At 52.0% G+C, this 115343-nt stretch carries 97 protein-coding genes (2 of these 97 cut by a window edge); 53 read left to right on the top strand and 44 right to left on the bottom strand.

Annotated elements, in window-relative coordinates; genetic code table 11:
* Together F7P81_RS09475 and gltX (F7P81_RS09470) are read left to right on the top strand one after the other, a co-directional pair.
* Nucleotides 1-29 carry the 3' portion of an NAD+ synthase gene (locus F7P81_RS09475; RefSeq protein ID WP_151159292.1) on the top strand. Its footprint begins 1654 nt before the window's first position, so only the last 29 of its 1683 coding nucleotides appear in the window; its start codon lies beyond the left edge, outside the window; the stop codon is at nt 27-29.
* Between the two features lie 23 nt (nt 30-52).
* Nucleotides 53-1426, top strand: a complete 1374-nt coding sequence (gltX, locus tag F7P81_RS09470) for a glutamate--tRNA ligase (RefSeq protein ID WP_151159291.1) — start codon at nt 53-55, stop codon at nt 1424-1426.
* Here the strand turns inward: gltX (F7P81_RS09470) and F7P81_RS09465 are convergent.
* The 3 genes from F7P81_RS09465 to dgcA form a co-directional block, all read right to left on the bottom strand.
* Nucleotides 1389-2162, bottom strand: a complete 774-nt coding sequence (locus tag F7P81_RS09465; protein ID WP_151159290.1) for a hypothetical protein — start codon at nt 2160-2162, stop codon at nt 1389-1391. The two genes, gltX (F7P81_RS09470) and F7P81_RS09465, sit on opposite strands and share 38 nt — an antisense overlap.
* A 229-nt stretch (nt 2163-2391) precedes the next feature.
* Complete coding sequence (locus F7P81_RS09460; protein WP_083646965.1) at nt 2392-4740, bottom strand: NADP-dependent malic enzyme; 2349 nt, start codon at nt 4738-4740, stop codon at nt 2392-2394.
* A gap of 363 nt (nt 4741-5103) precedes the next feature.
* Nucleotides 5104-6096 carry an N-acetyl-D-Glu racemase DgcA gene (gene dgcA, locus F7P81_RS09455; RefSeq protein WP_151159289.1) on the bottom strand — a complete coding sequence of 331 codons (993 nt, stop codon included), beginning with the start codon at nt 6094-6096 and terminating at the stop codon, nt 5104-5106.
* Nucleotides 6097-6274: 178 nt separating this feature from the next.
* Here dgcA and F7P81_RS09450 point away from each other — a divergent pair, with 178 nt between their 5' ends.
* The 5 genes from F7P81_RS09450 (at nt 6275) to F7P81_RS09430 (ending at nt 12013) form a co-directional block, all read left to right on the top strand.
* Complete coding sequence (locus F7P81_RS09450) at nt 6275-7462, top strand: ABC transporter permease (RefSeq protein ID WP_075655507.1); 1188 nt, start codon at nt 6275-6277, stop codon at nt 7460-7462.
* A 33-nt stretch (nt 7463-7495) separates the two neighbouring features.
* Nucleotides 7496-8428, top strand: coding sequence for an ABC transporter ATP-binding protein (locus F7P81_RS09445; RefSeq protein WP_116088104.1), 933 nt, complete (start codon nt 7496-7498; stop codon nt 8426-8428).
* The gene (locus tag F7P81_RS09440; RefSeq protein WP_075655505.1) at nt 8428-9423 is read left to right on the top strand and encodes an MlaD family protein; all 996 of its coding nucleotides are present in this window, start codon (nt 8428-8430) and stop codon (nt 9421-9423) included. The genes F7P81_RS09445 and F7P81_RS09440 overlap by 1 nt, the downstream gene beginning before the upstream one ends.
* Complete coding sequence (locus F7P81_RS09435; protein WP_151159288.1) at nt 9423-10016, top strand: ABC-type transport auxiliary lipoprotein family protein; 594 nt, start codon at nt 9423-9425, stop codon at nt 10014-10016. Before F7P81_RS09440 ends, F7P81_RS09435 begins: the two co-directional genes overlap by 1 nt.
* Nucleotides 10017-10240: 224 nt before the next feature.
* A complete protein-coding gene (locus F7P81_RS09430) occupies nt 10241-12013 on the top strand; it encodes an SLC13 family permease (protein WP_116088101.1) in 1773 nt (590 codons plus the stop codon).
* Between the two features lie 3 nt (nt 12014-12016).
* On the opposite strand, the gene F7P81_RS09425 is transcribed toward F7P81_RS09430, so the two are convergent.
* Both F7P81_RS09425 and F7P81_RS09420 read right to left on the bottom strand, forming a co-directional pair.
* Complete coding sequence (locus F7P81_RS09425) at nt 12017-13102, bottom strand: siderophore-interacting protein (protein ID WP_151159287.1); 1086 nt, start codon at nt 13100-13102, stop codon at nt 12017-12019.
* An 86-nt stretch (nt 13103-13188) separates the two neighbouring features.
* Nucleotides 13189-15306 (bottom strand): TonB-dependent hemoglobin/transferrin/lactoferrin family receptor, encoded by a 2118-nt coding sequence (locus F7P81_RS09420; protein WP_151159286.1) that lies wholly within the window; start codon nt 15304-15306, stop codon nt 13189-13191.
* A 198-nt stretch (nt 15307-15504) separates the two neighbouring features.
* Here F7P81_RS09420 and F7P81_RS09415 point away from each other — a divergent pair, with 198 nt between their 5' ends.
* Complete coding sequence (locus F7P81_RS09415; protein ID WP_246176080.1) at nt 15505-16353, top strand: heme/hemin ABC transporter substrate-binding protein; 849 nt, start codon at nt 15505-15507, stop codon at nt 16351-16353.
* A 6-nt stretch (nt 16354-16359) separates the two neighbouring features.
* Here F7P81_RS09415 and F7P81_RS09410 read toward each other — a convergent pair whose 3' ends face one another.
* Nucleotides 16360-16935: a TetR/AcrR family transcriptional regulator gene (locus tag F7P81_RS09410; protein WP_083646959.1), complete on the bottom strand. Its 576-nt coding sequence runs from the start codon at nt 16933-16935 to the stop codon at nt 16360-16362.
* Between the two features lie 126 nt (nt 16936-17061).
* Between F7P81_RS09410 and F7P81_RS09405 the strand changes: the two genes are divergently transcribed.
* Nucleotides 17062-18537 carry an MFS transporter gene (locus F7P81_RS09405; protein WP_022710360.1) on the top strand — a complete coding sequence of 492 codons (1476 nt, stop codon included), beginning with the start codon at nt 17062-17064 and terminating at the stop codon, nt 18535-18537.
* 60 nt (nt 18538-18597) lie between these two features.
* Here the strand turns inward: F7P81_RS09405 and F7P81_RS09400 are convergent, their stop codons facing one another.
* Nucleotides 18598-19530 carry a bile acid:sodium symporter family protein gene (locus tag F7P81_RS09400; RefSeq protein WP_151159284.1) on the bottom strand — a complete coding sequence of 311 codons (933 nt, stop codon included), beginning with the start codon at nt 19528-19530 and terminating at the stop codon, nt 18598-18600.
* Between the two features lie 213 nt (nt 19531-19743).
* The gene (locus F7P81_RS09395; RefSeq protein WP_151159283.1) at nt 19744-21063 is read right to left on the bottom strand and encodes an MFS transporter; all 1320 of its coding nucleotides are present in this window, start codon (nt 21061-21063) and stop codon (nt 19744-19746) included.
* 221 nt (nt 21064-21284) lie between these two features.
* Between F7P81_RS09395 and F7P81_RS09390 the strand changes: the two genes are divergently transcribed.
* Nucleotides 21285-23096, top strand: a complete 1812-nt coding sequence (locus F7P81_RS09390; protein WP_151159282.1) for a LysR family transcriptional regulator — start codon at nt 21285-21287, stop codon at nt 23094-23096.
* Between the two features lie 173 nt (nt 23097-23269).
* Here F7P81_RS09390 and F7P81_RS09385 read toward each other — a convergent pair whose 3' ends face one another.
* The 5 genes from F7P81_RS09385 to F7P81_RS09365 form a co-directional block, all read right to left on the bottom strand.
* Nucleotides 23270-24916, bottom strand: a complete 1647-nt coding sequence (locus F7P81_RS09385) for a thiourocanate hydratase (protein WP_022710357.1) — start codon at nt 24914-24916, stop codon at nt 23270-23272.
* 24 nt (nt 24917-24940) lie between these two features.
* Nucleotides 24941-26029, bottom strand: coding sequence for a thiohydantoin desulfurase (locus F7P81_RS09380; RefSeq protein WP_022710356.1), 1089 nt, complete (start codon nt 26027-26029; stop codon nt 24941-24943).
* 12 nt (nt 26030-26041) lie between these two features.
* Entirely contained in the window at nt 26042-27328 is a 1287-nt protein-coding gene (locus F7P81_RS09375; protein WP_151159281.1) for a Zn-dependent hydrolase, read from the bottom strand.
* Nucleotides 27328-28689: a dihydroorotase gene (locus F7P81_RS09370; protein WP_151159280.1), complete on the bottom strand. Its 1362-nt coding sequence runs from the start codon at nt 28687-28689 to the stop codon at nt 27328-27330. The genes F7P81_RS09375 and F7P81_RS09370 overlap by 1 nt, the downstream gene beginning before the upstream one ends.
* Before the next feature lie 65 nt (nt 28690-28754).
* Entirely contained in the window at nt 28755-30437 is a 1683-nt protein-coding gene (locus F7P81_RS09365; protein WP_151159279.1) for an HAL/PAL/TAL family ammonia-lyase, read from the bottom strand.
* Nucleotides 30438-30848: 411 nt separating this feature from the next.
* Between F7P81_RS09365 and F7P81_RS09360 the strand changes: the two genes are divergently transcribed.
* Entirely contained in the window at nt 30849-32444 is a 1596-nt protein-coding gene (locus tag F7P81_RS09360; RefSeq protein WP_170265233.1) for an amidohydrolase, read from the top strand.
* Between the two features lie 55 nt (nt 32445-32499).
* On the opposite strand, the gene F7P81_RS09355 is transcribed toward F7P81_RS09360, so the two are convergent.
* Nucleotides 32500-33177, bottom strand: a complete 678-nt coding sequence (locus F7P81_RS09355; RefSeq protein ID WP_151159278.1) for a helix-turn-helix transcriptional regulator — start codon at nt 33175-33177, stop codon at nt 32500-32502.
* A gap of 157 nt (nt 33178-33334) precedes the next feature.
* Here F7P81_RS09355 and F7P81_RS09350 point away from each other — a divergent pair, with 157 nt between their 5' ends.
* On the top strand, nt 33335-34759 hold the full coding sequence (locus F7P81_RS09350; protein ID WP_183956634.1) for an MFS transporter: 1425 nt from the start codon (nt 33335-33337) through the stop codon (nt 34757-34759).
* 48 nt (nt 34760-34807) lie between these two features.
* Here F7P81_RS09350 and msrQ read toward each other — a convergent pair whose 3' ends face one another.
* From msrQ to gltX (F7P81_RS09330), 4 genes are all read right to left on the bottom strand, one after another.
* Entirely contained in the window at nt 34808-35482 is a 675-nt protein-coding gene (gene msrQ, locus F7P81_RS09345; RefSeq protein WP_374828071.1) for a protein-methionine-sulfoxide reductase heme-binding subunit MsrQ, read from the bottom strand.
* Nucleotides 35483-35596: 114 nt separating this feature from the next.
* Nucleotides 35597-36550, bottom strand: a complete 954-nt coding sequence (gene msrP / locus F7P81_RS09340) for a protein-methionine-sulfoxide reductase catalytic subunit MsrP (RefSeq protein WP_151159277.1) — start codon at nt 36548-36550, stop codon at nt 35597-35599.
* 226 nt (nt 36551-36776) lie between these two features.
* Nucleotides 36777-38069, bottom strand: coding sequence for a citrate synthase (gltA, locus tag F7P81_RS09335; RefSeq protein WP_022712432.1), 1293 nt, complete (start codon nt 38067-38069; stop codon nt 36777-36779).
* 381 nt (nt 38070-38450) lie between these two features.
* On the bottom strand, nt 38451-39869 hold the full coding sequence (gene gltX, locus F7P81_RS09330) for a glutamate--tRNA ligase (protein ID WP_151159276.1): 1419 nt from the start codon (nt 39867-39869) through the stop codon (nt 38451-38453).
* A gap of 257 nt (nt 39870-40126) precedes the next feature.
* On the opposite strand from gltX (F7P81_RS09330), the gene F7P81_RS09325 reads away from it, so the two are divergent.
* Nucleotides 40127-42670, top strand: a complete 2544-nt coding sequence (locus tag F7P81_RS09325; RefSeq protein ID WP_151159275.1) for a ComEC/Rec2 family competence protein — start codon at nt 40127-40129, stop codon at nt 42668-42670.
* Nucleotides 42671-42889: 219 nt separating this feature from the next.
* Here F7P81_RS09325 and lexA read toward each other — a convergent pair whose 3' ends face one another.
* The 6 genes from lexA to F7P81_RS09295 form a co-directional block, all read right to left on the bottom strand.
* Nucleotides 42890-43612 carry a transcriptional repressor LexA gene (gene lexA, locus F7P81_RS09320; protein WP_022712428.1) on the bottom strand — a complete coding sequence of 241 codons (723 nt, stop codon included), beginning with the start codon at nt 43610-43612 and terminating at the stop codon, nt 42890-42892.
* A gap of 205 nt (nt 43613-43817) precedes the next feature.
* Entirely contained in the window at nt 43818-45038 is a 1221-nt protein-coding gene (locus F7P81_RS09315) for a molybdopterin molybdotransferase MoeA (RefSeq protein ID WP_151159274.1), read from the bottom strand.
* A gap of 32 nt (nt 45039-45070) precedes the next feature.
* Nucleotides 45071-45547 carry a cyclic pyranopterin monophosphate synthase MoaC gene (gene moaC / locus F7P81_RS09310; protein ID WP_151159273.1) on the bottom strand — a complete coding sequence of 159 codons (477 nt, stop codon included), beginning with the start codon at nt 45545-45547 and terminating at the stop codon, nt 45071-45073.
* Nucleotides 45548-45550: 3 nt separating this feature from the next.
* Nucleotides 45551-46348: an indole-3-glycerol phosphate synthase TrpC gene (gene trpC / locus F7P81_RS09305; RefSeq protein WP_151159272.1), complete on the bottom strand. Its 798-nt coding sequence runs from the start codon at nt 46346-46348 to the stop codon at nt 45551-45553.
* Between the two features lies 1 nt (nt 46349).
* Nucleotides 46350-47372, bottom strand: coding sequence for an anthranilate phosphoribosyltransferase (gene trpD / locus F7P81_RS09300; RefSeq protein ID WP_151159271.1), 1023 nt, complete (start codon nt 47370-47372; stop codon nt 46350-46352).
* Between the two features lie 52 nt (nt 47373-47424).
* A complete protein-coding gene (locus tag F7P81_RS09295; protein ID WP_151159270.1) occupies nt 47425-49314 on the bottom strand; it encodes a SurA N-terminal domain-containing protein in 1890 nt (629 codons plus the stop codon).
* A gap of 292 nt (nt 49315-49606) precedes the next feature.
* Here F7P81_RS09295 and tpiA point away from each other — a divergent pair, with 292 nt between their 5' ends.
* From tpiA to kdsA, 5 genes are all read left to right on the top strand, one after another.
* A complete protein-coding gene (gene tpiA, locus F7P81_RS09290) occupies nt 49607-50371 on the top strand; it encodes a triose-phosphate isomerase (protein ID WP_151159269.1) in 765 nt (254 codons plus the stop codon).
* Nucleotides 50372-50483: 112 nt separating this feature from the next.
* On the top strand, nt 50484-50867 hold the full coding sequence (gene secG, locus F7P81_RS09285) for a preprotein translocase subunit SecG (protein WP_075655448.1): 384 nt from the start codon (nt 50484-50486) through the stop codon (nt 50865-50867).
* Nucleotides 50868-51095: 228 nt separating this feature from the next.
* The gene (locus F7P81_RS09280; protein WP_022712420.1) at nt 51096-51746 is read left to right on the top strand and encodes a L,D-transpeptidase; all 651 of its coding nucleotides are present in this window, start codon (nt 51096-51098) and stop codon (nt 51744-51746) included.
* Nucleotides 51747-52106: 360 nt separating this feature from the next.
* Nucleotides 52107-53735: a CTP synthase gene (pyrG, locus tag F7P81_RS09275; RefSeq protein ID WP_022712419.1), complete on the top strand. Its 1629-nt coding sequence runs from the start codon at nt 52107-52109 to the stop codon at nt 53733-53735.
* Between the two features lie 175 nt (nt 53736-53910).
* The gene (gene kdsA / locus F7P81_RS09270) at nt 53911-54753 is read left to right on the top strand and encodes a 3-deoxy-8-phosphooctulonate synthase (protein WP_116088077.1); all 843 of its coding nucleotides are present in this window, start codon (nt 53911-53913) and stop codon (nt 54751-54753) included.
* Nucleotides 54754-54837: 84 nt separating this feature from the next.
* On the opposite strand, the gene F7P81_RS09265 is transcribed toward kdsA, so the two are convergent.
* Together F7P81_RS09265 and F7P81_RS09260 are read right to left on the bottom strand one after the other, a co-directional pair.
* Nucleotides 54838-57159, bottom strand: a complete 2322-nt coding sequence (locus F7P81_RS09265) for a TonB-dependent hemoglobin/transferrin/lactoferrin family receptor (protein ID WP_151159268.1) — start codon at nt 57157-57159, stop codon at nt 54838-54840.
* 154 nt (nt 57160-57313) lie between these two features.
* On the bottom strand, nt 57314-57751 hold the full coding sequence (locus F7P81_RS09260; protein WP_028233989.1) for an Lrp/AsnC family transcriptional regulator: 438 nt from the start codon (nt 57749-57751) through the stop codon (nt 57314-57316).
* A gap of 172 nt (nt 57752-57923) precedes the next feature.
* On the opposite strand from F7P81_RS09260, the gene rocF reads away from it, so the two are divergent.
* The 3 genes from rocF to F7P81_RS09245 all read left to right on the top strand — a co-directional run bounded on the left by rocF (nt 57924) and on the right by F7P81_RS09245 (nt 60563).
* Nucleotides 57924-58847: an arginase gene (gene rocF, locus F7P81_RS09255; RefSeq protein WP_075655442.1), complete on the top strand. Its 924-nt coding sequence runs from the start codon at nt 57924-57926 to the stop codon at nt 58845-58847.
* 103 nt (nt 58848-58950) lie between these two features.
* On the top strand, nt 58951-60018 hold the full coding sequence (locus F7P81_RS09250) for an ornithine cyclodeaminase (protein WP_075655440.1): 1068 nt from the start codon (nt 58951-58953) through the stop codon (nt 60016-60018).
* A 104-nt stretch (nt 60019-60122) separates the two neighbouring features.
* Nucleotides 60123-60563: a DUF1489 family protein gene (locus tag F7P81_RS09245; RefSeq protein WP_075655438.1), complete on the top strand. Its 441-nt coding sequence runs from the start codon at nt 60123-60125 to the stop codon at nt 60561-60563.
* Between the two features lie 13 nt (nt 60564-60576).
* Here F7P81_RS09245 and F7P81_RS09240 read toward each other — a convergent pair whose 3' ends face one another.
* Nucleotides 60577-60864: a hypothetical protein gene (locus F7P81_RS09240; protein ID WP_022712411.1), complete on the bottom strand. Its 288-nt coding sequence runs from the start codon at nt 60862-60864 to the stop codon at nt 60577-60579.
* Between the two features lie 222 nt (nt 60865-61086).
* Entirely contained in the window at nt 61087-62676 is a 1590-nt protein-coding gene (locus F7P81_RS09235; protein ID WP_374828070.1) for a D-alanyl-D-alanine carboxypeptidase, read from the bottom strand.
* Between the two features lie 757 nt (nt 62677-63433).
* Between F7P81_RS09235 and clpS the strand changes: the two genes are divergently transcribed.
* Together clpS and clpA are read left to right on the top strand one after the other, a co-directional pair.
* Nucleotides 63434-63784 (top strand): ATP-dependent Clp protease adapter ClpS, encoded by a 351-nt coding sequence (clpS, locus tag F7P81_RS09230; RefSeq protein WP_028233987.1) that lies wholly within the window; start codon nt 63434-63436, stop codon nt 63782-63784.
* Between the two features lie 6 nt (nt 63785-63790).
* Entirely contained in the window at nt 63791-66250 is a 2460-nt protein-coding gene (gene clpA / locus F7P81_RS09225; protein ID WP_151159266.1) for an ATP-dependent Clp protease ATP-binding subunit ClpA, read from the top strand.
* A 53-nt stretch (nt 66251-66303) separates the two neighbouring features.
* Here the strand turns inward: clpA and scpC are convergent, their stop codons facing one another.
* A complete protein-coding gene (scpC, locus tag F7P81_RS09220; protein WP_151159265.1) occupies nt 66304-67797 on the bottom strand; it encodes a succinyl-CoA:acetate CoA-transferase ScpC in 1494 nt (497 codons plus the stop codon).
* Between the two features lie 561 nt (nt 67798-68358).
* On the opposite strand from scpC, the gene F7P81_RS09215 reads away from it, so the two are divergent.
* The gene (locus F7P81_RS09215; protein ID WP_246176097.1) at nt 68359-69027 is read left to right on the top strand and encodes an AzlC family ABC transporter permease; all 669 of its coding nucleotides are present in this window, start codon (nt 68359-68361) and stop codon (nt 69025-69027) included.
* Entirely contained in the window at nt 69024-69371 is a 348-nt protein-coding gene (locus F7P81_RS09210) for an AzlD domain-containing protein (protein ID WP_121992661.1), read from the top strand. The genes F7P81_RS09215 and F7P81_RS09210 overlap by 4 nt, the downstream gene beginning before the upstream one ends.
* Nucleotides 69372-69401: 30 nt before the next feature.
* Here F7P81_RS09210 and F7P81_RS09205 read toward each other — a convergent pair whose 3' ends face one another.
* From F7P81_RS09205 to F7P81_RS09190, 4 genes are all read right to left on the bottom strand, one after another.
* Nucleotides 69402-69824: an HIT family protein gene (locus F7P81_RS09205; protein ID WP_151159263.1), complete on the bottom strand. Its 423-nt coding sequence runs from the start codon at nt 69822-69824 to the stop codon at nt 69402-69404.
* Nucleotides 69825-69834: 10 nt separating this feature from the next.
* Complete coding sequence (locus F7P81_RS09200; RefSeq protein WP_170265242.1) at nt 69835-71004, bottom strand: GNAT family N-acetyltransferase; 1170 nt, start codon at nt 71002-71004, stop codon at nt 69835-69837.
* A 136-nt stretch (nt 71005-71140) separates the two neighbouring features.
* Complete coding sequence (locus F7P81_RS09195; RefSeq protein ID WP_151159261.1) at nt 71141-71881, bottom strand: glycerophosphodiester phosphodiesterase; 741 nt, start codon at nt 71879-71881, stop codon at nt 71141-71143.
* A gap of 2 nt (nt 71882-71883) precedes the next feature.
* The gene (locus tag F7P81_RS09190; protein WP_151159260.1) at nt 71884-72351 is read right to left on the bottom strand and encodes a RidA family protein; all 468 of its coding nucleotides are present in this window, start codon (nt 72349-72351) and stop codon (nt 71884-71886) included.
* 305 nt (nt 72352-72656) lie between these two features.
* Between F7P81_RS09190 and F7P81_RS09185 the strand changes: the two genes are divergently transcribed.
* The 15 genes from F7P81_RS09185 to lpxB all read left to right on the top strand — a co-directional run bounded on the left by F7P81_RS09185 (nt 72657) and on the right by lpxB (nt 89682).
* Complete coding sequence (locus F7P81_RS09185; protein ID WP_151159259.1) at nt 72657-73499, top strand: cell envelope integrity EipB family protein; 843 nt, start codon at nt 72657-72659, stop codon at nt 73497-73499.
* 187 nt (nt 73500-73686) lie between these two features.
* Nucleotides 73687-74787 carry an alkene reductase gene (locus tag F7P81_RS09180; RefSeq protein WP_151159258.1) on the top strand — a complete coding sequence of 367 codons (1101 nt, stop codon included), beginning with the start codon at nt 73687-73689 and terminating at the stop codon, nt 74785-74787.
* A 283-nt stretch (nt 74788-75070) separates the two neighbouring features.
* The gene (rpsB, locus tag F7P81_RS09175; RefSeq protein ID WP_028233986.1) at nt 75071-75838 is read left to right on the top strand and encodes a 30S ribosomal protein S2; all 768 of its coding nucleotides are present in this window, start codon (nt 75071-75073) and stop codon (nt 75836-75838) included.
* 356 nt (nt 75839-76194) lie between these two features.
* The gene (gene tsf, locus F7P81_RS09170; RefSeq protein ID WP_022712396.1) at nt 76195-77118 is read left to right on the top strand and encodes a translation elongation factor Ts; all 924 of its coding nucleotides are present in this window, start codon (nt 76195-76197) and stop codon (nt 77116-77118) included.
* A 417-nt stretch (nt 77119-77535) separates the two neighbouring features.
* On the top strand, nt 77536-78258 hold the full coding sequence (gene pyrH, locus F7P81_RS09165; protein ID WP_022712395.1) for a UMP kinase: 723 nt from the start codon (nt 77536-77538) through the stop codon (nt 78256-78258).
* Nucleotides 78259-78457: 199 nt separating this feature from the next.
* Nucleotides 78458-79018, top strand: coding sequence for a ribosome recycling factor (frr, locus tag F7P81_RS09160; protein ID WP_121992655.1), 561 nt, complete (start codon nt 78458-78460; stop codon nt 79016-79018).
* 317 nt (nt 79019-79335) lie between these two features.
* Nucleotides 79336-80100, top strand: a complete 765-nt coding sequence (locus F7P81_RS09155) for an isoprenyl transferase (protein ID WP_116088063.1) — start codon at nt 79336-79338, stop codon at nt 80098-80100.
* A gap of 167 nt (nt 80101-80267) precedes the next feature.
* On the top strand, nt 80268-81080 hold the full coding sequence (locus F7P81_RS09150) for a phosphatidate cytidylyltransferase (protein ID WP_151159257.1): 813 nt from the start codon (nt 80268-80270) through the stop codon (nt 81078-81080).
* Between the two features lie 54 nt (nt 81081-81134).
* Complete coding sequence (gene rseP, locus F7P81_RS09145) at nt 81135-82274, top strand: RIP metalloprotease RseP (RefSeq protein ID WP_022712391.1); 1140 nt, start codon at nt 81135-81137, stop codon at nt 82272-82274.
* Between the two features lie 260 nt (nt 82275-82534).
* A complete protein-coding gene (gene bamA / locus F7P81_RS09140) occupies nt 82535-84880 on the top strand; it encodes an outer membrane protein assembly factor BamA (RefSeq protein ID WP_151159256.1) in 2346 nt (781 codons plus the stop codon).
* Between the two features lie 67 nt (nt 84881-84947).
* The gene (gene lpxD / locus F7P81_RS09135; RefSeq protein ID WP_033316251.1) at nt 84948-85994 is read left to right on the top strand and encodes a UDP-3-O-(3-hydroxymyristoyl)glucosamine N-acyltransferase; all 1047 of its coding nucleotides are present in this window, start codon (nt 84948-84950) and stop codon (nt 85992-85994) included.
* 1 nt (nt 85995) lies between these two features.
* Entirely contained in the window at nt 85996-86457 is a 462-nt protein-coding gene (gene fabZ, locus F7P81_RS09130) for a 3-hydroxyacyl-ACP dehydratase FabZ (protein ID WP_022712388.1), read from the top strand.
* Between the two features lie 96 nt (nt 86458-86553).
* Nucleotides 86554-87384: an acyl-ACP--UDP-N-acetylglucosamine O-acyltransferase gene (lpxA, locus tag F7P81_RS09125; protein WP_022712387.1), complete on the top strand. Its 831-nt coding sequence runs from the start codon at nt 86554-86556 to the stop codon at nt 87382-87384.
* 1 nt (nt 87385) lies between these two features.
* The gene (locus F7P81_RS09120) at nt 87386-88264 is read left to right on the top strand and encodes an LpxI family protein (RefSeq protein ID WP_028233983.1); all 879 of its coding nucleotides are present in this window, start codon (nt 87386-87388) and stop codon (nt 88262-88264) included.
* A gap of 242 nt (nt 88265-88506) precedes the next feature.
* Nucleotides 88507-89682 carry a lipid-A-disaccharide synthase gene (gene lpxB, locus F7P81_RS09115; RefSeq protein ID WP_151159255.1) on the top strand — a complete coding sequence of 392 codons (1176 nt, stop codon included), beginning with the start codon at nt 88507-88509 and terminating at the stop codon, nt 89680-89682.
* A 181-nt stretch (nt 89683-89863) separates the two neighbouring features.
* On the opposite strand, the gene F7P81_RS09110 is transcribed toward lpxB, so the two are convergent.
* The 8 genes from F7P81_RS09110 to moaA form a co-directional block, all read right to left on the bottom strand.
* Nucleotides 89864-90679: an ABC transporter permease gene (locus F7P81_RS09110; RefSeq protein ID WP_245257358.1), complete on the bottom strand. Its 816-nt coding sequence runs from the start codon at nt 90677-90679 to the stop codon at nt 89864-89866.
* 14 nt (nt 90680-90693) lie between these two features.
* Nucleotides 90694-91428, bottom strand: coding sequence for an ABC transporter permease (locus F7P81_RS09105; protein WP_022712383.1), 735 nt, complete (start codon nt 91426-91428; stop codon nt 90694-90696).
* 102 nt (nt 91429-91530) lie between these two features.
* Complete coding sequence (locus F7P81_RS09100) at nt 91531-92313, bottom strand: transporter substrate-binding domain-containing protein (RefSeq protein WP_374828081.1); 783 nt, start codon at nt 92311-92313, stop codon at nt 91531-91533.
* A 530-nt stretch (nt 92314-92843) separates the two neighbouring features.
* A complete protein-coding gene (locus F7P81_RS09095) occupies nt 92844-93653 on the bottom strand; it encodes an ABC transporter substrate-binding protein (protein ID WP_022712381.1) in 810 nt (269 codons plus the stop codon).
* A 323-nt stretch (nt 93654-93976) separates the two neighbouring features.
* Nucleotides 93977-94486: a molybdopterin-guanine dinucleotide biosynthesis protein B gene (gene mobB / locus F7P81_RS09090; protein ID WP_022712380.1), complete on the bottom strand. Its 510-nt coding sequence runs from the start codon at nt 94484-94486 to the stop codon at nt 93977-93979.
* Nucleotides 94483-95184: a molybdenum cofactor guanylyltransferase MobA gene (gene mobA, locus F7P81_RS09085; protein WP_151159253.1), complete on the bottom strand. Its 702-nt coding sequence runs from the start codon at nt 95182-95184 to the stop codon at nt 94483-94485. The genes mobB and mobA overlap by 4 nt, the downstream gene beginning before the upstream one ends.
* Before the next feature lie 32 nt (nt 95185-95216).
* The gene (locus F7P81_RS09080) at nt 95217-96149 is read right to left on the bottom strand and encodes a DMT family transporter (protein WP_151159252.1); all 933 of its coding nucleotides are present in this window, start codon (nt 96147-96149) and stop codon (nt 95217-95219) included.
* 259 nt (nt 96150-96408) lie between these two features.
* On the bottom strand, nt 96409-97446 hold the full coding sequence (moaA, locus tag F7P81_RS09075; protein ID WP_151159251.1) for a GTP 3',8-cyclase MoaA: 1038 nt from the start codon (nt 97444-97446) through the stop codon (nt 96409-96411).
* Between the two features lie 157 nt (nt 97447-97603).
* Between moaA and F7P81_RS09070 the strand changes: the two genes are divergently transcribed.
* Nucleotides 97604-97972 carry a gamma-butyrobetaine hydroxylase family protein gene (locus F7P81_RS09070; RefSeq protein WP_028233980.1) on the top strand — a complete coding sequence of 123 codons (369 nt, stop codon included), beginning with the start codon at nt 97604-97606 and terminating at the stop codon, nt 97970-97972.
* A gap of 96 nt (nt 97973-98068) precedes the next feature.
* Here F7P81_RS09070 and F7P81_RS09065 read toward each other — a convergent pair whose 3' ends face one another.
* Complete coding sequence (locus F7P81_RS09065; RefSeq protein ID WP_151159250.1) at nt 98069-99688, bottom strand: fumarate hydratase; 1620 nt, start codon at nt 99686-99688, stop codon at nt 98069-98071.
* Between the two features lie 292 nt (nt 99689-99980).
* Between F7P81_RS09065 and F7P81_RS09060 the strand changes: the two genes are divergently transcribed.
* The 11 genes from F7P81_RS09060 (at nt 99981) to F7P81_RS09010 (ending at nt 112482) form a co-directional block, all read left to right on the top strand.
* Entirely contained in the window at nt 99981-102059 is a 2079-nt protein-coding gene (locus F7P81_RS09060; protein ID WP_246176078.1) for a L,D-transpeptidase family protein, read from the top strand.
* 297 nt (nt 102060-102356) lie between these two features.
* Nucleotides 102357-103634 (top strand): phosphopyruvate hydratase, encoded by a 1278-nt coding sequence (gene eno, locus F7P81_RS09055; RefSeq protein ID WP_122092151.1) that lies wholly within the window; start codon nt 102357-102359, stop codon nt 103632-103634.
* A gap of 317 nt (nt 103635-103951) precedes the next feature.
* A complete protein-coding gene (locus F7P81_RS09050) occupies nt 103952-104281 on the top strand; it encodes an FtsB family cell division protein (protein ID WP_022712372.1) in 330 nt (109 codons plus the stop codon).
* Between the two features lie 131 nt (nt 104282-104412).
* Entirely contained in the window at nt 104413-105453 is a 1041-nt protein-coding gene (gene pdhA / locus F7P81_RS09045; protein WP_022712371.1) for a pyruvate dehydrogenase (acetyl-transferring) E1 component subunit alpha, read from the top strand.
* Nucleotides 105454-105465: 12 nt separating this feature from the next.
* Nucleotides 105466-106875, top strand: coding sequence for a pyruvate dehydrogenase complex E1 component subunit beta (locus F7P81_RS09040; protein ID WP_022712370.1), 1410 nt, complete (start codon nt 105466-105468; stop codon nt 106873-106875).
* A 14-nt stretch (nt 106876-106889) separates the two neighbouring features.
* Nucleotides 106890-108245 (top strand): pyruvate dehydrogenase complex dihydrolipoamide acetyltransferase, encoded by a 1356-nt coding sequence (locus F7P81_RS09035; RefSeq protein ID WP_151159249.1) that lies wholly within the window; start codon nt 106890-106892, stop codon nt 108243-108245.
* A gap of 59 nt (nt 108246-108304) precedes the next feature.
* Nucleotides 108305-108943 (top strand): SGNH/GDSL hydrolase family protein, encoded by a 639-nt coding sequence (locus F7P81_RS09030; RefSeq protein WP_151159248.1) that lies wholly within the window; start codon nt 108305-108307, stop codon nt 108941-108943.
* 118 nt (nt 108944-109061) lie between these two features.
* Nucleotides 109062-110525, top strand: coding sequence for a dihydrolipoyl dehydrogenase (lpdA, locus tag F7P81_RS09025; protein ID WP_075655821.1), 1464 nt, complete (start codon nt 109062-109064; stop codon nt 110523-110525).
* A 125-nt stretch (nt 110526-110650) separates the two neighbouring features.
* Nucleotides 110651-110848 carry a hypothetical protein gene (locus tag F7P81_RS09020; protein ID WP_028233977.1) on the top strand — a complete coding sequence of 66 codons (198 nt, stop codon included), beginning with the start codon at nt 110651-110653 and terminating at the stop codon, nt 110846-110848.
* A gap of 179 nt (nt 110849-111027) precedes the next feature.
* A complete protein-coding gene (gene lipA / locus F7P81_RS09015) occupies nt 111028-111996 on the top strand; it encodes a lipoyl synthase (protein ID WP_151159247.1) in 969 nt (322 codons plus the stop codon).
* A 12-nt stretch (nt 111997-112008) separates the two neighbouring features.
* The gene (locus F7P81_RS09010; protein WP_075655395.1) at nt 112009-112482 is read left to right on the top strand and encodes a type II toxin-antitoxin system RatA family toxin; all 474 of its coding nucleotides are present in this window, start codon (nt 112009-112011) and stop codon (nt 112480-112482) included.
* A 6-nt stretch (nt 112483-112488) separates the two neighbouring features.
* On the opposite strand, the gene F7P81_RS09005 is transcribed toward F7P81_RS09010, so the two are convergent.
* Together F7P81_RS09005 and F7P81_RS09000 are read right to left on the bottom strand one after the other, a co-directional pair.
* On the bottom strand, nt 112489-112986 hold the full coding sequence (locus F7P81_RS09005; RefSeq protein WP_151159246.1) for a CinA family protein: 498 nt from the start codon (nt 112984-112986) through the stop codon (nt 112489-112491).
* Between the two features lie 70 nt (nt 112987-113056).
* The gene (locus F7P81_RS09000) at nt 113057-114259 is read right to left on the bottom strand and encodes a bifunctional 2-C-methyl-D-erythritol 4-phosphate cytidylyltransferase/2-C-methyl-D-erythritol 2,4-cyclodiphosphate synthase (protein ID WP_151159245.1); all 1203 of its coding nucleotides are present in this window, start codon (nt 114257-114259) and stop codon (nt 113057-113059) included.
* A gap of 309 nt (nt 114260-114568) precedes the next feature.
* On the opposite strand from F7P81_RS09000, the gene dusB reads away from it, so the two are divergent.
* Nucleotides 114569-115343 carry the 5' portion of a tRNA dihydrouridine synthase DusB gene (gene dusB / locus F7P81_RS08995; RefSeq protein ID WP_151159384.1) on the top strand. Its footprint extends 245 nt past the window's final position, so only the first 775 of its 1020 coding nucleotides appear in the window; the start codon lies at nt 114569-114571; its stop codon lies beyond the right edge, outside the window.

Raw genomic sequence — 115343 nt, 5'->3', positions numbered from 1 at the left:
TAACCAACCGCTTCCGCGACCGGCATTAATACAAAAAACAAAGAAGAAAATTATGACTGTAATCGTTCGTTTTGCACCGTCGCCGACCGGCTATATCCATATCGGCAATGCCCGTCCGGCGCTTTATAACTGGCTGTTTGCGCTGAAGAATAAGGGGCAATTCATCCTGCGTTACGACGATACGGATGTGGAGCGCTCTCGATCAGAATATGCAGAAGCGATTGCCCGTGATATTGATTGGCTGGGCATCAAACCATCCCGCGTCGAATATCAGTCCAAGCGTTTTGCCGTTTATGATGCTGCCGTTGAAAAGCTTAAAGCTGCCGGTCTGCTCTATGCCTGTTATGAAACAGCAGAAGAGCTGGAACTGCGCCGTAAATTGCGCCTGACCCGCCGTCTGCCACCGGTCTATGGCCGCGATGCGCTTAAGCTGACGGATGAGCAGAAAGCCGCTTTTGAAGCTGAAGGCCGTAAGCCGCATTGGCGTTTTCTGCTGCCGAATTTCAAAACAACACCATTTGAAACCGAACGCACAGAAGTGCATTGGGATGATCTGGTGCGCGGCCCACAGACTGTTGATCTGGCTTCCATGTCTGATCCGGTACTGGTGCGTGAAGACGGCACCTATCTCTATACGCTGCCATCGGTGGTGGATGATATTGATATGGGCATTACCCATATTATCCGTGGCGATGACCACGTGACCAATACCGGTGCGCAGATTGCAATTTTCCGCGCACTGAGCGATGTGGTGCCGGTCTTCGGTCATCATAATCTGCTGACTACAACAAGCGGTGAAGGCCTGTCCAAGCGCTCCGGTGCTTTGTCGGTTGGTAGTTTGCGCGAAGCCGGTGTGGAGCCTATGGCGGTTGCTTCTCTGGCGGTGCTGACCGGTACATCGGATAATGTTGAGCCGATTGCAACTATGGAAGAACTGGCGGCACGCTATGAACCGTCCCATGCATCAAAATCCAATGCCAAATTCGATCCGGCTGATCTGACCGGTCTCAACCGCGCTTTGATCCATCATCTGGAATTTGCCGATGTTGAACCGCGTCTGGCAGCCTTGGATATTTCCGGCGACAAAGCTGAAGCCTTCTGGGCAACTGTACGTGGTAATATCGACCATGTGCAGGATGCTGCGCAGTGGTGGGAAGTGGTCAATCGCACCGAGCCTTTCAGTGATGCAGTGGCCAATGAAGACAAGGATTTCATCGCGCAGGCTTTCGATCTGCTGCCGGAATCACCATGGGGCAGTGATGTCTGGAAAGTCTGGACAGAGGCTGTGAAAGCCGCTACCGGCCGCAAAGGCAAAACATTGTTCATGCCTTTGCGTTTGGCACTGACCGGTGTTGCTTCCGGCCCTGAGCTGGCTGATCTCTTGCCGCTTATTGGGCGGGAAAATACGCTGGCCCGACGCGCCTGATCGCCGGATCAGGCACATAATCAACGGCTTCCTGAATAAGCGGCGGGGATTTCTCCGCCGCTTTTGTATGTTTCATCGCGGGTGCTGCCGGAATGGAGAAGGGTGATTTGCCGACACTGGCGGTTGCCTTGACCGGTATCAGATCCGTGGTGCTGGTTATGTTTTCCGCAGGTACGAAGACGGCTGGCTGCTGCAATGCGGCCTGCCTGACAGTTTTCGGCTTTTTATAAGTCTGTTTAATGCGCTTGCGTGTTGTGGTGACAGCGCGGTTTTCTTTCATCAGCCGTTCAAGCTCTTGCGGGCTGCGGCAATTATAGCGACGCATATCTGTATAGATTGCCTGCCGCAGATGTCTCTGCTGTGGTGTTGCCGCTGCACGGGAAATCTGCTGTAAGGCGCTTTCGATACGATGTTGGGAAGCGCGTATATAGCGGCATTCTTCTGAAGCGGAACCATTGCTGAATGGTCCCGGATTGCAGGAATAGCGTCTGGCATCACTATTGGCCTGCCGCTGCATCTGGCTCAGCTGTTGGTAGCGTTTGGCCTGCCGCGCATTCAGGCTGGTATGATAATCAAGATTGCGCAAATCCTGCTCATAGACACGGCATATACGACCATCAGACAGGTTCTGTGAAATTGCAGGACTGCTTGCAAATATAAGTGTGGCTGCAACCAACACGGCTTTAAATGATGAAAATTGGAAAGCTGCTATTTTGAAATGGATTGATGAAGACATGAAATACTCCGCTTAAATAATCTGAACTGCTAATGAGAAGAGTATGAATATTGATGGTAAATGACGTGTAAATTATTGATTATTCAATAATAATTGTAATTTTTAGCACTTTATTGATGCATCAGATTGAGATTTTTACATCAACAAAAAACGCCGCATCATTTTTTGAAACGATGCGGCGTTTAATTATTTTAGATTAGAGCATTTCTATTCGGGATACGCTCTGAAATCAGGCTGTTGTGCGCTGTGAAGCCTCAACAACGGCCAGTGCTGTCATATTCACAATGCCGCGCGATGTAACCGACGGTGTGAGAATATGCGCAGGACGGGCTGCACCAAGCAGGATCGGGCCGACATGCAGGGCATCGGTCACGGTCTTCAGCACATTCATGGTGATATTCGCGGCATCCAGATTAGGGAAGACCAGCAGATTGGCTTCGCCTTTCAGACGGGAATTCGGGAAGACGCGGTCACGCTGGAACTGCGACAGAGCCGCGTCACCATGCATTTCACCATCCACTTCCAGCTCCGGTGCGCGTTCTTGCAGAATTGCGCAGGCCTGACGCATTTTGGCTGCACTTTTTGAATCGCGCGAACCAAAGTTGGAATGCGACAGCAGGGCTGCCTTCGGCTCAATACCGAAACGACGGATTTCCTTGGCCGCCAGAATGGTCATTTCCGCGATTTCTTCAGCGCTCGGATCAATGGTCACATAGGTATCTGTAAAGAACAGGGTACCGCGTGAGGAGATCAGCAGGCTGAGTGTGGAAAGATCATGCAGGCCGGTCTGAACACCGAGAATCTGTTTGACCAGCGTCAGGTGACGTTCAAAACGGCCTTCGAGACCGCAGATCATCGCATCGGCTTCATTGCGCATCATGGCCAGAGCAGCAATCACAGTCGGATTGGTGCGCACGATGGAACGGGCGGCTTCCGGTGTCATACCCTGACGGCCGGTCAGCTTATGCATCAGATCAACATAGTCACGGTAACGCGGATCATCTTCCGGATTGATGATTTCAAAATCAACGCCCGGTTTGATTTTCAGCGCATAGCGCTGCAGACGGGTTTCGATCACATTCGGACGGCCGATAAGGATCGGCTGCGCAATGCCTTCTTCCAGCACCACCTGAGCGGCACGCAATACGCGTTCTTCTTCACCATTGGCATAGATAACGCGTTTCTTGTCTGCGGAGCGGCGTGCCGCAGCAAAGACCGGCTTCATAATCAGGCCGGAGCGGAACACGAAGCGGTTGAGACGGTCGATATAGGCTTCCATATCGGTGATCGGGCGGGTTGCCACACCGGTTTCCATAGCAGCTTCTGCCACTGCCGGAGCAATACGCAGGATCAGACGCGGATCAAACGGCGACGGAATCAGATAATTGGCACCAAAAACCGGTGTGTCACCGGAATAGGCACGGGCTGCCACATCGGATACTTCTTCGCGGGCGAGAGCAGCAATCGCTTTCACCGCAGCCATTTTCATTTCTTCATTGATGGCTGTTGCACCGACATCCAGCGCACCGCGGAAAATATACGGGAAGCAGAGAACATTGTTCACCTGGTTCGGATAGTCCGAACGGCCTGTGCAGATGATTGCATCTTCACGCACAGCACGGGCTTCTTCCGGCATGATTTCCGGCTTCGGATTGGCCAGAGCCATAATCAGCGGGGTAGGCGCCATTTTGGCAACCATTTCCGGCTTCAATACACCTGCAGCAGACACGCCGAGGAATACATCCGCATCCGCAATAATGTCATTCAGTGTGCGTGCATCAGTATCCTGAGCATAGACCTCTTTCCAGCGGTCCATCAGCTCGTTACGGCCTTTATAGACAACGCCTTCCAGATCGCTGACCCAGATATTCTTGTGCTGTGCACCAAGGCTGACCAGCAGGTTAAGGCATGCAAGTGCTGCCGCACCGGCGCCGGAAACCGCAATTTTGGCTTTGGTGATATCTTTGCCGGCCAGTTCCAGACCATTCATAACGGCTGCGGCTACGATAATCGCTGTGCCGTGCTGGTCGTCGTGGAAAACCGGAATATTCATTTTAGCGCGGAGCTGTTCTTCAACCTCGAAACATTCCGGCGCTTTGATATCTTCCAGATTGATGCCGCCGAAGGTTGGTTCCAGCGCGGAGATCACATCAACCATACGCTCGACTTTGAGCGAGTCGATTTCAATGTCGAAAACATCAATATCGGCAAATTTTTTGAACAATACGGCTTTACCTTCCATCACCGGCTTGGAAGCCAGCGGGCCGATATTGCCGAGACCGAGAACGGCTGTACCGTTGGAAATAACCGCAACCAGATTGGCGCGGGCAGTATAATCGGCAGCCAGTGCCGGATCATCCTGAATAGCAAGACAAGGAGCTGCAACACCCGGGGAATAGGCCAGTGCCAGATCGCGCTGATTGCCGAGTGTTTTTGTTGGCTGGATTTCCAGCTTACCCGGCTTTGGCGAGCGGTGGTAAAACAGTGCCGCTTCTTCAAAATCCGAGAATTTTCTGTCTGTGCCGGATACCTGTGCGGTGCCGGTGTTATTCGTGTCGTTGGATGATTTTTTTGTCATATAATTCTTGTCCAGTCAGACGATTGGGGTAGTCATCCCCGTGACAGCTAAGCAGTTAAGCAAAAGCGGGTTCCGCTTGTGCGGGGAAATCAGTCCGCCGGACTTATTTCTTTTCCGCAATGATCTGCCCAAACTACATTAACCAAAAACACTCTGGCGCATTTGTCTCAAAGGGAGGCGCTTCGGACAAGCGTGCCATTTTGTAGGAATAAGGTCGTATATGGGATATTCGGGCAAGTTACAAATCACAGACTGCTCATTCGGCACTGTAAAAATCAAAAAATACGCTTTTGCGGCCTGTAGCCGAAAGGGGAGCGCGATTATGTCTCAGTCAGAGTGAAATCGCGCTTAACCGAAATCCGGTTAACCCCACAATTCAGGCAGAGGCGGGGAGACAGTTGTCCCGTCATAATGCAATGCCGGTTCACGGTCACGCGCCAGCAGGAGCGGGCCGTCGAGGTCGACGAAATCCGAATCCTGCGCCACCATCAGGGCAGGTGCCATCGCGAGAGACGAACCAACCATGCAGCCGACCATCACTTGCAGGCCAAGAGAACGGGCTTTGTCACGCATGACCAGTGCTTCAGTCAGGCCGCCGGTTTTATCCAGCTTGATATTCACCGCATCATAGCGGTCTTTCAGCTTTTCCAGACCTTCAGATGTATGGGCGCTTTCATCAGCGCAGACCGGCACAGGGCGGCTGGCCTGTAACAGATAGCTGTCATCGGATGAAGGCAGCGGCTGTTCGATCAGTGCAATCCCGCATTCTGCGGCCACATTGATATTTCCGGCAAAATTATCCGCATTCCAGCCTTCATTGGCATCCAGAATGATTTGTGCTTTTGGTGCGGCTTCCCGCACGGCACGAATACGCGCAGCATCATTCTCACCGCCGATTTTCACTTTAATCAGCGGATGATGTGCGAGTTTTGCAGTGGCTGCGGCCATAGCTTCCGGCGTATCAATGGAGACGGTGATCGCAGTAATCAGCGGACGCGGTGCAATATTGAGCAAAGCAGCAACTGTCGTGCCGGATTGTTTTGCCTGCAAATCCCACAAAGCGCAGTCTACGGCATTGCGTGCGGCACCGGCAGGCATAAAGGATTGCAATTTCAGACGCAGGCTTTCTGCCGAGCCGCCTTGTTTCAGTAAAGGCTCAATCGCATGAATTTGTTCGCTGACTGATTCGATGCTTTCGCCGTAACGGGCATAAGGCACACATTCGCCGTGACCGCTGTGAATACCGTCACTCAATTCACACACTACGACCACTGCTTCGGTTTTGGAGCCGCGCGAGATTGTAAATTTCCCTGCAATCGGGTAGCGCTCAATAAGCAGGTTTAGATTATATTGCATTGGTACTGTCCGTAATTATAGAAATTTACGCCTGGTATAGTGCAGATAAATCATATTGGTGCAGGCGTTCGGGATTATCAGAAAGCTGATAGACTTGGATATTTGCAGAAGGGATGGAAGTAATCCGGTGCATATCTGATCCGGTTATTTCCAAACAGACTCAGGTTTTGGAAGACGCATGTTGACCGATAAAACGGGTAAAACAAGTAGCAGCCCTGCATCCGCACCCGAAATTAATGTGGTGGCGGATGATGGCGCGACTATTATCTCTTTATCCGGCCGCTGGACGTCGCTGACTGTCGCCCGCGTTGATAATCAGATGCGCAAGCTGGAAAGCGGTCTTGCAGATAAAATGCAGGCACCGGTTGTGAAAGTGGATATGGGTGACATATCCGGTCTCGATACGGCCGGAGCATGGCTGATTGAGCGTCTGCGCGTTGCGCTGAGCAAACAGCAGATCAGTGTGCATATTGATAATATCCGCCCGAGCTGGACACCGTTGCTGGAAGAGGTCGGCGCTGCGGTTGAGCGCTATCAGCTGCCTGAAAAACACCGCCGTCCGTTTTTTGCAATTGCTCTGCTCGATAAGCTCGGCCGCTTCATGTATGCGGCACGCGATGATTTTTTGATGTCGATGCATATTCTTGGCGCGACGATCCGCGGTTCGCAGATGAAGTCCGGTCGCGGCAACGGCATCAGCTATGCAGCTATCGTCAATCAGATTGACCGAATGGGCGTCGGCGCGATTCCTGTTGTCTTGCTGATGTCGACGATTATCGGTGCGATTATCGCCCAGCAGGGCGCCTTTCAGTTGCGCTATTTCGGTGCAGAAATTTTCGTGGTCGATCTGGTCGGTATTCTCGTACTGCGTGAAATCGGGGTGTTGCTCACTGCGATTATGATTGCAGGGCGATCCGGCAGCGCGATCACCGCGGAAATCGGCTCGATGAAAATGCGCGAGGAAACCGATGCGCTGACGGTTATTGGTCTCAATCCCGTTGGTGTGCTGGTGTTTCCGCGACTGGTGGCGCTGGTGATTGTTCTGCCAATGCTGACAATCATTGCCGATCTGGCCGCTTTGGCCGGTGCCGGTTTTGTTGCATGGGCCTATTCGGGCATTCCGCCGGAAGCTTTTATGAGCCGGTTGCGTGACGCGATTGTGACTTCAACCTATCTTGCGGGTCTGATTAAAGCGCCGTTCATGGCGATGATTATCGGTATCATGGCCTCGGTTGAGGGTATGAAGGTAAAAGGCAGCGCAGAATCACTGGGTCGTCGCGTTACCTCATCGGTGGTGAAATCGATTTTTGTGGTGATTGTCGTGGACGGCTTGTTTGCGATTTTCTACGCAGCCATCGAGTTCTAAAAATAAAGCATTACGATAAACATACGGATGAATATGACAAGCAAAGACAACCGGCAGCCATCACAGGGCACAGATGCAGGAGCGGCGCAGGAAGCCGTGATCTCCGTGCGTGATGTTACGGTTGCTTTTGGCCGTAATGTGATTTTGGACAAGCTGGATCTGGATATTCGCCGCGGCGAGGTTCTTGGTTTTATCGGTCCGTCTGGCTCGGGCAAGTCGGTGCTGATGCGCACTATTTTGGGGCTGAACCAGAAGAAATCCGGCCTGATCGATATTTTCGGACAGGATGTTGATAAGGTCAATGAACGTCAGAAAATGGCGATTGATATGCGTATGGGCGTGCTTTTTCAGCAAGGTGCGCTGTTTTCCTCACTGACGGTACTGGAAAATATTCAGGTGCCGATGCGCGAATATCTCGACCTGTCGCCGAAGCTGATGAACGAGCTGGCACGGCTCAAGATTGATCTGGTGGGGCTGAAGCCGGATACGGCGGAGAAATATCCGTCTGAGCTTTCCGGCGGGATGATTAAGCGCGCTGCACTGGCACGCGCATTGGCGCTGGATCCCGAAGTGGTGTTTCTCGACGAGCCGACATCAGGGCTTGATCCGATCGGTGCGGCAGATTTCGATGATCTGATTGCCAATTTGCGCGATACGATGGGGCTGACCGTCTATATGGTAACCCATGATCTTGATAGTCTTTTTGCAATTTGCGACCGAATTGCTGTATTAGGGCAAAAGAAAGTGCTGGTAGACGGCACAGTTGAAGAATTGCTGAAATTTGACGATCCTTGGGTACAGACCTATTTCAACGGTAAGAGAGCACGGCAGATTGATATGAATGCAGCAAACCGCCGGCGCAAAAGCTCAGCAATACCGGTTGAGAAAAAAGGAACGGATTTGAGCGGGACTGAAAACCAGAATACAAATCTTGATGCGGGACCAGATACGGAATTGAATCAGTAATGGAAACAAAAGCCAATTATGTTCTGGTCGGTATTTTCACACTTGCTGTGACACTTGCCGCATTTGGTTTCGTTTATTGGGCTGCGCGTTTCGGTGACGGCAATGATACGCTGCCGCTGGAAATTCGTATTCCCGGTTCTGTGACCGGTCTGTCCAAGGGCAGTCAGGTGCTGTTTAACGGGATTAAAGTTGGCGATGTGCGCCAGATGTTCCTCGATCCGCTCAATCCGAATATGGTGATTGTGCAGTCTGAAGTGAACCGCACCACGCCGATTACCCGTTCCACCAAGGCCGAGCTTTCTTCTCAGGGTTTGACAGGTATCGCTTTTGTTGAGCTTAAGGGCGGCAGCCTGATGGAGCCTAATCTGATGGAAGAGGCGGAGAAGGGCGGCTATGTGGCGCGTATCAATGCTGATCCGTCAATCTTTACCGATCTTATGGCGACCGCGAAGGATATTTTCGGCCGTACCGAGCGTGTGCTTGGCGGGCTGGAGGGCTTTGTTAATGATGCCCGTGGTCCGCTGACAGATACAGTCAATAATGCCAAGACCTTTACTGATGCGCTGGCCAAAAATGCCGATGTTATCAGTGCGATCGGCGATAATGCTGCGGATGTTCAGAAGACGATTCAGGAAGCGCGTGAAATGATGCAGCGCCTGAATGAGGCATCCAAGCGCGTGGACGGCATCATGGCCAAAGTGGACAAGCTGTTGTCGCCGGAAGACCGTGAAGGTGTTGTGGCACAGGCGAAGGCGACACTCGCCTCCATTCAGAAAACTTCGGACAATCTGGATAAGCGTCTGGCTCCGGTTGCGGATAATCTGGCGCGCTTTTCGGGCAAGGGCTTAAGCGATGTACAGTCGGTTGTCGTGGATAGCCGCCGTTCGCTGCAGCGTATTGAACAGGCGATTACCGATCTTGAGCGGGATCCTCAGCGTATTATTTTTGGTGGTTCAGGCACTGTGCCGCAATATGACGGAAGGAAACGTCACTGATGCTGAAGCATATTCTGAACTATAAACTGACAGTTCTCGGTGCCGCAGTTCTGCTGGCCGGTTGTACGACAACACCGCTCGATACATTCAGCCTCAGCTCATCGCCGCAGGTGCAGGTTTCGCAGAAGCGTAAGAATGTGCAGATATTGGTGCCGACACCGGCAGCACTCAAAGCTTTGGACAGTGAGAATATTGTTATTCACGATGCGCCGGGCTCTATCACCTATCTTAAAGGAGCACAGTGGGGCGACCGTCTGACCAATCTGGTGCAGGCGCGTCTGGTGCAGGCATTTGAAAACAGCAATGCTGTCGGTGGTGTCGGACGTCCGGGTGACGGTCTCGCGATCAATTATCAGGTGCAGGCGGAGTTGCGTGATTTCGGTATCAATGCATCGTCCTCACCGCAGACAGCCAAGATAGAACTGGCTGTTCGTGTGCTGAATGACAAGACAGGTGAAGTGCGTGCCACACGGGTCTTCACATCATCCGCACCGGTCAGCGGCGCTGGTAACAAAGCCTATATCCGCGCATTGGATGCAGGTTTCAGTGATGTGACCGGACAGATCGTTGCATGGGTGGTTTCTGTTATCTGATAAAAATCAGATAAATCTTCATGCGGCAGATAAGTATTTCTGTCTTGTGTTCTGAAAACATTGAGATATTTAATTTTTTAAAAGGCGGCATTTATGTCGCCTTTTTTCTCTCCCCAAATCAATAAAAGAAAAATATTCTGTCTGCTGTATAAAAGCTGAAATATGCAGATGCGATTCCCTTTACTCATGACAGAGTGAGGGAAAAGACAGGGAGAGCAGGCCGTATGACCTTGCATCAGATATTGGCACTCATGGTTATCGCTTTGATGATGGCTGTCTTTATCTGGGATCGGTTTCGCTATGATGTGGTAGCTCTGTGCTTTCTGCTGATCTCTGTCAGTCTCGGTCTGGTTCCCTATGACAAAGCTTTCACCGGTTTTGCGGATGATATTGTTATCATTGTCGGCAGTGCGCTGATTGTCAGTGCCGGTGTGGCTCGCTCCGGCCTGATGGAGGCGGCGGTGCAGCGTTTTGTACCGCATCTCAATGCTGTGCGGCTGCAAATGCTGTTACTTGTCGGGGTGGTGACAGTTCTCTCGGCTTTCGTGAAAAATGTCGGCGCTCTGGCCATTATGATTCCGGTTGCACTGCAATTTGCGCGCCGCTCCAATGTCTCCCCGTCAGTTTTCCTGATGCCGATGGCCTTTGGCGCGCTGCTTGGTGGGTTGATGACACAGGTCGGCACATCGCCCAATATTGTGGTGTCCCGTGTGCGTGCTGAAATGGTGGGCGAGAGTTTCACCATGTTTGATTTCACACCGGTCGGTGCAACGCTGGCTGTCGTGGGGATTATCTATCTGGCTCTGTTCTATTGGCTGGTTCCGCAGCGTAAGCGCGAAAATGTCAGTGTGGATGAGGCTATTGAAATCCGCAATTATGTCTCAGAAGCACGGGTGCCGAAAGGTGCGACGGTTATCGGTAAAAAGATCACTGATCTGGTGAAACCGGCCGAAGGCAATGCGATGGTGACATCCATTTTGCGCGATACAAAACGCGTTGCACCACTGCCGGATACGGTGATTGCTGAAGGCGATGTTATTCTGCTGGAAGGTGATCCGAAAGCGCTGGATGCGATTGTCAGCAATGGCAAGCTCAAACTGACGGAAGACCGCATACCTTCCGAGAATTCCGGTTCTGCCGAGATTGAGGCCATTGAAGCGGTGATCGGCAAGGATTCCGCACTGATCGGCACATCGGCACGCGGACTTAATCTCTATGAGAATTATGATGTTAATCTGCTGGCGGTGAGCCGTCAGGGTGAGCGTATCAGCGAGCGTCTGCGCGAGGTTATTCTGCATCAGGGCGATGTGGTGGTGTTGCAGGGACGGCAGGGGATTTTGCCGCCATTGCTGCGCGAACTGGGTTGCCTGCCGCTGGCGCGGCGCACAATCCTGCTCGGCAGTGTCCGGCGCGGGCTGATCCCGCTGTCGATCCTGCTGGTTGCTATCGGAATAACTGCCTTGGGCGTTGTGCCTGTCTCAATTGCCTTCTTTGCGGCGGCAGTGGCGATGGTTGTCTTTCGGGTTATTCCGGTCAGTGAGGTTTATTCATCCGTTGACGGGCCGATTCTCGTGATGCTGGCTGCACTTATTCCCGTGAGTGATGCTTTGCGCACAACCGGTGCAACGGATGTGATTGCGCAATGGCTAACGATCTTCGCACATCAAATGCCGCCTGCCGGTGCGCTGGCTCTGATTTTGATTACAGCAATGGCGGTCACACCGTTTCTCAATAATGCGGCGACAGTGCTGGTAATGGCGCCGATTGCCACCAGTTTTGCTTCAGGCCTCGGTTTTAAACCCGAAGCATTTCTGATGGCTGTGGCGATTGGTGCCGGTTGTGACTTTCTTTCGCCGATCGGCCACCAGTGCAATACTCTGGTGATGGGGCCGGGCGGATATCGTTTCAGCGATTATCCGCGCCTTGGCCTGCCTTTGTCTTTCATCATTATTTGCGTGGCCGTACCGGTGCTGATGTTCTGGTGGCCGTTGCAGTAAATATCAACCGGCCATAAAGCCGGTTGAATCTTTCTGCCAGTAACCGGCGACCAGTGTCTGGTCACGGGATTTACCAAGCTGTTTGCGCCAGTAATCGCGCATGATTTTGGCAGTGTCAGCTTCACCGGCAAACCAGCCGAAACTGTCACTACCGTCCGGCCATGGCAAGGCGCGGAGTCTGTCTGTCAGCACTGTTGCGGCTGCATCCTGATCGGCATTCACAATCCATTCGATAGTCACACCTTCAGGATGTGTGAGCGGCTGAATATCAGATTGCGCATCAACGGCAATCAGCACATGGCCGGTAACATCGGGTGCGAATTCTTCCAGCATCCGCCCGACAGCGGGCAGGCCGGTCATATCCGTACCGATCAGATATTGTTTTGCCTGTCGCAGCGGACGGCCAACCGGCCCCATCAGACCGGCAATATCACCTTCGCGGGCATTTTTAGCCCATTGGCTGGCCAGCCCTTCGGTTTCATGAATATAGAAGTCAATTTCCATCCAGCCTTCTTCAATATTGAGATTGCGGATGGTGTAAGCGCGCGCTGCCGGCCGCTTTGTTTCATCCGGCCAGAAGGGCAGGCCGTTCGGTCCCATGATCGGCCAGACAGGCTGCGGCACATCTTGGGTCGGCAATAACAGCCGCACATGCATCGCACCGAACAGGGAAAAACGTTTGAGGTCTTCACCGCTGAAACGGATACGTAGCATATGCGGTGTGAAATAACGGGTTGAAACAACATTCATCAGCCGGAATTGCGGCAGTGGCTGCTCACCGGCATGATCGCCTTCCCAGAGAATGTCCGGTGCTTCTTCTTTGGTATAGAGTTTGATGGCAACGGCAGCCAGATCTTTCAGGCGGCTCAGCCCGACAGTTTCACCGGCATGTAATGAAACCTGATAACCTTCAGGCTGCGATTTCAGCTCGATCTGCCCGAAAGGATAATAAAATGCGTGCAGTTCTTCTTGCGCATCATAATGCGCTTCATAGGAGTTGAGACGGTCGATAATCGGCGGCAGGTAGCTTGCCCCGTTGACGAGGCGGATATTGGCATAGCTGTGCAGTGATGATGAATGCTCTGACACGGTGTTCTCGATTTTGGAAACAGGATGAACGCAAAAAAGACAGGCAGCATAAAATGCCGCCTGCCAGACTGGAGAGGATTGGCGTTTTAACCGCCGAAACGTCCGGTAATGGCCACTTTGAAAGTGCGGCCTTTGCCTTGTTCTATATCTGTGGTTGTTGCCCAGCCGGTTTGTGCGTCGGTATAGGCTTTGTTGAATATATTATCGACGCCGAAGTCGAGCTTCACATTGTCAGTGACCTGCCAGTTGGCAAACACATTCACCAGATCAGTGCGCGGATAGACGGTCACGCCATTGCTGATCGCACGGGTCACTTTGCCAAGGCTCTGATATTCAATGCCGTAAACCAGACGGTCATCCAGAGCTTTAAGACCCAGCGCGGCGCTGAAATTATGCAGCGGCGTGTTGCTCAGGGATTCGCCCTTATAGATACCGTCTTTCATTTCCGCATCGGTATAAGAGGCGGCAAGGTTCACATAGCCCCACCATGTGTCATAGGTGCCTTCCAGTTCTACGCCACGCAGACGGGCGGTGCCGACATTCTCGGAGGTCGTGTACTTGTCGATTTTAACGGTGTTGATGTAATCTTTCACATCGGTGTGGAAGATATTGAGTTTGGTGCGCAGCTGATCTCCGGCTTCAATCAGATTATCCTGCCGCAGATTGATACCCGCCTCATAGGTAGTGGCGACTTCCGGTTTGAGAAACAGGTTCGGCTCATAGCCGGAACCGTGAGAACCGTTCTGGCGGAACACATCCTGCATATGCGGAACGCGATAACCCTGCGCATAAAGTCCGTAGAACTGAATGCCTTCAATAGGGGTGATACCGACACTCAGACGCGGGGAAACGCGGTTACCGTCGAGGCTGACATCCTGAGACGGATTACCCGGAGAGGCTTTGCTGGTGCCATCCAGATTATAACCGTCATAACGGACAGCACCGATCACTTCGAGCCATTTCTGATATTCGCCCTGCCATTGCACAAAGCCGCCATAGGCCTGCTGCTCGCCATTGCCGAAATTGTCGGTATCGGAGCGTCCGCGCAATTTATAGTAATCCATGCCGTAGGTTACGGTGTGTTTCAGGCTCCCGGTTTCAAAACGCGAGCTGTTATGGGCGCGGAAACCGGATGTCGAAACATCATAATAACGGGTTTTTCCATAGTCTTTCAGCTGCCAGACCTGAAACTGGTCATTATCCGTCGCGCTGTGATAGGCGTTGACGGAGAGACCCCAGAACGGATTATCATCCGGTCTGTAGGTGTAGCTACCTGTATAGGTGCTGACGATCGTATCAGCATTATAGCGCGACAGGGTTGGAGAGGCCGAGCCGCTGCTGCCGGTGATGATATCTTCATATTTCTGGCGGGAGATGCCGAATTTCAGCTCATGGCCTTCTGCAGGGCGCAGGGTGACTTTACCCATGCCGCTGATGGCTTTTTCACCTGTCCAGCGCACATAATCGCCGTCACCATTCTTATATTCATCACTGTCACGGTAATTGAGATTACCGATGACATCGAAATTCTCATTAAAGCGGTAAGCGCCGGTTGTGCTGGTGAGGAAGCCTTTTCCATTGCTTTCATAGCGCAGCTTTTCGCTCAAAGCCCAAGTTTCACCGTCATAGAGAAAGTCGCGGGCATCTTTGGTTTCAAAAGCAACCACGCCGCCAATGGCACCGGAACCATAGATGTTGGAAACGGGGCCGCGAATAACGGTCACCTGCTTGAGCAGTTCCGGTTCAATATAGAACGAGCCGGAACCGTGGCCGACACGCCAGTAATCCTGCCTCGCGCCATCCAACGTTACTGCAACACGGCCATATTGCTGAAGGCCGCGAATATTAATCGAGGTTGCCGGATCATCACCGTTCAGAGAGGCATGAACACCCGGTGTGAAGCGGAAAATATCGGCAGACGTCACCGGCTGTATGCGGTCGATCTGCTGGCGGGAGATCAGACTGGTGGAAGCAATCGCATCAATCACCGCCTGATCATTGCTGAGCGGGGAGATGGTGATGGTATCGAGTTCCAGCACCTGAGACTTCGCTTTGTCGGCGGGTTTTTGCTCGTCTGTTTGTTGCTGGGTTTTAAACGGCTTAGTCTGGGCAAGAAGAGGTGTTGCACTGAATGCGAACAGCCCGATTGTACTGAGCACGGTTGTACCCAGCAGACGAAACGCGGATTTCTGAGAGATTTTCATATTGCCCCCGATGATGCTGCCGGTTCACAGCGGGAGGGATTTCCGGCTATTGGCATGCATTAAGTTGACTCATTAACTCATATTAATTAGAGGCTATATAAATCATGATAAATAGAGTCAACTTTAATTATGCAAATCAGACAATTGTTCACTAAAGCGAAAAATCATCCCGATTATTACGCAATGAAGGCGATATTTTTGCTCACAATCGCTCTGATCGTTGTGGTGTTCTGGCTGAATGTGAGTTCTGCCCGTGCCGCGCAGCAACAAGGCACGGCGCAACGCATTATCACGCTCGGGCCAGATGTGACCGAAATCGTCTATGCACTCGGCGCGGATGAAAAAATCATCGCCCTTGATCGCAGCAGCAAATATCCGGCGGATACAGCCAGTAAGACCAATGTCGGTTACCGCCGCAGCCTGTCCGCCGAAGGTGTGCTGGCTCTGCATCCCGATCTGATTATCGCGTCGGAAGATATCGGCCCGCCGGAAGTGGTGGATGTGCTCAACCAGTCCGGTGTGCCTGTGCTGTATATTCCGGCGGTTAACAGCCGTGAGGGACTGGTTACAAAAATCAGCCTGATTGCCGAGCGTCTGCAGCTGGAGCCGCAGGGGGAAGTGCTGACAAAATCGGTTACGGCAGATTTTGATGCGGCTATGGCGCATGTGCGCAAAGTCTCGGAAGGGCGGGGAAAGAAAGTGGTGTTCTTCCACGGGCTGGCGAAGCTGAGCGGCGCGGGCAGTGATACGGCGGCAGATGCCTTTATCCGCCATGCAGGGGGCGTTAATCCGCTTGCGGTCTATAAAGGCTATAAAGCCGTGTCAGCAGAATGGTTGCTGGAAGCGGAGCCGGAAGTGGTGCTGATGCTGTCCGACGGGGCAGGCGGGCCTAAAGCAGAGGATGTGTTCTCGGATAAAGCGCTGCAAAACACGCCCGCAGCCCGAAACAAGGCACTGATCGTACTTGACGGGCCCTATATGCTTGGTTTCGGCCCGCGTACGGCAGAAGCTGTGCGCATTCTTGCTGATGCGCTTTATGGACAGTAATACAGATTAATCATCAACATCTTTGGGTAGCAGCTTTTCAATGTCGTGGAAAATCTGCTGCCATTCTTCTTCATTCAGATCAAAAAGCTGGAAACTGCGCAGCAGAAAAGCACCTTCATTGGCGATGAATGCAAGGCGGGTATTGCGTCCTTGCTGAGTGGAGACATCCAGCCCGTCCAGTTGTTTGCGATACCATTGCCGTGTTTTATCCAGCTGTTCTGAACTGGGTTCAAGACTGGCAAGCATGGCTGCAAGACGTGAATCACCAAGCGGGTCACTGTCCCTTGTCACACGAATATGCGCCGCTATATGGGAGAGGGCATCGGTTCTGCCATTCTGCATGGCGGTCACCTGTTTGTCGAAATCAATGCCCCAGCGTGTCAGCATAGCATCGACCAGTCCGTCTTTATTGCCGAAACAATATTGCACGCCGCCCTTGGTGATACCGGCAGCCTTGGCCAGCGCATCAATGGTCAAAGCCGGTGCGCCATGCTCCACAACGATCTTTTCGGCCAGATCCAGCAAATGATTGCGGTCAATGGTGCGCGGACGGCCAATTTTTTTGAGTTTTTTACTTTCCATACGTATGGATTTAAATTAACGACCATCAGGTTTCAAGCTTTTTCCGTAAAACAACACATTTTGTCGTTCTGCGGGGCAGGTTATAAAAGTGCTGAAACTTCAGCACAGAAGAAGTGGATATTATCAATGACATTGCATAATCGCTGGCTGGTACTGGCCATCGTCTCAAGTGCATTATTCCTGATCGTGATTGATATGACTGTGCTTTACACAGCATTGCCGCGGCTTACCCATGATCTTGCGGCCAGCGCATCAGAGAAACTCTGGATTATTAATGCTTACCCGCTGGTCGTTGCAGGCCTGTTGCCGGGTGTCGGCAGTCTTGGCGACCGTCTGGGGCATAAACGCATGTTCACAGCGGGGCTTGTGGTTTTTGGTATTGCGTCACTCGCGGCAGCCTATGCACCAAATGCGGAAATGCTGATTGCTGCCCGCGTGCTGCTTGCCGTTGGTGCTGCAATGATGATGCCGGCAACACTCTCGATCATTCGCCTGACTTTCGAGGATGAGAACGAACGCTCTTTCGCAATCGGTATCTGGGCGGCGGTGGCCTCCGGCGGTGCAGCCTTCGGTCCTGTTGTCGGTGGTGTTTTGCTGGAATATTTCTGGTGGGGTTCCGTCTTCCTTATCAATGTGCCGGTGGTGCTGATTGCGCTGGTTCTGGCTTTGACCGTGCTGGAGACCCGTCCCGGTAATAAAAACCGCCAATGGGATCTGATCGGTTCCGTTCAGGTGATGATCGGTCTTGTCGGTGTGACTTTTGCCCTGAAAGAGCTGGCCAAGCGCGACAGTTCCATGTTGCTCTTTACCGTCTCTATGATTGTCGGTTTGATTGCGCTGGTGGTGTTCTATCGCAGGCAGCGGGCAACCAATGGTATGCTGGTTGATTTCTCGCTGTTTGGTAACCGCAAATTCTCGTCCGGCGTGATGGCAGCTTCTGTCTCTTCGGCAGCTCTGATCGGTGTGGAGCTGGTTTTTAGCCAGCGTTTGCAGCTTGTTGCCGGTTATTCGCCGCTGCAGGCCGGTCTGCTCATTCTGCCAATTCCGCTGGCCGCCTTTGTTGCGGGGCCGCTGGTTGGTTGGGGGCTGCCAAAAATCGGTGAGGCACGGGTGCTTTGGGGTGGTATGCTGATTACCGGTCTTGGTACTGCGCTTTATCTGCTGAGCTTCCAGATGCAGCCGCAGATCTGGCTGATCGGCCTGATGATTATGGGTTTTGGTGTCGGTGCCGCAATGACCGGTGCTTCAACCGCAATCATGGGCAATGCGCCGGAAGAAAAAGCCGGTATGGCAGCTTCCGTTGAGGAAGTGTCCTATGAGCTTGGCGGTGCCACAGGCGTTACGATTTTCGGCAGTCTGATGACCGCAATCTATACGGCATTCATGATCGTGCCGGAAGGATCGGGTTTTCCTGAAACGATCCGTGACAGTCTGGATGAAGCTTTGCTGCTGGCAGAAACCCTGCCTGCGGAACAGGCACAGCATCTGCGTGAGGTTGGCTTTATGGCCTTCGATCAGGCCTTTATGTGGGTGATTGCAACGGCGTCATTGCTGATTTTTGCAACGGCATTGCTGATCTACCGGATGAACCGGAAAGCATAAAAAAAGACCGGCTCATTCTGACGGATGAGCCGGTCTTACTATTTTGAACAGAGATGATGATTATTTATCATCTTTCATACGGGCGAAATAATTCGCCAGCAGCGCACCGGAAATATTGTGCCATACGCTGAAAATCGCGCTTGGCACTGCGGCCAGCGGCGAGAAATGCGCATTGGCAAGGGCGGCACCTAGACCGCTGTTCTGCATACCGACTTCAACTGCAATGGCTTTGCGCTTGGCAAGCGACATGCCGGTAAGTTTGGCAGCGATAAAGCCCAGCATATAGCCGATGCCATTGTGCAGAACCACGACCACGAAGATGAGCAGGCCGGAAGTAGCGATAGCGCCTTTGCTGCCTGCCACAACAGCGGCAACAATGAGCACAATACCGGTCACGCTTACCAGCGGCAGCACAGGGACAGCAGATTTAACAATACCCGGAATGAGTTTCTGCGCCAGCACGCCGAGTGCCAGCGGCACGAGGATTACTTTAACAATGCTCATGAACATTGCCATTGCATCAACCGGCAGGAACTGGCTGGCGAAGAACCAGACGAGGAATGGCGTTACCAGCGGTGCAGCCAGCGTGGTCACGCTGGTGCAGGCAACGGACAGCGCCACATCGCCTTTGCCGAGATAGGTCATCACATTGCTGGATGTACCGCCCGGGCAACAGCCGACGAGAATAACACCGGCAGCGACTTCCGGTGACATCGGAATGATCTTGGTCAGCAGTACGGCAAGCAGCGGCATAATCAGAAACTGCGAGGCAACACCGATACCCACATCGACCGGGCGGCGTACCACTTCACGGAAGTCATCAAGGGAGAGGGTAAGACCCATGCCGAACATGATGATACCGAGCAGGGTAACAATATAAGGGGCGAATTGTTTAAAGGTCTCAGGGAATACAAAACCCAGTACGGCAAACAGCAGAACCCAGACCGCAAAAGTCTTGCCTACGAAAGCCGAAAAGCTTGCCAGCATTTTCATTACAGATAGTCCTTATTTAATAACTACCCCCGCTCTAAATTTTATGAGGCGGCATGGCAAGTTATTAATGAAATAAAATAAGTGCATTACGGGTAATAAAATGAGTCTGTACGGCAGGCATATAGGCCTAAAGTTTCAGAGCAGCTGTAAATAAAAACACCCGCCATAGCTGTGTATGGCGGGTGCGTTAGTTTTGTTTGTCAGTCTGTATCGTCAGGCTGTCTTTTTATTGTCGCCCATTTGGAAAATCGCGAACAATGCGATAACAGCTGCGATACTGACATACCATGCAGGGGCGCTGTAGCCGAGCGAAGTGGTGCCGAGCCATGTCAGCGCTGCCGGAGCAAAACCACCGAAAATCGTGGTGGAGATGTTATAGGCCAGCGACATACCGGTTGAACGGATATGGGTCGGGAAGACTTCAGACAGGGCGGAAGGTGCAACACCAACCACACCGGCTACCATCACACAGAAGCAGCTCTGAACAGTGATCAGGGTGCCGAGTGTCGGTGAGTGATGCAGCCACCACAATAGCGGATGAATAGCAATCAGCAGCACGGTTGTGGTGATCGCCAGTGTCAGACGACGGCCGATCTTGTCGGAAACAGCACCGGCAGCGATACAGGCAATAGCCATCAGAATATTACTGATAAGTGCCGAGATGAATGCCTGCGTACCGGTGAAACCGAATGCGCGCTGCACATAGACCGGCATATAGATAACCATGACATAGACGCTGGCTGCCCAGAGCACGGAGAAGGCTGTACCTTTGAGCAATGCACCGCGATAAGTGGTGAAAATCTCTTTCAGCGGAGCATGTTCTTTATGCGCGGCTTCCGGCTTTTCGTCGAATTTTGCCTTGAAATGCGGTGTTTCATCAAGCGAACGGCGCATCCACAGACCGACAGGTGCAATCAGCAGGCCGAGGATGAACGGAATACGCCAGCCCCAGTCACCGATCTGATCTTCAGTCAGCAGCGATGTAACGCCCAGTGCTACAAAGGCACCGATAATATTGGAAAATGCCATACTGGCCTGCAGCCATGCAGCATATTTGCCCTTCTGACCTTCCGGTGCATGTTCTACCAGAAACGCCGCCGCACTGCCGACTTCACCACCGGCTGAGAAGCCCTGCAAGACACGGCCTGCAAGAATAATCATCGGTGCGCCGATACCGATAGCGGCATAGGTTGGTGCAATAGCAATCAGCAGTGTTCCGGCTGCCATAATCATGATGGTCAGAAACAGCGCCGCTTTGCGACCGGCTTTATCAGCGTAAACGCCGAGCACAACCGCGCCGAGCGGACGGATCAGAAAGCCGAGGCCGAAGGCCAGAAACGACTTGATCAGTTCGACAGTGTCATTGCCGCCAGGAAAGAAATTCTTGGCGATATAAACCGCAAACAAGGCGTAGATTGTAAAATCATACCATTCCAGAGCATTACCGATTGAGGCAGCAGCGACAGCCTTTTTGGCGTTGGAATTATGCTTTGTATGCGATGGTATAGTTGGATTATGTGTAACGTCCGTCATAGGACTGGCTCTCCCCCAAACATTCCGGCTGTGGTCTTTTATCTCTCATCTCCCACCAGCAATACGAGACAGTAACAATTTAACTTTGTGTCGGCATTTGACAAAAAATGAATGTCTCCATAGCGAAAAACGAAATAGTGTTTCGACGGAACAATATTTTTGTATTTATGGCATATTGGATTGATATTCTTGGTAAAAATCACTGATGAAGGTCTGTGCCTATGATCGAGCTGCGGCAGCTTTCTTACTTCGTGGCGGCCTGCCATCAAACCAGTTTCAGCAAGGCGGCTGAAATGCTGGACATTGCGCTGTCAACGCTCAGCGTGGCACTGCAGAATCTGGAGGAGGAAGTCGGCGCTCAGTTGTTCCGTCGCGTGCCTGCGGGGCTTACCCCGACTGTGGCCGGGCGCTGGCTTTACCGTGCTGCTATCCCACTGTTACAGGCTGAAGCTTTTACCCGTCAGGCGGCGATGCGGGAATGTACCGAAGAGAATGAATTCAGCCATCTGGTGGTGGAAGTCCAGCTGATGTTCTCGCTGGGCAATGTCTCCAAAGCCATCAGTACGGCGCTTGCCGGATTGCAGAAAGACTATCCGGATGTGTTTATTGAGCCGCATTGGGGCAGTGCGGATGGTGATCCGGCTTTACCGCTGACAGAGAGTGCGAAAAGCAGCCGGATTGTTTTCAGCTATGAGAAAAAGGGTGTCGCTATTCACGATGATCCGTGGGTGCTGGCGCGCAGCCTGCCGGTACAGTCAGGCGAAGCGCCTGCTTTGCAGGATATGCTGGCTGGCCCTGTGATTGTGCCTGCATTGCCGGAACCGCTGCTGCATGACCTCTCTGCTTATCTGGCAAAGCACTCGATTAAAAATATCCGTTTCACGCAGGACCATCCGGGCACTCTGGCACGTTTAAGCGGGGAGCATCCTGATACGGCCTTTCTGGTGCCGCAAAGCACGCTTGCCAACCGTATGGGGCTGCATCGTCTTAAACTGGTGCCGCTTGATCCGCCGCTCATCAGTCAGGTGCGGGTGCATATTGCCGATCCTCATCCGGTGGCGGAAGAGACTGTGCGCCGTATTCGTGCGGCACTGATTTCCGGTGAAACATCGCCGCTTTATCAGCCGCAGCTGACCAGACGGCAATTCAGCTATTTCCGGCTCATTGACAAAAATCGCAATCTCACAGCAGCCGCCCGTATGGCTAAAGTCGCCCAACCGGCTATTACCGGACAATTGCGCAAGATGGAGCAGGTGATCGGCAAGCCGCTGTTCGAGCGTCGCCGCGACGGACTGGTGCCGACAGATGCCGGACGGGTTTTTCGTATCGGCAGCGATCTGATTGATGCGCGTTTGCAATCTATGGCCGTGCATAGTGCGGGATCGCTGGGGCGCAACCGTTCGCGTTTACGCATCGGCGTGCTGCCATCCGTCAGTCAGGAAAGTACTTTGCTGGCAGGGATGACCGATGCCGTGCTGCGCTGGCGAAAGAACCATCCGCAGATTGATCTGCAAATTCTCGAAGCTCCGACGAGTGTCTTGCAGGATTGGGTGCAGGCGGGTGTGATCAGCCTTGCCGTGCTGGAAACCGATATGCCGCATATGGCGCGTTTCAGCCTTAACGTGGAAGAGCCTCTGTCACTGATCTGTCATCCCGATCTGGCAGCAGAACTCTCTAAGGGTGCAGCGATTGATCTGGAGGCGCTTCGTCAGGTGCCGCTGGTTCTACCGACTTTGACTTTCGGCATCCGGCAATTGCTGGATGCCCAACTGAGCGAGCACAACTTGTCCGTTGAACCGGTCATCGAGATCAATTCTCTGCCGATGATGATCGCGATGATCCGGCGTGAAAAGCTTGCCACTTTGCTGCCGGTCTCAGCCGTGCGCCGTGATCTGGAGCAGGGAACATTGGTAAGCCTTGAACTCAAGCCGCATATTCTGCGCAGGTTGTTTGTGATTTATTCCAATGCCCGCACCCTGACGGTTGCCGAAAGAGAACTGGTGCGCGAATTGCGCGAGGCACTTACTCCATAATCGGCTTAGAGCGCCGTGTGCCAGACTTGGCACACAAAGGTCGCTCTAACACTTTAAAATTAGAGCATAATTTTACCTTAAACTGATCTAAGTTTAAGGAATTATGCTCTGGGAATGAAAACAGGCGAAACCGGAGTTCCGCCTGTTTTCTTCACGGGGGCATTTTCTAGGTTTTACGCCAGATTGAAGTGGCGGATGTTTTTCTTTTCCGCTTCGTCCAGCGCTTCTTCATAACCGGCATCGGCATAACGCATCACGCCGAGCGAAGTGTCATTGGTCAGCGACAGTTCAATGCGGGTATCCGCATCATCTGTACCATCGGCCACAACGGTTACACCCGCGCTGGTCATGTAGCCGGAATAGCCGCCGCCACCGGAATGGATCGCGACCAGATCGGCCTGCGACGAGCACATAGCCAGACCATTGATTAGTGGCCAGTCGGCAATCGCATCAGAACCGTCACGCATATTTTCAGTCATGATATTCGGATGCGCCATGGCACCGGCATCAAGATGGTCGCGGGTAAAGGCAACAGGGCCAGACAATGTACCATCACGCACCATGCTGTTCACTGCGAGTGCCAGCTGAGTACGTTCACCATGCCCGAGCCATGCAATACGTGCCGGCAGACCTTCAAACGGTACATTTTTACCGGCGAGATGGATCCAGTTGGTGACAATGCGGTTATCCGCAAATGCTTTGAGAATGTAATTGTCGATAATGCGGATATCTTCCTGATTATTCGACAGTGCAATCCAGCGGAACGGGCCAATCGCGCGGCAGAACAACGGACGCAGGAAGGCTTCGGTGAAGACCGGAATGTTGAACGCATCTGCTACACCGCCGTCTTTGGCGTGAGTGCGGATCAGGTTGCCATTGTCAAAAACGACCGAACCGGCTTTCTGGAAGCCAAGCATTGCTGTGACATGACGAACAATGGAAGCGCGGCTTTCATTCATCAGGGTCTGCGGATCGCTCTTGCGCATGGCACGGGCTTCATCCAGCGAACGGGTCGCTGGTACATAGCCGTAAACCAGATCATGCGCGGAGGTCTGGTCAGTCACGATATCCGGAATGATGTTGCGTGCCAGAATCTGCTCATAAAGATCAGCGGCATTGCCGTGAACGCCGATGGAAACAGCGCGTTTTTCAGCCATTGCTGTTTTGACCTGCGCCAGCGCATCGTCCAGATCTTTGGCAATCACATCAAGGAAGCCGATATCCTTGCGCTTCTGAATACGTTCCTGATCGATTTCAACGCAGAGCGTAACAGCACCGGCCATACGGCCTGCCAGCGGCTGAGCGCCGCCCATGCCGCCAAGACCGGCGGTGAGGATCAGACGACCGGCCAGATCATTATTGAAGCTCTGTTCGGCAATACGCATGAAGATTTCATAGGTGCCCTGAATAACACCCTGCGAGCCGATATACTGCCAGTCACCGGCAGTAAGACCGCCCCAGCAGATCAGGTTCTGCTTTTCCCATTCGTAGAAATTTTCAGCCTTTGCCCACTGACCAACCATATTGCAGTTGGCCATAATCACGACCGGTGCCTGTTTATGGGTTTTCAAAATACCAATCGGCTTGCCGGACTGCACGACGAGGGTTTCGTCTTCTTCAATCTTGTGCAGGCTTTCAACGATCTTGTCATGGGACGGCCAGTCGCGTGCGGCTTTGCCGAGTGCAGCATAGACCACCAGATTGTCAGGGTCTTCACCCACAGCCAGCACGTTTTCCATCAAACGCAGCAGACCTTCAGCGCGCCAGTTCTTACAGCGCAGCTCGGTGCCGGATGTGACGTTAAATTGTTTCTTGGACATAATAATACTTTCTAAACCGCTAACTCAGGCCAGTGCGTAATCGGCAAGGGAAATACCGAGTGCCTTTTCGACAATCGGATAAACGCTCGGGTCTTTGACCGAGGCGCTGAGCGGGATTTCTGTCTTGTTGATGTGGAACACTAGAATTTCCATGCCCTCATGAACATTGCCGACACTGACAGGGCTGCCATTGGTATCGAGCGTGGTGATTACATCAGGGAAGGTGGCAAGACGCTGACCATCACCGTCATCCACGGCCATATATTCATTCATCACATGCAGGATCACATCGCGGTTGCCGTCACGTACGGTGATGGTGCCGATGTCGAAAGCTTCCTGCGTGTAATGCACATTCTTGGCGGTGACTTTGCCCTGCGCGAGAATGCTGCCATTGGTGGTTTTGCAGATCGCATCAATCACCGCAGTCGCACCTTTGCTCTGGGCTGCGCGGATGGCTTCACCAAGGGTCAGAGCGCGGGAAATGCCGCCGAGCGCTGCATTCTTGCGCACATAGGAAGCACGCAGCGGATTACGGCAGCTGGCGATGAAACCGCCGGACATATCGGAGGCTTTGCGCAGGATCGGTGAGATTTTAGCTGTCGCGCCGCGTGTGACCAGTTCGATATAGGAGTTGGAATCGCGATGGCCGCCAACGGCTGTCTGGATCATCTGCTCAGGGCTGTTAGCCATACCGATGGAACCCATATCGCCGGTCGGATGCGCGCGGATATCGCCTACAGCATCAATCACCTTGGTGCCGAGAACAGCGGAAGGCAGCCATGCATTCATGGTGCTGGACATGCCGTTCTGGCCGATCATCAGACCATAGACTTCGTCGCCCAGCTCATATTGCAGCAGCTCAACGGCTTTCACATAGTCAATGCCGAGCATTTCCCACTGGGTGGTGCTGGCCGGTGCGCCGATTGCTGCGGCTGTGGCGATCCATGCGTCATCGGATACTTCTTCCATATCCACCAGTTCAGGCCGGCCAATGGTGACCGCAGTGGTGCCCAGCATACGGCCATGCTCGACCCAGCCGCCGCCGCCGGCTGCAAAGACCGAACCGCCGGCAATTGCGGATTCCACGTCATCCAATGTTAAAATACGCCCCATAATGGCCTCCTCTTAAATGCTGTTATGCGTTTGATTGGTAACCGGAGTGCGCTCGTCAAAGCGGCGCACTGCCGCAAACATTGCTGCAGCACCTGCTGCAATGTCGTGTTTTTCTGTCCATTCTTCCGGTGTGTGGCTGCGCCCGCCGAGGCATGGCACAAAGACCATGGCCGCCGGTGCCAGCTGGCCGATAAAGGCCGCATCATGCCCCGCGCCGCTGGCGAGTTGCAGATGGCTATGGCCGAGCGCATCGGCGCTTTTTGCCAGATCATCCAGCAGGCCTAAGTCACAATCCATCGGCATGGTGTCGGAAAGGGTCTTGAAGCTGCTGCGTTCCACACTGGCTTTTGATGCAGCATCTTGTGTTGCCGCATCAATGCTTTCCAGAAAACGCAGGGTCTTTTCACGTTTGCCGGTACGGATATCAACAATCACCTTGGCCTGTTCCGGCACCACATTGGCACCGCCCGGTTCAAGGGTGAGAATGCCGACCGTGGCAACGAAATAGCCGTCCGGCTCGGATGCCAAAGCTTCGGCCTGTTCACGGATTGCAGTGACAGCTTGTGCCGCCGCATAGAGCGCATCACGGCGCATATGCATCGGCGTGGTGCCCGCATGGTCAGCGGCACCCTGAAAAGCAATTTCCAGACGGGTGATGCCGACAATGCCAGTCACCAGACCCAAATCCGTTTTGCTTTGTTCCAGCACAGGGCCTTGCTCAATATGTAGTTCCAGATAGGCGGCAATATCCTTGCGCACAGCCTCTGTGAGCTTGGCCGGATTGCCACCGACACGGATCAGCGCATCGCCGAGACGCTCATCCTGCGGGCCGGTAAAGTCGAGCATGGCATTGGTGAGCTGACCGCTCATGCCACGACTGCCCACACAAGAGAGGCCGTATTCACTCGGTTCTTCAGCGAGAAAATCCACCACTTCCAGATTATGCTGCAATTCTATACCGGCATCGCACAGGGCGCGGGCAACTTCGAGTGCTGCCACCACACCGGCAATGCCGTCAAAGCGTCCGCCGGAAGGCACAGTGTCACTATGCGACCCCATCATAATGGTTTTGGCATGCGGCTTGGCACCGGTACGGCGGCCGATCAGATTGCCTGCGGTATCAATACGTACCTCAAGACCGGCGGCTTTGAACTGCTCAATCAGATAGGCGCGGCCAGCCAGAAAACGCGGCGTAAAGGAACGGCGTGTGTAAGGTTTGCCCGGCTCGGTAATATCGGCCAGCGCCATAATATCCTGCCAGAGCCGGTCACCATCTACGAGCGTGTTGGAGGCCGCCATTACGCGGCTCCTTTACGCAGAGCTGGGCGTACAAAGCGACCGGAACCCGGTTCCGCTGTGACCACACCCTCAGCCATGGCGCATTCACCGCGCACAAATGTATGGGTGATACGGAACGGCAGTTTGATGCCATCATAAGGACTCCAGCCGACAATATTATTGCCGCTTTCTGCCGCTTTGTAAGTGTAAGGATCGCGGCGTGCCAGAACGATATCGGCATCAAGACCGGCACCGAGCGCACCCTTGGTCTGACCAAGACGGAACAGGTTCGCCGGATTATGCGCCAGCAGGCGGGCAGCATGGCTGAGTGACAGACCGTGCTCATCCAGACCTTTGAGCAGCAGCGCATAGAGCGCTTCCAGCCCCGGAACACCGGATGCATTTTTCAGCATATTCTCATCGTTTTTACGATCAAGCGACCAGCTCACATGATCGGTGGAAACAATGGTCACATTACCGGCAGCGAGCTGTTGCCAGATGGCTTCACGCTCGGCGCGGTTGCGTACCGGCGGGTTGATCTTGGCGCGGCCGATCAGGCGGCTCACATCATCTTCTTCACACAATGTCAGATAGTGGATGCAGGCTTCAACCGTTGCCGCATAGCCCTGTGCGCGATAACCGGCGGCCAGTTCATAGCCACGGCCAACGGAACAATGCACCACATGGGTGGCACAACCGCTCATTGCGCCGATCTCATAGACTTCAGCCATCGCCAGCGTTTCAGTCACCGGCGGACGGCTCATACTATGTGTCAGATAATCGGTGCGGCCGCTTTTCTCGACCTGATCGATGTAATAGCGCACCATTTCATCATTTTCATTATGAATACCGGCAATCAGACCATGACGGGCAATGGCCGAGAAACACTCATAAAGCATCTGCGGGGTAATGCGCGGAAAGCGCTCCGGATGCGTGCCGAAGGTCGAGAATTTGAAACCCGCCGCACCAGCCTCCACCAGACCGTCAATATGTTTGGTGCCGTCTGCCGGATGCGCCGTGGCATAAAGCGCGAAATCCACGCGCGCTTCCTTGCCAGCGGATTCCACCTTGCGGGTGAAGCGCTCCGGCGTGGCGATCAGGTCGCCGTCGTCATAAGGCATATCGACAATCGTCGTCACACCACCTGCAGCGGCCGAACGGGTCGACCAGATAAACTCTTCCTGATTTTTCTGGCTGCGGCTGTGCACCTGACCGTCAATGGCACCCGGCAGTACCAGATAATCCGCACCGCCATGGCTTTCACCTGCAGGAGCTGTGCCCTGACCGGTCTGGACAACGCGGCCGTCGCTGACCAGCACCCAGCCATTATCAATGACCTGATCGGGCAGAACCACTTTACCTTTGAAGACTTTATCCTGCATTGCGGCATTCCTCATTCTGGCTGTCTGCATCACTTTGCAATGCAGGCAGTTATGCGATTTTAAAATTACTTGGCGGCTGGCTGCGTGAAAGCGTGCAGCACCTGCACACCGGCTGCAAAATCCGGCGTGTAAATGCGATCCTGATCGACGAATTTGACCTGTGCGCGATAGGTTTCCAGCAGTTTTGCGGAGGTTTTGCCGAGCGCAACTTTGCCACGCAGATCAACCGCCTGCGCCGAATGCAGCAGCTGAATGGATGACAGGCTGTACATATTGCCGAGAATGCGCTGCAGGTTGTTCACGGCCAGCGGGGCATTATTGCCGGTATCTTCAATATTGCCTGCCATGGCAAAAGTATCGAGCGAGACCGGCATGGCCAGCTGACGGTTTTCCGCATAAAGCGCAACAAGCGGCTTCTGCATCGCACCGAATGCATGACCTTCATTCTCAGGGTCGGCAAGGAAGCGCGGCAGCTTGGTGAAATCCGGATTTTCCGTGCGGATGGTTTGCATCACAATATTCTGCGCTAAGCGGGTGAGGGCGACATTCAGATTTTCCACACGGGTGGCAACCGGCAGCATGTCGAAATTGGCGGTCGGATAAATCGCGCCATGCACATCGCCTGCGACCTGATATTTATGCAGCTGGTTATGGCTTTCAGCCGCTTTTTCCGCAGGCTTGTCGGAAGTCATAGCGGCAGGATTGTCATCGCTGGCATTGATATGGATATGCAGAGCTTCTTCGAGTGCGGCCTGCGCTTCCCATGCATTGCCAAGCGCATAGGCCATCGTGCGGTAGGAGAGCGGATCCTGCAAAGCGCGTCCATCAGACTGCCGCCAGAGATAGGAGCCATCCAGCGCTGCACGAATATCTGTTGCCGCCTTCACCATGCCCGGAAACGGGCGCAATCCGGTTGTCTCAGACAAGAAGGGCGCGACATTGCCGTTATAGCCTTCTAGCGACAGGGCGAAAACGGCTGTGGCGGCTTCCAGATAATGGCGTGTTTCTTCTGCCAGCAAAGCTGCCTGACCGGCAGTCAGTGCATTGGTGCTGAGAATGGAGAGGAAGTCTTTGCCGACCGGTTCAATTGGCTTTAATCCTGCCAGCTTCAGGGCTTCTGCCGCAGGCATACGCTCGCCCTGATAATCGACAAACCATTCGCCGATCATTGCCAGACCAATATGGGAGGCGAGTGTAATATCAGCCTCACCGACAGAGCCTTTTTCCGGCACAACGGGGATGATGTCGTGATTGAGGAAGTCGCGATAGGCTTCCACTACACTTAGTTGCGTTCCGGTTTCACCGCCGAGCATTTCATTGAGGCGGATCAGCATACCGGCGCGTACTGCCTGCGCAGGCATGGCCTCGCCAATACCGCCACCATGGGCATGAAGCGAACTGGTGTTGAAGCGGCGGGAAAGTGCCAGCAATTCTTCATCCAGCGTGCGGCGGCCTTTAACCTCTTTGAAAACCGGTTTGTCCTTGTTCCAGCCCACGCCGACATTCAGCCCGTAAACGGCGGTGCCCTGCAAGGCAGCTTCCATCACCAGATCAAAACTATGGCTGACTTTTTGTGCCGCTTCCGGTGCGATTTCGACTTTTTCATTTTTGTTCGCTGCGAACTCTGCCACCTGCGCAGTGGTGAGCTGCGTGCCGTTAAGCTGCAAACTTTCAGCATAGGCGGCAGAAGACGACAGGAGAACAAGTGTCAGAAGGCTGAGTTTGGACAGGTGGTTGAGCTTTTTCATACAGGGTTCCCGTTTGCCTTTTCCCTCTGGATGAGGGTGCTTATGGATGCGGCAAATTATGGGTCAGTATAGAAATTGCTTGAAAGGCTGAAACGGCGAAAGTTGCGAAACCGGCAATAACAAAAAGCTAAATCCTGCCGGTATCAGAGAATAGTTTTCTGAACAGTCCGGATTGTGGCCTTACGCATGCCGGCTTTCATTTCGTAGCGTAATGAAAAGGACTGCGTGTAACTGAAAGGTTGATTTTGGGAAATGAAACTCGATATTCAGTGATTGTTAAAATGACAATAAATACTGTAAAATCAAAAGCTTGTAATTGTTATTTTAAGGGTTGTGCATGGCATTTTTATGATGAATTGTCTGCGGGTAACTGTCACATAATCTCAGGCAAATTCAGTAACGGAGTTATACATGTCTTGTACTCTCTCGTCTAAAATTGCACTCAGCCTTATGATGTCGGCCTCTTTGCTCAGTCAGGCCGCAGCACAAAAATCAGAACAGGATGTCAAAGCCTATAAGCAGCAAGTAACAGCGGGGGTGGAGAGCCGCGCCAAGCTTGCGCAGGAGATGACGGATTCAATTTTCAGCTTTGGTGAGCTGGCCTTTCAGGAAGTTGAAACCTCAAAATACATCACAGATATTCTTGAGAAAAATGGCTTTACTATTGAGCGCGGCATTGCCGGTCTGCCGACCGGCTGGGTGGCGCGCTGGGGTTCCGGTAAGCCTGTGATTGCACTGGGCAGTGATATTGACGGTCTGCCGAAAACCTCCCAGATGCCTGGTGTTGCCTATCGCAAGCCGATGGTTGAGGGCGCACCCGGTCACGGGGAAGGGCATAATTCCGGACAGGCTGTGAATGTGGTTGCAGCCTTGGCGATGAAAGACCTGATGGAGAAGGAAAAACTCTCCGGCACGCTGGTGCTCTGGCCGGGGGTGGCAGAGGAACTGCTGGGCGGCAAAGCCTATATGGTGCGTGACGGCGTGTTCAAGGATGCGGATGTGGTGATGTTCACCCATGTCGGCAATAATCTGCAAACCTCGTGGGGCGCAGCCAATGGCACCGGTATGGTCTCGGTCAAATATACATTTGCCGGTGAGTCTGCCCATTCTGCCGGTGCGCCGTGGCGCGGACGCAGCGCGCTTGATGGCGTGGAGCTGATGAATATAGGCTGGAATATGAAGCGGGAGCATTTGCGGCCTGAACAGCGCTCGCATTATGTGATCCCTGACGGCGGCGATCAGCCGAATGTGGTGCCGTCTGTTGCCAGTGTCTGGTATTTTATCCGCGAAACGGATTTTGAAAACATCGCCAAGAATTTCGCTGTGGCGAATACAATGTCTGAAGCAGCGGCAAAAATGTCTGACACCACAGTGGAACGGCAGATTATCGGCACCGCAGCACCGCGTCATTTCAACAAGCCGATGGCGGAGGCAGCCTATGCCAATATTCTGGAAGTTGGCCTGCCGAAATGGACTGACGACGAAAACAGCTTTGCAAAAGCTGTGCAGAAGGCTGTGAAAGGCAAGGAAGACGGGCTGGCGACAGAGCTGAAGAAACTGGCTCCGCCACCGGAAAAACCTGAAAGCGGCGGCTCGGATGATATCGGTGATGTGTCATGGATTGTGCCGACAATCACGCTGAACTATCCGTCGAATATTCCGAACCTTCCGGGGCATCACTGGTCGAATGCCATGTCTATGGCCACACCGATTGCTCATAAAGGCGTTGTCGCCGGATCGAAGGTCATTGCTATGACTGGCGTTGATCTTCTGACCAAGCCGGAACTGGTATCTGCGGCACAGGATTATTTTACCAATGTGCAACAGAAGGATCAGAAATATCTGCCGATGCTTGGTGCGGATGACAAGCCGCAAATTCAGCTGAATACGGAGATTATGCAGCAGTTTCGCCCTGAAATGCAGAAGCTCTATTACGATGCAGAGAAATACCCGACTTATCTGGACCAGCTGGGTGTGAAGTTTCCTGAGCTGACTGCGCCGCAATAGCAGAACTGTATAGGTGTGATAAAGGCGGTTCGGCATTTAGCCGGATCGCCTTTGTTTATCCGGTTTGAGTTATACGATAGGCACAGCGACGTGCGCCGAGTAAAATATGCTCGCAGCGCTCGATCTTGCAATTGTCACCGAGAATGGCCTGAAAAATATTGAGTTCGGAACGGCAAAAGCCGCGGCAGGCTGTGGCCGCAGCGCAGATAGGGCAGTGGTTTTCAATCAGCAGCCATGAACCGTTCGGCTGCTTTGTCCATTCCGACATATAGCCTTCCTGACTGCGCAATTCTGCAAGGCAGTCTATGCGTTGTTCCAGCGCTGTCATATCCTGCATGGCTGTGCGGTAGTTTTTGAGTATTTCCTGTTCGCGCAAGCTGATCACGCGCTCAGTCAGATCTTCACCCAGACTGCTCATATGGCGCAATAAACTAACGGTCAGCTCCGCATGGCTGTCAGGAAACCGGCTATTGCCTTTCTCCGTCAGATGCCAGAACTGCACCGGCCGACCGGCTTTTGGTTTTTTTTCTGTGGCATAGGGTTCAATCAGGCCTTCTGTCACAGATTTTTGTAATTGCTGGCGTATATTTTCCGCACCCGTGCCTGCGAGTCGTGCAAGTTCCGATATTGTTTGCGGGCCACGGGTTTTAAGAATAAACAGCAGACGATCAGCGGTGCTTTGTTGTGCAGCGCTGTTCATTTCATCCGAAGTGATAATGTCAGAACTTGACATTTGATCTCCTGCTGAATATTCCAAGTTTATGCTTGCATAATTAACGGCTCCCTCAGGGATTTGCAACCCGACCGGTATGTTCCGGTTAAAATTGATGAGAAACACAGGCGCATTCCCGCCGGAACTCATGGTTTTTGATAGCTGTCCGGAGATTGAAATGTCTGACCCGGCATCGCTCACCAGCTACCACAAAGTTGGCTGGGGAGATTTGTTGACTGGCAAAAATGCCATTCGTTCCATGGCGCTCGCAGGTGGCGTCGCGCTTCATGCTGTTAATGTTTACATTGCTACAACCATTCTGCCTTCCGTCGTTTCGGATATTGGCGGGCTGGATTATTATGCATGGAACACTACTCTTTTCGTCGTTGCATCCATTATCGGCTCAACGCTGGCTGTGAAATTGCTGCGCAAAACCGGCCCGCGCAAAGCCTATGCCATTTCGGCCAGTGTTTTTGCTCTCGGTACCCTGATTTGTGCTGTTTCGCCGACAATGCAGGTTTTGCTGATCGGCCGTTTCATTCAGGGCTTCGGCGGTGGTTTCATGCTGGCTTTGTCCTATGCCATGATCCGTATCGTATTTCCCGAAGCGCTGTGGCCGCGCGCTATGGCACTGATTTCCGGCATGTGGGGCGTTGCCACACTGGTTGGCCCTGCTGTGGGCGGTATTTTCGCTGAACTCGGCGAGTGGCGTGCTGCTTTCTGGTCGGTTGTCCCTGCAGCGCTGCTTTTTGCTGTAATGGCGCTGTTTGTATTGCCGGAAGTACGCCATGAAGAGGAAGACACCAATCGTCTGCCTTTTGCACAGCTCAGCCTGCTGACACTTGCAGTCTTTGCCGTTTCACTTGGTAGTGTCAGTTCTGAAGTGATCTGGAATGTGATTGGTATCAGCACGGCGATCCTGTTGATCGGTCTGATGATACGTCTGGAAGCCACCAGTAAAAATCGTCTGTTGCCACGTGGTTCTTTCAGTTTCAGCCAGCCGCTGGGGCCTGTGATCGTAACCATGTCGTTGCTGGCGCTGACGGTCACATCTGTGGAAGTGTTTATTCCGCTTTTCCTGCAGGTGCTGCATAACCAGTCGCCATTAGTAGCCGGCTATCTGGCTGCGCTGATGGGCGCAGGCTGGACACTCGGTTCAATCATGAGCTCGGGGATTTCATCGCGCCGTGTGCGTGATGTGATTATTATCGGCCCGCTGGCCTCTTTTGCCGGTATGGTTTTGTTGCTGCTTCTGCTGCCATTTTCCAGCAATGGTACCTATCTGGAATTGCTGCCGCTCTGCGCCGGTTTCATCGCTGTGGGCTGTGGCGTGGGTATGACATGGCCGCATCTGCTGACACGGGTGCTGAAAGTTGCACCGGCTGATGAGAAGGATCTGGCATCAACTGCGATTACCACTGTGCAGCTGTTCTCTGCCGGTCTCGGTGCGGCAATGGCCGGTATGGTCACCAGCCTTGGCGGTTTGACTGTACCGGGTGGTATTGCCGGTACATCCAGTGCTGCATTCTGGCTTTTCCTGAGCTTTGGCGTGGGGCCGTTACTGGCTTTCCTATGCGCTTCACGCATGGTGAAACGCTGGTAAAATCAGCCGCTTACGTTAAAAAGATAAAGCTGACCGGTTATTATCCGGTCAGCTTTTTTTATAGGCGAGATAGGGCTGGCGTACAAAGCGCCACAAAACCAGTGTAATGATAATCAAGCCGTAAATCAGCGGCTCAGGTGGCCAGCTTTTAACCGACATCAGAAAATGCAAACTACCGGCAAGAGCGATGACATAAATCAGCCGGTGCAGGTTCTGCCAGTTATTCTTCAACTTGCGGATTGACCATTGGTTTGAAGTTATTGCCAGCGGAATCAGCATGACAAAGCCGATAAATCCGAAAATAATAAACCAGCGTTGCGTTACATCTTTCACGATATCCGGCCAGTTCAGGCCACGGTCGAGAATGATATAAGTCGCGAAATGCATGGCCACATAATAAAACGCTAGCAGCCCGAGAGCGCGGCGATAGGGCAGGAAATTCAGCCGGAACAAATCGCGCAGCGGTGTGACGAGCAAGGTTAGGATTAAAAAGCGCAATGCCCATATGCCAAGAAGATGCTCGAACTCTTTGACCGGATTCGCGCCGAGCTGATTGGTAGCAGCCAGCCAGAATGCCCATGATGCCGGTGCAAGGCCAACAACATAAATACCCCAGCGCAGCCAGGGATTATTGGGAATTTTGACCGGCGGCTTACGCGCGGCTGTCTGTTTACCGGTTGTACGGGGCATAGCGATGGTTTGCGCAGCGATATCTGGTTTCATGACAATCATCCGCTAAAGCATGTCGCAGCTAAATGGCTCCATTTAGCGTTCGCGAACATGCGACAATTAAAAAATTAGAGCGAGCACAATGAATTCCATTAAATGCGACACGCTCTAATAATTCTTGGTCAGATCCATACCGCTATAGAGCTGGGCGACATGCTCGCCATAGCCGTTAAATGGCAGTGTATCGCGCCTGTCCGGTGAGAAGAAACTGCCACTGCCAATCCGTGTTTCAGTCTTCTGGCTCCAGCGCGGGTGATCCACCGCCGGATTAACATTGGCATAGAAACCATATTCCGAAGCGTTCTGCATCTTCCATGCAGTCACCGGCTCTTTATCTGTCAGCGTGATTTTGACAATCGATTTGATGCCTTTAAAACCATATTTCCACGGCACAACAAGGCGCACCGGTGCACCGTTCTGATTGGCAAGGTTTTCACCATAGAGACCGGTTGCCAGCAATGTGAGCGGGTTCATCGCTTCGTCAAGGCGCAGTCCTTCACGATAAGGCCAGTCAAGTACCGCAAATGCACCGCCGACACCCGGCATTTCTTTTGGCCGCAGAGCTGTTTCAAAGGCCACATATTTGGCAGATCCCAGCGGCTCAACACGTTTCAGCAATTCTGACAGCTGAAAGCCCTGCCAGGGAATAACCATTGACCATGCTTCAACGCAGCGCATCCGGTAGATACGCTCCTCAATGCTCATCGTCTTAATCAGGTCATCAATATCGAAAGTCGCAGGCTTTGCTACCATGCCGCCGACTTCGATGGTCCACGGGCGCGGCTTGAAACCGCCGGAATAGCTGGCAGGGTCGGATTTGCCTGTGCCGAATTCATAAAAATTATTATAGGTCAGCACTGAGTCTTTTGGTGTCAGCGTCTCATCGGTTTTAAAGCCGTCAGCACTGTCTTTGGCTGAGGCAATATCCGGCAGCAGGCCACCGATAGACAAACCAATACCGGCAGCAATGCCTGTCTTGATAAATTCCCGTCGCCGCAAATAAAATGTCTGACTGGTGATTTCAGAGGATGCGATACCGGATTTAAAAAATGACTTAGACATAGCACTTGCTCCCTGCTGACTTATGTCAGTGCAATTATAGGGGAATAGGGCGGAATTAATATCGGGTAATATATTAGAGAAAATCTGTGGTGGAATTTAGTTTATAAAACGCGCTTTGTGAGATTTGAATATTGTGAAACAATAAAAAAGGCTCCCGAAGGAGCCTTTTTTATTCGCAAGAACCGGATACTGATCTGAGATAGCGCTCTCAGATATCCGGCACAGATTATTTGCGTTTTGCCAGCGGTACGAAATCGCGCTGTGCGTAGCCTGTATAAAGCTGACGCGGACGGCCGATTTTCTGCTGCGGGTCTTCGACCATTTCTTTCCACTGGGCAACCCAACCGATGGTACGGGCAACGGCGAACAGAACGGTGAACATTTCTGTCGGGAAGCCGAGAGCCTTCAGGGTGATACCGGAATAGAAGTCGATATTCGGATAGAGCTTCTTCTCGATGAAATATTCATCGGTCAGTGCAATATTTTCCAGTTCCATCGCAACATCGAGCAACGGATCATCTTTGATGCCGAGTTCGCCTAGAACTTCATGCGTGGTTTTCTGCATGATGCGGGCGCGCGGATCGTAGTTTTTGTAAACGCGGTGACCGAAGCCCATCAGACGGAACGGATCGTTCTTGTCTTTTGCCTTGGCGATATATTCAGGAATACGGTCAACCGAGCCGATTTCAGCCAGCATGTTCAATGCAGCTTCGTTGGCACCGCCGTGAGCAGGGCCCCAGAGGCAGGCAATACCGGCAGCGATACAGGCAAACGGGTTCGCGCCCGAAGAACCGGCTAGACGAACGGTCGAAGTCGAAGCGTTTTGCTCGTGATCCGCATGAAGGATGAAGATACGATCCATAGCGCGTGCCAGAACCGGATTGACCTTATATTCTTCGCAAGGCACTGCAAAGCACATACGCAGGAAGTTGGAAGCCAGATCAAGATCATTCTTCGGATAAACGAAAGGCTGACCGACATGATATTTATAGGCCATTGCAGCCAGTGTCGGCATTTTCGCCAGAAGGCGGATCGAAGCAACCATACGCTGATGCGGGTCAGTAATGTCGGTTGAGTCGTGGTAGAAGGCGGACATGGCGCCAACGCAACCAACCATAATGGCCATCGGATGCGCATCGCGGCGGAAGCCGGTAAAGAAGCGCGACATCTGCTCATGCACCATGGTGTGGCGGGTCACGCGGTAGTCAAAGTCTGCTTTCTGGGTCTTGGTTGGCAGTTCGCCGTAGAGAAGCAGGTAGCAGGTTTCAAGGAAATCACCCTGTTCGGCGAGCTGTTCGATCGGATAGCCGCGATGCAGGAGAACGCCTTCGTCACCGTCAATATAAGTGATTTTGGATTCGCAGGAAGCGGTTGAAGTGAAACCAGGATCGTATGTGAAGGAATTTGTATTCTTGTAAAGCGGGCCGATTTCGACGACATCTGGTCCGATTGTACCTTTGCGGACCGGCAATTCGGTCGAATTGCCATTTAGCGTGATTGTCGCTGTCGTATTAGACATACTGGTTCCTTTCATCATCGCGCTCACTGCTCGTGGATAGCAGTAAATTTGGAGCATAATGCCGAAAACGGGTGTTTCGGTTTAGTCTTATGCATAGAAACATACAGTTAGGGTATTTTTACCGGCGCTGCCAGTTTGAAAAATATCCTTAAGCCGCTGTCACTCAAAATTCATGATATTTGTGAATGACGGCCTGCAAAATTTATGGCTCAAACTATCGTAAATGTTGGAGGTTGCAATGTGGAAATTTGCGTTTTTCTGAACAAATTTCTGTCAATTAGCCATTCTTACGACAGAGGCCGGTTTTTGAAAATCACACTCCTGTGTTCAGGGCGTGTTTGAAGCCGTATTCTGTTGAAAGAACACGGCTTCTGACAGGCTTTATACGGCCTGATCCTGAATACGTCCGAGCGCTTCTTCGCGACCCAGAACCACCAGAACGTCAAAAACGCCCGGTGAAGTGGCGCGGCCGGTGAGGGCAGCACGCAGAGGCTGGGCAATTTTGCCAAGTTTCAGGCCGGTTGATTCCGCATGGGCGCGGACAACGGCATCCAGCGCATCAGCATTCCACTCGGCAGCTTCCAGCTTCGGCAATACATCTTTGAGGATTGCACGGCCTTCATCATTGAGCAGGCTGGCAGCTTTTTCATCCAGCGGCAGCGGGCGGGAGACGAACAGGAATTTCGCACCGTCTGCCAGTTCCACCAGTGTTTTTGCACGGTCTTTCAGACCCGGCATTGCTGCAACAAGCTGCGCACGGCGCTCATCGGTCAGCAGAGCCTGCAATTCTGCGCCGCCTTCAATATAAGGCAGAACATCGATCAGCGCTTTGGTAAGCGTTTCTGAATCACTGGCACGGATATGGTGGCCATTAATGGCTTCCAGTTTCTGGAAGTCAAAACGTGATGCACCTTTGTTGATGTCTTTGGTATCAAACCATTCAATCATCTGCTCAATGGTCATGATTTCATCATCACCATGGCTCCAGCCGAGGCGAACCAGATAGTTGCACAGTGCTTCAGGCAGATAGCCCATTGCACGATAGGCTTCAACGCCGAGCGCACCGTGACGCTTGGAGAGCTTGGCACCATCCGCACCATGGATCAGCGGGATATGGGACATTTTAGGCACATCCCAGCCCATTGCCTGATAAATAACTGTCTGGCGGGCAGCATTGGTCAGATGGTCATCACCACGGATAATATGGGTAACGCCCATATCATGATCGTCGACCACAACCGCATGCATATAGGTTGGCGCGCCGTCGGAACGCAGAATGATGAAATCATCCAGATCCTTGTTCGGGAAGCGCACTTCGCCCTGCACATCGTCCAGCACAACGGTTTCGCCTTCGCGCGGGGCTTTAATGCGGATAACCGGCTTCACACCTGCCGGTGCTTCCGACGGATCACGGTCACGCCAGCGGCCGTCATAGCGCGGCGGGCGGCCTTCTGCACGCGCCAGTTCACGCATCGCATCCAGTTCTTCCGGCGAGGCATAGCAATAATAGGCTTTACCGGCTTTCACCAGTTCTTCAGCAACTTCGCGGTGGCGCGGTGCGCGTTCCCACTGGGAGATGGCATCACCGTCCCATGTCAGGCCGAGCCATGTCAGACCTTCAAGAATAGCTGCCGTTGCGGCCTCGGTGGAACGCTCGCGGTCGGTATCCTCAATGCGCAGCAGCATCTTGCCGCCGGTATGTTTGGAATAAAGCCAGTTAAACAACGCTGTACGTGCGCCGCCGATATGCAGATAGCCGGTCGGTGAAGGCGCAAAGCGGGTAATAACGGGTGATGACATCGGTCGCTCCGTATCTGCGGCAAAGTTACAGAATCTTACGCTTATATCCGAATATATCGGCTAAAGAATGTAACTGGCCGCCTCTCGATTTCTTGTGCTGTTCATGTAGCATAGGCAGCACAACGTGCAAGACTTGATGCAAAAATCAAAGCGCAGAACCGGTGTTTAACGCCGCTCAATGCAAGATTCCTGCGTGAAATAGGCTGTTTTGGACGTATAATTGTGCAGCTGTCAGGTGCGGGGGCAATTCAGACAGCATGGCGAATGGTTATGGCGGTGAATGTGGCCATCAGGCAAGCAAGACTGAGTCCCGTCATGATGATGGCGGGTCAGGGAACACGGCTGACCGGACGAAACATAGCAGCGGATTAACTGCCGAGCAATTCATGCTCGGTTTTGCTCCGGTGCCGGATGCAGAGATTATCCCCGATGATGGTGCTGTTTATAGCGGACGAAAGCGGGCACGGATCATCCGGCTCAATCTGCGGGAATATTGGCAGCGTTTTCTGGATAATATCTGTGATGCTCTGCTGTTTGAATATGAACGCGGAACGGTTTTTCTGTTACTGGCCGTTGCGAGTGGCGCAGGGGCGGTTCACTATTTTTCTCTGAAGTCTGAACCATACTGGATAGAGCTGTTTGCACCGGCAAGCCTGTTCGGCTGGCTGCAGTTTTTGCTGCGGGACACGCTGATAAGGCGTGTCAGCCTTGTGCTGATATTAGCCTTTATGACTGGTATGCTGGCTGCAAAATGGGAGACGCAGCTCTATGCAACGCAAATGCTTGGCAGTTCTGTGTCAACCACTTTGACGGCGCGGATTGTCTCGCTCGAACAGGAGGCTGAAGACAATGGCAAAGCCGGACGCTGGCGTATTGTTGCCGATGTGCTGGCAACGGAAAAACCACATCTGCGCTATGCGCCGCAACGATTGCGGCTCTCTGCCCGTGATTTACCTGCACAGGCTGAAACCGGTTCTGTGCTGAAAGGGGCAGTGCGATTGCGCCCCCATGGCGGGCCGGTACGTTCCGAGCAATATGATTTCGCATTTCATGGATATTTTCGCGGCATTGGCGGTAATGGCTTCTATCTCGGCGTGCCGAAACTGGTTGATGGTGAATTTGCCGGTGATGCAGTATCAAAGAGCTGGACTGCATCCGTTGAGGCACTGACCGGTCAGTTGCGGGCGATGATCGGCGGGCGGATTATGCAGGCACTGTCCGGTGAAGAGGGGGCGGTGGCAGCAGCGCTGATCTCCGGTCAGCGGGCAGGGATCAGCGAGACAACCAATGAGGCGCTGCGCATTGCAGGGTTGGCGCATATTCTTTCAATTTCCGGCCTGCATCTGGCGCTGGCAGCAGCTATTGTTATGGTGAGCCTGCGTGGCATTGCCGGACTATTCCCTTCTTTAGCGCTCTATTATCCGGTGAAGAAAATCGCCGCACTGATTTCGCTGTTTTCTTCGGGTTTTTATCTGGCTTTGTCGGGTGCAGATGTGGCGGCACAGCGTAGTTTTATCATGCTGGCCGTGATGCTTTGTGCGGTGATTTTCGATCGTAGAGCTCTGACCTTGCGCAATCTGGCGATTGCAGCGCTGTTCAGTATTCTTGTGACACCGCATGAAATTCTGGGGCCGAGTTTTCAGATGTCCTATTCTGCGACCGGCGCGCTGATTGCAGGCTTTGCATGGTGGAAATTACGCAAGAGACAAAGCAATGAACAAGCGACGCGGCAGACGACATTGGGGGGTAAGCTCAGGATTTGGCTTGGCGGGATTGCGGCGACTTCGCTTTTAGCCGGTACGGCCAGCGGGCTTTTTGCAGCCTTTCATTTTAACAATATGGCACCGCTTGGCATGTTGGGAAATGCACTGGCACTGCCGGTGATCTCGGTACTGATTATGCCTTTTGCGGTTCTGTCTTTGTTGGTGATGCCTCTGGGACTGGAATGGTTGCCTTTGCAAGTGATGGGGAAAGGCATTGAACTGGTTAAATGGATTGCACATTTTGTTGCCGGACTTTCCCCTGATCTGATCCCCGGCCTGTTGCCCGTGCCGGTATTGTTGCTTTGGACGGCGGCAATGCTTTCGGCGATGATCTTTACCAGTCATTTGCGACTGGTATCGCTGTTCTTTCTGATGATTGGCGGGATTGTGCTGAGTATGAACACTTTGCCGGATATTATTATCTCGGAAGATGCCAGACTGGTTGCAGTCCGCCAGAACAACAGTCTCTATGTGAACCGTGCACGACCGGCTGCCTTCACAGTCGATAACTGGCGCAAAGCCTATAGAATTCATGAGGTTAAAACGCCGGATAATAGCAGCGCGACAGGTTCAGAAGGTTTTGTCTGTGAGGACGGGTTATGTAGCTTTGATCTGCAAAACGGGCAGGTGTTGGCCTATGCCGAGAACCGGCCTGCGGCAGATATCGCCTGTACTATCGGTGATATTATTATTCTCGCTTATGCAGGAAACCTGTCTTGCCCCGATAGAAAAGCCGGCAATATTACAGGGACAGTAACGCAAAATGCCCCTGCTATCATCACCCGCCAGCAGCTGGCACTACGAGGCGTGGCAGAGATTTATCTGGAACCCGATAGCCGCAGATATACAGATACAGCACAAAGTCTTTTTCCGGCTATGCTGCAAAGCGCGACTATAAAGGCGCAAGTGCATCAAACTGGTTTGGCATATCTGCCGGAACAGGCTCAGGTCGTGTTTGCAGTGGGAGAGCCGCAACGACCATGGCACAGCTACCGCCTCTGGTCCCGTGCTGCCCGTAATCTGGAAGATCCGAAATAAGAGCCGCCACATCTTCTTATGATGTAGCTATTATGAATGCGTAGTCACAGCATAATAGTGCAGCAAAAATAGGCTTGTAGGGCGTTTGCTGTATTGTCTTGTCGGGAGACGCACTACTTAAATGACCCGTTATTGCCCATGCAAGAATATGCAGCAGGAGCAATAAACTGCCTGAAGTCGAAAACCGGCAGTAATGCCGGTTTTCGCTCCGATGTCATATTAGTAGCGGCGTACCAGACCAACCAGTCTGCCCTGAACACGTACGCGGTCAGGACCGAAAATTCGGGTTTCATAGGCCGGATTGGCAGCTTCAAGCGCAATAGATGCGCCTTTGCGGCGGAAGCGTTTGAGTGTTGCTTCTTCATCATCGACCAGAGCCACAACAATTTCACCGGCATTGGCAGTATCACCACGGCGGATAATCACTGTATCGCCGTCGAGAATACCGGCTTCGATCATCGAGTCGCCTTTGACTTCCAGCGCATAATGCTCACCGCTGCCAAGCATTTCCGGCGGCAGGGTAATCATATGGGTTTGGGATTGGATCGCAGAAATCGGTACACCGGCTGCAATACGTCCCATCACAGGAACGCTTATACCGGCAGGTGCTTCAGATTCTGTCGCGGGCGCTGCTTTTTTAGGCAGTTCGGTGACATTCTTTTTGCCGAGATCGCCTTCAATGACACTTGGTGAGAATTTCTTCTGGCTGTTGAGACCCGGTGCAATCGAGTCCGGCAGGCGCACAACTTCAAGCGCACGCGCTCTGTTTGGCAGGCGGCGGATAAAGCCGCGTTCTTCCAGAGCCGTAATCAGGCGGTGAATACCAGACTTGGAAGCGAGATTGAGCGCCTCTTTCATCTCGTCAAACGAAGGGGGAATGCCGCTTTCCTTCAGGCGGTCATGGATAAACAGCAATAATTCATGTTGTTTACGCGTCAGCATTATACGCTCCCAAAGCCTTTATATTATCTGCCGGTTACTGAAATTATGGTGGCAGATAATGAAGTCGTGCGGACTAAACGCATAACCGCATGCACGGGGCGCGGTTGCGAGAATCAATTTTTAAAACAAACCCAGAACGAACACTATATGTTCCAGTATTGTTCTGCAAGGCTTTAAAAGTGATTAATCCGATTGTTTAAGGATTTCAGCGTATCATCAGGATCTGACAGCGATCTCCGGCTTTGGCTGCCTCAGCAAAAGGCTCACGGATCAGCAGAGCATCCGCACGGGTAATCACGGTAAGCATGGAAGAATCCTGCACCGGCAGAGGCGTTGCCAGTAACTCGCCATCGCTGTTGCGGGTTAGTGCCGCGCGGGCATAATCGCGGCGGTTGCCATTGGCAGCCATGTCCTGTGCCAGTCTGGCGCTGGCAATATAGGTGGTCGCGGCTTTGCCTGCCAGACGCGCAACCAGCGGCGCCAGAAACACATAGGAACAAACGAGACTGGAAACCGGATTACCTGGAAGACCAAGAACGAGCAGGGGCGCTTTGCCTTCGCTTTCCAGTTGGCCGAACATCAGCGGTTTGCCCGGACGCATGGCGATTTTGTAAAAGCCGAGTTCAACGCCGCAATTGGTCAGTGCTTTATGCACCAGATCATGATCGCCGACGGATGCGCCACCCAGCGTAATAAGAATATCAGCATCCGAAGCTGCAATATTGCGAATGGATTGTTCGATAAGTGCCAGATCATCCGGCACAATACCCAGATCATCTGCCGTGCCGCCATTGCGCCGTACAATTTCTGCGACACCATAACTGTTGGAGCTGACGATCTGATCTGCCGCAGGAACAGTGCCTGCTGGTACAAGCTCATTACCTGTAGCAAGAATAGCTGTTTTAGGGCGTTTATAGACCTGCAATTGCGCATGGCCGGACGCTGCAGCCAAAGAGAGCGATGCCGGATCAAGCAGATGACCCGTTTGCAGCAAGCATTCGCCGTCTTTGAAATCCAGTCCGCTGAAACGGATGTGACGGTTTTTGTCCACATCCCGTAACAATGTGACCAGATTGCCTTCCTGCTGCGTGTCTTCCTGAATGACAATCGTGTCAGCACCGGCAGGCATAGGCGCACCGGTGAAAATACGCACAGCCTCACCGGATCGGACTGTACCGTCAAAGCCTTTGCCAGCCGCAGATTCGCCGATGACTTTCAGTGTCACCGGCAGCTGTTCTGCATCGGCAAAGCGAATGGCATAGCCGTCCATAGCCGAGGCATCAAAAGGCGGCTGATTGAAAGAGGCAAAGATTGACGTGGCGAGAACACGGTCACCTGCTTCATGCAGAGCAACTTGCTCATGGCCGGAAGGCATTTTATCCGCCAGCAAAAGCCGCAATGCTTCATCAACCGGTAATAATGCCATGAAATCTACCCCGTAAAAATAAGAGCGATCTGTTAAGAACGCTGCCAGTCACCGGATTTACCGCCGGTTTTGCTGTCGACAGCTATATTGCCGATGACCATGCCTTTATCGGCAGCTTTTGCCATATCATAAATCGTCAGGCAGGCGACGGAGACAGCAGTGAGTGCCTCCATCTCCACACCGGTTTTGCCGGTGAGTTTGACGGTTGCACTGACCCGCAAGCCGGGCAATGTCTCATCCGGCTCGATATCAACCGAGACTTTGCTCAGCATCAGCGGATGGCAAAGCGGAATAAGATCAGAAGTCTTTTTCGCAGCCATAATACCGGCAAGACGGGCGGTGCCGATCACATCGCCTTTGGCAGCATTGTCGGAAAGGATCAGCTCAAGCGTCTGCTTTTGCATCGTGACACAGCCCGAAGCCGTGGCAATGCGCACAGTCTCGGCTTTGTCGCCGACATCGACCATATTCGCAGTGCCGCTTTCATCGAGATGTGTCAGCTTGCTCATGGTTTACTCTTTGCCGGTCAGGAGTTTGCGGGTTGCACTGGCCACATCCTGCTGGCGCATCAGGCTTTCACCGATCAGGAAGGTGGAGATGCCGGATTTCTGCAAACGCAGGCAATCATCATGCGTGAAGATACCGCTTTCACCAACCAGAAGACGGTCATCCGGCACCATGGCTGCCAGACGTTCAGAAACTGCGAGATCGACTTCGAAAGTACGCAGGTTGCGATTGTTGATGCCGAGCAGACGTGACGACAATTTGAGTGCCCGTTCCATCTCCGCTTCATCATGCACTTCAATCAGTGCATCCATGCCGAGCGAAAAGGCGGTGTCTTCCAGCTCTTTAGCCAGTGCATCATCAACGCTTGCCATGATGATGAGAATGCAATCAGCACCCCAATGACGCGCTTCATAGACCTGATAAGGATCAAACAGAAAGTCCTTGCGCAGCGCTGGAAGAGAGCAGGCAGCGCGTGCCTGTTGCAGGAATTCCGGTGCGCCCTGAAAGCTAGGTGTATCTGTCAGAACTGAAAGACAGGCCGCGCCGCCATCTTCATAGGCTTTTGCCAATGCTGGCGGATCAAAATCCGGACGGATCAGACCTTTGGACGGGCTGGCTTTTTTGATTTCCGCAATCAGACCGAAAGAACCGGCAGCCTGCTTTGCTTCCAATGCTTTGAGGAAACCACGAGCAGGCGACTGATCGGCAGCAGCTTTTTTCACGTCTGCCAATGGCAAACGGACTTTGGCTTCTGCAATTTCAACAAGCTTATAGGCTTCGATCTTTTTGAGAATATCGGTCATTTTATTCACTTGTCTTGCTGTTCGATACAGCAATCAGCTGATCGAGTTTGGCTTTTGCCGCGCCGCTGTCAATCGACTGTGCAGCAAGGGCAATACCTTCTTTAATATCTTTGGCCTTGCCGGCAATCACGAGTGCAGCACCGGCATTGAGTAGCACGATATCGCGATAAGCACCGGCTTCACCGCCAAGTACGCGCAGCAGGGCAGCCGCATTATGCTGCGCATCGCCGCCTTTGAGAGCGTCAAAAGCAACGCGCTTCAGGCCGACTTCTTCCGGTGTGATTTCAAATTCGGTGATTTCACCATTATGCAGCGCTGCAATATTGGTGGTGCCTGCGGTGGTCATTTCATCCAGACCATCGCCATAAACAACCCAGACATGATCGGAACCGAGTTCTTTCAGCACTTTGGCAATCGGCAGTACCCAGTCGTGGGAGAAAACGCCGACGAGCTGATGCTTGACACCAGCCGGATTGGCGAGCGGGCCAAGCAGGTTGAAAATTGTACGGGTGCCCAGCTCCACGCGGGCAGGGCCGACATGGCGCATCGAAGAATGATGCATCGGCGCGAACATAAAGCCGAGACCTGCATCATGAATGCAGCGGCTGATTGTTGCCGGATCGGCTTCAATATTAATGCCGAGCTCTGCCAGTGTATCTGCCGCACCTGAGCGTGAGGACAAAGCGCGGTTACCATGTTTGGCAACGATCACGCCTGCACCCGCAGTCACAATGGCTGCACAGCTGGACACGTTATAAGAGCCGGACTGATCGCCGCCGGTACCTACAATATCAATTGCACCGGCAGGTGCATCGACGGGGATCATTTTCGCCCGCATTGATTCCACAGCGCCTGCAATTTCCGCAACGGCTTCACCGCGCATGCGCAGAGCCATCAGAAAACCGCCGATCTGGGCAGGGGTGGCGGAACCGGACATCATAATGTCAAACGCTGCTTTGGACTCCGCCTGAGTTAAAGGTGTGCCTGTAACAGCTTTGGCAATGTAGCTTTTGAAATCTGACATAGTGTACTCGAATCTTTAGTGAGGCTCCGCCTGCCTTCAAAGAGAGAAGGCGTTAGAAGGACAGAGCCTGATCCATCAGGGTCTGATTGATTTTAACCGGATATTCGCTCTGCAGACGGCCAACCAGCTGTTCCAGCAGGTCGTCGCCAATGCGTGAGGAAATCGCATCGCGTGTGCCCTGTGGCAGGCTTTCCGCGCTGACACCGGCAGGCTCAGTTGTCTCAATCACTTTGAACAGGATCTGGGTTTCTTTATTGATGCCGCTTGCAACGCCTGTGAGATTGTCCGCGCCGCCGAAGATCTGTGCAACCGCAGCCTCTGACAGTTCAGAATCTGTAGCCGTACGGGTCAGGCCGCGCTTGGTCTGTTTTTCAACGCCGGCTTCCTGAGCAAGAACGTCCAGAGTTTCACCGGCTTCAAGGCGCTTGCGCAGCTCTTCGGCTTTGGTTGTCAGACGCTTTGCTGCTTCATCCTGTTTCCACTCGGCTGCAACCTGATCTTTGACTTCATCAAATGTTTTGTCGCGGGCAGGTGTCACGCCATCCAGCTGATACCAGATATAACCACGGGTCGGAGTTGGCAGTGCATCATTATCAATGCCCTGATCCGACTGGTAAACAGAGGTCAGGAAGGAAGGCAGCTGCGGCAGATCAGCAACCGGCTTACCGTCCGGAGCATTGCCGTTCACATCAACAGCTTCTACGGTTTTAACTTTGAGTTTCAGCTTTTCAGCAGCCTGCGCCAGTGTTGCGCCATTGCCGCGTTCTTCTTCAAACGAGTCATGAACCGCATTCAGCGAGGTCAGCGCCTGTGTCAGAGCCAGAGTTTTACGGATTTCCGGTGCAACTTCTGCTTCTGTTTTCACGGCTGCAGGCTCAATTGCGCTGACATGCAGCAGCACAGGGCCGAATGCGCCTTTTACAACATCGCTTGTGCCATTGGCAGGCAGAGCGAAAGCCGCATCAGCAATCACTGCATCCGGCAGATCGCCTTTTACAAATGTGCCGAGTTTAACATCTTCTGGCTTTTTGCCGCTCTGGGTAACAAGATCAGCAAAGCTGGTGCCGGATTTGATTTTATCCGAAGCCGCTTTTGCTTCCTCTTCATTGGCGAAATTCAGCTGTTCAAGAGTGCGCTTTTCTTCAGTCGAGAAACGGGCAATGTTCTTTTTGTAATATTCCTGAATCTCTTCCGGCATAACATCGGCTTCGTTGACAATGTCCTGCGCTTCGAGCGGCACATAGCTGACTTTACGATATTCCGGTGCGCGGTAATTGCCGAGATGGCCATCATACCATTTTTTCAGTTCAGCATCGTCAGGTGTAGCAATTGTGTCAGCTTTTTCCTGAGTAAGGGTGATGTAATCAACCGTGCGGCTTTCACCGTCATAAAGCGCCAGCGCCTTGAATAATGTGTCCGGTGCGCTCATGCCGTCTGACACAGCTTCAACGATCTGCTGACGCAGCGCATATTTGGTGCGGCTGTTGAAATAGTCCTGCGCGCTCATACCGGCCTGACGCAGCACTGCGTTAAACTGGTTATTGGAGAAGCGGCCGCTGGAATCCAGAAATGCCTGATCTTCACCGGTGAGACGGGCGAGGTGATCTTTCGACATGCCCAGTCCCATCTGGCGTGCCTGTTCATCAAGCAGCACGCCTGCAACCAGCTGGCCCGTTACTTGTGACGGAATACCGAGCGCTTTAGCCTGATCGCGGGTCAGCTGCTGACGCAGCTGGTTGGAAACAGCAATCACCTGACGGTCATAGGCCAGACGATATTCAGTCGGCGATACGGATGAGCCTCCGGCTTCCAGAACAGCATTGCCGCTGAAACCTTCACGGAACACATCTGCGATACCCCATACTGCAAAAGAGAGGACGAGAAGACCGAGAAAGAATTTCGAGACCCATGATTTGGATGCAGTGCGCAAGCTGTCAAGCATAGAAGTACCTTTGTGGAGTAAACTCACTTTGTTAAATAAGGGGATAGCCGCCGATGATAATGCAGTCAAACGGAAACCTGCCTTCAGGGCACTAAGAACGAAAAGAATTGTGGCATTATTGCCGTTAAAGCCATGTTGAGCGATGCGTTTGGGGATTTGCTTTCAGGTCTGAATTTGCTAGAGCGGTTTCAGTTTTGGGCACGAACCGGCTCTGCCGCACCGGTCTAAACCGGCGAGGCCGTGTCAGAAGCCGCTATGCAATGCGGCTGAAATCATTGGTGAGGAGGGTGTAATGACCCCGGAAATACGTCCGCTTGTTGCGGGTAACTGGAAGATGAACGGCACCGGCGAGCAGCTGGGTGAACTGCGTGCAATCGCTGCCAATCTTAGCACGGATATCGGCCGCAAGTTCGACGTGGTGATCTGCGTACCTTCCACTCTTATTTCGCGTGCTGCGGCTACACCAGAAACCGATGCTATCGGCGTTGGCGGTCAGGATTGCCATGCAGCAGAATCAGGCGCGCATACCGGCGATATTTCTGCGCTGATGCTGAAAGAAGCAGGCGCAAGCCATGTGATCCTCGGTCATTCCGAGCGCCGCACAGATCATCATGAGACCAGTGAAGCCGTTTGCGCCAAAGTACAGGCCGCTTGGAAAGCCGGTCTGACCGCGATTGTCTGCGTTGGCGAAACCGCTGAACAGAAGCAGGCCGATCAGACACTCGAAATCGTTGGTCAGCAGATCGCAGATTCGCTGCCTGAAGGTGTGACACCGGAAAATACCGTTGTTGCCTATGAGCCTGTCTGGGCAATCGGTACCGGCCTGACACCAACCGTTTCGGATGTGCGCACGGTACATGCTTTCATCCGCTCGAAGCTGATTGAGCGTTTCGGTGCCAAAGGTGCGCATCTGCGTCTGCTCTATGGTGGTTCGGTGAAGCCGAATAATGCTGTTGAATTGCTCGGCGTTGCTGATGTGGATGGCGCGCTTGTCGGCGGTGCCAGCCTGAAAGCCACAGATTTCCTCGCAATTTGCGACGCCTATCGCGTGCTCTGAATTTGAATAAATATCAATCCCTTGCAAGCATTCGGTTGCAGGGGGTTGGATTGTCGGATAAATCCGTGTAGAAAGCCGTTTCTACTCCTATAAGAAAGCAGTCCGGAAACCCATGCAAACCGTTCTTATTGTTATACATCTCCTGATCGTTCTCGCACTTGTCGGCGTTGTGTTGATTCAGCGTTCCGAAGGCGGTGGTCTTGGTATCGGTGGTGGTTCAGGTTTCATGACTGCGCGCGGTGCAGCCAATGCTCTGACCCGCACAACTGCAATTCTGGGCGCAGGTTTCTTTGCAACTTCGCTGCTTCTGGGCATCATCGCTATGAACGGCGAACGTCCGACAGATATTCTCAACCGTATCCCTGCCGGCAGCTCACAGACTGCACCTGCAGGCGGCAACGGTATTCTGGATCAGCTCGGCGGTGGTACAACAACACCGGAAAGCACACCGGCACAGCCTGCCACTCCGGCAAGCCCGGTTCCGAGCTCCCAGTAAGAGCCGGATTTATGAATGATAAAAAGCCTCCTCGCGGAGGCTTTTTTATTTTAAAGGTTTTGCAATAAAAGTGTTGCAGGCTTGCCATAGACGACGGGATTAGCTTGTGGGTAACATATTGCCCGTTGAGAGATCAGTGAGTTTGGCCTATCAGCAAGCAACCTGTTTACACCTCATCTTCGGCTCATCGTGCTGATGAGACATAAAAGAGTGTTTTGAGAAAGCCCCATGATTTCATCCCGTGTTCTCATCGCCGGTTTTGCCGGTTTGTGCTTAAGTTTCTCCGCTCTCACCGGTCAGGCTGCCGCCCAGACGGCTGCTGCGGCCGCATCAACGGATACAACGGCTAAAGCCGCCAAGCCGGAGAAGAAGAAAGCCACAACCCAGAAGGCTGCCAAAGGCAAATATAATATTGATCCGAGATATCAGGCACAGACAGTTGCCTTTTCGGGCTATCCGGTAGGGACAATCGTTGTCGATCCGGCAAAATATTTCCTTTATCTGGTAGAAACACCAACCACAGCCCGCCGTTACGGTATTGCTGTCGGTAAAGTCGGTCTGGAATTTAAGGGCACCGGTACAATCAATGCCAAGCGTGAATGGCCGCGCTGGATTCCGACCGCAGACATGGTCAAGCGCAGCCCTGAACATTACGGCCGTTTCAAAAACGGTATGGACGGTGGTCTGGGTAATCCGCTGGGTTCACGCGCGCTCTACCTGTTTCAGGGCAATAAAGACACCTATATCCGTATTCACGGCACGGTTCAGCCTTGGACAATCGGCAGCTCGGCATCAAATGGCTGCTTCCGTATGACCAATGAAGATGTCATGGAACTCTATGAGCGTGTAAATCTCGGAGCGACTGTCGTCGTTCTCTGATTATGCCGACATAAAACAAAAGCCGGCTCAGGCCGGCTTTTTGCGTTTTTGTGAAGTAAATTTAGTTTTACAAAAAGTTTTTCAGGACAAGCGAATAAGCAGTGGCAATTTGTTTGTCGAAGCACTATCTGTTTGCTCAGAGCTGCGGAGCAGATTTCCGTAGCGCGTTATCAACGCAGGTTTTGTAATTTCAGCACTGTCAGGAAAATTCCTTACGGTGGTGTTGTTGCGTGAATTATGGGTTTTGCCAAAAAATCCTTCATGGATTTTACGGGTAAATGTTAAGAGTAATGAAAAATCCGTTACGAAAGTCATTTTTTAGTGGCGGAATCAATCAGGAGAGTCTAACGACATAAGCCCATGGCGCGATATGTATTCATCACAGGCGGCGTGGTCTCTTCCCTTGGAAAAGGCATAGCTGCAGCAGCACTGGCGGCTCTTCTTCAGGCACGTGGTTACCGCGTGCGGATCAGAAAGCTCGACCCTTATCTCAACATTGATCCGGGCACGATGTCTCCTTACCAGCATGGTGAGGTATTTGTGACCGATGACGGTGCGGAAACCGATCTTGACCTCGGTCATTATGAGCGTTTCACCGGTCGTTCTGCGACAAAGCAGGACAATATCACCACCGGCCGCATCTACCAGAACATCATCGAGAAAGAACGCCGCGGCGATTATCTCGGTGCAACGGTTCAGGTCATTCCGCATGTAACGGATGAGATCAAAAACTTCATTACGGAAGGTAATGAGGATTATGATTTCGTACTTTGCGAAATCGGCGGCACAGTCGGCGATATCGAAGCAATGCCGTTTCTGGAAGCCATCCGTCAGCTCGGCAACGAATTGCCGCGCAACACAGCCGTTTATATTCACCTGACATTGATGCCGTATATTCCGGCAGCGGGTGAGCTGAAAACCAAGCCGACACAGCATTCGGTGAAAGAATTGCGTTCGATCGGTATTGCTCCGGATGTTCTGCTGATCCGTGCGGATCGTGAAATTCCGGAATCCGAGCGCAAGAAGCTTTCGCTGTTCTGTAATGTCCGTCCGAGCGCGGTTATTCAGGCGCTGGATGTTAAGTCGATTTATGATGTGCCGATGGCCTATCATAATGAAGGACTGGATTCAGAGGTTCTGGCAGCTTTCGGCATTGAACCGGCACCAAAACCGCAGATGGAACGTTGGGAAGAAATTGCCAACCGTATTCATAATCCGGAAGGTGAGGTTACTATTGCAGTTGTCGGTAAATATACCGGCCTGAAAGAAGCCTATAAATCGCTGATCGAAGCTCTGACCCATGGCGGCATTGCCAACCGTGTGAAAGTCAATCTCGACTGGATCGAAGCGGAAGTGTTCGAGAGCGAAGACGCTGCACCTTATCTCGAAAAAGTTCACGGCATTCTGGTGCCGGGCGGCTTTGGCGAGCGTGGTGCCGAGGGCAAAATTCTCGCGGCAAAATTTGCCCGTGAGCATAAAGTTCCTTACTTCGGTATCTGCTTCGGTATGCAGATGGCATGTATTGAAGCCGCGCGTAATCTCGCTGGTATCAAAGATGCTTCTTCCACCGAATTCGGTCCTGCGAAGGAACCGGTTGTCGGTCTGATGACGGAATGGCTCAAAGGCAATATGCTGGAGAAGCGTTCTGCATCTGGTGATCTCGGCGGTACGATGCGTCTGGGTTCTTATGAATCCATGCTGAAAAGCGGCACCCGTATTGCTGATATTTATGGCTCGACAGATATTCATGAGCGTCATCGTCACCGCTATGAAGTCAATATTGACTACATGGAAAAGCTTGAAAAAGCCGGTCTGACCTTCTCCGGTCTGTCACCTGACGGTGTTCTGCCGGAAACTATCGAATATGCTGATCATCCGTGGTTCATTGGTGTGCAGTATCATCCGGAGCTGAAATCGCGTCCGTTTGAGCCGCATCCGCTGTTTGCTTCCTTTATCGAGGCAGCGGTCACTCAGAGCCGTCTGGTTTAAGATCTGAAGCGGGCACTTTAACAGTGCCCGTTTTGCTTTTATCAAAAGGACTGGATATTGCGGTTTGCAATGTCCATATGCTGAAAATGAAACCGCACTGCGGTTTCTGCGCAAATTTACCTGCGCCGTTATTTATTGGGAAAAGTCAGGTACTTTTCAATTTTGAGGAACAGATATGACTGCCAATCCTGTTGTTGAGGTTAAGGCGCCGTCAGGCAATGTAGTGTTTTCCAACAAGGGCGCATTGTCGATCATTGCCGGCCCGTGCCAGATGGAAAGCCGTGAACACGCCTATGATATGGCTGGTGCCTTGAAAGAAATGACAGATAAGCTCGGCATTGGTCTGGTTTATAAATCGAGCTTCGACAAAGCCAATCGTACTTCGCTGAAAGGTCAGCGCGGTATCGGCCTCGAAAAGGCTCTGGAAGTTTTTGCTGATCTTAAAAAAGACTTCGGCTTTCCGGTGCTGACGGACGTGCATACTGAAGAGCAATGCGCTGTTGTCGGTGAAGTTGTTGATGTGTTGCAGATTCCGGCATTCCTCTGCCGTCAGACTGATCTGCTGATTGCTGCCGCCAATACCGGCCGTGTGGTCAACATCAAGAAAGGTCAGTTTCTGGCGCCATGGGACATGAAAAATGTCATGGCCAAAGTGGTGGAGAGCGGCAATCCGAATGTGATGCTGACCGAGCGTGGTGCATCTTTCGGCTATAATACACTCGTGTCGGATATGCGCTCTTTGCCGATTATGGCGGGCCTTGGCGCGCCGGTGATTTTTGACGCGACTCATTCGGTTCAGCAGCCGGGCGGTCAGGGTGAAACCAGTGGCGGTCAGCGTGAATTTGTTGAAACGCTCGCCCGTGCATCGGTCGCGGTTGGCGTTGCCGGTGTCTTTATTGAGACGCATCAGGATCCGGACAATGCACCTTCCGACGGCCCGAATATGGTGCCTTTGAAAGACATGCCGCGTCTGCTTGAAACACTGATGGCTTTCGACAAGCTGGCAAAATCCCTTTGATCTTGCTGGTTGCCAATTAGCAAAATCTCTCTGAGATAATTAGCTAATAAAAAGCCCCGCATTTTGCGGGGCTTTTTTTGTGTCTCAGAACTTCTTGCTAAGGCTGACTTTGAAATTACGGCCAGGCATGGCGGTAATGCCATCGCTCAGATAAGGCTCGTATTTCTTGTCAAAAATATTGTCGAGACCGATATCCAGCTTGGTATCTTTCATCATCCCGCTTTGCGGTGCCCATGTCAGAAACAGATCATGGATACCATAGCCTGCACTTTCAGGACGGGCATACTCGCCGCCATTCTGATTATGCGGTGTCTTGGACTGACGGGCAACAAAAGTCCCTGTCCAGCCCAGTGTCAGATCATAATCAGGTACTTTCCAGCCCAGCGTTGTCACCAGTGTCGCCGGTGCCAGATCCTTGAGATAGGTGTTATAGCCATAGATATTATTCAGCGCACCATGACGGCTGCCATGCATTGTAGAGAAGGCCGCATCGGCAAACATATAAGTTGTGTCGTAATGGGCTGAAATCTCGATACCGGCAGAGTAGTAGGACGGCATGTTCCAGTAAGTGTCACCATCTCCGCGTTTTTCAGGCATGTTTTTAGTACCAAAGCGCCGGTTAATCGGATTGGTAACATGGTTATAATAAGCTGTTGCCCGCACTTTCAGCTGATCATCACTGGTGAAAAGCTGGTTGTGAATGGTTTCAACGCCAATCTGGAAGTTGTTGTTGCGTTCCACTTCAAGGTCACGGCTGGTGCGTGGCAGGCTACTGCTGGCACTTTGTGTGGAGTAGAGCTCATCAATATTCGGCATACGCATTGCATAGGCCCAATCAGCAAACAGACGGAGATTTGAGGTTGCGTCATAGGTCATGCTCAGACCCGGTGTCAGGCCGTCATGGCTGACTGCGCTGTAATCATGACCGGCAGCAGGATTATTATAGGTCTTTGCAGCGTTAGGCTTGCCTGTTGATCGCACATAATCATAACGCAGACCCGGAATAATGGTCAGCCGATCGGTCAGAGCAATCTTATCAATCACAAAAGCGCTGAAAGTTTCCTGCTTGCCTTCAGGCATATTATACGGAGCAAAATAGCCGTAATTATAATTGGCATTATTTTTGTAAGTATCGGCATACATGACAATATCACGGTTGTGACGCTGTAGCTGAATGCCGTAATTCAGGCTGTGATTAAAACCGCCGAGCGTGAAATTGGATGTGTTTTCCGCTTCGATCCGCAAGTCGGAATATTTGGATTCGTTCCACTTGCCGCCAAGGGATGCAGATGTGCTCACCCCATCAGGGCGCTCGGCATAAAGCGATGTAAAGGCATAACTCACCATCAGGCGCGTATTGACCAGATCGCTGTCACCGGAAAATTTATGCTCGACCGATGAGCTGAAATCTTTCAGGTCGCGCCAGGCGAGGCGGCGGCGGATCGCTTCATAATAGCCGTATTTTTTAACATCGCTGCCAATCGGTTCAACCTGTCCGCGAATAGCCGCAGGCGGACCCCAGTTCTCGCTCATGCCGTAGCTTGCAGTCGCTTTCAGCTCATGGCCGTCAGCGCTGGCACTGCCTTTGGCAGAGAAGGATGTGAGCTTGCTGTCAGAGAAATTATAACGCTCACCACCGCCGATACGCATGTCCTCAGTCTTGCGCCATGTAGCCGCTGCAAGACCGTCAAAATTGATGCCGCTATAATTTGTGCGGCCATAAACAGCGCCGCTCTGCACCCAGCCTTTATTGGCTGTCTGATAGCCGGTCTTTGACCAAAGACCCCAGTTCTCACCTTCGCGCAACATATCGGCTGCGTCTTTGGTTTCCATCTTGATGGTGCCGCCGAAACCGCCATTACCATATTTGATGGAAGTCGCGCCTTTTTCGATCTCAACGCTTTTGAGCAGTTCCGGCTCGATAAAAACGGTTCCCTGATCGTAACGCTCGAAGTTTTTCTGTGCGCCGTCCATGACAATACGCACATCGGTCTGACGGGCGAAACCGCGAATGGCAATGCTCTGACCCTGAATACGCACACCGCCGAGCATGGTCACTCCCGGTGTCTGTTTTACCAGTTCCGGCAGGCTGGCAGCCTGAACACGGTCAATCGTCTCGCGGTCGATGGTGACAATATTCGGGGCATCTGTGCCGTAGCTGCCGGAGCCGACTGTGCCGGTGCCCACAGTAATTGTGTTCAGCTGTAATGTGCCGGATGCATTATCCGCTTGCTGTTTTTCCGTTTGTTTTTTTGGCTGTGCCGTTTGGGCGAGAGCCGCAGGCGTAAGGTTCAGAAATGCAGCAGTGCTTAAAACCGTTGTTGTAAGAAAGAAAAGTGAAAATTTATGCAGGCATGAAAAATTGCGTGCACCGGTGGCAGAACCACCAGCAGCATAAGCAGACATCAGCGCAACTCCTTGGGAGGATGGTTGTTTAAGCTTTGTTAATAGATATGCGCTGCCATAGGAGGATTTATCGTATTTTGCAAATATGTAATTTAATAATTGAGTAAATTAATCATATTTAATCAAAGATCGGATTGATACTGTGTCTGTGTGGTTACAGCCGTGCTCTGGTACTGCGCGGTGTAGCCAGCAACAGATTGGTTTCGCTATTGGTAATACCCGGAACCAGACGGACACGACGCAGCACACTGTCGAGGTCGCTCAGCGTATCGGCATTGATTTCGGCAATCAGATCCCAGCGGCCATTGGTGGTGTGAATTTCTGAAATCTCCGAGAAACCACCCAGCGCTTTCACTACGCGTTCTGTCACATGGCCTTCAATCTCGATCATCATAATACCGCGAACAGCCTGCTCAACAGTGTCCGCACGCAGGATAACCGTATAGCCGAGAATATGGCCGTCTTTTTCCAGACGCTCCAGACGGGCACGGGCAGTGGCACGTGAGACACCGGCATCAAGGGCGAGATCGGAGATGCTGCGGCGTGCATTATGACGGAGCAGGGTGATGAGTTTCTGGTCGAGTTCGTCCACTGTCTTACCATTTTGTTCATTTAACTGCGCAATCTGATAAAGCATCTGTGGAGATTTGCCAATCTTCTCTGTCCACTCTGCCAATGTTTCGTGGTTTTATACCGGAAAATCACCGCTCTGATTGTGCTTTGCAGTCATGGCGGCAGACAATTTACAGTCGTGAGGAACATATATGCATTGTAAGCTGATTGGTGCACCTGTGCAGGACGGAACCGGACGCATGGGTTGCGAAATGGGGCCGAGCGCGTTTCGCGCCGCCGGATTGACTCAAGCACTTGAAGAGCTGGGTCATGATGTTACCGATCTGGGCAATGTGGAACCGGCTGCAAAACGCAATCTGACCCATTCCAATCCGGTTCTGAAAAATCTGCCGGAAATCGTGGCATGGATTGAGGCGCTGGATAAAGCTGCCTATGAGCACAGTGCTGATGGTTTCCCGATTTTCCTCGGCGGCGATCATGCTTTGGCTGCCGGAACTGTTTGCGGTCTGAGCCGTCGCGCCAAAGAGCAGGGACGTCCGCTTTTTGTGCTGTGGCTTGATGCTCACACGGATTTTCACACGCTGGAAACCACCACAAGCGGCAATCTGCATGGCACGCCTGTGGCCTATTATACCGGCCAGAAGGGCTTTGAAGGCACTTTCCCGGAAGTGCTGGCTCCGGTTGATCCTGCGAATGTCTGCATGATCGGTATCCGCTCGGTTGATCCGGCAGAACGTACAGCGATCCGCAAGACTGAAGTGACCGTCAATGACATGCGTATGATTGACGAACACGGCGTTGTTGCACTGCTCAACCGCTTCCTGAAGCGCGTTGAGGAAGCGAATGGCCTGCTGCATGTCAGCCTTGATGTGGATTTCCTTGATCCGAATATCGCACCGGCCGTTGGCACTACAGTTCCGGGCGGCGCGACATTCCGTGAAGCCCATCTGATTATGGAAATGCTTCATGACAGCGAGCTGGTGACAAGTTTTGAGGCGGTCGAACTCAATCCGTTCCTTGATGAACGCGGTCGTACAGCCTTCCTGATGGTCGATCTGATCGCCAGCCTTATGGGCCGCAGCGTGATGGATCGTCCGACCCGCAGCTTCGTGTAAAGCTGACAAGATTTACAGCCAAAGCGCTTCAATTGTCTCTGATGGGCATGAAGCGCTTTTCTTAGTTTAACAGGTTCCGGCAAGACCGGAGGGAGAAAACCTGATGCGTGACAGAACAACTTTGAACCTCGTACCATTTGTCAGTGTTGACCACATGATGAAGCTGGTTCTGAAAGTCGGTATTGAAGAATTCCTGAAAGAACTCTCTGCCTATGTGGAAGAAGATTTTCTGCGTTGGGAAAAGTTTGACAAGACCCCGCGTGTTGCTTCCCACTCCCATGACGGCGTTATCGAGCTGATGCCAACCAGTGACGGTGCGCTTTACGGCTTTAAATATGTCAATGGCCACCCGAAGAACATGAAAGACGGTCTGCAGACCGTTGCTGCTTTCGGTATGCTGTCCGATGTGGATACCGGCTATCCGATGCTGCTGACCGAAATGACCATTCTGACAGCGCTGCGTACTGCTGCGACTTCAGCCGTTGTTGCCAAATATCTGGCACCGGAAAATGCGCAGACCATGGCGATTATCGGCAATGGCGCACAGTCCGAGTTTCAGGCGCTGGCATTCAAGGCGCTGCTCGGCATTAAGTCGCTGCGTCTCTATGATATCGATCCGTCTGCCACTGAGAAATGCAAACAGAATCTCGCAGGATTCGGTTTTGAAATCACCACCTGCACCAGTGCGGAAGATGCAGCGCAGGGCGCTCAGATCATCACCACTGTGACCGCAGACAAGCAGAATGCAACAATCCTGACCGATAATATGATCGGCAGCGGCATTCACATCAACGGCGTTGGCGGTGATTGCCCGGGCAAGACAGAAATGCACAAAGACATTCTGCTGCGCTCCGATATCTTCGTTGAATATCCGCCGCAGACCCGTATTGAGGGCGAAATCCAGCAGCTCGATGCCGATCATCCGGTTATCGAAATGTGGCAGGTGATGAACGGTACTGTTCCGGGTCGCCGTGACCAGAACCAGATCACCCTGTTTGACTCGGTTGGTTTTGCGACCGAAGATTTCTCGGCACTGCGCTATATTCACGACAAGCTGAAATCCACAGGTCTCTATGAAAATCTCGATCTGCTGGCAGATCCGGATGAGCCGCGCGACCTGTTCGGCATGCTGCTGCGCTGCGAAAAGAAACTCGCAGGCGAAGCTGCTTAATTCGCGAATAAATCACAGAGACGGGCAGGGTTACTCCTGCCCGTTTTTGTTTGTGCAATTGCTGAATACTGGACATCATTAAAACAACGGAGTAATTGCCGCTCATGGCTCTGCATCTTGTAAAACTCTGTGTGGGATGTGATTCCCTTGAAGATCTGGCAGCGTGGATTGATTTCCGCCTTGAGGAATGCCGTGCAAACGGCGTGGTGCCGGAGCAGTTTCATACAACACGAATGGTACCGAAACGCCAAGCAGAGCTGCTTGACGGTGGTTCACTCTATTGGGTTATCAAAGGCAATATTCAGGCGCGTCAGCGTTTGCTGGAAGTGCGCACATTTACCGGTGAAGACGGTATCGGCCGTTGTCATCTGGTGCTGGAACCGAAAGTGATCCCGACTGTCTGGCAGCCACGCAGAGCGTTTCAGGGCTGGCGTTATATTGCGGATGAAGAAGTGCCGCAGGATGACAGAGCCGGAGCGGGCGGCGGTATGCAGGCTTTGCCTGTGGAGCTGCGCCGCGAACTGGCGGCGCTGGGTCTTATTTAATCAATACAGAATATCAGCGTAATTTAAGACGGATTGCTGTGCGTCCGTTCACATTGCCTGTTGCAATGCGCAGGGATGCTTCCGGCAGGCTGATACGACGGCTGCGCTGTGCATTGCAGACCAGAAGCCCTACAAATTCACGCGTATTCAGGGATGCGCCGTCAGCGCGCAGATCGGCAAGACGGGCAGCAGCACTACGCAGGGCGTGGACGCTGAGCAAAGTGGTTTTGCCTGGCTTTTGTGAGTCGGATTCCACAGGATCAACATTGGTGAAACCAAACAGATTGAGCATATTCGACATTGTAAACCCTTTACACAATACTCATTGGGTTTGCAGATGGCCTGCCTGAACTATACCGGCGAAACACAAAGCCGGATAATATCGGATATTACGGTCTTAGAGCGCCATGCGTCCCATTGGGTGCATAAAGGTGGCTCTAACACTTTGAAATTAGAGCATAATTTTAACTTAAACTGATTCAAATTTAAGAAATTATGCTCTAAACGGTGCGAACCGCGCGCATTAGCGCGCAATTGCATAGCAGCTGAAGTTCTTTTTCTTCAGGGCAGCACAGGCATCCCATGCGGCAGTTTTGGTGTCAAAACCAACAAAACGTGCACGGTAGAATGTGTTGTTACCCTTGTTGAAAGTCTCAGTCATCGGGGAGGTTGCACGCAGGGTGCTGCCTGCCTGTTGAGCGGCTTTATTCAGCATTTCCTGTGCCTGATTTTCGCTAGGCAGGGAGCCGATCTGAATAGCCCATGCACCGGAAACATCAGCTGCGGCGGCCATGGCAACGGCAGTCTGTTCCGGCTGCTGCTGGCGGGTATTTTCCTGCGGTACAGCAATCGGTTCATTACGCACAGCAGCAACAGGCTTTGGTGCCAGACCCATACGGGAAGCAGCTGTATTGGCGGAAGCTGTGGTAACCGGATCAACATTCGGGATCGATGCTTTAGGCGTTGGAATAGCCACAAGCTGGGAAGATACCGGAGCAGAAGGACGCGGTGTCGGTGCTGCCAGAGCCAGCATTTCAGGCTGCTGGGCAGGAACCGGCTTCTGACGGGCGATAACTGCGCTGATTGCATCCTGTGCGCTGCCTGCGGAGCCGGAAGCATCAGCAACCAGAACCGGCTGGTCGGCACGTTCAGCCGGCAGCGGAACCGCACGCGGCAGAGGAGATGGTTCAGCCGCAACTGCCGGACCTGCAGGTGCATCATTACGGGCAATCAGCAGGGCATCACTGCCGCGACGCGACGGTGTTGCTTTTGGCAGATGTGCCTGAATAAGACGGGTCATTGCTGCGTCACGCGATGCACCGCTGCTGCCGCCCATAACAACGGCGACGATACGACGGCCGTCACGGTTGACGGAAGTGACAAGATTATAGCCGGATGCGTTTACATAGCCGGTTTTAATGCCGTCAACGCCTTCAACGCGGCCGAGCAGACGGTTGTGACCATTGATCGTGCGGCCACGGAACTGGAAGCTGGAGCGGCCGAAATAGCCGTAATATTGCGGGTAATGCTGGCGCAGCGCGATACCGAGAATCGCCATATCGCGGGCTGTGGTCTGCTGGTTCGGGTTTGGCAGACCGGAAGCATTACGGAATGTGGTGGAGCGCATGCCGAGACGACGTGCCTTGGCTGTCATCATCTGTGCAAAACGTGGCTCGGAACCGCCAAGATATTCACCAAGAGCAGCCGCAGCATCATTGGCTGAGCGGGTAATCAGCGCCATAATCGCATCTTCAACGCTGATTGTCTGGCCTGCCGGTACACCGATTTTTGTCGGCGGACGGGTTGCTGCATATTTGGAGAACGGAATTTTGGTGTTTTTGTTGATGCGTCCGGCCTGCATCGCCTCGAAGACCATATAAAGGGTCATCATTTTGGTGAGGGAAGCGGGAAAACGCTTGGCATCTGCGCTTTCTGCAAACAGGGTTTTGCCGGTATTGGCATCAATCACAATCGCGGCATGACGCGGGTTCTTTGCTGCCTGAGCGGAACCTGTCGTGATGGTAAGAGTGAGGGCGCCGGCCATTGTTACTGCTAACAATGAGCGGGCCGCAATCTTGATGCCGGATGCGGCGTGACGGAACGCATGATACACGGTGACTTACCTACCTGGACTGCCAATTTTCAGGTGTGGCGCAAAGGACACGCCACGAACATTTCCGTGATCATATTGCCAACAGCCTTACCAATCCGTTTATAGACGGGCAAATCATGATCTTTTTTTGATTTTTATGATGCTTTTTTAGCTGGCGGACATGTCTGGACGGTCATCCGGTCTGTCTGCATCGTGTTAAGTACCTGCTAATGAATAAAAAATTTATGAGGTGTTTCTTTTCAGGCCAGCTTCAAGAAATTGTGAGTCTTACGAAAATTTTGTTCTGCAGAAGCGTAATTTCCTGTTTGTAACGCATCTTCTGTCCTGAAACTGTTAATAATCAGAGCTAAGGGACTGATGCATTACGGGCTGCAATTTACCGGCCCTGATGAGAGTGATTTGGTTGAATCACTTACCAGTCTTCAGGCCGATCTTGAGACTGGTATTTAAAATGCAGAAACGGGGACAATTTTGCGTGCTTTATTAATTTGCCCCTGTGCGGTTTGCGGAAATCTTTTCTTAAATGATGTGTTTCATGCTGGTTTTTTCCTGCAGGCGCGATACTCTGGACGTGAATGAGGACGTGTCGGGCTTTGTGTTCTGCGGGGCTTAACATTGCCGCGTTTCAACCTACATAATAGGTCTACGATGTGTGGTTTCCCGCCATACAGCGTGACTTCAGAAAATACAGATACGATCAGGACGGATACGATCAGGAATGTGTGCAGCAGACCATTTTTTACAGGTTACTCCTTTTATGCAGGCCAAGTCTCCTGTGATGGGGAGTGACGATGGTGACCCGAAGGACCCAGGTAATGGTACGGCTGTTATTACGCGGACGAAAACCCGCTTAAAACGGCCAAGTCTGTACAGGGTGCTGCTGCTGAATGATGACTATACGCCGATGGACTTCGTTATTCATGTGCTGGAGCGTTTTTTCCAGAAAAACCGTGAAGATGCGACACGTATCATGTTGCATGTCCATAATCACGGGGTCGGTGAATGCGGTATCTATACTTATGAAGTTGCCGAAACCAAAGTGACGCAGGTGATGGATTTCGCCCGTCAACATCAGCATCCGCTGCAATGCGTGATGGAGAAAAAGTGAGGTACAATGCCAACATTCTCCCAAAGCCTTGAAAAAGCACTTCATCAGGCGCTGACCATCGCCAATGAACGTCATCACGAATATGCCACGCTCGAGCATCTTCTGCTTGCTCTGATTGATGACAGAGATGCCGGCGCGGTTATGCGTGCCTGCAATGTCGATATTGCGCAGCTTAAAAAGACTGTCACCGACTATATCGACCGCGAGCTGGATAATCTGGTGACCGGTTATGATGAGGATTCCAAGCCGACAGCCGCTTTCCAGCGGGTGATTCAGCGTTCGGTTATCCATGTGCAGTCATCAAACCGCGATGAAGTGACGGGCGCCAATGTGCTTGTCGCAATCTTTGCTGAGCGGGAAAGCCATGCGGCTTATTTCCTGCAGGAACAGCAAATGACCCGCTATGATGCGGTCAATTATATTTCTCATGGTATTTCCAAGCGTTCGGGTGTCAGTGATGACCTGACCGAAGGCAAGGCGCATAGTGCTGAAGATTCAGCGCAGCCTGAGAATGAAGAACAGAGCAAAAAGAAAATTGATGCGCTGACCGCTTATTGCGTCAATCTCAATGAAAAAGCCAAGGCCGGTAAAATCGACCGTCTGGTTGGCCGCGAAAGCGAAATCAACCGTACGATTCAGGTTCTGTGCCGCCGCTCCAAGAATAACCCGCTTTATGTGGGCGATCCGGGCGTGGGTAAAACCGCGATTGCCGAAGGTCTGGCCAAGCGCATTGTTGACGGCGATGTGCCCGAAGTTCTGCTCAATGACACGATCTTCTCGCTCGATATGGGCAGTCTGCTGGCCGGTACCCGTTATCGCGGTGATTTTGAAGAGCGCCTGAAGCAGGTCGTCAAGGAGCTGGAAGATTATCCGGGTGCCGTGCTGTTTATCGATGAAATTCACACCGTTATCGGTGCGGGTGCCACATCCGGCGGCTCAATGGATGCATCCAATCTGCTGAAGCCTGCACTGTCTTCAGGGCAGATTCGCTGCATCGGCTCAACGACTTACAAGGAGTTCCGCCAGTTCTTTGAAAAGGACAGGGCGCTTGTGCGTCGCTTCCAGAAGATTGATGTGGCCGAGCCGACTATTCCGGATGCCATTGAAATCATGCGCGGTCTGAAGCCTTATTTTGAAGACTTCCATAAAGTGAAGTTCTCCAATGATGCGATCACTGCCGCAGTAGAACTGTCTGCCCGCTATATCACTGACCGTAAATTGCCGGATAAGGCGATTGACGTGATTGATGAAAGCGGTGCCAGCCAGATGCTGCTGCCGGAAGCCAAACGCAAAAAGGTTATCGGCATCAAAGAGATTGAAGCGACCGTGGCAACCATGGCGCGTATCCCGCCGAAGACTGTCTCCAAGGATGATGAGCAGGTGCTTGCCAGTCTGGAAAAAGATCTCAAGCGTGTGGTTTATGGTCAGGAACTGGCGATTGAATCGCTCAGCTCTGCGATCAAACTGGCGCGTGCAGGCCTGCGTGAGCCGGATAAGCCGATCGGTTCTTATCTGTTCTCCGGTCCGACCGGTGTGGGTAAGACGGAAGTTGCCAAACAGCTTGCCAGCACATTGGGCGTGCAGCTGCTGCGTTTCGACATGTCCGAATATATGGAGCGTCATACCGTATCGCGTCTGATCGGTGCACCTCCGGGTTATGTCGGCTTTGAACAGGGCGGTCTGCTGACTGATGGCGTGGATCAGCATCCGCATTGTGTGCTGCTGCTCGACGAAATCGAAAAAGCCCATCCGGATCTTTTCAACATTCTGTTGCAGGTTATGGATCATGGCCGCCTGACAGATCACAATGGCAAGCAGATTGATTTCCGCAATGTCATTCTGATTATGACCACCAATGCCGGTGCGGCAGATATGGCGAAAGCAGCAATCGGCTTTGGCTCCACCCGTCGCGAAGGCGACGATATGGAGGCGATCAACCGTCTGTTCACACCGGAATTCCGTAACCGCTTAGATGCGATTATTCCGTTTGGCCCGCTGCCTGTACCGGTTATCCATAAAGTGGTGCAGAAATTCATCATGCAGCTGGAAGCTCAGTTGGCTGATCGTGGCGTGACCTTTGAACTGGATAAGAAAGCTATCAACTGGCTAGCTGATAAAGGCTATGATGAACGCATGGGTGCACGCCCTCTGGGTCGTGTTATTCAGGAATATATCAAGAAGCCTCTGGCCGACGAGTTGCTGTTCGGTAAGCTCAAAAATGGAGGCACGGTCAAAGTCACAACCGGCGAAAAACCGGATGGCAAGACTGGTCTGGTGATGGATGTGGTGAAGGCCAAGCCGGTCAAGCCGCAGAAAGAACAGCCTGATGAGGAGGTTGCGGAAGCTGCAGCCAAGCCGGAAAAGAAACCGGCAAAAGTTGCAGCCGATAGCAGCTCTGCTCCTGAGGCAACGGAACCGAAGCGTAAATCGGCCTCTGTGCCGAAGGTTCCAAGAACGAAGGAATAAAATAAAAAGCGCCCGTTTCAAACGGGCGCTTTTTTTATCAGATGGCCGGTGTCTTAGCTTTTCAGCATCGTGCCGGTTTTCTCTTTAAACGCATACCATGAGATGGCTTCTTCAAGAATATGCGGGGTCTGACCGCCACGCTCACAGGCGCGGGCAAAGTAGTCGCGCAATTGCGGGCGGTAATCCGGATGGGCACAATTCTCGATAATCACGGATGCGCGTTCACGCGGAGCAAGGCCACGCAGATCGGCAAGGCCGTGTTCGGTCACAAGAATATCCACATCATGTTCCGTATGGTCAACATGTGGCACCATCGGCACGACTGAGGAAATCGCACCATTCTTAGCTACCGATTTGGTGACGAAAACCGAGAGGAAGGCGTTCCGTGCAAAGTCGCCTGAGCCGCCGATGCCGTTCATCATATGCGTACCGGCCACATGAGTTGAGTTCACATTGCCGTAAATGTCGAATTCCAGTGCGGTGTTGATACCGATAATACCAAGGCGGCGGATAACTTCCGGATGATTGCTGATTTCCTGCGGACGCAGCACAAGCTTGTCTTTGTAGCGGTCAAAATTGCCGAAAACGCGCTCGCCGCATGCCTGACTGAGTGTGATTGAGGAGGCCGAGGCAAAGCTCAATTTGCCTGCATCCATCAGATCGAATGTACTGTCCTGCAACACTTCGCTATACATGCGCAAATGATGGAAAGGACTGTCCACGAGGCCGGTCAGAACCGCATTGGCAATCGTGCCGATGCCGGCCTGCAGCGGGTTGAGTGACAGGTCGAGACGGCCTTTTTCCACTTCGCTTTCAAAGAAATGAATCAGGTGTCCGGCAATGGCCGATGTTTCACTGTCTGCCGGTTCAATCAGTGAAGCACTGTCCGATTGTTCCGTGATAACAATCGCTGCGATTTTCTCAGGCGGGATCGGAATATAAGGCGTGCCGATGCGGCTTTCACAGGACACAACCGGAATCGGATCGCGGGACGGGCGCTTGGTCGGAATATAGACATCATGCAGCCCCTCCAGTGCCAGAGAGTGGCTGAGATTGATCTCAACAATCACTTTCTTTGCCAGAATGGCGAAACTGGCCGAATTACCAATGGAAGTTGTCGGGATCACACCGCCGTCTTCATTGATGGCAATGGCTTCAATAACCGCATAATCAACCGGTCCGATCTGATTGGAGCGCAATTGCTCAACAGTTTCAGAAAGATGCTGGTCGATAAACATGACTTCACCGCGGTTGATGGCGGCTCGCAAAGTGCGGTCAACCTGAAACGGCATACGGCGGGCAAGTACACCGGCTTCGGTGAGGATTTTATCGACATCATGGCCGAGCGATGCACCGGTGAGCAGGGTGATTTTGAATGGTGTGTCTTTAGCCTGCGCAGCCATGGCAACCGGCACGGCTTTGGCATCGCCGGCACGGGTAAAACCGCTCATGCCGATTGTCATCCCGTCTTTGATAAGGGCTGCGGCCTCGGCAGGTGTCACAACTTTATCTTGCAGGGAGGAATTGCGGATACGATCTTCTAGCATGGGAAACCTATATTCGAAGGATCTCTGACAGGGAGGAGCCAGAGAGTTAGTCGCATATACATATGCTCTCATTTTAAAGTGTTAGAGCGAGTTTTGTGCGCCCATGGGGCGCCCGGCGCTCTAATACGCAGTATCGGCGTAAAAGCAGAAGTTGAAGATTAACCTAAACGTAAACTGCTCTGCCAAAAGGGCTTATCTCTTACCGGAGGCTTTTGCCAGCTTTGTCTTTGATAAGGTCATTCTGTCGCGATTTTACATTCATGTGTCTTGAACGGACTATGCATAACAGGCTTGACGATAAGAACTTCATGCCTGTTATGAATGACTGCTTTTGACAGCATTGCAAAGCACATGGGCTGGGTCTAACAATAATGTCATATATGCTGACATTTATATGTAAGATAGTTTCCCATGCCAGATCATCAGCCGCCTGTAAGCCAGTCTGCGCCGCAGTTGCCAAAAGCGCATCATAATGCGGATGCCGCTTCATCCTTCACAGAGCGGGTGCAATGGTTCGGACGTGGCGCGCGCAACATATTCAGTATACCGGCGCTGCTGCTGATCAGCTCTTTTATCGGCTTTTCCGGTCTGGCCATTGAGAGCGGTATTACCATGGGGCAGGCAGTGTTTATGACGCTGACGATCTGGGCTCTGCCCGCCAAAGTGGTTCTGATCGGTGCGATCTCCGCTGGAAGCTCAATGGCTGCCGCTGCATTGGCTGTGGCACTGTCCTCCGTGCGTCTGATGCCGATGGTTGTGGCCTTGTTGCCGGAGCTTAAAGGGCCGCGTTCGCGCAAGATCACTTTGCTGTTTCTCTCGCATTTTGTGGCGGTGACCGCATGGGTCATGGCAATGGAACAGTTGCGCCATATTCGCCGTGATCTGCGCACCAGCTATTTTGCCGGTATCGGTGTAACACTGGTGCTGACCAATGCGGCTGTTGTAGCACTGATTTATCTGCTTTCTGCCAGTTTTCCGCCGCTGTTGTTTGCTGCACTTTTCATGCTGACACCGATGTATTTTCTCACCTCGCTCTGGCGTTCATCGCGTGAACAGGCGGGTAAAGCAGCATTGCTGAGCGGCTTGCTGATCTTTCCGGTCATGCATGCCATTGCGCCGGGATATGATCTGTTGCTCACCGGCCTGACCGGCGGTGCGGTGGCCTTCGGTTTCCATCTCTATGTGCAGAATTTGCGCCGGAAAGAGGCTCAGAAAGAAGTGCTGTCATGAATTTCACGAGCTTTGATACATGGTGGTGGCCGTATCTGTTCATCCTGATCGCCGGTGCGCTGGCGACGGATATCTGGCGCTTTCTCGGCGTGCTGGTTGGCGGCAAAATGCGCGAGGATTCGCAGGCTCTGGTGCTGGTGCGCTGTGTGGCGACAGCCTTGGTGGCGGGCGTGATTGCGCAGCTTATTCTCTACCCGACGGGTGAACTTGCAAATTCGCCGATGTGGCTGCGGGCTGGTTCTGCCATTCTTGGATTCGGGGCGTTCCTGCTGGCGGGGCAGCGTATTCTGGTCGGTGTACTGACCGGTGAAGCCCTGCTGCTCGCAGGACTTCTTATTTTATAATGCTCTGTGCAGAGGTATAAGTCTTATAGATTAAAGGCTTGCGATAATCTTCTGACAGTTTTCAGCAAGAGCAGCCTGATCTTCCATCTTGCCGGTATGACCGGTCAGGGCAACGCCTTCAAAACGCGGAATGACATGGAAATGCAGATGGAAAACGGTCTGGCCTGCCGCCGGTTCGTTAAACTGCATGACGGTGACGCCATCAGCATCAAAAGCCTTCTTAACAGCAATCGCTATTTTCTGCGTGGCAGCAACCAGCTTGGCCAGCACGGCGCTGTCTGCATCGAGAAGGTTGCGTGAACCCTGTTTCGGGATGACAAGACTGTGGCCTTTGCCCTGCGGCATCACATCCATGAATGCATAGACATCATCATCTTCATAAATCTTATGGCTCGGAATTTCGCCGCGCAGGATCTTGGCGAAAATATTGTCGCTGGCATAAGTCGTGGTCATGGATGGCTCCCTATTCAGATTGATGGAATTTGCGGAACGGACTGTGTTCCGCATAATAGCTGTTATTCATTTCGACTTCGCGGACCTCGCGGTGCAGATATTGCGCCACAGCATCACGAAAGCCGGGATGGCTGATATAATGGGCGGAATGGGTGGTCACAGGTTCATAGCCGCGTGCCAGCTTATGTTCCCCCTGTGCACCGGCTTCCACTACCGATAATTTATGTGCAATCGCATAATCAATCGCCTGATGATAGCAGACTTCAAAATGCAGAAACGGGTGATCTTCGATACAGCCCCAATGACGGCCGAACAGCCGGTCACCACCGATGAAATTGATCGCACCGGCAATATAGTGCCCGTCGCGCTTGGCCATAATCAGCACAATATCATCACCCATGCGCTCGCCGATCAGCGAATAGAACTCACGGTTGAGATATGGACGCCCCCATTTGCGGCTGCCGGTATCCATATAGAATGCGTAGAACTGATCCCATATGTCTTCCGTCAGGTCGGAGCCGGTCAACCATTCAATGGAAATGCCATTGCTCAGAGCTTCGCGGCGTTCGCGCTTTAAGGCTTTACGTTTGCGGGAAACAAGTTCTTCCAGAAAATCACTATATTCCTGAAAGCCATTGTTTTTGAAATGAAACTGCTGATCCTTGCGATGCAGGAAGCCGGTCTCAGTCAGAGCCTGAATATCCGGCACTTCAGCAAAGGTTACATGTGCGGATGACAACTGGTTCTGATTGGTGAATTGCGCAACGGCACTGGCAAGCAGGCGGCGCAGTTCAGGATTATTCTCTGTAGTCAGCAGGCGTGCGCCCGTTGCCGGAGTGAACGGAATACCCAGTTGCAGCTTGGGATAATATTGACCACCGGCACGCTCAAAGGCTTCAGCCCAGCCGTGGTCAAAAACATATTCACCCTGACTATGGGATTTCAGATAGGCAGGAGCTGCGGCCAGCAATACGCCCTGTTGTGTTTCAAGGCGCATATGGCAGGGCAGCCAGCCGGTATTTTCACCGACGCAGCCGGAATCTTCCAGCGCGGAAAGATAGGCATAAGAGAGAAACGGGTTATAGGATTTGTTCGCAGCAATACCGTCTGTGGACGGGGCTGCGGAATGTTTGCCGGTTTCAGAAAATTGCGCCCATGCCTCAGGGCTGAAACCCTGCATGGAGCTGACGTTACGCAAAATAATGCTGGTTTCTTCCTCTGCTTCCTCACGCATAGCAATCAACCATTCCCACCCGTTTTGTCATGTCTGGTTTTTACCGGCGCATCACACTATGCGCCGGTAAGATAGTGTTGCCTCAGGCGATTACGCTGTCGGGTATAAAGCCTTCAAACGTGATCTGCTGTGCATGCATGTCGCTCACGGCCTTTTCCTCCGCGCTACGCACTGTCCATGTGATGACAGGACGGTTGAGCACGGTGCGGAAGAAGCTGATGAACGGATTTGGCAGATGGTGGAAATTGTAAGAAACAAAATCCACATCATGCGCGAGCATGGCAAAGTGCTTTTCCATATCGGCGGCACTGGTACCTTCTGCCGTCAGACCGGCAACAACACCCGGTGCATCGCTGCGGAAACGGCGGATGAGGTGATGATCGAAGGACATGATCGCCGCTTCGCCCTGATAGGTTTTCAGCTCTTTGGCAACGGCGGCAACCAGACCTTCGTCCTGACCTTCAATGCCTTTGAGTTCGATAACCAGCGGCACGCGTCCGGCAACCAGATCAAGCATCTGGCGAAGCGACGGGGCGTGATCCTGTGTGGTGCCGATGGTCAGTGCCTGAGCCTCGGCCAGTGTCAGATCACAAATGCGGCCTTCGCGGCCGGCAAGGCGATCCAGCACATCATCATGAAACACGATGACTTCACCGTCTTTGGTCAGATGCACGTCACATTCAATGGCATAATTGCCTGCAATGGCTGCACTGAAGGCCGGGAGAGTATTCTCCCAGACCTTTTTATTCATATCGTGCAACCCGCGATGGGCAATCGGCCGGCGGGTAAGCCATTTCAGTTCATCACGAGGCGCAGCGCTCATAATCAGGCAACCTCAATCACGGCTTCGATTTCAACCGGTGCATTCAGCGGCAGACCAGCCATGCCAACAGCGGAGCGGGCATGTTTGCCTGCATCGCCGAGAACATCGATGAACAGCTGAGAACCGCCATTGGCAACAATGTGCTGATCGGTGAAATCAACAACAGACGCAACAAATACAGTGATTTTAACAATGCGCTTGATGCGGGAAAGATCGCCGCCAAGAGCCGCTTTTGCCTGTGACAGCACATTGATAGCGCAATATTTTGCTGCTTCCTGCGCCTGTTCAATGGTCAGGTCGCGGCCAACCAGACCGGTGGAAACGAGCTTGCTATCCTTCAGGGGCAACTGGCCGGAGGTGAACAGCAGATTGCCGCTCTGGGAAAAAGGCAGATAGGCTGCAGCCGGTGCTGCGGATTCTGGAATGGTGATGCCGAGATCTTTGAGGCGGGTTTCGATTGTCGAGGTCATGGCGCTCTTTCCGGTTTTATTTTATCGTCACATCAGAGTGGACGGCAAACAATAAGGTCATTTTGGGGCGGTTTATATTCCGCAGGGATTCTTTAACAGTTTGCCCTTCATTGTCGGTTCCGAATGTCGGCCCTGAATTGTTGGGATGAATGTTTATGCCTGATCTGTGTGTTTTAGGTGTCATGCATATACAAAAATAAAGTTCAAACTGACAGAATCAGTGGAGCATAGCAAAAGCTGTGATTTTTGCCTCGCTTCCGCCATGAGTTATTTTAACATGGCGATAAATTTATCGGAGAATCTTTATGCGTTTTTTGCAGGCCCCCATTTTGCAGGCCCTTGTGTTCGGATCTGGTTTTGTTGTTCCTGTAGTGCTGAGCACAGCAGCTTATGCAGGAAGCACACTTCTGCCGCATCGCGCAGTTTATGATCTGACACTGGAACGCGCCGATGAAAAATCCGGCATTGCCGGTGTAACCGGACGTATGGTCTATGAATTCAACGGCTCGGCTTGCGAAGGCTATACAACGAATTTCCGCTTCGTGACCCGTATCGATATGGAAGGGCAGGATCAGCGGGTTACAGATCAGCAGACCACTACTTTTGAAGCCGGAGACGGCAGCCGATTCCGTTTCGTCAATAAAACCTTTGTCGATAAAGAGCTGATTAAAGAAGTGCGCGGGAATGCGGCGCTTGGCGACAAGCAGATGGATGTGGCGCTGACCAAGCCTGAAAAACAGGATCTCAAACTGGCGCTCTCGCAGTTCCCGACCCGTCATATGGAAGAACTGCTTGTTCGTGCGCAAAAGGGTGACACTTTTTATCAGACGACAATTTTTGATGGTTCCGATGATGCCAATAAGATTATGGCGACCACAGCCGTGATCGGGAAAGGGCAGGTGCTGCCTGAAGACACCGAAACGAAAGTCATGGGTGAGGTGGCCAAACAAGAGAGCTGGCCTGTGACCGTCGCTTATTTTGATGATGAAGAGAGCGACGAGGGGTTGCCGGTCTATCGCGTGAATTTCAAACTCTACCGCAATGGTGTGACCCGTGATCTGAACATGGATTACGGTGATTTTTCCATGAAAGGCACCTTGGTCAATCTGGAAATGTTTAAACCGGCAGCGGCGGCAACCTGCGAATAATCCGGCATAATTCTACAGGTTTCGATGACAAGGCGGCATTTCCGGAAACGGATTTGCCGCTTTTTTCATTTTATTGAATTTCCGTGCCTTGTATTCTGTAGTCTTGACTATAAATATCTCTGTGACTGAGATTGATCCGTGCGTGCTGTGGCGGCGCGGATAATTTTTACAAGCAAAGGTTATTATAATGTCCGATCTTTTTTCTTCCTATGACCTCAATGGCCTGCCGCTTAAAAACCGTGTGGTGATGGCACCTATGACACGCGCACGCGCAATTGATACTGTGCCGAACGGCGATACGGCATTATATTATGCCCAGCGTGCCGGAGCAGGCCTGATTGTGAGTGAAGGAACACCGATCTCTGATGAGGGGCGCGGCTATCTCTATACGCCCGGTGTATATTCTGCCGAGCAGGTTGAGGGCTGGAAAAAAGTAACGGATGCCGTTCATGCGCAGGGTGGTAAAATCTTCTCACAAATCTGGCATGTCGGACGTGTTTCCCATGTTTCCGTACAAAAGAACGGCATTGCGCCTGTCGCGCCGGTTGCTGAAATTGCAAAAGACTCAAATGTTTTCGCGCTTGGTGAGGGCGGAACACCGGGGCTGGTTGCACCCAGCGCACCGCGTGCACTGAATGCTGACGATATTGCCCGCATTACCGGAGAATTTGCCGATGCTGCAGAGAATGCCGTTAAAGCCGGTTTTGATGGTGTCGAAATTCACGGTGCAAACGGCTATCTGATTGAGCAGTTCATCAATGCCGGTTTCAATAAGCGTGAAGATGGCTATGGCGGCGCGACAATTGCCGGACGTATCCGCTTTGCGCTGGAGGTTGTTGATGCGGCCGTTGCACGTATCGGCTCTGCCCGTGTCGGTATCCGCCTGACACCTTTCAGTCGCCTGTTTGATCTTCATGCCTTTGACGGGGAGGAGGAGACATGGCTGACACTGGCTGCCGAGCTGTCCGCCCGCAAACTGGCTTATATTCATATCGGCAATGCCGGTGGTTTGCTGGCAAAAGAAGAAGGCCGTGAATTCCTGAAGAAGTTCCGTGAGGTTTATCAGGGCACATTGATCTTTGCCGGCGGCTATATGCAGGAAACGGCTGAGCGTGTTCTCGATGAAGGGCTTACAGATCTGGTGGCTTTCGGCCGGCCATATATCTCAAATCCTGATCTGGCCGAGCGTATGCAGCGCGGCTGGCCGCTGGCACCGGCCGATCACACAACTTTCTATGGCGGTGCGCAAAAGGGTTATACCGATTATCCGGCCTATGAAGCTGTTTAAACGCAGATAAGGGCAGGGATGTTTCCGCCGCAGAACAAGTGTTCCGGCGGGAATGTCCCTGTGCTATAGTCTTATGGCTGTGTAATATCTGATAATGAAGGCTGCGTTCCGGCTTCCGGCGGTTTTTGACCGTTCAGGGCTTGCATTTTCTTCATTCATCGTTTACCAGCCGCATTATTCCACACACGGGATTTGGGTTATGGGCGGGAGAAATCCGCACAACGCCTCCGGTGGCACATTTGTGCCTCAGCCCGTGGAGGTTCAACCGGAAAAGGAAAATACAATGGCATTGCCTGATTTCAGCATGCGCCAGCTTCTGGAAGCTGGTGTTCACTTCGGTCACCAGACACACCGCTGGAACCCGAAAATGGCACCTTTCATCTATGGTGCACGTAACAACATCCACATTCTTGACCTGGCTCAGACCGTTCCTCTGCTGCACAATGCGCTGAAGGTTGTTTCTGATACTGTTGCTCGTGGCGGCCGCGTTCTGTTCGTTGGCACCAAGCGTCAGGCTTCGGAAATCATTGCTGACGCTGCTGGCCGTTCGGCTCAGTATTACGTCAACTCCCGCTGGCTCGGCGGCATGATGACCAACTGGAAAACCATTTCCAACTCGATCCAGCGTCTGCGCAAGCTTGACGAATTGCTGTCGAGCGAAGCTCAGGGCTATTCCAAAAAGGAACGCCTGACTCTGGAACGCGAACGCGAAAAGCTGGACCGCGCTCTCGGTGGTATCAAGGATATGGGCGGCGTTCCTGACCTGATGTTCATCGTCGACACCAACAAGGAATCGATTGCAATTCAGGAAGCCAAGCGTCTTGGTATCCCTGTTGTTGCTGTTATCGACAGCAACTGTAATCCAGACCAGATCGATTTCCCGATCCCAGGTAACGATGATGCTGCTCGCGCAATCTCGCTCTATTGCGATCTGATTGCTAAAGCTGCTCTGGACGGCATTATGCGTCAGCAGGGCGCTCTGGGCATCGATATCGGTGCGCAGGCTGAAGCTCCTGTTGAGCCAGCTCTGGAAGCTGCTGAAAACGCTTAATTCGTTTTCTTGTCTGCCGGATCTGTTTTCAGATCCGGCAGATATTCTGCTTAAAAGACACAATTTGCCGTGTTTGCAGAGCTTCAAAAAACTGAAGTTTTAAACCGGTAAATATCTGAAACGGGTGAGTCGTTTCTGATTCCGTCCGCGCACGGTGAAATCTGTGTCTTATTTAATCTGAGCCTTTTCGGCTCCTGCTATCCCGTATGTATACAGTTGACGCTTTGCAGGAATTGCAATGCGGGCTGTAATGATTAATCGGTCATTGGATAAAAGACAGGTCCGCTGTCTGAACAATGATCCATAGCGGGCATGCCGCTTTGCCGGATGTCTGCTGCTTTCTCTGAGAGGCGACAATGAGCATTACCGCAGCAATGGTTAAAGAACTTCGTGAACTCAGCGGCGCAGGCATGATGGACTGCAAGACCGCTCTGAACGAAAATAATGGCGATATGGAAGCTGCCATGGACTGGCTGCGCAAGAAGGGTATCGCTAAAGCTGACAAGAAAGCCGGCCGTACAGCTGCTGAAGGTCTGGTAAGCGTTGCCAGCGAAGGCAAAAAAGCTGTTGTTGTTGAGGTTAACTCCGAAACAGACTTCGTTGCCCGTAATGCTGCTTTCCAGGAAATCGTTCTGAACGTAACCAAGGTTGCTCTGGGCACCGACGGTTCGACTGATGCCGTTGCAAACGCAACCTATCCGGGTTCGGAAAAGACTGTAACTGACACCATTAAAGATGCTGTTGGCACCATCGGTGAAAACATGGCATTCCGTCGTTCCGCTGCTCTGAGCGTGGAAAACGGTGTTGTTGCTTCTTACATCCACAACGGCGTTGCAGACGGCCTCGGCAAGCTGGGCGTTCTGGTTGCTATCGAAACAACCGGTGATGCAGAAGCTGCTGCCGCTATCGGTCGTCAGATCGCTATGCATGTTGCCGCAACCAACCCGCTGGCTCTGACTTCTGCTGAAGTTGATGCTGCTGCCGTTGAGCGTGAAAAAGCAATCTTTGCTGATCAGGCTCGTCAGTCCGGCAAGTCGGAAGAAATCATCGCCAAGATGGTTGACGGCCGTATGCGCAAGTTCTTTGAAGAAGTTGTTCTTCTGTCGCAGGCTTTCGTTATCAACCCGGACCTGAGCGTAGAAGCTGCGCTTAAAGAAGCAGAAAAAACAATCGGCGCACCTGCTAAGGTAACCGGCTTTGTTCGCTTCGCTCTGGGCGATGGCATTGAAAAAGAAGAAACCGACTTCGCTGCTGAAGTTGCTGCCGTAAACAAAGGCTAATTCTTTACAGGCGCATCCTGAATTGCGATGCGCCTTTCAGAATGCGGTTTACTGCCCGAATTTAAAATGCCGGTCTGACTCTGTCAGGCCGGCATTTTTACGACATGCGTAAAACAAGAAAACAGAGCGGGCGCTATGCATTCCATAAAATGCAACAGGCTCTAAAAACTTGTCAGTTATGAAAGGGCATCGCGTGACAATGCGATGCCCTTGATGTATGCGAAACATATTCATGCTTTTTCTTGTCATCTGCACCGGTCATGCAATTATGCTTGGCGACGGTTGCTCGCGGCAGAAAATCATTCTGTGTTCCGGCTAAAAATGTGAATATCTGCAAGTTCATGTGCACCGGACTATTTAAAAACCATGTCCGCTTGCCGGTGGGGAAGTTCGGACCGAAATCAAAAAAGGGATCCCATGGCTGGTAAGACACTGTATAAACGGGTTCTCCTCAAAGCGTCAGGTGAGGCGCTGATGGGTGAGCAGGGATTTGGCATTGACGTGTCCGTTGCTGACCGCATTGCAAGTGATATTGCCGAAGCGCGTGCGCTCGGCGTTGAAGTCGGCGTGGTTATCGGCGGCGGTAATATTTTCCGCGGGTTGGCTGTTGCCTCCAAAGGCGGTGACCGCGTAACCGGCGATCATATGGGGATGCTGGCTACAGTGATTAACTCGCTGGCTCTGCGCACCTCTCTGGTCAAGCAGGGTGTTGATGCGGTTGTGCTTTCGGCGATTGCTATGCCGGAACTGTGCGAGAGCTTCTCGCAGCGTCAGGCAACCGCCTATATGGATCAGGGCAAGGTTGTAATCTTTGCCGGTGGTACCGGTAATCCGTTCTTCACAACCGATTCTGCGGCTGCTTTGCGTGCTGCTGAAATCGGTGCAGATGCCCTGTTTAAGGGTACGCAGGTTGACGGTATTTACAGTGCGGATCCGAAGAAAGATCCGTCTGCCACGCGTTTCGACCGTCTGACCCACAAGGAAGTGCTGGATAAAGGTCTGGCTGTGATGGATGTGACGGCAGTGGCTCTGGCACAGGAAAACCGCATTCCGATCGTGGTTTATTCCATTCATGAAGCAGGCGGCTTTGCGCAGATTCTGCAGGGTAAAGGCCGCAGCACGGTTGTGACAGACGCCTGATAAGCACCGGTTCCTGAATTGAATCTGTGTGTGTACACAGATTCAATTCAGCAAAGCTTTGATTTTGTGCTTATCATTTGCGTCAAGCTGTTCTAAACAAAAAGCGAATTGTGTGGTCTGAAACCTGTTTCCGACTATCAGGCAGTATTATGCGCTGTAAAAGCGCAAGATGTTTGGTGTACGCCCAAGGAGAGATATTATGAGCGACGCTCTGGATGTAAACGATCTGAAACGCCGTATGGATGGTGCGATTCAGTCCTTCAAACATGATTTGGGTGGTCTGCGTACCGGACGCGCTTCAGCAAGCCTTCTGGAGCCTCTGACGATTGAAGCCTATGGTTCGACCATGCCGATCAATCAGGTGGCGCAGATTACTGTTCCTGAAGCCCGTATGCTGTCTGTATCCGTTTGGGACAAGAGCATGGTCGGTGCGGTTGAACGTGCAATCCGTGACAGCGGTTTGGGTCTGAATCCGATCACTGACGGTATGACACTGCGTGTGCCGCTGCCGGAACTGAACGAACAGCGCCGTAAGGAACTGGTTAAAATTGCGAACCAATATGCTGAAGGTGCTAAAGTTGCCGTTCGTCATGTGCGCCGCGATGGTATGGATCAGTTGAAGAAACTGGAAAAAGACGGCACCATCAGTCAGGATGACAGCCGCAGCCTGTCTGACAAAGTGCAGAAAATGACCGACGAAACCATTGTAGAAGTTGATAAGCTTCTGGTTTCTAAAGAAGCGGAAATTATGCAGGTCTAAGGCACCATTCGCCTGATCGGGCGTATAAAGGTCGCTCTAAACTGTAAGAACAGGCATCAGAGTGGTTCAGTATCAATTAACCACTCTGATATCTGAGACTGCCGTATATCTCCGGTGAAAAGAATATATCCGCGAATGCGCATAGTGAATGCCGGAGTGGCCGTGCAAAAGACATTTTGCGGATTCTATTATAGTACAGAATAATTATGCATGTTGTTGCTGGTTGCAGTCTGATGCTGATAATTCTCTAAGTTCTTAAACCGGATAAGCATGGCGCCTGACGGCAGCCGTTCTGTCAAAAAAAGGAATATGCCTGAATGTCCGATCCGCGCCACATCGCCATTATTATGGATGGCAATGGTCGTTGGGCTAAAGCGCGCGGTCTGCCGCGTGTTGCCGGTCATAAAGCGGGTGTGGATGCTCTGCGCGGCATTGTGCGTGCTGCAGGGGATAAAGGGCTGGAATTTCTTACCCTCTTTGCATTTTCTTCCGAGAACTGGTCGCGTCCGAATTCCGAAGTCACGGAACTGATGGGATTGCTGAAGCTGTTCATCCGCCGCGATCTGAATAAGCTTCACAGTCAGAATGTCCGTGTACGCATTATCGGCGCGCGTGATGATCTTGCCTCCGATATTTGTGTGCTTCTGAATGAGGCCGAAAAACTGACCGCAGCCAATAGCGGTCTGACGCTCGTTATTGCCTTTAATTATGGGGCGCGGGACGAGCTGACACGGGCAATGCGTCAGATTGCGGAAGCCGTTGCTGCAGGGCAGATGAAGCCGGATGCGATCACGGCCGAAATGATTTCTGAAAGGCTTGATACGGCAGATATTCCGGATCCTGACCTGATTATCCGTACCAGCGGTGAAATGCGGCTGTCCAATTTTCTGCTCTGGCAGGCGGCTTATTCAGAGTTTCTGTTTGCTCCGGAATATTGGCCGGATTTCAAGCCTGCGCATTTATTTGCTGCGATTGATGAATATCGTAAGCGCGTTCGCCGCTTTGGCGGGCTGGAAGCTGACGACATGCAAAATTTGTCCGGTGAAACGGACGTGGTACCTTTGCGGCATAATGCGGGTTAGGTTCGTGCTGTGCGTTTCAGCTTTGCCGGATCATAAATAGACAGACTTAGAGCGCATCCCGAAAAGTGCGAAGCGGTTTTCGGAGCAAGATGCGCGTAAAATCAAACAGATAGAGCATTTGTAATGATTCAATCTAAACTAAAAATGCTCTAGGGGCGAGGGTTTTCGTGTCCAATCTTCAATTGCGTATCATGACGGCAGCAGTGCTTGCGCCCGTTACAATTCTGCTGATCTGGCTGGGCGGTATGAGCTTCCGTGTGCTGGCTGTGATGATTGGCTTCGCGATTTTCTATGAGTGGACAACGCTGAGCGCCTCGAAGCAGACGCGCTCCGGTTTGACGGCAGGCTGGGCGGTGCTCTCGGTTGCTGCGGGTCTTATGCTGATACAGGTTCCGGCAATTCAGATTCTGGCCATTCTTGCAGCCGGTGCGGTTTTCCTGATCCAGCGCTCTAACTGGACTGCGGCAGGGCTGATTTATGCCGGCGTGCCGATGGTTTGTTTGGCGGTCTTGCGCGGCGAAACGACATCCGGTCTGATTGCAATCATCTATTTGTTCGCACTGGTCTGGGCGACAGATATTTTTGCGTATTTCACCGGACGCAGCCTCGGCGGGCCAAAACTGGCTCCGCGCTTTTCTCCGAATAAAACATGGTCCGGCGCAATTGGCGGTGTTGTGGCAGCAATGATTGCTGCGGCGGCGGTCAGCTATTTCAGCTTTGACCGCGTGAAATATCCGATGGTTATTCTGGCTATTGCGCTCTCGGTTGCCTCACAGATGGGCGACCTCGGAGAATCATGGGTCAAGCGCCGCTTCGGAGCCAAGGATTCCGGCAAGCTGCTGCCGGGGCACGGCGGGGTGATGGATCGCGTGGATGGCCTGATTGTGGCGGCTGTCATGCTGTATATTATCGGTGCTCTGGTGACAGGGCCGGATTCACCTTCAGCAATGTTTATCGGCATTGTTTTGCAGCCTCTGTAAGTAGCGCTGCGGTAAAAGCATATTTTGAGACTTTGAATTACGGGAGTTAGAGTTTTGGGTGATCCCCTTGCATATTTATTCGGCGGCGACAGCCTGCTGGTTGGCACATTACTTCCGTTTATTCTCGTTCTGGCCGTTGTTGTTTTTGTTCATGAGATGGGACATTTCATCGTCGGTCGTCTGTGCGGTATCGGCGTTCAGGCCTTTTCTATCGGATTCGGGCCGGAGCTGATCGGTTATACGGCGCGTAACGGTACACGCTGGAAGCTCTGTGCGATTCCTCTCGGCGGCTATGTGAAGTTCGCCGGTGATATGAATGCCGCCAGTGCACCGGACGGCGAGGGCTTGTCCGCCATGACTGAAGCCGAGCGCAAGGTTGCTTTTGCGACGCAGCCGGTCTGGAAGCGTGCTGCAACCGTTTTTGCAGGCCCGGCATTCAATTTTCTGCTGACAATTGCCATTCTGAGCTTCTTCTTTGCAAGCTACGGACGCCTTGTTGCTGATCCGACCATTGCAGAGGTTAATGAAGGCAGTCCTGCCGCTGTGGCAGGTTTTAAACCGGGTGACCGTTTCATCAATGTGGAAGGTACGCAGATCAATAGTTTTGCCGATGTGCAACGTATTGTGAACGGACGCAGCGGTGATGAACTGTCTTTCACGGTTGAGCGTGACGGGCAGGAAATCAACCTGAAAGCTGTTCCTGAAATTATGGAGCAGACGGATGCGCTGGGTAACAAAATCAAGCTCGGTGTGATCGGAGTTACGATCACCAAAGACACAGGCAATTACCGCAAGGTTGAATATTCCCCGCTCGAATCGGTGGGTGAGGCTGTGGTCGAAACCGGACATATCATCAGCCGTACCGGTACTTTTATGAAGAGACTGGTAATGGGGCGTGAAGATAAATGTCAGCTGGGCGGACCCGTAAAAATTGCTAATATGGCCGGACAAGCGGCGCAACACGGCTTTGAATGGCTGGTTCAGCTGATTGCGATGCTGTCGGTTGGCATTGGATTGTTCAATTTATTTCCGCTTCCCCCTCTTGATGGCGGGCATCTGGTGATTTATGCGGGAGAGGCTGTTTTGGGACGTCCTGTTCCGGTGGCAGTACAGGAATTATTCTTCCGGCTTGGTTTCTTTGTCGTTCTCGGCTTTATGGGATTCGTCTTTTACAATGATCTCTTTGGCTGCTAATCTGAACTGGACAAGGCTCAAGCCTTTGAATTAAAACATTAACGAATTGTGTAAAATACGAGGGGATTATACAAGAAAAGCAATAATCTGTTTACCATGCTATTGGATTTGCGTGGCACCTGTGCCACGTTCGGGAATGAAGTAAACAGATTTTAATAGTGAAGCTTGCTTGTATATGAAAACTGGTTATTACAGTTTGCATTATGCGCTATTTTCCCGGATTACGGCCCGGGGCAACGAAACGAAGGTTAAATAGACCTATGACGGCAAATTCAAAGTTCTTTGGTGCTGCTTCTGCGGTCGCTATGTCGGTAGCTATGGTTGCTGCCGGAACGTCAGCGATCTCATTTGCTACTGTGAGTGTTGCACAGGCAGCAGTCGTTAGTCGTATTGACGTTCGCGGTAACAAGCGGGTTGATGCATCGACAATTCGTGGCGCCATCGGCATTAAGCCTGGCAAGTCATTCACCAATGCTGATATTGATGCGGCTGTAAAAAGCCTTTTCAATATGGGCCTGTTCTCTGATGTTCGTATCAGCCAGTCGGGCGGTGCACTCGTTGTCACTGTTTCCGAGTTCTCGGTTGTTAACAACGTACTCTTCCAGGGTAACAAGAAGGTCAAAGATGCTGATCTCGGTCGTGCGGTAGAGCTGAAGGCGCGTAGCCCTTTTGATCCTGCGCAGATGGAATCAGATCGTCAGGCCATCATTCAGGCTTACCGTAATGTTGGCCGCAGCGACGCTGTTGTGAACGCCCGTACGGTTGATCTCGGTCAGGGTCGTGTAAACGTTGTTTATGAAATCACTGAAGGCGGCCGTACAAAAATCGCCAATATCGATTTCGTAGGTAATGAAGCTTTCGGTGGTCGTCGTCTGCGTGACGTGATCTCCACCAAGCGTACCAATCCATTGTCATGGCTGACACGCGGCGACATTTACAGCGAAGATCGTCTGCAGGCAGATGAAGAAGCGCTGCGTCGTTTCTACTACAACCGTGGTTATGCTGACTTCCGCGTGATTTCGTCCAATGCGGTTCTGGATCCTGCGACAAACGAATATACGATCACCTTCACTGTTGAAGAAGGTCAGCGTTATACATTCGGTGATGTTCAGGTTGAAAGCTCAATCGCTGGCGTTGATACAGAAGCGCTCGGCGGCATGCTGAAGACCCGCGCAGGTAAAGTTTATAGCGCCAACGACGTTGAAAAGTCGGTTGAAGCTGTAACTGAGCGCGTTGCCGGCAGCGGTTATGCTTTCGCTAAGGTTGAGCCACGCGGCGACCGTAACTTCGAAAACCGCACAATCTCGGTCGTTTATAACGTGGAAGAAGGTCCGCGCGCTTACGTGCAGCGTATCGAAATCCGCGGTAACGATAAGACCCGCGACTATGTTATCCGTCGTGAATTCGACATGAGTGAAGGCGATGCTTTCAATCAGGTTATGATTACACGCGCCAAGCGTCGTCTCGAAGCTCTGGACTTCTTCCAGACAGTTAATATCTCGACCGCTCAGGGTTCTGAGCCGGATCAGGTTGTGCTGATCGTTGACGTTGTTGAAAAACCTACAGGTGAATTCTCCATCGGTGCAGGTTATACATCGGGTGGTGAAACACCGGGTGCTTCGGTTGAAGGTTCGGTTGCAGAGCGCAACTTCCTCGGTCGTGGTCAGTATATCCGTATCGGTGCAGGTGCCGGTCAGGATGATGCGCGTAACTATTCGTTCTCGTTCACCGAGCCTTATTTCCTCGGTCAGCGCGTTTCTGCAGGCTTCGATATTTTCCGTAAGTCGTATCGCGTTAAAGATCAGTATGACGTAGAACAGACCGGTGGTACAATCCGTTTTGGTCTGCCGATTACCGACAATTTCGGTGCGAGCATCGGTTATAACCTGGTTCAGGAAAAGTATAAGCTCAAGAGCGAAGATATGGCGATCTACGCTCCGGCTTTGATTGAAGCTGCTGCACAGAGTCCATGGCTGCGTTCGTCGATTTCTTATGCTTTGACTTATAATACGATCGATAACCCGAACAATCCGCATGACGGTATCTATGTTCGCTTCGGTCAGGAATTTGCTGGTCTCGGCGGCGATGCCAAATTTATGAAGACAACTGCAAAAGCAAGCTATTACAAGACCTTGCTGCAGGAAGCTGATGTTGTTGGTGTGCTGACTGCCGGTGGTGGTTACATTCACTCCTTCACCGATGACGGTCTGCGTATCTTTGATATGTTCAAAGGTAACACTGATATGATCCGCGGCTTTAAATATAACGGTATCGGTGCCTATCAGGATTCTTCTGATGGTAGTGAACGTTACTGGCTCGGTGGTACAACTTACTTCAACGCCAGCGCTGAAGTTCAGTTCCCGATGCCGGTTGTTCCGGAAAGCCTTGGTATCCGTGGTGCGTTCTTCGCAGATGCTGCGACGCTCTATGGTAACAAGACTGAAGGTGCAATGGGAACCGGCAGTGCATTGCGAGCTTCGGCTGGTGTAAGTCTGATGTGGGCTTCTCCGTTCGGTCCGCTGCGCTTTGACTATGCTATTCCTATTAAGAAAGAAGATTCCGACAAAGTTCAGAACTTCAATTTTGGTATGTCGAGCAAGTTCTGATAAATTTGCTTTTTCCTGAGGCGTAATCTCTGCAAAGAAGATCCGCCTCAGGAGAGAAAGTATGTTGATGGCAGATCCTGTATTTTATACGCTGTCCTGTGCACTCAACGTCGCTGATATTGCTCAATTTACCGGTTCCGAATTGCTGACAAAGCAATATGCCGACCGGAAAATTGAGCATTTGGCGTCTTTGGATAATGCAACACCGGATTCTCTTGTTTTCCTTGAAGGTAAGAAAAACGAAGCTGCTCTGAGCTCGCTCAAAGCGGCCGCTGTGCTATGCGCAGAAGCGCAGGCATCATTGATTCCTGAGGGTGTTGCGATTCTGGTGAGTAAATCGCCGCAGCGGGATTTTGCTGCTGTTGGCCGTAAGCTTTATGCGCAGGCTGTGCATCCGCGCTCATTGCTGGGTGTTCCTGGTATTTCTGAAAATGCCACGATTCACCCGAGTGCCGAGATTGAAAGCGATGTTACGATTGAACCGGGCGCAGTCGTCGGTGCTGGTGTATCTATCGGTTCCGGTACAACAATCTGTGCGAATAGTGTAATTGGTGCGGGCTGTAAAATCGGCCGTGATTGTATCATCGCGCCGAATGTTTCCCTGACCTATGCGCTGATCGGTAATCGCGTTTATCTGCATCCGGGTGTCCGCATCGGGCAGGATGGTTTCGGTTATGTACCGGGGCCTGCAGGACTTGAAAAAGTGCCACAGCTTGGTCGCGTTATCATTCAGGATGGTGTGGAAATCGGTGCGAATACCACGATTGATCGCGGTTCACTGAGTGATACTGTGATCGGCGAGGGCACCAAGATCGATAATCTGGTGCATGTTGCACATAATGTAAAAATCGGGCGGCATTGTATTGTGGCCGGTCACTGCGGAATTTCCGGCAGTGTTACCATCGGCGACATGACAATGCTTGGCGGGCGTGTCGGCCTTGCAGATCACATCACAATCGGTTCGCGCGTGCAGATTGCTGCTGCGAGCGGTGTGATGAATGATATTCCCGATGGTGAGAGATGGGGTGGTCTGCCAGCCAGACCGCTGAAGCAGTGGTTCCGCGATATTGCGACGTTGCGCAGTATCGGACAGTCTAAAAAGGAGAAATCCTGATATGAGTGAGAATGTTGAGCAGAACAGCCTTGGTTCAGCAGATATTCAGAAGTTGCTGGCAGTTCTGCCGCATCGTTATCCGTTTCTTCTTATCGACCGTATTGTCGATATTGACGGTGATGATTCCGCGACCGGTATCAAAAATGTGACATTCAATGAACCACATTTTACTGGACATTTTCCTGCGACCCCTATTATGCCCGGTGTATTGATCATTGAAGCTATGGCGCAGACCGCCGGTGCGATTTCAATGCTCAAAATGGGCCTTGAAAATGCAGGAACCGTATTTTTGCTGACAATTGATAATGCAAAATTCCGTCGTCCTGTTGTTCCGGGTGATCGCATGTTGCTTCGCGTTAAAAAAGTGAAGCAACGCGGAAATATTTCAAGATTTGCATGTGTCGCTGAAGTTGACGGCGTTAAAGTTGCCGAAGCGGATGTATCTGCAATGACTGGTGCGTAAGCAGACAGTCTGTTACAGGCGATCTTGCAAACAAATACATTAATTTTCAAAGTCCGGTTCGGGCTTTGATATAACTGAAGAAAAAGCGTGATTTGAATGCGTGAAACCTCTATTCACCCGACAGCCTGCGTTGAACCGGGCGCCAAACTTGGTCAGGGTGTTTCTGTCGGCGCTTTCTGCCATGTTCAGGCAGGCGCAGAGATTGGTGATAACAGCGAGCTGATGAGCCATGTTGTTGTCACGGGGTTTACGACACTTGGTGAAAACGCCAAAGTTTTCCCGCACGCTATTCTCGGTTGCGAACCGCAAAACGGTAAGCATAAAGGTGGCCACACCAAGCTGCTGGTCGGCAAAAATGCGATGATCCGCGAAGGCGTAACCATGCATCGTGGTTCCGATACCAGCCGCGGCTATACCAATGTCGGCGATAATTCCACATTTCTTGCTTATGCCCATGTCGCCCATGATTGCGATGTCGGTAATCACGTAACTTTTGCGAATAATGTGATGATCGGCGGCCATTGTGAAATCGGCGATCATGCAATTCTCGGCGGCGGTGCTGCTGTGCACCAGTTCGTCCGCGTCGGGCATCATGCTTTTGTTGGCGGTATGGCGGCTGTTGTGCAGGATGTTATTCCGTTCGGCATGGCTATTGGCGTTCATGCGCATCTCGGCGGTCTCAACATCATCGGCATGAAACGGTCCGGTCTGGAACGTAAAGAAATCCATGCTGTGCGCCGTGCAACACGTATGTTGTTTGATCGTACAAAACCGGTGAAAGAGCGCGTGGAAGACGTGCGTATTGAGTTTGCAGATTCACCGGCAGTGGGCGATCTGATTGCTTTCATCACAGCCGATGCCAAGCGCAGCTCGTTTACGACACCGCTTCTGCATGGTAAGCACGGTCATATTGAAGACCATTCATAATATGACGAAAAGCGCTGTTTCTGTCCGAGCCGTAGATGCTGAAGCCAGAACCGCTATTATTGCCGGTAACGGGCTTTTGCCGCAAGTTGTGGCAGAGGCTCTTGAAAAGAAAGGCAATCCGCCCTTTGTCATTTGTCTGAAGGGCGAGGCGGACGAAAGTCTCAAACGGTTCGACCATGAAACTGTTTCAGTGGTGGAATTCACCCGCCTGATTAAGGCGCTGAAACAAGCCGGTGCGAAGAATGTTATTCTGGCGGGCGGTGTCCGCCAACGCCCGCATTTAAGCGATATACGTTTGGATATGACAACCATCCGTGCACTGCCACGGGTGTTTAAAGCATTGGGCAAAGGCGATGATGCTTTGCTCCGTGCTTTTATCGGACTTTTGGAATCCTACGGCTTTCATATGGTCGGCGCGCATCAGATTGTGCCCGATATTCTGGCACCGGCAGCATCCGTGCTGACTGCGGTTAAGCCGGATAAAAAAGAACAGCATAATATTGATCTTGCACGCGAAGCAGCTTTCATATTGGGCAAGCTGGATGTCGGGCAGGGTGCCATTGCTGCCGGCGGTCGTGTTGTGGCGCTGGAGGGTGCTGAAGGTACCGACAATATGATTGAGCGTGTGCGCCAGCTGCGTCAGGAAGGCCGCATCCCGCGTCAGGGCGGAGTGCTGGTTAAATGCGCAAAACCTGCACAGGATGAGCGGGCAGATCTGCCGACGATCGGCATTGATACGGTGACCAATATTGCAGCTGCAGGGCTTGCAGGGATTGCTATCGAGGCTGGCCGTACTGTGATGTTGTCCTATCACGACACGGTTCAATCCGCCGATGCGCAGGGCTTGTTTATTGTTACTTTCGACAGTCCGCGCGAATAATTTTTCAAAACTTGTATAGCTCTGCCGCTGTTCAGCTACTATGCTGCAGCTCTTGCAACCGAAGCACTTTCGTTTAATCGGGCGTTTAATCGGGCGTTCAATCGGGTGCGAGCCGGAGCATTTCACAGTCAAGTTGAGTCAACTTGACTGCTGTGACAATGCGACCAGATAAAGAGATAATACGGTTCCAATGATTTTGCTCTGACCGGAACCACTTTAATCCAAAGGATGCCGGTTTGAATATGAGTGAAAAACTTCCGTTGAAAATTGCTGTTGTGGCCGGTGAGGAATCCGGAGACCTGCTTGGGGCGGATCTCGTGGATGCGCTGCGTACGAAAACGGATCGCCTGATCAGCCTTGTGGGCGTTGGCGGCACACATTTACAACAGCGCGGATTGCAGAGCCTGTTTGATCCTGATGAGATTGCCCTGATGGGTATTGGAGCAGTGCTGGCACGTTTGCCGAAACTGATTATGCGGATCAGTCAGACAGCCAAAGCGATTGTGGCTGAAAAACCGGATTGCCTGCTGATTATTGACAGTCCGGATTTCACTCACCGCGTGGCGAAAAAGGTGCGTCAGGCCGATCCGTCGATACCGATCATCAAATATATTGCCCCGACTGTCTGGGCATGGCGTCCGCAGCGTGCCAAGGAAATGCGCAAATATATTGACCATGTGCTGACGGTTCTGCCTTTTGAAGTAGAGGTCATGCAGCGTCTGTCCGGCCCTAAATCGACTTATGTAGGCCATCGGCTGAGCAGCTACCAGCCATTGCTGGATGTGGCTAAAGCGCGGAAAAACCGCAAAGCACCGGCAGAAGATGCCGAGAAAACCATTCTGCTTTTGCCGGGTTCCCGCCGGTCTGAAATACAGGCTTTGCTCAAAGAATTTGGCACAACACTGCAATTGCTGAATGAACGCAACGGTACTGTGCATGCAATTCTGCCCACACCGGAACGCCATGAAGCCTATGTGCAGAACCTGACGAAAGACTGGCCGGTTAAGCCGGTTATTGTCACCGGTGAGGCTGCGAAATGGGATGCCTTTGCCAAGGCCGATGCGGCATTGGCTGCTTCCGGTACTGTGTCGCTTGAACTGGCGCTGACCAAAATTCCGGCAGTGATTACCTACAAGGCCGATCTCTTCAGCAGATTATTCATTACGCGGCTGATAACCATCTGGAGCGCATCACTGCCGAATATTATTGATGATACGCCGGTCATTCCTGAGTTCTTTAACGAGTTTGTCCGTGCAGGCATGCTGTGCCGTCAGATTGAGCGTTTGCTTGAAGACGGTTTGGTACGGCAGGCACAGATCGATGGTTTCGAGCGGATTATCGCTAAAATGCATACGGATAAGCCTGCCGGTGAAATGGGGGCTGATGTGCTGCTGGAGCTTCTATCAAACAACAACTGATCTGATTTGTTCGACCAATTAAAAAGCCTGCCTCTGAGATCAGAGGCAGGCTTTTTGTTTTCTGTATGTCTTATCTTTTAAAGCATGTCGCGGAAAAGTGGGTACCGGTTTTCCGATAACGACATGCGTAAAAACAAGAAGATAGAGCGAGTGTAGTGGCTATGATTAAACGCGACACGCTCTATCGGATAAGGTGGACAGTGATCCGGCGCTCAATCCATTCAATGATATTGCGCAGCACCTCTACAATCGCCAGATAAATGATTGCCGCCCACAGATAGGTCTGGAAATCAAATGTACGGGAATAGGCGCGGCGGGTTTCGCCCATCAGGTCATATACCGTGATGATCGCAACAATGGCGGAGCCTTTAATCATCAGAATGATTTCATTGCCGTAAGGACGCAGAGCAACAATCAGTGCCTGAGGCAGGATGATCTTGCGGAATGTCTGAAACTTAGACAGGCCGAGCGCATGCGCACCTTCCCACTGGCCTTTAGGCACGCTGAGGATTGCGCCACGCAGAATTTCAGCCTGATAGGCGGCTGTATTCAGTGTAAATGCCAGAACCGCGCAATACCATGCTTCGCGGAAAAAGCCCCAGAGCCCGATAGTTTCCAAAAACGGGCGGAAGGTTCCCAGACCGTAATAGATCAGGAAGATCTGCGCCAGCAATGGTGTGCCACGGAAGAAATACACATAGGCATAGGCGATGCCGCCCAGAATACGGTTGTCCGACATGCGGGCAAGCGCAACCGGTAGTGACAGCAAAGCGCCAAGCACAATCGACAGCGCAACCAGAATAAGAGTAGTTTTCAGACCGTTCCAGTAACGTGGCGCATAGGTTTCAACCAGATCAATCTGCCATGAATTATACAGATAGATTGCAAGACCGGCGAATAGCGCAAGCCAGATAGCAACCAGTATATGGCCGGTAATGCGTGCGCCTGTCCACGGACGAGGCGGCTCAGCAGGGCGGAAAACGCGATCAGTTTGCATATTGCTTATTGTTGTCATTGACGCACCACGCTTGCTGCCGGCTGTTTGCGGCTGCCTTCAGCCCATTTTTCAATGCGGGCGATAAAGTAAGAAGAGATAATTGCAAGTGCCAGATAGATCAGGCAGGCCACGCCGTAGAACAGGAACGGTTCTTTGGTGACGCGCGCAGCAACCGAAGTCTGACGCAGAATATCTGTCAGGCTGATAACCGATACCAGCGATGTATCTTTGAGCAGAACCATCCAGAGATTGGCGAGACCCGGCAGAGCAATCTTAATCAGCTGCGGGAAGATAATCTTGCGCATGGTCTGAAAATTGGTGAGGCCGATGGCGAAAGCGCCCTCATACTGGCCTTTCGGTATGGCGCGAAACGCGGACAGGAACACTTCACTGGAATAGGAAGAGAAAACAAAGCCCAGAGCAATCATACCAGCGGCAAAGGCATTGACCTCTACCGAACCCTGAAAGCCGATCAGCGCAAAAACCTTCTGAACTGCAAGAGAGCCGCCGAAATACACCAGAAACAGTGTGAGCAGCTCAGGCAGTCCGCGGAATATCGTTGTATAAATATTGGAAGCAAGGCGCAGCGATGGCTCAGCCGATTGCTTTCCTAAAGCCACAAGGAAACCGAGTAACAAACCGATTGGCAAAGTGGCAAGCGCCAGCAAAACGGTCGTCAACAGCCCCCATGCTATGCTCAGCCCCCATCCGTCCGGACCAAAGCCAATTAACACAGCATATTTTTCCATTTAGTCTATCCCTGTGAGGACGGGTGGCAAATCCGGTTTGTCACCCGTCAAGATCAGTTTATTAAAATACCGGCCAGACGGATCTGACCGGTTTCTTCGGAATTATTCGCCGTAAATATCGAAATCAAAATATTTGTCGTTGATTTCTTTGTATTTACCGTTGTCACGGATGGCGAGAATAGCTGTGTTGAATTTCTCAACCAGTTCTTCACGACCTTTTTTGATGGCAACGCCAACACCCGGACCGTGAATTTCAAGATTCGCCTTCACTGGACCGACCAGTTTGCAGCAGGCACCTTCCGGTGTCTTGAGCCAGTCAATCAGCGATACGATATTGTCGTTCACAGCATCAACACGACCGGCAACCATATCCATACGCGCTTCATCCGAGCTGCCGTAATTGTTAATGGTGCTGTCGGAATAGGTTTGTTCAGAAAACACAGCATGAACAGTTGAGGACTGTACGCCGACTGTTTTGCCTGCGAGGTCTTCTTTTGTTGTGCCTTTGATATCAGAATCTTTTGGCACGGCGATTGCTGCAGCAGGATTGTAATATTTATTGCTGAAATCGACCTGTTCTTTACGGGCCGGAGTGATCGACATGGAGGAGATCACAACATCAAGCTTGCCGGACTGAAGGGCGGGGATCATACCATCCCAGTCCTGCACAATGATTTGACATTTGGCTTTTAATTCTTCGCAAAGTGCGTTGGCGATGTCGATTTCAAAGCCTGCAACCGTGCCGTCAGCCTTGACGAAATTGTAGGGAGGATAGGCGCCTTCCGAACCGACTTTCAGTGTAAGCTGCTCTTGAGCATGCGCGGATGCGGTCAGTGCTGCAACGGCAGTGATTGTCACCACACCGGCAGTTGCCAGCCCGCGCAGAGCTTTGCTGAAACGACGGTTTGCTCCCGTAATTTTATTCATTCTTCTGATACCCCCATAAGTCCCATTGTAAGAAGCATTGTTGTTTTTTTCTTCTCTTCGCTGGCGTTTTTTTAGCGCATTTTCTTTGCGAAGAAAAATTTGTTAACGGCGATATTCCCATCATTCCGGCGTTAAAGGCAAGTATCAAAAATCATGTTTTGCCTGCACACAGAAAAATAAAGCGCTGGACATGGTTTAAATCACTCTTATCTGCAGGTAATCAGACGGTATTCTTGATATAAAATATTAAAAATCAACATATTATGGTGATAATTTAATATTGTGGATTTCAAAAATTTCTTTCTTCTCTATCAGTCGCGCACCCGCAAAACACTCGCATTTACGACATGCAGGTGACGGCTTTCAGATGATTATGCATAGGTTGATGTGGTTTTTGCATTAAATCGGGATCAATGGCAGCAAACATAAAAAAGCTGCATCACAAGGATGCAGCCTTAAGAGAGTTTCAGCCGGTAAACCCGACGATATTAGTCTGTTTCCGCGCCATAAGCGTCGAATTCAAAGTATTTGTCGTTGATTTCTTTATATTTGCCGTTCGCACGAATAGCTTTAATCGCATCGTTGAATTTGGCGATCAGCTCAGGATTGCCTTTTTTGAAGGCTACGCCTGCGCCCGGACCATGAATTTCCAGAACCGGAGCCCATGTGCCAACCATCTTACAGCAAGCACCGTCTTCAGTTTTCAGCCACTGGGACAGGGTCACGCTGTCATCGCTTGCGGCATCAAGACGACCATTGGCCAGATCAAGACGATATTCTTCCGCAGTCGGATAGGCTTTGATGGTGCTGTCCGTGAAGGTTTTTTCTGCGTAATTGGCATGGGTTGTGGAGATCTGTACGCCGATGGTTTTACCGGCCAGATCTTCTTTGGTTGTACCTTTGATGTCGGTATCTTTCGGAGCAGCAAGACCCGGAGGGGTGTTATAATATTTGTTGCTGAAATCAACCTGCTTCTTACGCTCATCGGTGATGGACATGGAAGCGATGAAAGCATCAAATTTACCGGCCTGCAGGCTCGGAATAGCGCCATCCCATTCAATGGTGATGAACTTGCATTCAGCCTTCATTTCTTCGCAGAGCGCGCGGCCGATATCCACGTCAAAACCGGACAGCTCGCCGGAAGCGCTGATGAAGTTAAACGGAGGATAGGCACCTTCAGTTGCAATTGTCAGCTTCAAAGGTTCCTGTGCCTGTACTGCTGTGGCAGTCAGGGAAACTGCACCGGTCATGACCATGGCAGACAGCGCGGTTCCGATAATTTTCTTGTAATTTTTCATGTACTTTTCACCCGTTTAACCCATCCAAAAGTTGCAATCATAATGTCAGAACTACAAAGCCGGTTTATTCTAATCGGTTTATTTTTTGCCGGATTCTGACGTAATAATTGTTCGCTGGATATTCCCACCATTTTTGCGAGAAAGGCAAGGGTAAAAAAGCGTTTTAAAACAATGTGAGCAAATGTGAAAATTACTGCTCAGCAGTTCATAGGTGAGTTTGAATTTAATTTTTAAATTTATGATTTTAAATCAGTATATTGTTGTGATGAATTAATATTTTAATTTCATCATTTTCACCGGTTCTCAAACCTTGTTTTCCGGTTTCAGTTTTTCAATCCGCAGTAGTTTTCAACAAAATCGCTGACGGCTGCAATATTATTCAGGTCCAGAACCGGTACGCTCTGATCTCTCAAACCCTCATCAGTGGCGATGGCCACGATCGAATATTGCTCTGCATTGAGGGGGATTTGAGTCGGACTGTCTTTGCGCCGGACTTCAATTTTTGGATGTTTATCGTTCTTGTAGCCCTCAACCAGTATCAGGTCGCAGGGCGCCATACGGCTGACAATTTCCTCAAGCGCAGGCTCCTGAGCATCGCGCAATTCATGCATCAATGCCCAGCGATTGAAAGAGACAATGGCAACCTCAGCCGCTCCGGCTTGACGGTGGCGATAGGAATCCGTTCCCACTGTATCAATGTCAAAACTGTGATGGGCATGTTTGATTGTTGAGATTTTATAGCCGCGTTTGGTCAGTTCGCGCACCACACATTCCGCAAGTGTGGTTTTGCCGGAGTTTTTCCATCCGGTGATGCCGAAGATTTTCTGAGTCATGATTCACGCTCCTGCCAGCCGCTCATATCCTGCAATTGCCAGGCTGATCTGGCCAGCGCCAGTTCCGTTTGTGTGTTGATGTTAAAAAACGGATCAAGACCACTGATTTTATCAGTTTCGCTGAAATCTGCATAGGCAACAGTGTGATTATTCGCGAAAACGCGAATGCTGCGTCTTTTGGTTTCCGAGAGCCAGTTTTCCAATGAGGCAGCAATATTGGCAGGCCACAGTGCAAAGGTCGGATGCGCACCAAAATCCGAACGGGCGAATATAATCGTGTCATCCATGGGGGAAGCTGCGTCAGTCAGAGCCTGCGCAAAGCGTTGCAACAAATCGGGTGGGAAGAACGGTGTATCCGCAGCCACACTCATCACATGGCTGCAACCAAGCTGGGTTGCATAATGACAACCGGCGAGAATACCGGCCAGCGGGCCGCTGTTAAGCCATTTCCCGTCATTGATGATCGGATAGCCGAAACTTGCGAAAAAGGCAGGATCGCTATTGGCGCTGAGAATGATCTGATCGGTTTGCGGCTTCAGACGCGCGCATACCTGATGGAGAATAGTGTGATCTCCGAGCGGGCGCAGGGATTTGTCGCCGCCACCGAGACGCTGGCTGCTGCCGCCTGCCAGAATGAGCCCCAAAACATTTTTACCTGTCAGCACTTGTTTGCCGGTAGATATGATCGGGACAGACATGACTGACGCACCTTTGATTGAAAAGCCGGATTTCAGGGAGAAATGCTGCTACCGGCATTTTGCCGCCGCAACTGCCTGCGCATCCGGTAGCCCGTAATTGCTTCACGATAAAGCATATAGCAACCGCTGGCGACCACGATTGCAGAGCCGATCAGCGTATTCTGATCCGGTATCTGATTGAATACAATATAGCTCAGCGCGATTGCCCAAAGCAGGCTGGTATAGCGAAACGGCGACGCAAAGGACATGTCACCGGCACGGGTGGCAAGGATAATGCAGTGATAGCCGATGATGAGCAGCACAGCAGCAATGCTGACATGGATAATATCTGTCGTCGTCGGCTGAACCCAGCCGGTATCCGTCTGCATGATAATGAAACCGGTAATGGTAATCATAATCGAAGTCATGGCAGAAATCAGAATAGTCGGGATTTGCATATTGATGCGGCGGGTAGAGAGATCGCGCATGGCAGTAAAGCAAACACCAACAAGCAGCAGCAGGGCATAGGCATTCATGCCGGTACCGTCGCCGTCGCCACCGGGGCGGATGATAATCAATACGCCAATAAAGCCGATGCCAATTGACAACCAGCGCCGCCAGCCGACTTTCTCACCGAGAAACAGCACTGCGCCCAGCGTTACCGCCAGCGGCACTGCCTGATAGACCGATGAGACAAATGCGAGGGACAGATGTGTGAGTCCCACCAGATAAAAGGTCGTCGCGCCGACTTCACCAAAGCCGCGCAGGATGGTGACTTTGTCCAATGCATCGCGCCAGCGGCTGAGCACACCTTGCCTTGCGGCAATAAAGGCCAGCAGGAGAATGCATAATAATCCGCGCATAAACATGAATTGCCCGAGATTGAGCGTCTGCGTGGAATATTTGGTCAGAGCATCGCCGATGGCGAAAACACCCATGCCGAGCATCATATAAAGACTGGAGCGGATATTAGCTGAAAGTGCCACGGTCATATTCCTGCAGGAAAAGCTGAAGAGCTTTTCATTTAGAGCATCGTCCTGCGCAAAAGGCTCACGCACTTTTGCCGGAAATGCTTTTATGCAGGACTTATAACAAGTATTTATGCGACATGGTCACCCGTTTGCGTCATGCACAGCAAAATAATGATATAAAAATCAAGATAATGCCAGTTTATGATCCGGATTAGGCCATGTGCACATCGCATGGTCGCGGGCGTTAAATGAGTGCACTTAACGCTGATGCGCTTTAGCCGCCGGTGACACTCATATGGCGCGAGACTGCAGGGCGGTTATGCCGCCGGTCGATGATGAAGTCATGGCCTTTTGGCTTGCGCAAAATTGCATTGTCGATTGCTTCCGACAGCAGCGCATTATCAGCACTTGCCCGCAGTGGTTCACGCAGGTCGGCCGCATCTTCCTGACCAAGGCACATATAAAGCGTGCCGGTGCAGGTGATGCGCACGCGGTTGCAGTTTTCGCAGAAATTATGAGTCATCGGCGTAATAAAGCCGAGGCGGCCGCCGGTTTCCGAAATCTGCACATAACGGGCAGGGCCGCCAGTCTGATAAGGAATGTCGGTCATGGTGAACTGACGGGCAAGTGAAGCGCGCAGCATGGAGAGCGGCAAATATTGATCAGTGCGGTCGAGATCAATCTCGCCCATCGGCATGGTTTCAATCAGTGTCATATCCATGCCGCGGCCATGCGCCCAGCGCAGCATGTCCGGAACCTCATGATCGTTAAAACCTTTGAGAGCCACGGCATTGAGCTTAATATGAATGCCTGCTTTTTGCGCGGCATCAATACCACGCAGAACCTGCGCCAGATCACCCCAGCGGGTAATTGTCTTGAACTTTTCCGCATCCAGCGTGTCGAGCGAGACATTGATGCGTTTGATACCGCAGGCGGCAAGCTCCTCTGCGTAGCGGGAGAGCTGCGAACCATTGGTGGTCAAAGTCAGCTCATCAAGCGCACCGGCTTCAATATGGCGCGACAGACTGCCGATGAGGTGCATGATATTTTTACGCACCAGCGGCTCACCACCGGTGAGGCGGATTTTGCGCACGCCTTTATCAATAAAAGTTGAACAAAGGCGGTCGAGTTCTTCCAGCGATAACAGGTCTTTCTTCGGCAGAAAGGTCATATGTTCAGCCATGCAATAGGTGCAGCGGAAATCACAGCGATCAGTTACAGAAACGCGCAAATAGGTAATTGCCCGTCCGAACGGGTCAATCATAGGTGCTACCGGCGTTGTTTTTTGGGCATTCAGTGCTGTTACGTCCATATTACCTGTATATCGGCTTCTTCAGTCATCGCTTCTATATAAGAGAGATAAGTTCAACATATGGTGCTGTCCAGTACCATTATGTCACGCAGGCTCTTGCCCGTCAGTGTTTCTGATATTACCACGTAAGGCAGACGTGAATATGGTGGATCATTCAATGAGCGATATCTGGCCGGAAGAGTTGCGGGTTTCTCAAGACCGCAAAACCCTGTCTGTGACATTCAATAACGGACATAATTATTCATTTCCGGCGGAGATGCTGCGTGTCTTGTCGCCGTCAGCGGAAGTGCAGGGACATTCGCCCGAGCAGCGTGTGACTGTGCCGGGCAAGATCAATGTTGGTATTATGAAGATTGATCCGGTCGGCAATTATGCGGTGCGCATCACTTTCGATGATATGCATGATACCGGCCTGTTCACATGGATTTATCTGCATCAACTTGGTGAAGAGTATGAAACCCGCTGGCAAGGCTATCTCGATGAGCTGAAAGAGAAAAATCTCAGCCGCGAACCGAAGTTTCATTAAAGCAGTTTCAGAAAAAGTGGTCGCCGGTTTTTCGTTCGAAACTGCGTAATTCTAAAAGCAAGAAAGCCGGAGTTTCCTCCGGCTTTCTTTTTGGTTTTATGAAAGATTGAGTTCTTTGAAGAAGTCATTGCCCTTGTCGTCAATGACGATGAAGGCAGGGAAATCTTCAACTTCAATACGCCAGATGGCTTCCATGCCGAGCTCGGCATATTCAACCACTTCGACTTTCTTGATGCAGTCCTGAGCCAGACGTGCGGCCGGGCCGCCGATAGAGCCGAGATAGAAGCCGCCATGTTTACCGCAAGCATCGCGTACCTGACGGGAACGGTTGCCTTTGGCCAGCATCACCATGGAACCGCCGAAAGACTGGAACTGATCCACATAGGAATCCATACGACCGGCTGTTGTAGGGCCGAATGAGCCTGAAGCGTAACCGGTTGGGGTCTTGGCAGGGCCTGCATAATAAATCGGATGATTTTTGAAATAATCCGGCATGCTGTCGCCGTTTTCCAGACGCTCGCGGATTTTCGCATGTGCCAGATCACGTGCAACGATGATGGAGCCGGTCAGCGACAGGCGGGTTTTAACCGGATGCTGCGACAGGGTCTTGAGAATCTCTTCCATTGGCTGGTTGAGGTCGATTTTCACCACGCTGTCAGAGAGCTTGGCTTCATCAATGTCAGGCATATATTTCGCCGGATTGGTTTCCAGCTGCTCAAGGAAGATACCGTCTTTGGTGATCTTGCCTTTTGCCTGACGGTCGGCCGAGCAGGAAACGCCCAGACCAATCGGCAGCGATGCGCCGTGACGAGGCAGGCGGATAACGCGAACATCATGGCAGAAATATTTGCCGCCAAACTGTGCACCCACGCCCAGAGACTGGGTGAGCTTATGGATTTCCTGTTCCATTTCCAGATCGCGGAACGCATGTCCGTCTTCGGAGCCTTTGGTCGGCAGGCTGTCGAGATAGCGGGTGGAGGCGAGCTTAACAGTCTTGAGATTCTGTTCTGCCGAGGTGCCGCCGATCACAATCGCCAGATGGTATGGCGGGCAGGCTGATGTACCAAGCGTCAGGATTTTCTCTTTGAGAAACTCGATCATGCGGTCATGAGTCAGCAGGGATGGTGTGCCCTGAAACAGGAATGTCTTATTGGCTGAGCCGCCGCCTTTGGCGACAAACAGGAATTTATAGGCGTCTTCGCCTTCCTGATAAATGTCGATCTGGGCAGGCAGGTTGTTCTTGGTGTTCTGCTCTTTGAACATTTCCAGCGGTGCCAGCTGGGAATAGCGCAGGTTCTTTTTGAAATAGGCATCCATCACGCCGGAACCCAGCGCGCTCTCATCGCCGCCTTCAGTCCAGACGCGACGGCCTTTTTTACCCATAATGATCGCGGTGCCGGTATCCTGACACATCGGCAGCACGCCGCCAGCGGCAATATTCGCGTTTTTCAGAAGATCATAGGCAACAAAACGGTCATTATCGGTTGCTTCCGGATCTTCCATAATATTGCTGAGCTGCTGCAGATGACCCGGACGCAGCAGATGGTTGATGTCGGCAAAAGCAGCTTCGGCCAGCAGACGCAGGCCTTCCTGTTCAACAGTCAGGATTTCCTGACCTTTGAATGTATCGACCGAGACATAATCAGATGTCAGTTTGCGATAGGGGGTTGTGTCCTCACCAAGCGGAAACATTCCGGTATTTACTTGCTCAGCCATATATCACCTTGTTCGCCGGTTTTGCCGCTGAGGTTTCAGCAGGCAGCCGGTCAGACGTAAGTTATCAGATGACGGGCTTTTAACGCTTGTGGCCGCTATTGCCACTGCGGCAGATTGATCTTTTTCTAAGTTTTGACGGGAGAAGGGGCTTTGTCCGCTAAAATTATATTTATTGTTAAAAGTTTCTAAATCACAATGGCACACACTATTGGGAATGAATCATTGCGGTGCCGGATCATTTCACCGTCCACTGCCTGCATAGCTTGTTTTGCTCGAGAACTGACGGACAGATATGACACTTTCGCTGAAATCCTTTCCCCTGATCGTAAGTTCTTCCATGCGCAATGCATTTTTTACAACGGCTATCACCGCTGTTACCGGTATTTCTGTGCTGGCTCCGGTGCAGTCAGCCAATGCAGCCAGCAATCTGATGGATTTGTTCCGTGAGAAACGTGAGGCGCGTGAAATGCAGCGCCAGCAAATACAGCAACCTGTTCAGCAGGTGCCGCAAGCCACGGGCGCAGCACGCACTGCCAAGCCTGCCGGTGCCGCGCAGCCTGCCAAAACCGCAACTGCGCCTGTTAAGACTGTTGCGGTCAAAGGCCCGCAGATTTACGATTACAAGCCTGAAAAGCTGGTAAAGGTAGATTTTACCGCAGTTGATATGCAGCTGACCGCAGCCATTTCTGAGGATGAGGGTGGCTTACTGCCGTCTGAACTTTATGCTGAAGCGGCGGATTTTATCAGTACTCTGCCGCAGCGTGCCGATGGGCTGATTAATCCGGTTGCCAAAAAGACCACGGCGCAAACAGACACAGCTCAGGTGACTGCTGTTCTGGATGCGATGAAAGCCACGGATGTTAAGGCTGAGCAGTCTGTTGCAGAGGCAATTGTGTCCTTCTATGCAACCGAGCAGGCATTGCTATGGTCTGACGGGTTGAATGTTTCTTCCCGCGCTGAAGATGTGTTGGCGCTGTTTGAACGGGCAGAAGAAGACGGGCTGGTTCCTGCAGAATATGCAGTGAAAGTGCCTGATCTGGCCTTTGACGCTGCGCAAAAAGATCAGCGCATTCGTGAAATGGCAGCATTTGAAATCAATCTGACCGCACGGGCATTGCGCTATGCGCTGGATGCCGGCGAGGGGCGGGTGATTGCCAATCGCCTGAGCGGTTTCCATGATCTGCCGCGCAATCGCATCAAGCCGGAACTGGTGCTGAAAGCACTGGCTGCGGATGCTGAACCTGCGGAAACATTGGCCGCTTTCAATCCGCAAAACAGCTATTATCAGAAGCTGAAAGCGCAGCTGGCTTCGATGAAGCCGGAAACAAAAAACACTGTTCGTATTGCAGCGGATACGCTGATTAAGCCGGGTCAGGACAATGCGGAACTGCCTAAAATTCTGGCGCTGATCGTACAAAAAGCACCGGCCGGTTATCTGAATAGCTATCAGGAGATGTTTGGCCGTCACAAAGACGGGACACTTTATGATCCTGAGCTGGTGGCTGCGGTTAAAGATTATCAGAAACTGATGGGAAAAACGCCGGATGGTGTGATTGGTCGCGCGACCATCGCAGGCTTGCAGGGCGAAACATCTTCGGTCAAACGCGAGCGTATTCTCTATGCAATGGAGCGTCTGCGCTGGCTGCCGCGTGATTTCGGTCAGCGCTATGTCTTCGTCAACCAGCCTGCCTATCGTGCGCAATATTTCGATCAGGGCAAAGAACAACTGGCAATGGATGTGGTGATCGGTTCACCGCGCAACCAGACGCATTTCTTCTATGACACAATCAGCACCGTGGTATTTAACCCGTCATGGGGCGTGCCGCGTTCTATTGTAATGAATGAAATGATGCCGCGTATTCTGGCTGATTCCGGCTATCTTGACCGCAATAATTATGAAGTGATTGCCGGTGGCAAGCGCGTGGCTTCATCCTCGGTCAACTGGTCTGTGGTTGCGCAAGGTAAAGCACATGTTGGTGTGCGCCAGAAGCCGGGCCCGAATAATGCGCTGGGTGAATTGAAAATTTTGTTCCCGAACAGCCACGATATCTATTTGCATGACACACCGTCAAAAGCAGCGTTCAAGCGCGATATGCGGGCGATCAGTCATGGCTGTATCCGTCTGGCCGATCCGCGTGCCATGGCTTCTGCCGTGATGAGTACCGGTGAGGAAAATCTGACCAAATATTTCGGCAAAAATGAGCGCGGCATTAAAGTGCCGTCCGGTGTGCCGATTTACCTGACCTATTTCACCGCATGGCCGGATGAGGCGAGCGGTAAAATCCGTTATTATGACGATGTTTATGCGCGTGATGAAGGTCTGGCAAAGGCTTTCCAGAAAACGGAACAGAGTCGGGTAGCGGCAATGTAAATGTAAAAAAAAGGAGCAGTTCATTTGCTCCTTTTTTATTTTGTGGGCGGGATTTTTGCCGCTGTCGCAAACTCTTCACTTTAATATCGTTTGAAAATCCGGAAATTAACATCTGATTGGCCGAAGCCCTTTGCGTCCGGCAATCTGATTGGTTATCAATAGCGCGAAATTTCTGTAATACCATTTCGGCTGATGAGGGCGGCATGGTATTGGCTCTACCGGTTTGTTTTACGCATTGTCTTTACGCAAAACCGCTTCGTCATTTTGCCGGACATGCTTTATGGAAGGATACTCCCAATGACAGCGATCATCGATATTGTCGGTCGTGAAATTCTCGACAGCCGCGGCAATCCGACTGTTGAAGTTGACGTGACACTGGAAGACGGTTCTTTTGGCCGTGCGGCTGTACCAAGCGGTGCATCAACCGGCGCTCACGAAGCAGTTGAACTGCGTGATGGCGGTACCCGTTATCTGGGTAAAGGCGTTGAACAGGCCGTTGAAGCCGTGAATGGTGCGATTTTTGATGCGCTGGCCGGTCATGAAGCGGAATATCAGATCGAAATCGACCAGACCATGATTGATCTGGACGGTACGCCAAATAAAAGCCGCCTCGGCGCCAATGCAATTCTCGGCGTTTCCCTCGCGGTTGCCAAAGCTGCTGCACAGGCTTCCGGTCAGCCGCTGTATCGCTATGTTGGCGGTGCCAATGCCCATATCCTGCCGGTGCCGATGATGAATATCATCAATGGCGGCGCACATGCGGACAATCCGATTGATTTTCAGGAATTCATGATTCTGCCGGTCGGCGCATCCAGCTTGCGTGAAGCTGTGCGTTACGGTGCGGAAGTGTTCCACACACTGAAATCCCGCCTGAAAGCTGCCGGTCACAATACCAATGTCGGTGACGAGGGCGGTTTCGCTCCTAACCTGCTGAGTGCGGAAGCAGCTTTGGATTTCGTTATGGAATCAATTGCTAAAGCCGGTTTCAAGCCAGGTGAAGAAATTGCAATCGGTCTGGATTGCGCCGCGACTGAATTTTTCAAAGGCGGTAACTACGTCTATGAAGGCGAGGGCGTAACCCGCACACCGCAGCAGCAGGCAGAATATCTGGCCAAGCTGGCCGCAGACTATCCGATCATCAGCATTGAAGACGGTATGTCGGAAGATGATTGGGCAGGCTGGAAAACCCTCACCGATCTGACAGGCAAGAAAACCCAGCTCGTTGGCGATGATCTGTTCGTAACCAATTCCGCACGTTTGCGTGATGGTATCAAAATGGGCGTTGCCAATTCCATTCTGGTTAAAGTCAACCAGATCGGTACGCTGTCTGAAACCATGGATGCCGTGGAAACCGCTCATAAGAACGGCTACACCGCTGTGATGTCGCACCGCTCGGGCGAAACAGAAGATTCCACCATTGCGGATCTCGCTGTTGCCACCAATTGCGGCCAGATCAAAACCGGCTCGCTGGCACGTTCAGACCGGTTGGCAAAATACAACCAGCTGATCCGTATTGAAGAAGAGCTCGGCACACAGGCACGTTATGCCGGTCGTTCGGCTTTTAAAGGTCTGTAAGATCCTGTTTTGAGATAAATTAAGGAGAGGCCTGCATAAAAATGCAGGCCTTTTTTGTATTCGAGCGCCGTGTGCCCGATTGGGCGCACAAAGGTCGCTCGAACACTTTAAAATGAGAGCATAATTTTAACTTGAATTGATTCAGATTTAAAAAATTATGCTCTAAGTGCAGCTTTTCTCTGCTTCCGTAAGTCTCTGTTAAGGCTAATATGCTTTAAATAAATATCGGGTGGAATTTATCGTGTGTTGATAATTCCAGTCCTTATTTACGGGCAGATATCCGCGTATCGGATGCGTATTGCTCCAGAGGTGTGAGTATGTGGACAAAACAAAAGCGTAAAAGCATTAAAGGCCGTCTGATTGTGCCGGTTCTGGCTACGGCTTTTTTGTCCTATTTTGGTTTTCATGCTTATAATGGTGCCTATGGTATCTATTCCAAGGAACAATTGCTGGCGCAAACCGTTTCGCTCAATAAGCAGCTGACTGATTTGACAGAGCAGAGAGAGTCTCTGGAGCGACAGGTTTTGCAGCTTCGTGACGGTTCAATTGATAAGGATATTCTGGATGAGCAGGCGCGCCGCGCATTGAATCTGTCTCATGCGGATGAGGTTACAATTATTGTCGATCGCGGCAAAAAGACCAATTAACTGAATTGCAGTTAATTGGATGTTTTCTTATTATTTTCAATAACTTAAATAGTGCAAAATTAGCTGTTTAGACATATTGTAAGTTTGGCTGATGAGGTTTATTCTGCGCCCACCATAACAGGGAGCAAAATATGGCACCTAGGGCACAAAAAACTGCTGCGGGTAAATCGCAGGCAGCTCTGTCTAACACTCTCAAGGCACCCCAGCCTAACCAGTTCACCAAAGAAGAAGATCTTCACGCTTACCGTGAGATGCTGCTGATCCGTCGCTTCGAAGAAAAAGCCGGTCAGCTCTATGGTATGGGTTTCATCGGCGGTTTCTGTCACCTTTACATTGGTCAGGAAGCTGTTGTTGTCGGCATGCAGAAAGCCATGCAGGAAGGCGATCAGGTTATCACTGCCTATCGCGACCACGGTCACATGCTCGCAGCCGGTATGAGCGCGCGCGGCGTGATGGCTGAGCTGACCGGTCGTCGCGGCGGCTTGTCGAAAGGCAAGGGCGGCTCGATGCATATGTTCTCGAAAGAGAAGCATTTCTACGGCGGTCACGGTATTGTTGGTGCGCAGGTGTCGCTCGGTACCGGTCTGGCTTTTGCAAACCGCTATCGCGGTAATGACAGCGTTTCCATCACCTATTTCGGTGACGGCGCTGCCAACCAGGGTCAGGTTTACGAAAGCTTCAACATGGCATCGCTGTGGAAGCTGCCTGTTGTATTTGTAATCGAAAACAACCGCTATGCGATGGGTACTGCTGTAACCCGCGCTTCGGCTGAAACCGATTTCTCCCGTCGCGGTCTGTCCTTCAATATTCCTGGTATTCAGGTTGACGGTATGGATGTGCGTGCTGTGAACGCCGCCAGTGAAGAAGCACTGGAATGGGCACGTTCCGGCAAGGGTCCGATCATTCTCGAAATGCAGACCTATCGTTACCGTGGTCACTCGATGTCCGATCCTGCGAAATACCGCAGCAAGGATGAAGTGCAGAAAATGCGCTCCGAGCATGATCCGATCGAGCAGGTTAAATACCGCATGATGGATAATGGCTGGTTCTCGGAAGATGACCTGAAGGCGATTGATAAGGAAGTTCGTGACATTGTTGCTGATTCAGCAGACTTTGCACAGAATGATCCGGAGCCGGATGCATCTGAACTCTACACTGATATTCTGCTGTAAGGAGCGAGCGCTATGCCTGTTGAAATTCTTATGCCAGCGCTCTCCCCGACAATGGAAGAGGGCAAACTCTCCAAATGGCTGAAAAAGGAAGGCGATAAAGTCGCTTCCGGTGATGTCATTGCTGAGATTGAAACCGATAAAGCGACCATGGAAGTGGAAGCTGTTGACGAAGGCACTATCGGCAAACTGCTGATTGCTGAAGGGACTGAAGGCGTTAAGGTAAACTCAGTAATTGCTGTGTTGCTGGCTGACGGTGAAAGCGCTGACAGCATTGGCGCAGCGGCTCCTGCTGCAGCGCCTGCCGTTGAACAGCCGACTATGGTTACTTCGGAAGCACCAGTTGTTGCCGGTGAGAAGCCAGGTGCTTCAACGCCTGCCGCTCCTGCTGCACCTAAAATCGAAGTTGCCAATGATCCGGATATTCCGGCTGGTACAAAGATGGTGCCGACCACTGTTCGTGACGCTCTGCGTGACGCAATGGCTGAAGAAATGCGCCGCGACCCTGACGTTTTCGTCATGGGTGAAGAAGTTGCTGAATATGAAGGTGCCTATAAGGTAACCAAAGGCCTTCTGGCTGAATTCGGTGACAAGCGCGTTGTCGATACACCAATCACCGAGCACGGCTTTGCCGGTATCGCTGTTGGTGCGGCCTACACAGGTCTGCGCCCGATTGTTGAGTTCATGACCTTCAACTTCGCCATGCAGGCGATTGACCAGATCATCAACTCTGCTGCCAAGACATTGTATATGTCCGGTGGTCAGATGGGCGCGCCTATGGTGTTCCGTGGCCCTTCGGGCGCGGCTGCACGCGTTGGTGCACAGCACTCCCAGTGCTATGCGGCATGGTACAGCCATATTCCGGGTCTGAAAGTCATCATGCCTTATTCGGCTGCTGATGCTAAAGGCCTGCTCAAGGCTGCAATCCGTGATCCGAACCCGATCATCTTCCTTGAAAACGAAGTTATGTATGGTCACACATTTGATGTGCCGGACATTGAAGATTTCGTGCTGCCAATCGGCAAAGCCCGCATTCACAAAGTCGGTAAAGATGCGACCATCGTGTCCTTCGGTATCGGCATGACCTATGCGATCAAGGCCGCTGAAGAACTGGCTCAGCAGGGTATCGACGTTGAAATCATCGATCTGCGTACCATCCGTCCGATGGATATGCCGACTGTGATTGAATCGGTCAAAAAGACCGGCCGTCTGGTTACTGTTGAAGAAGGTTTCCCGCAGTCTTCCGTGGGTACAGAAATTGCAACCCGCGTGATGCAGCAGGCTTTCGACTATCTCGATGCGCCGATTATGACCATTGCCGGTAAAGACGTGCCGATGCCATATGCCGCCAACCTTGAAAAGCTGGCACTGCCATCGGTTGCGGAAGTTGTTGAGGCTGTTAAAGCTGTCACCTACGCTCGTTAAGGGGAAGATTAAACATGGCTATCAAAATCACGATGCCGGCTCTTTCTCCGACAATGGAAGAAGGTAATCTGGCAAAATGGCTGGTCAAAGAAGGCGATAAAGTCTCCGCAGGTGACGTTATTGCCGAGATCGAAACCGACAAGGCAACTATGGAAGTAGAAGCCGTTGATGAAGGTATCGTAGCCAAGCTGGTTGTGCCTGCCGGAACTGAAAGCGTGAAGGTCAATGCCCTGATCGCTGTTCTGGCGGAAGATGGTGAAGATGTTGCTGAAGCTGCGAAAGCAGCTTCAGGCGATGCACCGGCCGCAGCGCCAAAAGCTGAAGCAGCGCCAGCTGCTGCTACACCAGTATCCGCACCGGCACCGGTTGCTGCTGCTCCGGCAGCGACACCTGCGCCTGCTGCTGCTCTGGCTCCTGTTGCCAAGGGTGAGCGTCTGTTCGCTTCGCCGCTGGCACGTCGCGTTGCCAAGGATGCAGGCGTGGAACTGGCTGCTGTTTCCGGCACCGGTCCGCATGGCCGCATCATCCGCAAGGATGTTGAAGCTGCGATTGCTTCCGGCGTTAAAGCTCCTGCCAAGCCGGTTGCTTCTGCTGCTGCACCTCAGATTGCCGTTTCCGGCGCTTCGGATGAAGCCACCCTCAAAATGTTTGAGGAAGGTTCATACGAACTGGTACCACATGACGGTATGCGCAAAACCATTGCGCGCCGCCTGATGGAATCCAAGCTGACTGTTCCGCATTTCTATCTGATGATTGATTGCGAACTGGATGCTCTGCTGGCGCTGCGTTCACAGCTCAATGCTGCGGCACCAATGATCAAAACCGAAAAAGGTGAAGTGCCTGCTTACAAGCTTTCGGTCAATGATCTGGTCATCAAAGCAACGGCTCTGGCACTGCGCGACATTCCGGAAGCCAATGTTTCCTGGACTGATGCAGGCATGGTCAAGCACAAACATGCGGATGTCGGCGTTGCCGTTTCTATTCCGGGTGGCCTGATTACGCCAATCGTTCGCGGTGCAGAAACCAAGGCTCTGTCTGCCATCTCCAATGAGATGAAAGATCTGGCCAAGCGCGCCCGCGACCGTAAGCTGAAGCCTTCGGAATATCAGGGCGGCACCACTTCGGTGTCCAACCTCGGTATGTTCGGCGTTAAAGACTTCGCAGCGATCATCAACCCGCCACATGCAACAATCTTTGCAGTTGGTGCCGGTGAACAGCGCGCAGTTGTCAAAAACGGCGAACTGGCTGTAGCAACCGTAATGTCCGTCACGCTTTCCACTGACCACCGCGCCGTTGATGGTGCGCTGGCTGCGGAACTGGCGAAGGTTTTCAAGAACTATATTGAAAACCCGCTCGGTATGCTGGTCTAAGAAAAGACAGGCGCCTCAGATTTCTGGGGCGCCGTTGCTTTCCCGCAAAAGGCGCGAACATGAAATCAGTTTTATGTTTTGGTGATTCACTGACATGGGGCTATCAGGCACCGGATGGTGCGCGTCTGCCGCTTGAGGATCGCTGGCCGTCTGTTTTGCAGAAAGGCCTTGGTTCTCAGGCGCATGTGATTGCTGAAGGGCTGAACGGCCGCACCACTACTTTTGACGATTATACCGCGCCGGAAGACCGCAACGGTTCACGCATTCTGCCGACATTGCTGGGTACCCATGCGCCGCTTGATCTGGTGATTATCCTGCTCGGCAGCAATGATATGAAACCGCAGGTCGTTGGTGATGCTTTTTCCAGCCATTGCGGTATGCGCAGACTGATCCAGATCATCCGCAGCCATCCGTATCGTGAAGGCTATGCGGTACCGGATATTCTGATTGTGGCTCCGCCGCATATCACTGAGAGTGCTGATCCGTTTTTTGCCTCGCTTTTTGCCGGTGGTATTACGGAATCGCGCAAGCTGGGGCTGCTCTTGTCAGATCTGGCGGATGAAATGGAATGCAGCTTCTTTGATGCATCCGGCGTTGCGAAAACCACGCCGCTGGATGGTGTGCATCTGGATGCGGAAAATACACGGGCTATCGGCAAGGCACTGGAGCCTGTTGTGCGCCTGATCTTGGGTTTGTAGTTATAAGAGCGTATCCCGAAAAGTGTGAAGCGGTTTTCGGACAAGATACGCGAAAACCAATAGATATAATGAATGATGCGCCGGTAACCGGCATAGAAACCATTCAAGGAGAATGAGCGTGTCCAACAATTACGACGTTATCGTGGTCGGTTCCGGTCCCGGCGGTTATGTAACTGCTATCCGTGCCGCTCAGCTCGGACTTAAAACCGCGATTGTTGAACGTGAGCATCTTGGCGGTATCTGCCTTAACTGGGGCTGTATTCCGACCAAAGCTCTGCTGCGCTCGGCTGAAATTCTGCATTTCGGTGAAAATGCCAAGGATTACGGCCTGATGCTCGAAGGTAAAATCAGCGCGGATGTGAAGGCAGTTGTTGCCCGTTCGCGCGGTGTGTCAGCGCGCCTCAATGGCGGCGTTGCCTTCCTGATGAAGAAGAACAAGATCGATGTGATCTGGGGTGAAGCTAAAGTCACTAAAGGCGCATCCGCTGGTAAGCCTGCTGAAATCGTAGTTTCCAAAACCACCAAACAGCCAATGCTGCCACAGAATCCAGTGCCTAAAGGCGTTTTGGGTGAGGGTACTTACACAGCCAAACACATTATTCTGGCAACCGGTGCGCGCCCTCGTGCGCTGCCTGGTATTGAGCCGGATGGCAAGCTGATCTGGACCTATTTCGAAGCAATGGTTCCGCAAGAACTGCCAAAGAGCCTGCTGGTTATGGGTTCCGGTGCTATTGGTATCGAATTCGCTTCCTTCTACCGTACCATGGGCGTTGACGTGACTGTTGTTGAAGTCATGAAAAACATCATGCCGGTTGAAGATGCGGAAATCTCGACCTTTGCCCGTAAGCTGCTTGAAAAGCAGGGCATGAAGATCATCACCGAAGCCAAAGTGACTAAAGTGGTCAAAGGCGCAAACTCGGTTACCGCCAGCGTTGAGACCAATGACGGCAAGGTGCAGGAAATCACAGCTGATCGCATGATCTCGGCTGTCGGCGTGGTCGGCAATATCGAGAATCTCGGTCTTGAAGCACTTGGCGTTAAGACTGATCGCGGTTGCGTGGTGATTGACGGTTACGGCAAAACCAATGTCGAAGGCATTTACGCCATCGGCGACGTTGCCGGTCCTCCGATGCTGGCACACAAAGCCGAGCATGAAGGTGTTATCTGCGTTGAGAAGATTGCCGGTGTGCCGAATGTTCATGCGCTGGATAAGGGCAAAATTCCGGGCTGCACCTATTGCAACCCGCAGGTTGCATCCGTTGGTCTGACCGAAGCGAAGGCCAAAGAACAGGGCTTTGATATCCGCGTTGGCCGCTACCAGTTTGCTGCGAATGGTAAGGCGATTGCGCTGGGTGAAGATCAGGGTCTGGTTAAGACCATTTTCGATAAGAAGACCGGCCAGTTGCTTGGCGCGCACATGGTTGGCGCTGAAGTCACCGAGCTTATTCAGGGCTTTGTGATTGCAATGAATCTCGAAACCACCGAAGAAGAACTGATGCATTCCGTATTCCCGCATCCTACCTTGTCAGAAATGATGAAAGAAAGTGTGCTGGATGCCTATGGTAAAGTTCTGAACGCTTAATATTTATTCCGGCCTGATGATAAAATTCAGGCCGGTTTCACTCTTGAGAAGGATCGCAATTGCCGCTGATTAAAGACGGATCACCCTATCGCAAAGCCGCGCTGACAGTGCTGAAATATTCAACACTGATCGGTCTGGGGCTTGGTTTTGGTGTATCGACGCTCAGCTTTCTGTCCGGCAATGTGATTTCAATCAATGGCTATGCACTCTCGGGCTGGTATGGCGTGTGGAGTGTAACACTGGCGCTGGGGCTGGCCGGATTTTGTTTCGGCCTGATCTGGGCACTGGTATTCAAGGCAATCGGTGAAGCAGCGCGACGTTGAGACCGGTTGTATATAAAAGCTGACGGCTTATATGAGCTGTTATCAGTTTTGATAAGAGCAGGGTTTGAAGCTTGTAGTTTACCTTGTTCGTCCTGCCTGATAAACAGGCGCAATATTCTGGCCGGAATTTCCGGTGTTACGAAATCTGAAGGCCGCAACGGCCGTTTTGGGAAAGACATATGGTTACGCTTCTGGACACCGTTAACGACGACAGAAAACGCCTTCGTCATCCTGAGAAGGCCAACCGGCCCGACACAGCACTTTTGAAAAAGCCTGACTGGATTCGCGTGAAAGCTCCGACCTCACGCGGCTATGGCGAGACCCGCGATATTGTGCGCTCTAACAAGCTTGTCACAGTATGCGAGGAAGCCGGCTGCCCGAATATAGGCGAGTGCTGGGATAAGAAACACGCGACATTCATGATTATGGGTGAAATCTGCACCCGTGCCTGCGCGTTCTGTAACGTATCGACCGGTATTCCGACCAATCTCGACCCGAATGAGCCGGAAAATGTGGCCAAGGCCGTGAAACAGATGGGGCTGACCCATGTGGTTATCACCTCCGTTGACCGCGATGATCTGGCCGATGGCGGCGCACAGCATTTTGCTGAAGTGATTCATGCAATCCGTGCAGCCAGCCCGCAGACTACGATTGAAATTCTGACACCGGACTTCCTGCGTAAGGAAGGTGCTCTGGAGATCGTTGTTAAGGCGCGTCCGGATGTGTTCAACCATAATCTGGAAACAGTGCCGTCCAACTATCTGAAAGTGCGTCCGGGTGCCCGTTACTTCCACTCCCTGCGTCTGTTGCAGCGCGTGAAAGAACTCGATCCGACCATTTTCACCAAATCCGGTATCATGGTTGGTCTGGGTGAAGAGCGCAATGAAGTGCTCCAGCTGATGGATGATCTGCGCTCGGCTGATGTGGATTTCATGACCATTGGTCAGTATCTGCAGCCAACCCGTAAGCACCATGCGGTTATCCGTTATGTGACACCGGATGAGTTCAAATCTTTTGCAACGATTGGTAAAACCAAAGGCTTCCTGCTGGTTGCTTCCAGCCCGCTGACACGCTCTTCGCACCATGCGGGTGATGATTTTGCCAAGCTGCGTGTTGCCCGTGAAGCGCTGATCGCCAGCCGTAACTAAAACTTATAGATCATGCCGCAATTTACTGCCACACGTCAGGTTCAGCACCGCGCGGAGCAAATGTTTGCTCTCGTCGCGGATGTTGAAACTTATCCGCAATTTGTCCCGATGTGTGAAGCATTGACCATCCGCTCGCGTAAAGAGCGCGATGGCAAGACATTACTGGTGGCCGACATGACTGTCGGCTACAAACTGATCCGTGAGACATTCACCACTCAAGTGCTGCTCAAGCCGGATGAACGGGTGATTGAAGTCAAATATATTGATGGCCCGTTCCGCTATCTCGACAATCGCTGGACATTTGTACCGGTCGGTGACGGTACGCATAGCGATGTGGATTTTTTCATTGATTATGAATTTAAGAGCCGCACGCTTGGTCTGGTAATGGGCTCAATGTTTGATCTGGCTTTCCGCAAATTTGCGGAAGCTTTTGAAAAACGCGCCGATCAGATTTACGGCATTGAAGCCGGTAATGCGATTAAGTAATTAAAATTACTCAGTCAGTCTTTGCAGAACCAAATCCAGTGCGGCCTGCACTGTAGCTAAGCGGATGGCTTCGCGCGATTGGTCGCCGAAACGGCATTCCAGATGCAAGCTTTCAAAACCCTGTCTTGCACAAGCAATATGCACCAGTCCGACAGGTTTTTCAGCGCTGCCGCCTGAAGGGCCTGCAACACCGGTGACCGCTATACTGATGCTGGCCTGCGGGGCATGTTTCAGCGCACCTTCAGCCATGGCAATAGCGACAGGTTTCGACACTGCACCAAAATCACGGAGCAGGCTTTGAGAAACACCGATCAGTGAAGCTTTGGCTTCATTGCTATAGGTGACAAAACCACAATCCACCACATCGGACGAACCGGCTATGTCGGTCAGTGCGGCGGCAATCATGCCGCCGGTACAGGATTCGGCAGTGGTAATCATGAGCTGCGCCTTGCGGCAGGCATCAAGAACGGCGAGGGCCTGCTCTGTTGATTTATTATTGCACATGTTCTTGTCCCAAAACCGCTGCCCACTTTTGGGGAACATGTTGTGCAATCAAACTCATGATCTTCTTCCTTTATGCGGGCACTTCACCCGGATAGATAACGCTGACAGTCACGATAGAGGCGATGCCTTCCTTGCGGCCGACAAAGCCCATTTTCTCGTTGGTCGTGGCTTTGACCGAAACACGGTCGGCACTTACGCCGAGCATATCGCTGAGTTCTGCGGTCATAGCTTCCCGATGCGGGCCAATTTTCGGTTCTTCGGCAATCAGTGTAATATCGGCGTTAGCGATACGTCCACCGGCTTCGCGCACAGTTTTAACTGCAAACTCAACAAATTGCCGTGAGGCAGCACCTTTCCACTGCGGATCAGACGGGGGGAAATGCGTACCGATATCGCCCGCACCGCGGGTGGCGAGCAGGGCATCCGTCAGCGCATGCAGCGCCACATCGGCATCGGAGTGGCCATTGAGCTTGTGTGTGTGCGGAATTTTCACGCCGCAAAGCCACACATGGTCGCCTGCCTCGAAACTATGCACGTCATAACCATTGCCCGTGCGGATGTCCGGAAACGCAACCATATCCTGACGCAAGCGCTGATCTGCCATTTCAATATCCTTTGCCCATGTAATTTTAGTATTGTCGGCTGAGCCTTCGACAACACGAACAGGAATGCTCTGCCATTCTGCAATGGCGGCATCATCGGTGAAATCTGTGCGTCCCAATGCAAATGCTGCATTATGCGCATCGAGAATTGGCACGAACGGAAAACTCTGCGGTGTCTGCGCAGCAAAAAGGCCTGCACGCGGTACGGTTTTGGTGACCAATGCATCGCCGCCGGCCTGTTTCAGCGTGTCGGAAACGGCAAGGGCAGGCAGCACGCCAGTTTGCGGGTGCAGGGCAATCATGATGCGCTTGAGCAAATCCTGCGTAATAAACGGGCGTACGCCGTCATGAATCATCACATAATCCGGTGCATCGTCGCACAAAGCGAGCAGGCCGAGACGGGTGGATTCCTGCCGTGTCGGGCCACCGGTAACAAGGCGGATACGCGCGGCATCAATATCGGCGCGTTGCAGTGCAGCATGATAAAGATCGTGATCGTCGGAATGGATCACCACCACCACAGGCGAAATCTGCTCGCAGGCCAGAAAGGTACGTAAAGTATGCGCCAGCACGGCCTGACCGCCGATACGACGATATTGCTTAGGGCCTTCGGTGCTTTGACCGGCGCGTTCTCCGCGTCCTGCGGCGACTATAACTGCTGCTGTGCGAATGAGAAAAGCCTTTCCGAGCTGTCACACCTCTGTTTATAGCGAATACCGCCTTGATAAACGAAATGCTAGAGCATTTCACAGTCAAGTTTGTACAGCTTGACGACAGTGATAATGCGATCATTAAAGAATCTAGAGCGACCTTTGTGCGCCCAAGAGGGCGCACGGCGCTCTAGTGATGTTTTTTTGATAATGGATTCATCGGTTAATCGCATTGCGACGAATCCGCTTTTTCTTGCATGAAGATGATAAAACCTATAAATCTGCTTAAAGTTTAAGCGTTTTTGATATTGCACAATTTTTAGGCTGATGATGACGACTGCAACCCTGCCATTGAAAATCGGACCGGTGGAAATCCGCAATCGCGTGTTTCTGGCGCCGATGTCCGGCATATCCGATCTGCCGTTTCGTCGTCGGGCGTGGGAGGCCGGTGCAGGTCTGGTGGTCTCCGAAATGGTAGCCAGTGCGGAGTTGTGCAATCATCATTCTGAAAGCCGTAAGCGGATGGAACGCGGTGATCTGCAAACCCATGTGGTGCAGCTTGCAGGCCGTGAAGCGCATTGGATGGGTGAGGCCGCCAAGATCGCTGAAGGTGAAGGCGCGGATATTGTTGACATCAATATGGGCTGCCCTGCCAAGAAGGTGACAGGTGGTTATTCCGGTTCGGCGCTGATGCGTGATCTCGACCATGCGCTGACACTGATTGAAGCCACTGTGCAGGCTGTCAAAGTGCCGGTGACGCTGAAGATGCGGCTTGGATGGGATCACAATTCAATCAATGCGCCGGAACTGGCACGACGCGCTGTCGATGCCGGTGTGCAGATGATTACCGTGCATGGCCGCACGCGCTGTCAGTTCTATACCGGTCATGCCGATTGGGATGCAATCCGCGCCGTGCGTGAGGTGATCTCTGTGCCACTTGTTGCCAATGGCGATGTCGGCAGTGCTGCCGATGTGCAGGAAATTATGCGCCGCTCCGGTGCCGATGCGGTGATGATCGGCCGTGCCGCCTATGGTCAGCCTTGGCTGGCGGGGCAGGTCGCAAGCGAACTGAATGGTTTACCACATGGTGCCGCGCCGCTAAACT

Origin of the sequence: Pseudochrobactrum saccharolyticum, from assembly GCF_008801715.1 — a bacterium.
GTDB classification, from domain to species: domain Bacteria; phylum Pseudomonadota; class Alphaproteobacteria; order Rhizobiales; family Rhizobiaceae; genus Pseudochrobactrum; species Pseudochrobactrum saccharolyticum.
This window is presented reverse-complemented; position numbering and strand designations above follow the sequence as displayed.

Excerpts from the sequence above, each read along its gene's own strand:
- F7P81_RS09105 (WP_022712383.1), bottom strand. The coding sequence starts at position 91,428 with ATGGAAAAATATGCTGTGTTAATTGGCTTTGGTCCGGACGGATGGGGG.
- F7P81_RS09430 (WP_116088101.1), top strand. The coding sequence starts at position 10,241 with ATGACCTTGCATCAGATATTGGCACTCATGGTTATCGCTTTGATGATG.
- tsf (WP_022712396.1), top strand. The coding sequence starts at position 76,195 with ATGAGCATTACCGCAGCAATGGTTAAAGAACTTCGTGAACTCAGCGGC.
- gltX (WP_151159291.1), top strand. The coding sequence starts at position 53 with ATGACTGTAATCGTTCGTTTTGCACCGTCGCCGACCGGCTATATCCAT.
- lexA (WP_022712428.1), bottom strand. The coding sequence starts at position 43,612 with ATGCTGACGCGTAAACAACATGAATTATTGCTGTTTATCCATGACCGC.
- F7P81_RS09365 (WP_151159279.1), bottom strand. The coding sequence starts at position 30,437 with ATGAAAAAGCTCAACCACCTGTCCAAACTCAGCCTTCTGACACTTGTT.
- pyrH (WP_022712395.1), top strand. The coding sequence starts at position 77,536 with ATGGCTGGTAAGACACTGTATAAACGGGTTCTCCTCAAAGCGTCAGGT.
- eno (WP_122092151.1), top strand. The coding sequence starts at position 102,357 with ATGACAGCGATCATCGATATTGTCGGTCGTGAAATTCTCGACAGCCGC.
- tpiA (WP_151159269.1), top strand. The coding sequence starts at position 49,607 with ATGACCCCGGAAATACGTCCGCTTGTTGCGGGTAACTGGAAGATGAAC.
- F7P81_RS09095 (WP_022712381.1), bottom strand. The coding sequence starts at position 93,653 with ATGAAAAATTACAAGAAAATTATCGGAACCGCGCTGTCTGCCATGGTC.
- frr (WP_121992655.1), top strand. The coding sequence starts at position 78,458 with ATGAGCGACGCTCTGGATGTAAACGATCTGAAACGCCGTATGGATGGT.
- F7P81_RS09390 (WP_151159282.1), top strand. The coding sequence starts at position 21,285 with ATGATCGAGCTGCGGCAGCTTTCTTACTTCGTGGCGGCCTGCCATCAA.
- bamA (WP_151159256.1), top strand. The coding sequence starts at position 82,535 with ATGACGGCAAATTCAAAGTTCTTTGGTGCTGCTTCTGCGGTCGCTATG.
- F7P81_RS09315 (WP_151159274.1), bottom strand. The coding sequence starts at position 45,038 with ATGGCATTATTACCGGTTGATGAAGCATTGCGGCTTTTGCTGGCGGAT.
- F7P81_RS09200 (WP_170265242.1), bottom strand. The coding sequence starts at position 71,004 with ATGCAGGGTTTCAGCCCTGAGGCATGGGCGCAATTTTCTGAAACCGGC.
- secG (WP_075655448.1), top strand. The coding sequence starts at position 50,484 with ATGCAAACCGTTCTTATTGTTATACATCTCCTGATCGTTCTCGCACTT.
- F7P81_RS09405 (WP_022710360.1), top strand. The coding sequence starts at position 17,062 with ATGACATTGCATAATCGCTGGCTGGTACTGGCCATCGTCTCAAGTGCA.
- F7P81_RS09410 (WP_083646959.1), bottom strand. The coding sequence starts at position 16,935 with ATGGAAAGTAAAAAACTCAAAAAAATTGGCCGTCCGCGCACCATTGAC.
- F7P81_RS09355 (WP_151159278.1), bottom strand. The coding sequence starts at position 33,177 with ATGTCAAGTTCTGACATTATCACTTCGGATGAAATGAACAGCGCTGCA.
- F7P81_RS09210 (WP_121992661.1), top strand. The coding sequence starts at position 69,024 with ATGAATTTCACGAGCTTTGATACATGGTGGTGGCCGTATCTGTTCATC.
- F7P81_RS09005 (WP_151159246.1), bottom strand. The coding sequence starts at position 112,986 with ATGTGCAATAATAAATCAACAGAGCAGGCCCTCGCCGTTCTTGATGCC.
- F7P81_RS09460 (WP_083646965.1), bottom strand. The coding sequence starts at position 4,740 with ATGACAAAAAAATCATCCAACGACACGAATAACACCGGCACCGCACAG.
- F7P81_RS09445 (WP_116088104.1), top strand. The coding sequence starts at position 7,496 with ATGACAAGCAAAGACAACCGGCAGCCATCACAGGGCACAGATGCAGGA.
- F7P81_RS09190 (WP_151159260.1), bottom strand. The coding sequence starts at position 72,351 with ATGACCTCGACAATCGAAACCCGCCTCAAAGATCTCGGCATCACCATT.
- F7P81_RS09240 (WP_022712411.1), bottom strand. The coding sequence starts at position 60,864 with ATGTCGAATATGCTCAATCTGTTTGGTTTCACCAATGTTGATCCTGTG.
- F7P81_RS09295 (WP_151159270.1), bottom strand. The coding sequence starts at position 49,314 with ATGCTTGACAGCTTGCGCACTGCATCCAAATCATGGGTCTCGAAATTC.
- F7P81_RS09155 (WP_116088063.1), top strand. The coding sequence starts at position 79,336 with ATGTCCGATCCGCGCCACATCGCCATTATTATGGATGGCAATGGTCGT.
- F7P81_RS09070 (WP_028233980.1), top strand. The coding sequence starts at position 97,604 with ATGAGCGATATCTGGCCGGAAGAGTTGCGGGTTTCTCAAGACCGCAAA.
- F7P81_RS09180 (WP_151159258.1), top strand. The coding sequence starts at position 73,687 with ATGTCCGATCTTTTTTCTTCCTATGACCTCAATGGCCTGCCGCTTAAA.
- F7P81_RS09065 (WP_151159250.1), bottom strand. The coding sequence starts at position 99,688 with ATGGCTGAGCAAGTAAATACCGGAATGTTTCCGCTTGGTGAGGACACA.
- F7P81_RS09360 (WP_170265233.1), top strand. The coding sequence starts at position 30,849 with ATGTCTTGTACTCTCTCGTCTAAAATTGCACTCAGCCTTATGATGTCG.
- F7P81_RS09060 (WP_246176078.1), top strand. The coding sequence starts at position 99,981 with ATGACACTTTCGCTGAAATCCTTTCCCCTGATCGTAAGTTCTTCCATG.
- msrQ (WP_374828071.1), bottom strand. The coding sequence starts at position 35,482 with ATGAAACCAGATATCGCTGCGCAAACCATCGCTATGCCCCGTACAACC.
- F7P81_RS09035 (WP_151159249.1), top strand. The coding sequence starts at position 106,890 with ATGGCTATCAAAATCACGATGCCGGCTCTTTCTCCGACAATGGAAGAA.
- F7P81_RS09375 (WP_151159281.1), bottom strand. The coding sequence starts at position 27,328 with ATGGCGGCCTCCAACACGCTCGTAGATGGTGACCGGCTCTGGCAGGAT.
- F7P81_RS09380 (WP_022710356.1), bottom strand. The coding sequence starts at position 26,029 with ATGGGGCGTATTTTAACATTGGATGACGTGGAATCCGCAATTGCCGGC.
- trpD (WP_151159271.1), bottom strand. The coding sequence starts at position 47,372 with ATGTCAGATTTCAAAAGCTACATTGCCAAAGCTGTTACAGGCACACCT.
- gltX (WP_151159276.1), bottom strand. The coding sequence starts at position 39,869 with ATGTCATCACCCGTTATTACCCGCTTTGCGCCTTCACCGACCGGCTAT.
- F7P81_RS09435 (WP_151159288.1), top strand. The coding sequence starts at position 9,423 with ATGCTGAAGCATATTCTGAACTATAAACTGACAGTTCTCGGTGCCGCA.
- F7P81_RS09465 (WP_151159290.1), bottom strand. The coding sequence starts at position 2,162 with ATGTCTTCATCAATCCATTTCAAAATAGCAGCTTTCCAATTTTCATCA.
- F7P81_RS09050 (WP_022712372.1), top strand. The coding sequence starts at position 103,952 with ATGTGGACAAAACAAAAGCGTAAAAGCATTAAAGGCCGTCTGATTGTG.
- F7P81_RS09195 (WP_151159261.1), bottom strand. The coding sequence starts at position 71,881 with ATGAGCGCTGCGCCTCGTGATGAACTGAAATGGCTTACCCGCCGGCCG.
- moaA (WP_151159251.1), bottom strand. The coding sequence starts at position 97,446 with ATGGACGTAACAGCACTGAATGCCCAAAAAACAACGCCGGTAGCACCT.
- F7P81_RS09400 (WP_151159284.1), bottom strand. The coding sequence starts at position 19,530 with ATGAAAATGCTGGCAAGCTTTTCGGCTTTCGTAGGCAAGACTTTTGCG.
- mobA (WP_151159253.1), bottom strand. The coding sequence starts at position 95,184 with ATGTCTGTCCCGATCATATCTACCGGCAAACAAGTGCTGACAGGTAAA.
- F7P81_RS09205 (WP_151159263.1), bottom strand. The coding sequence starts at position 69,824 with ATGACCACGACTTATGCCAGCGACAATATTTTCGCCAAGATCCTGCGC.
- pdhA (WP_022712371.1), top strand. The coding sequence starts at position 104,413 with ATGGCACCTAGGGCACAAAAAACTGCTGCGGGTAAATCGCAGGCAGCT.
- rocF (WP_075655442.1), top strand. The coding sequence starts at position 57,924 with ATGCATTGTAAGCTGATTGGTGCACCTGTGCAGGACGGAACCGGACGC.
- F7P81_RS09325 (WP_151159275.1), top strand. The coding sequence starts at position 40,127 with ATGGCGAATGGTTATGGCGGTGAATGTGGCCATCAGGCAAGCAAGACT.
- F7P81_RS09440 (WP_075655505.1), top strand. The coding sequence starts at position 8,428 with ATGGAAACAAAAGCCAATTATGTTCTGGTCGGTATTTTCACACTTGCT.
- msrP (WP_151159277.1), bottom strand. The coding sequence starts at position 36,550 with ATGTCTAAGTCATTTTTTAAATCCGGTATCGCATCCTCTGAAATCACC.
- F7P81_RS09250 (WP_075655440.1), top strand. The coding sequence starts at position 58,951 with ATGCGTGACAGAACAACTTTGAACCTCGTACCATTTGTCAGTGTTGAC.
- kdsA (WP_116088077.1), top strand. The coding sequence starts at position 53,911 with ATGACTGCCAATCCTGTTGTTGAGGTTAAGGCGCCGTCAGGCAATGTA.
- clpS (WP_028233987.1), top strand. The coding sequence starts at position 63,434 with ATGCAGGCCAAGTCTCCTGTGATGGGGAGTGACGATGGTGACCCGAAG.
- F7P81_RS09385 (WP_022710357.1), bottom strand. The coding sequence starts at position 24,916 with ATGTCCAAGAAACAATTTAACGTCACATCCGGCACCGAGCTGCGCTGT.
- lpxB (WP_151159255.1), top strand. The coding sequence starts at position 88,507 with ATGAGTGAAAAACTTCCGTTGAAAATTGCTGTTGTGGCCGGTGAGGAA.
- F7P81_RS09370 (WP_151159280.1), bottom strand. The coding sequence starts at position 28,689 with ATGCAGGATAAAGTCTTCAAAGGTAAAGTGGTTCTGCCCGATCAGGTC.
- scpC (WP_151159265.1), bottom strand. The coding sequence starts at position 67,797 with ATGCTAGAAGATCGTATCCGCAATTCCTCCCTGCAAGATAAAGTTGTG.
- F7P81_RS09350 (WP_183956634.1), top strand. The coding sequence starts at position 33,335 with ATGTCTGACCCGGCATCGCTCACCAGCTACCACAAAGTTGGCTGGGGA.
- F7P81_RS09395 (WP_151159283.1), bottom strand. The coding sequence starts at position 21,063 with ATGACGGACGTTACACATAATCCAACTATACCATCGCATACAAAGCAT.
- clpA (WP_151159266.1), top strand. The coding sequence starts at position 63,791 with ATGCCAACATTCTCCCAAAGCCTTGAAAAAGCACTTCATCAGGCGCTG.
- lpxD (WP_033316251.1), top strand. The coding sequence starts at position 84,948 with ATGGCAGATCCTGTATTTTATACGCTGTCCTGTGCACTCAACGTCGCT.
- fabZ (WP_022712388.1), top strand. The coding sequence starts at position 85,996 with ATGAGTGAGAATGTTGAGCAGAACAGCCTTGGTTCAGCAGATATTCAG.
- mobB (WP_022712380.1), bottom strand. The coding sequence starts at position 94,486 with ATGACTCAGAAAATCTTCGGCATCACCGGATGGAAAAACTCCGGCAAA.
- F7P81_RS09110 (WP_245257358.1), bottom strand. The coding sequence starts at position 90,679 with ATGCAAACTGATCGCGTTTTCCGCCCTGCTGAGCCGCCTCGTCCGTGG.
- F7P81_RS09010 (WP_075655395.1), top strand. The coding sequence starts at position 112,009 with ATGCCGCAATTTACTGCCACACGTCAGGTTCAGCACCGCGCGGAGCAA.
- F7P81_RS09030 (WP_151159248.1), top strand. The coding sequence starts at position 108,305 with ATGAAATCAGTTTTATGTTTTGGTGATTCACTGACATGGGGCTATCAG.
- dgcA (WP_151159289.1), bottom strand. The coding sequence starts at position 6,096 with ATGCAATATAATCTAAACCTGCTTATTGAGCGCTACCCGATTGCAGGG.
- lipA (WP_151159247.1), top strand. The coding sequence starts at position 111,028 with ATGGTTACGCTTCTGGACACCGTTAACGACGACAGAAAACGCCTTCGT.
- pyrG (WP_022712419.1), top strand. The coding sequence starts at position 52,107 with ATGGCGCGATATGTATTCATCACAGGCGGCGTGGTCTCTTCCCTTGGA.
- F7P81_RS09450 (WP_075655507.1), top strand. The coding sequence starts at position 6,275 with ATGTTGACCGATAAAACGGGTAAAACAAGTAGCAGCCCTGCATCCGCA.
- moaC (WP_151159273.1), bottom strand. The coding sequence starts at position 45,547 with ATGAGCAAGCTGACACATCTCGATGAAAGCGGCACTGCGAATATGGTC.
- F7P81_RS09185 (WP_151159259.1), top strand. The coding sequence starts at position 72,657 with ATGCGTTTTTTGCAGGCCCCCATTTTGCAGGCCCTTGTGTTCGGATCT.
- F7P81_RS09420 (WP_151159286.1), bottom strand. The coding sequence starts at position 15,306 with ATGAAAATCTCTCAGAAATCCGCGTTTCGTCTGCTGGGTACAACCGTG.
- lpxA (WP_022712387.1), top strand. The coding sequence starts at position 86,554 with ATGCGTGAAACCTCTATTCACCCGACAGCCTGCGTTGAACCGGGCGCC.
- gltA (WP_022712432.1), bottom strand. The coding sequence starts at position 38,069 with ATGTCTAATACGACAGCGACAATCACGCTAAATGGCAATTCGACCGAA.
- rpsB (WP_028233986.1), top strand. The coding sequence starts at position 75,071 with ATGGCATTGCCTGATTTCAGCATGCGCCAGCTTCTGGAAGCTGGTGTT.
- F7P81_RS09280 (WP_022712420.1), top strand. The coding sequence starts at position 51,096 with ATGATTTCATCCCGTGTTCTCATCGCCGGTTTTGCCGGTTTGTGCTTA.
- F7P81_RS09245 (WP_075655438.1), top strand. The coding sequence starts at position 60,123 with ATGGCTCTGCATCTTGTAAAACTCTGTGTGGGATGTGATTCCCTTGAA.
- F7P81_RS09120 (WP_028233983.1), top strand. The coding sequence starts at position 87,386 with ATGACGAAAAGCGCTGTTTCTGTCCGAGCCGTAGATGCTGAAGCCAGA.
- F7P81_RS09265 (WP_151159268.1), bottom strand. The coding sequence starts at position 57,159 with ATGTCTGCTTATGCTGCTGGTGGTTCTGCCACCGGTGCACGCAATTTT.
- F7P81_RS09040 (WP_022712370.1), top strand. The coding sequence starts at position 105,466 with ATGCCTGTTGAAATTCTTATGCCAGCGCTCTCCCCGACAATGGAAGAG.
- trpC (WP_151159272.1), bottom strand. The coding sequence starts at position 46,348 with ATGACCGATATTCTCAAAAAGATCGAAGCCTATAAGCTTGTTGAAATT.